94 protein-coding genes and 1 riboswitch (2 of these 95 cut by a window edge) are annotated in these 115,343 nt (G+C 51.5%); of the genes, 28 read left to right on the plus strand and 66 right to left on the minus strand.

The window, feature by feature from the left end; genetic code table 11:
• The 3 genes from fapR to ACR9FF_RS17370 all read right to left on the minus strand — a co-directional run.
• On the minus strand, window positions 1–256 hold the start of the coding sequence (fapR, locus tag ACR9FF_RS17360; protein WP_015845070.1) for a transcription factor FapR. The gene continues 317 nt to the left of window position 1, outside the view; only the first 256 of its 573 coding nucleotides appear in the window; it begins with the start codon at window positions 254–256; its stop codon lies off the left edge, out of view.
• Window positions 257–434: 178 nt separating this feature from the next.
• Window positions 435–608: a 50S ribosomal protein L32 gene (gene rpmF, locus ACR9FF_RS17365; RefSeq protein WP_015845071.1), complete on the minus strand. Its 174-nt coding sequence runs from the start codon at window positions 606–608 to the stop codon at window positions 435–437.
• Between the two features lie 37 nt (window positions 609–645).
• Window positions 646–1,170, minus strand: coding sequence for a YceD family protein (locus ACR9FF_RS17370; protein ID WP_201000574.1), 525 nt, complete (start codon window positions 1,168–1,170; stop codon window positions 646–648).
• 161 nt (window positions 1,171–1,331) lie between these two features.
• On the opposite strand from ACR9FF_RS17370, the gene ACR9FF_RS17375 reads away from it, so the two are divergent.
• Window positions 1,332–2,579 (plus strand): nucleotidyltransferase, encoded by a 1,248-nt coding sequence (locus tag ACR9FF_RS17375; protein ID WP_435163261.1) that lies wholly within the window; start codon window positions 1,332–1,334, stop codon window positions 2,577–2,579.
• Here ACR9FF_RS17375 and ACR9FF_RS17380 read toward each other — a convergent pair.
• Window positions 2,569–3,366: a S16 family serine protease gene (locus tag ACR9FF_RS17380; RefSeq protein ID WP_435163263.1), complete on the minus strand. Its 798-nt coding sequence runs from the start codon at window positions 3,364–3,366 to the stop codon at window positions 2,569–2,571. The genes ACR9FF_RS17375 and ACR9FF_RS17380 overlap by 11 nt on opposite strands.
• A 130-nt stretch (window positions 3,367–3,496) precedes the next feature.
• Between ACR9FF_RS17380 and ACR9FF_RS17385 the strand changes: the two genes are divergently transcribed.
• Window positions 3,497–4,729 (plus strand): nucleoside recognition domain-containing protein, encoded by a 1,233-nt coding sequence (locus tag ACR9FF_RS17385; RefSeq protein ID WP_435163265.1) that lies wholly within the window; start codon window positions 3,497–3,499, stop codon window positions 4,727–4,729.
• Here ACR9FF_RS17385 and coaD read toward each other — a convergent pair whose 3' ends face one another.
• Window positions 4,730–5,242, minus strand: a complete 513-nt coding sequence (coaD, locus tag ACR9FF_RS17390) for a pantetheine-phosphate adenylyltransferase (RefSeq protein ID WP_127495202.1) — start codon at window positions 5,240–5,242, stop codon at window positions 4,730–4,732. It lies immediately after the preceding gene.
• Window positions 5,229–5,819 carry a 16S rRNA (guanine(966)-N(2))-methyltransferase RsmD gene (gene rsmD, locus ACR9FF_RS17395; RefSeq protein ID WP_201000578.1) on the minus strand — a complete coding sequence of 197 codons (591 nt, stop codon included), beginning with the start codon at window positions 5,817–5,819 and terminating at the stop codon, window positions 5,229–5,231. Before rsmD ends, coaD begins: the two co-directional genes overlap by 14 nt.
• A gap of 357 nt (window positions 5,820–6,176) precedes the next feature.
• Here rsmD and ACR9FF_RS17400 point away from each other — a divergent pair, with 357 nt between their 5' ends.
• Together ACR9FF_RS17400 and ACR9FF_RS17405 are read left to right on the plus strand one after the other, a co-directional pair.
• Window positions 6,177–6,707 (plus strand): hypothetical protein, encoded by a 531-nt coding sequence (locus tag ACR9FF_RS17400; RefSeq protein WP_435163268.1) that lies wholly within the window; start codon window positions 6,177–6,179, stop codon window positions 6,705–6,707.
• Between the two features lie 112 nt (window positions 6,708–6,819).
• Window positions 6,820–7,158: a L,D-transpeptidase gene (locus tag ACR9FF_RS17405; protein ID WP_127495206.1), complete on the plus strand. Its 339-nt coding sequence runs from the start codon at window positions 6,820–6,822 to the stop codon at window positions 7,156–7,158.
• 23 nt (window positions 7,159–7,181) lie between these two features.
• Here the strand turns inward: ACR9FF_RS17405 and ACR9FF_RS17410 are convergent, their stop codons facing one another.
• The 6 genes from ACR9FF_RS17410 to ACR9FF_RS17435 all read right to left on the minus strand — a co-directional run bounded on the left by ACR9FF_RS17410 (window position 7,182) and on the right by ACR9FF_RS17435 (window position 11,814).
• The gene (locus ACR9FF_RS17410) at window positions 7,182–7,967 is read right to left on the minus strand and encodes a glucosaminidase domain-containing protein (RefSeq protein WP_435163270.1); all 786 of its coding nucleotides are present in this window, start codon (window positions 7,965–7,967) and stop codon (window positions 7,182–7,184) included.
• Between the two features lie 142 nt (window positions 7,968–8,109).
• A complete protein-coding gene (locus ACR9FF_RS17415; RefSeq protein ID WP_435163272.1) occupies window positions 8,110–8,910 on the minus strand; it encodes a TatD family hydrolase in 801 nt (266 codons plus the stop codon).
• A gap of 20 nt (window positions 8,911–8,930) precedes the next feature.
• A complete protein-coding gene (locus tag ACR9FF_RS17420) occupies window positions 8,931–9,680 on the minus strand; it encodes an ABC transporter ATP-binding protein (protein ID WP_435163274.1) in 750 nt (249 codons plus the stop codon).
• Window positions 9,677–10,453: an ABC transporter permease gene (locus ACR9FF_RS17425; protein WP_435163276.1), complete on the minus strand. Its 777-nt coding sequence runs from the start codon at window positions 10,451–10,453 to the stop codon at window positions 9,677–9,679. Before ACR9FF_RS17425 ends, ACR9FF_RS17420 begins: the two co-directional genes overlap by 4 nt.
• Window positions 10,443–10,745, minus strand: a complete 303-nt coding sequence (locus ACR9FF_RS17430) for a thiamine-binding protein (RefSeq protein ID WP_435172145.1) — start codon at window positions 10,743–10,745, stop codon at window positions 10,443–10,445. Before ACR9FF_RS17430 ends, ACR9FF_RS17425 begins: the two co-directional genes overlap by 11 nt.
• A 34-nt stretch (window positions 10,746–10,779) precedes the next feature.
• Window positions 10,780–11,814, minus strand: a complete 1,035-nt coding sequence (locus ACR9FF_RS17435; RefSeq protein ID WP_127495211.1) for an ABC transporter substrate-binding protein — start codon at window positions 11,812–11,814, stop codon at window positions 10,780–10,782.
• Window positions 11,815–11,961: 147 nt separating this feature from the next.
• Window positions 11,962–12,075, minus strand: a riboswitch (TPP riboswitch).
• 199 nt (window positions 12,076–12,274) lie between these two features.
• Between ACR9FF_RS17435 and ACR9FF_RS17440 the strand changes: the two genes are divergently transcribed.
• A complete protein-coding gene (locus tag ACR9FF_RS17440; protein ID WP_435163279.1) occupies window positions 12,275–13,588 on the plus strand; it encodes a glycosyltransferase family 4 protein in 1,314 nt (437 codons plus the stop codon).
• Between the two features lie 57 nt (window positions 13,589–13,645).
• Here ACR9FF_RS17440 and ACR9FF_RS17445 read toward each other — a convergent pair whose 3' ends face one another.
• Both ACR9FF_RS17445 and ACR9FF_RS17450 read right to left on the minus strand, forming a co-directional pair.
• On the minus strand, window positions 13,646–14,599 hold the full coding sequence (locus ACR9FF_RS17445) for a GDP-mannose 4,6-dehydratase (protein ID WP_127495212.1): 954 nt from the start codon (window positions 14,597–14,599) through the stop codon (window positions 13,646–13,648).
• The gene (locus ACR9FF_RS17450) at window positions 14,596–15,648 is read right to left on the minus strand and encodes a mannose-1-phosphate guanylyltransferase (RefSeq protein WP_435163282.1); all 1,053 of its coding nucleotides are present in this window, start codon (window positions 15,646–15,648) and stop codon (window positions 14,596–14,598) included. The genes ACR9FF_RS17445 and ACR9FF_RS17450 overlap by 4 nt, the downstream gene beginning before the upstream one ends.
• A 299-nt stretch (window positions 15,649–15,947) precedes the next feature.
• Here ACR9FF_RS17450 and ACR9FF_RS17455 point away from each other — a divergent pair, with 299 nt between their 5' ends.
• Complete coding sequence (locus tag ACR9FF_RS17455) at window positions 15,948–16,526, plus strand: hypothetical protein (RefSeq protein WP_435163284.1); 579 nt, start codon at window positions 15,948–15,950, stop codon at window positions 16,524–16,526.
• A 55-nt stretch (window positions 16,527–16,581) separates the two neighbouring features.
• On the opposite strand, the gene ACR9FF_RS17460 is transcribed toward ACR9FF_RS17455, so the two are convergent.
• From ACR9FF_RS17460 to ACR9FF_RS17470, 3 genes are read right to left on the minus strand one after another with little or no spacing between them, the layout of a single operon-like run.
• On the minus strand, window positions 16,582–17,601 hold the full coding sequence (locus tag ACR9FF_RS17460; RefSeq protein WP_435163286.1) for a GT-D fold domain-containing protein: 1,020 nt from the start codon (window positions 17,599–17,601) through the stop codon (window positions 16,582–16,584).
• A complete protein-coding gene (locus ACR9FF_RS17465) occupies window positions 17,570–18,346 on the minus strand; it encodes a glycosyltransferase family 2 protein (protein WP_435163288.1) in 777 nt (258 codons plus the stop codon). Before ACR9FF_RS17465 ends, ACR9FF_RS17460 begins: the two co-directional genes overlap by 32 nt.
• Entirely contained in the window at window positions 18,315–19,457 is a 1,143-nt protein-coding gene (locus ACR9FF_RS17470) for a glycosyltransferase family 2 protein (protein ID WP_435172147.1), read from the minus strand. Before ACR9FF_RS17470 ends, ACR9FF_RS17465 begins: the two co-directional genes overlap by 32 nt.
• A 233-nt stretch (window positions 19,458–19,690) precedes the next feature.
• On the opposite strand from ACR9FF_RS17470, the gene ACR9FF_RS17475 reads away from it, so the two are divergent.
• The 3 genes from ACR9FF_RS17475 to ACR9FF_RS17485 are packed head-to-tail and all read left to right on the plus strand — an operon-like array spanning window position 19,691 to window position 22,677.
• Entirely contained in the window at window positions 19,691–20,374 is a 684-nt protein-coding gene (locus ACR9FF_RS17475) for a class I SAM-dependent methyltransferase (protein ID WP_435163290.1), read from the plus strand.
• Window positions 20,375–20,379: 5 nt separating this feature from the next.
• On the plus strand, window positions 20,380–21,474 hold the full coding sequence (locus tag ACR9FF_RS17480) for a glycosyltransferase family 61 protein (protein WP_435163292.1): 1,095 nt from the start codon (window positions 20,380–20,382) through the stop codon (window positions 21,472–21,474).
• Between the two features lie 30 nt (window positions 21,475–21,504).
• Window positions 21,505–22,677, plus strand: coding sequence for a glycosyltransferase family 4 protein (locus ACR9FF_RS17485; RefSeq protein WP_435163294.1), 1,173 nt, complete (start codon window positions 21,505–21,507; stop codon window positions 22,675–22,677).
• 3 nt (window positions 22,678–22,680) lie between these two features.
• Here the strand turns inward: ACR9FF_RS17485 and ACR9FF_RS17490 are convergent, their stop codons facing one another.
• Complete coding sequence (locus tag ACR9FF_RS17490) at window positions 22,681–24,585, minus strand: DUF4214 domain-containing protein (RefSeq protein ID WP_435163296.1); 1,905 nt, start codon at window positions 24,583–24,585, stop codon at window positions 22,681–22,683.
• A 188-nt stretch (window positions 24,586–24,773) separates the two neighbouring features.
• Between ACR9FF_RS17490 and ACR9FF_RS17495 the strand changes: the two genes are divergently transcribed.
• Together ACR9FF_RS17495 and ACR9FF_RS17500 are read left to right on the plus strand one after the other, a co-directional pair.
• Window positions 24,774–25,421 carry an acetyltransferase gene (locus ACR9FF_RS17495; RefSeq protein WP_435163298.1) on the plus strand — a complete coding sequence of 216 codons (648 nt, stop codon included), beginning with the start codon at window positions 24,774–24,776 and terminating at the stop codon, window positions 25,419–25,421.
• Window positions 25,422–25,453: 32 nt separating this feature from the next.
• Window positions 25,454–26,572, plus strand: a complete 1,119-nt coding sequence (locus ACR9FF_RS17500; protein WP_435163300.1) for a DegT/DnrJ/EryC1/StrS family aminotransferase — start codon at window positions 25,454–25,456, stop codon at window positions 26,570–26,572.
• Between the two features lie 133 nt (window positions 26,573–26,705).
• Here ACR9FF_RS17500 and gmd read toward each other — a convergent pair whose 3' ends face one another.
• Window positions 26,706–27,821 carry a GDP-mannose 4,6-dehydratase gene (gmd, locus tag ACR9FF_RS17505; protein ID WP_435172149.1) on the minus strand — a complete coding sequence of 372 codons (1,116 nt, stop codon included), beginning with the start codon at window positions 27,819–27,821 and terminating at the stop codon, window positions 26,706–26,708.
• A gap of 369 nt (window positions 27,822–28,190) precedes the next feature.
• Here gmd and ACR9FF_RS17510 point away from each other — a divergent pair, with 369 nt between their 5' ends.
• The gene (locus ACR9FF_RS17510; protein ID WP_435163302.1) at window positions 28,191–29,759 is read left to right on the plus strand and encodes a glutamate synthase-related protein; all 1,569 of its coding nucleotides are present in this window, start codon (window positions 28,191–28,193) and stop codon (window positions 29,757–29,759) included.
• A 167-nt stretch (window positions 29,760–29,926) separates the two neighbouring features.
• On the opposite strand, the gene ACR9FF_RS17515 is transcribed toward ACR9FF_RS17510, so the two are convergent.
• Window positions 29,927–30,508, minus strand: a complete 582-nt coding sequence (locus tag ACR9FF_RS17515) for a GNAT family N-acetyltransferase (protein WP_435163304.1) — start codon at window positions 30,506–30,508, stop codon at window positions 29,927–29,929.
• Between the two features lie 198 nt (window positions 30,509–30,706).
• On the opposite strand from ACR9FF_RS17515, the gene kduI reads away from it, so the two are divergent.
• Genes kduI through kduD form a run of 3 tightly spaced genes read left to right on the plus strand, consistent with a single transcriptional unit; the run spans window position 30,707 to window position 33,062 of the window.
• Window positions 30,707–31,540 (plus strand): 5-dehydro-4-deoxy-D-glucuronate isomerase, encoded by an 834-nt coding sequence (kduI, locus tag ACR9FF_RS17520; protein ID WP_435163306.1) that lies wholly within the window; start codon window positions 30,707–30,709, stop codon window positions 31,538–31,540.
• A 1-nt stretch (window position 31,541) separates the two neighbouring features.
• A complete protein-coding gene (locus ACR9FF_RS17525; protein WP_435163308.1) occupies window positions 31,542–32,309 on the plus strand; it encodes a DeoR/GlpR family DNA-binding transcription regulator in 768 nt (255 codons plus the stop codon).
• A 3-nt stretch (window positions 32,310–32,312) separates the two neighbouring features.
• The gene (kduD, locus tag ACR9FF_RS17530) at window positions 32,313–33,062 is read left to right on the plus strand and encodes a 2-dehydro-3-deoxy-D-gluconate 5-dehydrogenase KduD (protein WP_127495228.1); all 750 of its coding nucleotides are present in this window, start codon (window positions 32,313–32,315) and stop codon (window positions 33,060–33,062) included.
• Window positions 33,063–33,076: 14 nt separating this feature from the next.
• Here the strand turns inward: kduD and ACR9FF_RS17535 are convergent, their stop codons facing one another.
• From ACR9FF_RS17535 to ACR9FF_RS17590, 12 genes are all read right to left on the minus strand, one after another.
• Entirely contained in the window at window positions 33,077–34,531 is a 1,455-nt protein-coding gene (locus tag ACR9FF_RS17535) for a M56 family metallopeptidase (protein WP_435163311.1), read from the minus strand.
• Entirely contained in the window at window positions 34,528–34,887 is a 360-nt protein-coding gene (locus ACR9FF_RS17540) for a BlaI/MecI/CopY family transcriptional regulator (protein ID WP_435172151.1), read from the minus strand. Before ACR9FF_RS17540 ends, ACR9FF_RS17535 begins: the two co-directional genes overlap by 4 nt.
• Window positions 34,888–35,029: 142 nt before the next feature.
• A complete protein-coding gene (locus ACR9FF_RS17545) occupies window positions 35,030–35,866 on the minus strand; it encodes a carbohydrate ABC transporter permease (protein ID WP_127495230.1) in 837 nt (278 codons plus the stop codon).
• Window positions 35,867–35,870: 4 nt separating this feature from the next.
• Window positions 35,871–36,764, minus strand: a complete 894-nt coding sequence (locus ACR9FF_RS17550) for a carbohydrate ABC transporter permease (protein WP_127495231.1) — start codon at window positions 36,762–36,764, stop codon at window positions 35,871–35,873.
• A 138-nt stretch (window positions 36,765–36,902) separates the two neighbouring features.
• Window positions 36,903–38,231 carry an ABC transporter substrate-binding protein gene (locus ACR9FF_RS17555; protein ID WP_127495232.1) on the minus strand — a complete coding sequence of 443 codons (1,329 nt, stop codon included), beginning with the start codon at window positions 38,229–38,231 and terminating at the stop codon, window positions 36,903–36,905.
• 117 nt (window positions 38,232–38,348) lie between these two features.
• A complete protein-coding gene (locus ACR9FF_RS17560; RefSeq protein ID WP_435163314.1) occupies window positions 38,349–39,908 on the minus strand; it encodes a response regulator transcription factor in 1,560 nt (519 codons plus the stop codon).
• Window positions 39,905–41,665 (minus strand): cache domain-containing sensor histidine kinase, encoded by a 1,761-nt coding sequence (locus tag ACR9FF_RS17565; RefSeq protein WP_435163316.1) that lies wholly within the window; start codon window positions 41,663–41,665, stop codon window positions 39,905–39,907. The genes ACR9FF_RS17560 and ACR9FF_RS17565 overlap by 4 nt, the downstream gene beginning before the upstream one ends.
• Window positions 41,666–41,797: 132 nt before the next feature.
• Complete coding sequence (locus tag ACR9FF_RS17570) at window positions 41,798–43,270, minus strand: rhamnulokinase (RefSeq protein WP_435163318.1); 1,473 nt, start codon at window positions 43,268–43,270, stop codon at window positions 41,798–41,800.
• Window positions 43,271–43,282: 12 nt separating this feature from the next.
• Entirely contained in the window at window positions 43,283–44,542 is a 1,260-nt protein-coding gene (rhaA, locus tag ACR9FF_RS17575) for an L-rhamnose isomerase (RefSeq protein ID WP_435163320.1), read from the minus strand.
• 20 nt (window positions 44,543–44,562) lie between these two features.
• Window positions 44,563–46,632, minus strand: a complete 2,070-nt coding sequence (locus ACR9FF_RS17580) for a bifunctional aldolase/short-chain dehydrogenase (RefSeq protein WP_435163322.1) — start codon at window positions 46,630–46,632, stop codon at window positions 44,563–44,565.
• A gap of 151 nt (window positions 46,633–46,783) precedes the next feature.
• Entirely contained in the window at window positions 46,784–47,836 is a 1,053-nt protein-coding gene (locus ACR9FF_RS17585) for a Gfo/Idh/MocA family protein (protein ID WP_435163324.1), read from the minus strand.
• Between the two features lie 13 nt (window positions 47,837–47,849).
• Entirely contained in the window at window positions 47,850–48,737 is an 888-nt protein-coding gene (locus tag ACR9FF_RS17590; RefSeq protein ID WP_435163326.1) for a sugar phosphate isomerase/epimerase family protein, read from the minus strand.
• A gap of 123 nt (window positions 48,738–48,860) precedes the next feature.
• Between ACR9FF_RS17590 and ACR9FF_RS17595 the strand changes: the two genes are divergently transcribed.
• The gene (locus ACR9FF_RS17595; protein WP_435163328.1) at window positions 48,861–49,790 is read left to right on the plus strand and encodes a helix-turn-helix domain-containing protein; all 930 of its coding nucleotides are present in this window, start codon (window positions 48,861–48,863) and stop codon (window positions 49,788–49,790) included.
• A gap of 51 nt (window positions 49,791–49,841) precedes the next feature.
• On the opposite strand, the gene ACR9FF_RS17600 is transcribed toward ACR9FF_RS17595, so the two are convergent.
• The 3 genes from ACR9FF_RS17600 to ACR9FF_RS17610 form a co-directional block, all read right to left on the minus strand.
• Window positions 49,842–50,615: an IclR family transcriptional regulator gene (locus tag ACR9FF_RS17600; RefSeq protein ID WP_127495241.1), complete on the minus strand. Its 774-nt coding sequence runs from the start codon at window positions 50,613–50,615 to the stop codon at window positions 49,842–49,844.
• A 136-nt stretch (window positions 50,616–50,751) separates the two neighbouring features.
• Window positions 50,752–51,105 carry a hypothetical protein gene (locus tag ACR9FF_RS17605; protein ID WP_435163331.1) on the minus strand — a complete coding sequence of 118 codons (354 nt, stop codon included), beginning with the start codon at window positions 51,103–51,105 and terminating at the stop codon, window positions 50,752–50,754.
• A gap of 29 nt (window positions 51,106–51,134) precedes the next feature.
• A complete protein-coding gene (locus ACR9FF_RS17610) occupies window positions 51,135–53,078 on the minus strand; it encodes a primary-amine oxidase (RefSeq protein ID WP_435163333.1) in 1,944 nt (647 codons plus the stop codon).
• A 224-nt stretch (window positions 53,079–53,302) separates the two neighbouring features.
• Between ACR9FF_RS17610 and ACR9FF_RS17615 the strand changes: the two genes are divergently transcribed.
• Together ACR9FF_RS17615 and ACR9FF_RS17620 are read left to right on the plus strand one after the other, a co-directional pair.
• Window positions 53,303–54,718: an ammonium transporter gene (locus tag ACR9FF_RS17615; RefSeq protein ID WP_435163335.1), complete on the plus strand. Its 1,416-nt coding sequence runs from the start codon at window positions 53,303–53,305 to the stop codon at window positions 54,716–54,718.
• 2 nt (window positions 54,719–54,720) lie between these two features.
• Window positions 54,721–55,065 (plus strand): P-II family nitrogen regulator, encoded by a 345-nt coding sequence (locus ACR9FF_RS17620; protein WP_435163337.1) that lies wholly within the window; start codon window positions 54,721–54,723, stop codon window positions 55,063–55,065.
• A gap of 42 nt (window positions 55,066–55,107) precedes the next feature.
• Here the strand turns inward: ACR9FF_RS17620 and ACR9FF_RS17625 are convergent, their stop codons facing one another.
• From ACR9FF_RS17625 to ACR9FF_RS17635, 3 genes are all read right to left on the minus strand, one after another.
• On the minus strand, window positions 55,108–55,809 hold the full coding sequence (locus tag ACR9FF_RS17625) for a type 1 glutamine amidotransferase (protein WP_435163339.1): 702 nt from the start codon (window positions 55,807–55,809) through the stop codon (window positions 55,108–55,110).
• A gap of 127 nt (window positions 55,810–55,936) precedes the next feature.
• Complete coding sequence (locus ACR9FF_RS17630; RefSeq protein WP_435163341.1) at window positions 55,937–56,584, minus strand: SGNH/GDSL hydrolase family protein; 648 nt, start codon at window positions 56,582–56,584, stop codon at window positions 55,937–55,939.
• 61 nt (window positions 56,585–56,645) lie between these two features.
• Window positions 56,646–57,383, minus strand: coding sequence for a DUF4184 family protein (locus ACR9FF_RS17635; RefSeq protein WP_201000708.1), 738 nt, complete (start codon window positions 57,381–57,383; stop codon window positions 56,646–56,648).
• A 169-nt stretch (window positions 57,384–57,552) separates the two neighbouring features.
• Here ACR9FF_RS17635 and argC point away from each other — a divergent pair, with 169 nt between their 5' ends.
• The gene (gene argC / locus ACR9FF_RS17640; protein ID WP_435163343.1) at window positions 57,553–58,506 is read left to right on the plus strand and encodes an N-acetyl-gamma-glutamyl-phosphate reductase; all 954 of its coding nucleotides are present in this window, start codon (window positions 57,553–57,555) and stop codon (window positions 58,504–58,506) included.
• 46 nt (window positions 58,507–58,552) lie between these two features.
• On the opposite strand, the gene ACR9FF_RS17645 is transcribed toward argC, so the two are convergent.
• The 11 genes from ACR9FF_RS17645 to ACR9FF_RS17695 all read right to left on the minus strand — a co-directional run bounded on the left by ACR9FF_RS17645 (window position 58,553) and on the right by ACR9FF_RS17695 (window position 76,564).
• On the minus strand, window positions 58,553–63,478 hold the full coding sequence (locus ACR9FF_RS17645) for an S-layer homology domain-containing protein (protein WP_435163345.1): 4,926 nt from the start codon (window positions 63,476–63,478) through the stop codon (window positions 58,553–58,555).
• A 340-nt stretch (window positions 63,479–63,818) separates the two neighbouring features.
• Complete coding sequence (locus tag ACR9FF_RS17650) at window positions 63,819–66,233, minus strand: sialidase family protein (RefSeq protein ID WP_127495250.1); 2,415 nt, start codon at window positions 66,231–66,233, stop codon at window positions 63,819–63,821.
• A 203-nt stretch (window positions 66,234–66,436) separates the two neighbouring features.
• Window positions 66,437–68,482, minus strand: coding sequence for a cadherin-like beta sandwich domain-containing protein (locus ACR9FF_RS17655; RefSeq protein WP_435163347.1), 2,046 nt, complete (start codon window positions 68,480–68,482; stop codon window positions 66,437–66,439).
• A 295-nt stretch (window positions 68,483–68,777) separates the two neighbouring features.
• A complete protein-coding gene (locus ACR9FF_RS17660; RefSeq protein WP_317978636.1) occupies window positions 68,778–69,278 on the minus strand; it encodes a hypothetical protein in 501 nt (166 codons plus the stop codon).
• A 148-nt stretch (window positions 69,279–69,426) separates the two neighbouring features.
• Entirely contained in the window at window positions 69,427–69,882 is a 456-nt protein-coding gene (locus ACR9FF_RS17665; RefSeq protein ID WP_435163350.1) for a GyrI-like domain-containing protein, read from the minus strand.
• Window positions 69,883–69,887: 5 nt separating this feature from the next.
• On the minus strand, window positions 69,888–70,694 hold the full coding sequence (locus ACR9FF_RS17670) for a class I SAM-dependent methyltransferase (RefSeq protein ID WP_164775464.1): 807 nt from the start codon (window positions 70,692–70,694) through the stop codon (window positions 69,888–69,890).
• 148 nt (window positions 70,695–70,842) lie between these two features.
• The gene (locus ACR9FF_RS17675; RefSeq protein ID WP_435163352.1) at window positions 70,843–71,892 is read right to left on the minus strand and encodes an ABC transporter substrate-binding protein; all 1,050 of its coding nucleotides are present in this window, start codon (window positions 71,890–71,892) and stop codon (window positions 70,843–70,845) included.
• A gap of 29 nt (window positions 71,893–71,921) precedes the next feature.
• On the minus strand, window positions 71,922–72,884 hold the full coding sequence (gene yjfF / locus ACR9FF_RS17680; protein WP_435163354.1) for a galactofuranose ABC transporter, permease protein YjfF: 963 nt from the start codon (window positions 72,882–72,884) through the stop codon (window positions 71,922–71,924).
• Window positions 72,877–73,917, minus strand: coding sequence for an ABC transporter permease (locus ACR9FF_RS17685; protein ID WP_435163356.1), 1,041 nt, complete (start codon window positions 73,915–73,917; stop codon window positions 72,877–72,879). Before ACR9FF_RS17685 ends, yjfF begins: the two co-directional genes overlap by 8 nt.
• Before the next feature lie 4 nt (window positions 73,918–73,921).
• Window positions 73,922–75,427, minus strand: a complete 1,506-nt coding sequence (locus ACR9FF_RS17690; RefSeq protein WP_435163358.1) for a sugar ABC transporter ATP-binding protein — start codon at window positions 75,425–75,427, stop codon at window positions 73,922–73,924.
• A gap of 75 nt (window positions 75,428–75,502) precedes the next feature.
• Window positions 75,503–76,564: an ABC transporter substrate-binding protein gene (locus ACR9FF_RS17695; protein WP_174806564.1), complete on the minus strand. Its 1,062-nt coding sequence runs from the start codon at window positions 76,562–76,564 to the stop codon at window positions 75,503–75,505.
• Window positions 76,565–76,811: 247 nt separating this feature from the next.
• Here ACR9FF_RS17695 and ACR9FF_RS17700 point away from each other — a divergent pair, with 247 nt between their 5' ends.
• From ACR9FF_RS17700 to ACR9FF_RS17710, 3 genes are read left to right on the plus strand one after another with little or no spacing between them, the layout of a single operon-like run.
• Window positions 76,812–78,605, plus strand: a complete 1,794-nt coding sequence (locus tag ACR9FF_RS17700) for a sensor histidine kinase (RefSeq protein ID WP_435163361.1) — start codon at window positions 76,812–76,814, stop codon at window positions 78,603–78,605.
• 14 nt (window positions 78,606–78,619) lie between these two features.
• On the plus strand, window positions 78,620–80,167 hold the full coding sequence (locus tag ACR9FF_RS17705) for a response regulator (RefSeq protein WP_435163363.1): 1,548 nt from the start codon (window positions 78,620–78,622) through the stop codon (window positions 80,165–80,167).
• On the plus strand, window positions 80,164–81,117 hold the full coding sequence (locus ACR9FF_RS17710; RefSeq protein ID WP_435163365.1) for a sugar ABC transporter substrate-binding protein: 954 nt from the start codon (window positions 80,164–80,166) through the stop codon (window positions 81,115–81,117). The genes ACR9FF_RS17705 and ACR9FF_RS17710 overlap by 4 nt, the downstream gene beginning before the upstream one ends.
• Window positions 81,118–81,161: 44 nt before the next feature.
• Here ACR9FF_RS17710 and ACR9FF_RS17715 read toward each other — a convergent pair whose 3' ends face one another.
• The 5 genes from ACR9FF_RS17715 to ACR9FF_RS17735 all read right to left on the minus strand — a co-directional run bounded on the left by ACR9FF_RS17715 (window position 81,162) and on the right by ACR9FF_RS17735 (window position 93,705).
• Window positions 81,162–82,442: a glycoside hydrolase family 27 protein gene (locus ACR9FF_RS17715; protein WP_435163367.1), complete on the minus strand. Its 1,281-nt coding sequence runs from the start codon at window positions 82,440–82,442 to the stop codon at window positions 81,162–81,164.
• A gap of 135 nt (window positions 82,443–82,577) precedes the next feature.
• Entirely contained in the window at window positions 82,578–83,468 is an 891-nt protein-coding gene (locus ACR9FF_RS17720; RefSeq protein ID WP_435163369.1) for an AraC family transcriptional regulator, read from the minus strand.
• A gap of 14 nt (window positions 83,469–83,482) precedes the next feature.
• Complete coding sequence (locus tag ACR9FF_RS17725; RefSeq protein WP_435163371.1) at window positions 83,483–86,074, minus strand: LuxR C-terminal-related transcriptional regulator; 2,592 nt, start codon at window positions 86,072–86,074, stop codon at window positions 83,483–83,485.
• A gap of 144 nt (window positions 86,075–86,218) precedes the next feature.
• The gene (locus tag ACR9FF_RS17730; protein WP_435163373.1) at window positions 86,219–92,776 is read right to left on the minus strand and encodes an OmpL47-type beta-barrel domain-containing protein; all 6,558 of its coding nucleotides are present in this window, start codon (window positions 92,774–92,776) and stop codon (window positions 86,219–86,221) included.
• Window positions 92,777–92,874: 98 nt separating this feature from the next.
• The gene (locus ACR9FF_RS17735) at window positions 92,875–93,705 is read right to left on the minus strand and encodes a helix-turn-helix domain-containing protein (RefSeq protein WP_435163375.1); all 831 of its coding nucleotides are present in this window, start codon (window positions 93,703–93,705) and stop codon (window positions 92,875–92,877) included.
• 164 nt (window positions 93,706–93,869) lie between these two features.
• Between ACR9FF_RS17735 and ACR9FF_RS17740 the strand changes: the two genes are divergently transcribed.
• Together ACR9FF_RS17740 and ACR9FF_RS17745 are read left to right on the plus strand one after the other, a co-directional pair.
• Window positions 93,870–94,967, plus strand: coding sequence for an FG-GAP repeat domain-containing protein (locus ACR9FF_RS17740; protein ID WP_435163377.1), 1,098 nt, complete (start codon window positions 93,870–93,872; stop codon window positions 94,965–94,967).
• The gene (locus ACR9FF_RS17745) at window positions 94,964–96,043 is read left to right on the plus strand and encodes a Gfo/Idh/MocA family protein (RefSeq protein ID WP_435163379.1); all 1,080 of its coding nucleotides are present in this window, start codon (window positions 94,964–94,966) and stop codon (window positions 96,041–96,043) included. The genes ACR9FF_RS17740 and ACR9FF_RS17745 overlap by 4 nt, the downstream gene beginning before the upstream one ends.
• Window positions 96,044–96,080: 37 nt before the next feature.
• On the opposite strand, the gene ACR9FF_RS17750 is transcribed toward ACR9FF_RS17745, so the two are convergent.
• The 5 genes from ACR9FF_RS17750 to ACR9FF_RS17770 all read right to left on the minus strand — a co-directional run bounded on the left by ACR9FF_RS17750 (window position 96,081) and on the right by ACR9FF_RS17770 (window position 102,586).
• Window positions 96,081–97,253, minus strand: a complete 1,173-nt coding sequence (locus ACR9FF_RS17750) for a serine hydrolase domain-containing protein (RefSeq protein ID WP_435163381.1) — start codon at window positions 97,251–97,253, stop codon at window positions 96,081–96,083.
• 88 nt (window positions 97,254–97,341) lie between these two features.
• Entirely contained in the window at window positions 97,342–99,714 is a 2,373-nt protein-coding gene (locus ACR9FF_RS17755) for a glycoside hydrolase family 95 protein (RefSeq protein ID WP_435163383.1), read from the minus strand.
• A 48-nt stretch (window positions 99,715–99,762) separates the two neighbouring features.
• The gene (locus ACR9FF_RS17760; protein ID WP_435163385.1) at window positions 99,763–100,596 is read right to left on the minus strand and encodes an amidohydrolase family protein; all 834 of its coding nucleotides are present in this window, start codon (window positions 100,594–100,596) and stop codon (window positions 99,763–99,765) included.
• Window positions 100,597–100,618: 22 nt separating this feature from the next.
• Window positions 100,619–101,635, minus strand: coding sequence for a zinc-binding alcohol dehydrogenase family protein (locus ACR9FF_RS17765; RefSeq protein ID WP_435172153.1), 1,017 nt, complete (start codon window positions 101,633–101,635; stop codon window positions 100,619–100,621).
• Between the two features lie 15 nt (window positions 101,636–101,650).
• Complete coding sequence (locus tag ACR9FF_RS17770) at window positions 101,651–102,586, minus strand: aldo/keto reductase (RefSeq protein WP_435163387.1); 936 nt, start codon at window positions 102,584–102,586, stop codon at window positions 101,651–101,653.
• Window positions 102,587–102,725: 139 nt separating this feature from the next.
• Here ACR9FF_RS17770 and ACR9FF_RS17775 point away from each other — a divergent pair, with 139 nt between their 5' ends.
• Both ACR9FF_RS17775 and ACR9FF_RS17780 read left to right on the plus strand, forming a co-directional pair.
• Window positions 102,726–103,589, plus strand: coding sequence for a helix-turn-helix domain-containing protein (locus tag ACR9FF_RS17775; RefSeq protein WP_435163389.1), 864 nt, complete (start codon window positions 102,726–102,728; stop codon window positions 103,587–103,589).
• Window positions 103,590–103,705: 116 nt separating this feature from the next.
• Entirely contained in the window at window positions 103,706–104,488 is a 783-nt protein-coding gene (locus ACR9FF_RS17780) for a phytanoyl-CoA dioxygenase family protein (protein WP_435163391.1), read from the plus strand.
• On the opposite strand, the gene ACR9FF_RS17785 is transcribed toward ACR9FF_RS17780, so the two are convergent.
• From ACR9FF_RS17785 to ACR9FF_RS17795, 3 genes are all read right to left on the minus strand, one after another.
• Window positions 104,468–105,385 (minus strand): helix-turn-helix domain-containing protein, encoded by a 918-nt coding sequence (locus tag ACR9FF_RS17785; RefSeq protein ID WP_435163393.1) that lies wholly within the window; start codon window positions 105,383–105,385, stop codon window positions 104,468–104,470. The genes ACR9FF_RS17780 and ACR9FF_RS17785 overlap by 21 nt on opposite strands.
• 67 nt (window positions 105,386–105,452) lie before the next feature.
• Complete coding sequence (locus ACR9FF_RS17790) at window positions 105,453–106,370, minus strand: nucleoside hydrolase (RefSeq protein WP_435163395.1); 918 nt, start codon at window positions 106,368–106,370, stop codon at window positions 105,453–105,455.
• An 87-nt stretch (window positions 106,371–106,457) separates the two neighbouring features.
• Window positions 106,458–107,282: an AraC family transcriptional regulator gene (locus ACR9FF_RS17795; protein ID WP_435163397.1), complete on the minus strand. Its 825-nt coding sequence runs from the start codon at window positions 107,280–107,282 to the stop codon at window positions 106,458–106,460.
• Window positions 107,283–107,399: 117 nt separating this feature from the next.
• Here ACR9FF_RS17795 and ACR9FF_RS17800 point away from each other — a divergent pair, with 117 nt between their 5' ends.
• A complete protein-coding gene (locus ACR9FF_RS17800) occupies window positions 107,400–110,513 on the plus strand; it encodes a glycoside hydrolase family 2 TIM barrel-domain containing protein (protein WP_435163399.1) in 3,114 nt (1,037 codons plus the stop codon).
• 43 nt (window positions 110,514–110,556) lie between these two features.
• On the opposite strand, the gene ACR9FF_RS17805 is transcribed toward ACR9FF_RS17800, so the two are convergent.
• Window positions 110,557–111,240, minus strand: a complete 684-nt coding sequence (locus tag ACR9FF_RS17805; protein ID WP_164775468.1) for an HAD family hydrolase — start codon at window positions 111,238–111,240, stop codon at window positions 110,557–110,559.
• Window positions 111,237–112,043, minus strand: a complete 807-nt coding sequence (locus ACR9FF_RS17810; RefSeq protein WP_435163402.1) for a hypothetical protein — start codon at window positions 112,041–112,043, stop codon at window positions 111,237–111,239. Before ACR9FF_RS17810 ends, ACR9FF_RS17805 begins: the two co-directional genes overlap by 4 nt.
• A 134-nt stretch (window positions 112,044–112,177) precedes the next feature.
• On the opposite strand from ACR9FF_RS17810, the gene ACR9FF_RS17815 reads away from it, so the two are divergent.
• Window positions 112,178–113,050: a dihydrodipicolinate synthase family protein gene (locus ACR9FF_RS17815; RefSeq protein WP_435163404.1), complete on the plus strand. Its 873-nt coding sequence runs from the start codon at window positions 112,178–112,180 to the stop codon at window positions 113,048–113,050.
• Window positions 113,051–113,102: 52 nt separating this feature from the next.
• Here ACR9FF_RS17815 and ACR9FF_RS17820 read toward each other — a convergent pair whose 3' ends face one another.
• Together ACR9FF_RS17820 and ACR9FF_RS17825 are read right to left on the minus strand one after the other, a co-directional pair.
• The gene (locus ACR9FF_RS17820; protein WP_435163406.1) at window positions 113,103–114,263 is read right to left on the minus strand and encodes a MalY/PatB family protein; all 1,161 of its coding nucleotides are present in this window, start codon (window positions 114,261–114,263) and stop codon (window positions 113,103–113,105) included.
• Window positions 114,253–115,343, minus strand: partial view of a benzoate/H(+) symporter BenE family transporter gene (locus ACR9FF_RS17825; protein ID WP_435163408.1) — the 3' portion only. Its footprint extends 82 nt past the window's final position; the window shows 1,091 of its 1,173 coding nt (coding positions 83–1,173); the start codon falls outside the window, past its right edge; it ends in the stop codon at window positions 114,253–114,255. The genes ACR9FF_RS17820 and ACR9FF_RS17825 overlap by 11 nt, the downstream gene beginning before the upstream one ends.

Genomic DNA, 115,343 nt, shown 5'->3' on the forward strand with positions numbered 1-115,343 from the left:
AGATCCCGCTTTTGTCCAGCTGCAAATCTACAATGTCACCAATCACTTCGTGCAGCGGCAAGGACTGAACGGAATCGTAAGAACGCTCAGCCATCAGCTTCATCCGCTCGCGCAGCTCGGGAATACCCAGTTCCATCCGGTCAAGCCTTATGGTCTGAATGCTGACCTTCAAATGCCTGGTCAGCTCCCGGTCCGTCATAAACGGATTTTCGTCAATTAATTGTGCGAGCAGCTGATGCCGCTGTCGCTTAGGCATTCGTTCGATCTTCGGCACCACCTTAACAGTATTGTGACCCTTGTCTGATTTTACTCGAATAATGGCTGATATTATAACCTGGTACTAAATAAGTATATAAAAAAAAGAGTATGTAAGCAACGGACACAAAAAAATAGCACCTCATCGTAATGAAGTGCTATTGTGGGAAACCCCGAGATTATTGGGAAATAATCTCTTTCGTTTTGTAATATCCGCACACTTTGCATACGTGGTGGCCAAGTTTCAGCTCTCCACATTGCTCGCATTTTACCATACCTGGTACCGCCAGTTTGAAATGCGTACGACGTTTGTCGCGGCGAGTTTTGGATGTTCTTCTTTGAGGTACTGCCATGTTTCCCACCTCCTTCACAGAATCAATGAATCACGCTTTATTGTTCGTCTTTGAATAAATCCTTGAGCACTGCCATGCGAGGGTCAATTTTCTCGGTTGAGCAGCCGCATTTTTGTTCATTTAAGTTCTGTCCGCAATTTTGGCACAGTCCTTTGCAATCGTTACTGCATAACGGAGCGAACGGCATGAACAGCTGAAGCACTTCTTCCACATAAGGCTTCAAATCCAGCCTGTCCCCTGCTACGGCAATAACGTCGTTGTCCTCGTCCTCTTCCTTTTCTTCCTCGTCCTGCTCGGACGCCGGCTTGAATTGGTCGGACACAGGGATTACCGTATGAAGCTTCACCGGGTCAAGACAACGAGAGCAAGCGAGTTCCCAATCAATGGACAATTCGCCTTCGACCGTAATCGAGCCTTCATTGCCCGTTACCTGAAGCGACACATGGAGCGGACCGTGACTGATGACATCCGATCTGTCTTTGAATAACGCGGACACATCGAGATTCTCATCAATCTTTGCCTTAATGCCTTTGGACATCGTTTCTTGTACATGAAACTGCATGTGATCACCCCAAACAAACAAAAATTATTATATCTATCATCGAGCGGTTTTGTCAACATTTTCACACTGTTTTTCATCTTTTGCCGCGTTATTTCGTGAATATAACGATATCCCTGTGCTATGATGGGACATATATCCATCTGAAATAAGGAGATGTCAGATTGCGAACGGTAGGACTAATTGTTGAGTATAACCCATTTCACAACGGTCATCAATATCATTTGCGCGAATCGGTCAAAATAGCAAAAGCCGACGCTGTCGTTGCCGTCATGAGCGGACATTTTTTGCAGCGCGGAGAACCGGCCGTCATGGATAAATGGGCCAGGACGGAAGCGGCGCTGCGAGGCGGCTGCGATCTGGTGCTGGAGCTGCCCGTCGCCTACGCTACGCAAGCAGCGGAGTGGTTCGCATACGGAGCGGTCTCCACACTGGAAGCGACAGGGGTCGTCGACGCCTTCTGCTTCGGTACGGAAAGCGGGGAGCTTGAGGTGCTGCATGAGGCAGCCAAGCTTGTCGCCCACGAGCCGCCAGCCTTTCAAAGTCTGCTTCGGGAAGCTATGGAGAACGGGAGCAGTTATCCTAGCGCATACAGCTCGGCGATTGCTTCTTACCTTGCTTCGATCGGGCGATCGGATGCGGCGGATTTCCCTTTTGCCCAGCCCAATCATACGCTAGGTCTTCATTATTTAATCGCGCTGGAACGGATCGGCGGGCGGATGCTGCCCTACACGATACGCCGGGAGAAATCCGAATACGGGCAAACGACGGTTACCGACAGCGCCATCGCCAGCGCTACCGCGATCCGCAAGCTGCTGCTGGAAGGCGGCGAGCTTGAAGCAAGCAAGCCGCTCGTGCCTGCCGGTACTTTTGCCGTGATGCAGAAGGAATGGTCTTCCGGCAGAAGCCCTGTAAGCTGGGCCAACTTCGTCCAGCAGCTGCTGCATGCCGTTGTCACCCACACGCCGGAACAGCTTGCCGGCTACCGCGAAATGACGGAAGGTCTCGAACATAGGCTCCTTCAAGCGCTGCCGAAGCTCAACCATACCGGATTTGAGCCGCTTATTGATGCGCTTAAGACGAAGCGTTACACCCGGACCAAGCTGCAGCGCTCCCTGCTTTCTATTCTGCTCCGCCATAAAAAAGAAGATTTCACTGCGGAGAAGCTAGCTGCCGGCGTCCAATATATCCGCGTGCTTGGATTCACGAGCAAGGGACAGCAGCTTCTGCGCCGCATGAAGAAGGAAGCGAAGCTCCCCGTCCTGCTAAGCGCCGCCAGAGCTCCAATCGAATCCGGATACCTGGAGCTCGATACGCAAGCTTCGGCCGTCTATATGCTGGCCCAGCCCGGACATGAGTCGGCGGCGGCGATGTACCGCGATTTTACGGACAGGCCGATCATTATCGGGTAAGACCCGCTTCATCCTGTATTGCCGCTATAGCAGAGCCCAGCGAGGTGACGGGGATAACCTTCATCTCGCTGCGAAGCTCCTTCGCTTTCGCCGCAGCCTCCTCATAGTTATCCTTCGGAGCAAGGAACAGCTCTGCCCCCGCTCGATCCGCCGTAACCACTTTCAAGGCAATTCCGCCGATTGATCCAACGTTCCCGTCTTTGTCGATCGTTCCTGTTCCCGCAATTCTGAACCCCCGGGTAAAATCCTCATCCAATAGGAGATTAAGTGACTGCAGCGCAAACATCAGACCGGCAGACGGTCCGCCAACGTCACTGGCTGAAATCGTGATTTTCCGGCTTTCATCGTCAGGCTGCAGCCCTTCAGGCGATACTTTGTAAGGAATATCCGCATAGCGGTAGGCAGCTTCAACGGCGCTATTCTGCGAATTAAGCATGTCTTTGGACATCCGCGCCAAATAATCCTTCTCCGACAGCCCATTCGTGACCGAGTTCTTGCTTAGAATTTGAAAGTCTTTGTTCCATATAGCTTGAATCGCCTGCCAATACTTCGCATCGGTTAATTTAACGGTTGTAACCAAAAAAACGCCGCTTTTGTCCGTTCCAGCATTAGTCTGCTGGATTCCTGTACCGTTACTGCTTTGAACGAACGGCGCCGTCTCGAACGTTAGCCCAGGCTCATAGACAACCAGCGGTGTCGGAGCATAAACTACGATCCACAGCATTACGGCGATCATAAAGATCCCTGCCGCCTGCCTCGCGTTACCGCTCAGCCTAAACTTGCCCATAGAACTAACTCCCTCCCTTCCTCAAGGGTCTGGTCTATCCCGCCCTAGACGCGCGTACAATGGAACAGACCCCGGTTCGTCCAAGCCTCTTGCGTAATCGATGATCCTAATTCCAATGGAGTTGATAGATATGGCACGAACGATTCTGTACGCGGCAATCTCGATTCTGATGGTTGCTGCCATCATACGTCAGCCGGATGAAGCGTTCCAAGCATCCCTTCAGGGACTGACCATTTGGTGGAACATCGTATTTCCCGGTCTGCTGCCCTTCCTCGTCTTGTTTGAGCTGATAGCCGCATTTGGCCTTATACACGGAATCGGCGCTCTTCTTTGTCCTCTGATGCGAGGCTTGTTCAAGCTGCCCGGCGAAGCTGCGCTGCCCTTGCTCTTTGGGTGGTTGTCCGGACATCAGGCAGGCGCCGAAGCGACGGCTGCTCTTCGCCGCGATCAGCTGGTAACGAGACGCGAAGGGCAAAGACTGCTGGCTTTATCCCATATGCCCAACCCGCTATTTATGATTGTCGTTATTGGGGCGGGCTTCCTGCATCGGCCGGAGCTTGGCTTATTTATCGCTCTTATGGTCTGGCTCTCCGCCCTCTGTACGGCCGGATGGATTTCGCTGTTCAGCCGGCGGAGGTCTGCGTCGCATCACCTTAATGCCCCTCAAGCGGCCGTTGCACCGAGAGGCTTGATGGAACATGTAGCGGACGCTATTACGACAAGCCGCGACCGTGACGGCCGCAGCTTTGGCAAGGTACTTGGCGATGCGGTCTCTTCCGGCGTTCAAAAACTGCTAGTTGTTGGCGGCTTTATGATTTTTGCGGCCGTAGCAGCCCGGCTGGCGTTACCGCTCATTCAATTCGCGCTGCCAAGCGGTATTGCCGAATTGGTGCTGCCCGCTTTACTCGAGAGTCATATCGGTGCTTACGGGGCAGCCGTATGGCAAGGCTCCGGCATTACTACCGCAATAAGCGCCGCCGCGGTTGCGGCTATTCTGGCCTGGAGCGGCTTAAGCGCGCTGCTCCAATCCGGCTATGCCATCACCGGCACGGATTTGAAGCTGCTGCCGCTCATTGGCGTCAGACTGCTGCATGCGCTGCATGCCGCTGGGCTAGCCTTGCTGCTATGGAAGCCGGCGCAGGCTGTCCTTACGATATTGCCAAGCCGGCTGACCGGCGCTACGGCAGCCATGCTGCAGGACGGCGCTCACTGGCAGCGCCCTTCCAACGCATACGAGGCCGTCACCGCAGTAGGCCTCCCGTCGCTCTGGCCGTATGCGCTGACGGCCGTCGCCGTTCTTGCTATTATGCTGCTGTTGATGCGCGCAGCCGCGCCGCGCGTACCTGGCCTCAAGAAACGCTAGTTAGCCGTTTGACTGCCTCGCTTTATATTTCTCTACGAGACGAGTCTCGATCGGAGCCGGAACTAGCTCATGAACCGGTCCCCCAAACATCGCGATTTCCTTCACAATGCTGGAGCTGAGATACGAATATTTCGGATTCGTCATCATGAAGATCGTCTCGATCTCTTCATCCAGCAACTGATTCGTCGAGGCAAGCGTAAGTTCGTACTCGAAGTCCGTCACCGATCGGATGCCGCGGACGATAACGCTGGCTTTGCGCGATTTCATGAACCGTACGAGCAAATCCCGGAAGCTGTCAATCGACACATTCGGAATGTCGCGCGTTATTTCGCGAAGCATCTCTTTCCGCTCGTCAAGCGTAAACATCGGACTTTTGCTTGTATTATTAAGCACCGCCACGATGACGTGGTCGAATTGCTTGGCCGAACGGCGGATAATATCGAGATGTCCCAATGTCGGAGGATCGAAGCTCCCCGGATAGACCGCTACTCGTCCGTTCTCATTCATCTGCATGGCTTGTTCCTCCATCTGCGCTGCCGGGCGAATAACGGTAGATCGTAACTGCCGTATCGCCATATTTTTGTTTTCTCAGCAAAATAAAATGCTCCATCTCGTCCGGATACTCATGCCCGGCATCATGCTCCACCACAATAGTCGCGCCATCCTCCAGCAGCGACCGCTGCGCCAGATCGGCCATCAGCTCGTCCATATGGGTCAAGCGGTAAGGCGGGTCGAGGAAGACGATAGAGAACGCGATTCCCCGCTTCTCCAGCAGCTTCAGCGCACGCTCCGCGTCGTTGCGGTATATTTCCGCATGCCGTCCCATTCCTGCCGCTTCGGTATTTAATTTAATGATATCAATGCTTATTTTTTCCCGGTCGATAAAGATCGTCCGCTCGATGCCTCTGCTCCAAGCTTCAATACCGAGCCCGCCGGTGCCTGCGAATAAATCGAGTGCCAGTCCACCGTCGAAAAACGGTCCAATCATGCTGAATATCGCTTCCTTCACCTTGTCGGTCGTCGGACGGGTATTCATGCCTGGAACCGCCTTCAGCGTGCGGCCTTTTGCCGCTCCCGCAATGACTCTCACTGCTTATTGCTCCCTTCCTCTACTGTCGATGCCTATAGTACCACACTTTCCCTTGGATTATAAAGGCACCCGGAGAGGAGGAACGAGGGCCTCAATATTTTTTTTGGCGTAATATGTATAATCGCCCACAAACCGGACAAGATAAAATCATCGGCGTCGGAAGATGCCGTAGACAACCGCGGAGAAGACTTACGTTTCCCCATAAGCTCTTCGTCCGGTTTCTCCTCTCCCATGAAAGGACGCTCAGAAATGAGCGTCCGATTTTTTTGTAAACAGGCCATTTCCCCACTGCTAATTCCGGTCATTTTGGTATATAGTTACAGTACCACTTTTAATAGACGGGAGGTTTACGGCCCTATGAACCAGATCGGCAGCTATATTATTCCCTTACTCGTTATTCTGTTTGTTGTGTACCGGCGCTTGAAGCGTTCGTTAGGTTTTCAGCCTTTCAAGCCGAGCAGGCTGAAAATGCGCATCGGTATCTTCAGTATCATTGGCATTCTGCTGCTGGCCTCCGGCTTCCCGCATCCTGCGATCTATATTTCCGATGCCATCGGTATCGCCTGCGGCGCGGTAATTGCTTATTATGCCATCAAGCACAGCCGTTTCGAACAGCGCGAGGATACGTTGTTTTACCGGACGCATGTCGGCATCGAGACTTTGGTTGTCCTGCTGTTTATCGGAAGAATCGCCTTCCGGATCATCGAGATGTTCGGCACCGGAGGCGCCACTGCCATGAATCCGGCGCTAAACAACGAAACGGCGCAGATGCAGCAGTATACGAATGATCCGCTGACCGCGGCAACTTTCTTCCTGCTTGTAGCTTATTATATCGGCTATTATACGTTTATCCTTCGCAAGAGCGACGAGAAAGCGGCTGTATCCTAAAAGCGTTCCCCTTCGGGACGCTTTTTTTTCATTGTCCTCTAAAACCGTAACCTTGCGGCTTGTCAGGAATATCATGGCATAAGCAAAAAAATGATGGCGAGGAGACTGCAGCATGGCCGTTTACCGCATAATCGTCGATTTGTCGGACCGGATGCTTCATCTGCTTGACGGAAATGTTGTCGTGAACTCTTATCCCGTTGGCATAGGCAAGATGGTTACCCAGACACCTTCGGGAGAATACAAAATTATTAATAAACAGGAAAATCCCGGCGGACCCTTTGGCGTGTTGTGGATGGGATTGTCCAAACCGCATTACGGCATTCACGGCACGAACGACCCTTCCTCGATCGGAAGAATGGTATCGCATGGCTGCATCCGGATGTACAACGAGGATGTGCTGGCTTTGTCCAATCTTGTGCCGGTTGGAACCCGGGTTACGATTCGCCCCTGAATGCAGGGAAAAGCGGCAGTCTCTTAAGGGAGATCTGCCGCTTTCAAAGTGACGGTCTGGGTTGCCTGCTCCCAAACGGCTTTGCGGTTTAATGATGCCGCCAAGTCTCTTACCGTTACATAACCTGTGGAAATATCGAGCCGGGAATCAAGCGGATGGCCGTTAACCGTCACCTTGCCCGCGGTCCAGCCAATAGCGGCACCAAGCGTTTCCCCAAGTGCCCGGGCAGCAACCCAGGTTGTTCCTCCTTCCAAGTATCCGACCGTGGCAACAAAACCGTCTACCAGAATGGGAACCGTCTGCGAGGAACGGAACATCGTTGTCGATGATGCGGAAGCAAAGGCCGTATCATACTGCTTCAAGGAATATTGGTTTATGAGGGTAGCCAGCTTACTAGGATAAGCAGGATCCGTCGCATAACCGCTCACGTACAGCATCGTGGCCTGTTGTTCGGGCGTTACGGCTGCACGGACGCGGACGTAGCGGGGAGTGGCAAACAGCAGATCCTGATCCTTCATGAAATGATACACGCTGTTATAAGCGCGGAACGACGAATTCATGCTGATCAATGTTCCGTCAACCACTTCCCAGGTTCCTTTCACCACCGCTTCGCCATGCCAATAAGCATTGGGAGCGCCCGATCCGACCTTAATGCCTCCTAGATTGTACCAAGGATGAATGACCCCGCCGGTCTCGAGCATACACTGCGCCAGCCGCAAGGATGGAAAAATCGATGAGCCTTCGCGTCTGACCTGCAGAACAGTCGGGACAAGCGCTGCAATAAATTGCGATCTTGTGAGATTCGCCATTTATCCTCCTCCTTTCCAGTCAAAAACTTATACAAGCTCCTCTCAGTGTATGGGGCTTTGATCCGATTCGTAACGGTGACTGCCGCCGAGGTAACAAAAAAACTCCGTTATGCCCATATTCGGACTAACGGAGTTGCTGTGCTTACAAACTATAAAATTCACGCGTATTTAAAAGCAGCCGTTCCCGCACTTCCTGCTCCGGAAGCTGCTTGATCGCGGCGATATGCGCGCAAACGTCATGAACCATTTGAGGCACGGTCCTACGGCCCTCGTAAGGCCCTTCAAAAGGCCACGGTCCGTCCGTCTCCACCATGATTCGCTCCAAGGGATACTGCTGTACCAGCGTCCTGATCTCCTGCTCGTAGGCCACGTCCGGCGTCACCGAAATCATATAGCCGAGCGAGATCATTCGCTTAATCGTCGCTTCGTCTCCCTTAAACCAGTGGAAATGGACCTTCTTTACCTGATGCCGCTCCATGATATCGCAAGCTTTGAATCCATCCTCATATACCGCATGCAAAATAATCGGACGGCCCAGTTCCGCGGCAAGCGCGGCAAATCGATCAAGCAAATCGAGATAAGGAGCCTCGTCAAAAGGTCTCCCTTCCTCGGCTGCAGAGGTCCGGGAATAATAAGGCAAGCCAACCTCGCCAATGGCGAACGCTGCGCCGGCTGCATGCTTCGCCTTAATCCATGCAAACAGCTCATCTTGTTCCCATGCCGCAGGAACCGGCTGTTCGGGATGATAACCGTATGCGGGAAACACCCGTCCCGGGAACGACTCGGCGAGCGCGGCGTTTGTCTTGCAGGAATCCAAATGCATCGACACCGCTACAACCACTTCGATTCCCTCTTCAAAAGCCTGCTCGAGCAAAGCTTGCCGATCCGCTTCCTCATAGGAATCAAGATGAATATGCGCGTCAATTGCGTTTTTCCGCTCCATGATGATCAGCCCCCTTACGCCTATTGAAGCAGCTCGTGAATCTGCTGCTTCAGATCGTTAAACAACGGTTCCCGCCATAATTGCGGGGAACGGGGTCTTGCGAAGGGTACGATGATCTCTTCCAGAATCACTGCCGGCGCTGACGACAAGACAAGGATCCTGTCAGACAGCAGCAATGCTTCCTCGATGCTATGCGTAACAAGGAGAACCGACCGTTTGTTCTGCTCCCAGATGGACATTAGCCACTGCTGCATCTGCTGTCTCGTCAACGCGTCAAGCGCGCCAAACGGCTCGTCAAGCAGCATTAAAGTCTGGGGAGACAGCAGCGCACGCAGGAAGGATACGCGCTGCTGCATCCCGCCGGATAACACATGGGGATAGGAATCGGCGTACTCCGCGAGACCGATGCGATCCAGCCATTCACGCGCCTGACGCCCCGCTTCCTTACGCTCCATGCCTGCGATCCCAAGCGCAAGCTCAATATTAGCCGACACCGAACGCCAAGGCATCAGGGAGGCCTGCTGAGGCATATACGATATATGCCCCCGGCTGCCGGTTACTTGCTTGCCGTCAATCCAGATTTCACCGCCAGTTGGTTGCTCCAATCCGCCAATGAGCTGGAACAACGTTGTTTTTCCGCTTCCGGAGGGTCCGACAATGGAGACGAATTCGTTCTCGGCAACGGTGAGCGATAAGCCGCTCAGGACGTTTTTCCGGCCAGCATCAAAGCTTTTGCGGATCTCTTTTAGTTCTAGCGCTGGAGCTGTCATGCTCTTCCCCCTCCTTTCGCCGGACGCCACCGGATGACAAACCTTTCGACGAGAGCGACGAGTCCAAATAAAGCAAGGCTCAGCGCCACGATTAGAAAGACCGAAGCAAATACCCTTGCCGGCTCATAACCTTTGGATGAGAGAATCATATAATGGCCTAATCCCTTGTCAGCTCCAAGCCATTCCGCAACAACGGCGCTTAGAACGGCATACGATGCGGCGATTTTGAGACCCGAGAATAAGTGCGTAACGGCATTGGGCAATTCGAGCCGCGTAAACAGCTGCCAGTCCCCCGCTCCAATCATCCGCATGTAATTGCGAAGGGTCGGATCCGTGTCCTTAAAGCCATTCAGCATGGCCACGGATACCGGGAAGAAACATACGATCCAGACGAGAATAAGCTTGGGCAGAACGCCGTAACCGAGCCAAATCGTAAGAATCGGGCCAATCGCGATGACCGGCACGTTTTGCGTGACGACAAGCAGCGGATAGACCGCCCTCCGGACAAAAGGAATAAGGTGCAGAATTGCGGCAAGAATGATCCCGGCTGCCGCGCCCCCGCCGAATCCGACAAGCGCCAGCTCCACCGTTGCCCAGGCATTGTCCATTAGGCGCGGCCAGACGTCAACCATTTCTTTTACGATAGTAGTCGGCGAAGGCAGCTGCCACTCGGGCACAACGCCGCTATCAACCGAGAGCTGCCAAGCGGCAAGGATAAGGATGACGAGCAGCAGAGAAGGCCAGACCGCATGATACCAGCCTTTATTGCCCATCCGGATATTTCTCCAACAACCGGCCCATGGAAGCCCCGTTAGCCGGATTGAAATAGACCTTTACCTGCGAGATAACGGACGGACAGCCCATCTCGGTCATGGCTTCATTCATGGATTGCACGATTTCGAACAATTGCGGGAGTTCGCCCTCCATCGTTGTCTCCAGAGGCGCTACCTGGTAAGGGACACCCGATGCCTTAATAATCTCGATTGCGCGGTCTACAAACGGAATAACGCTTTCCCCGTTTGGCGTTGTTGGCAGAATTTGAATACTTACAAGCGCATTGGCCATCATCGTCAGCTCCTCTTAATCCTATTGTTTTATCCTAAGCTTTCGGGAGGAAATCGTTCGTGAACGCTTTATCCGCCTCCAGCTCCTTCTCCAGCAGCTTGTGATCGAACATCCACTGGGAATAGTTCACCCATACTTCCTTCTTCTGCACGCCCCACTGCGAAGCGTCATCCGTATATTTCGGGCTAAGCCACTTCTGGCTTGCGCGAACGAGGTCCGCATTCAGATCCGGCTCTGCCTTAATCAGCACTTCCGCCGCATCCTCCGGATGGTCAATCGCGAATTGGTATCCCTTAGCGGCGCCTGCAACAAACGCTTTAACAATCTCCGGTTTCTCGGCGATCATTTTCTCGCTAGTTTCAAGAAGCGGCGTGTAGTAATCCAGCTTGTCGCTGTAATCGGTCAAGTAAACCATATTCAGCTTCTCGCCGCGCAGCTCGGCTTCCACGCCCGTCCAGGCATAGTAGATCCAGGCAAAATCAATGTCGCGCTTCACCGCCGTGAAGAAATCCGTATCGCCGATGCTAAGCATCTTCACTTTGGTTACGTCCGCGTTCTCTTCCTGCATCAGAGAGCCGATTACCGCTTCTTCTACCGGCGCTCCCCAACCTCCGTAGGTTTTGCCTTCAAACTTTTTCGGAGAGTCGATTCCTTTGGATGCCGGCGAAGCGAAGCCCGAAGTATTATGCTGAATCACGGCAGCAACGGATACAAGCGGTACACCTGCGATTCGCGCCATGGTGAGCGACTCTTGGTAGCCGACGCCAAACTCGGCTCCGCCGGAAGCTACCATTTTATCCGCGCCGTCCTGGCCAGGCTGAATAATTTCGACGTCAAGGCCTTGCTCCTTGAAATAACCTTTATCCCGTGCCACGTACAATCCGGTATGATTCGTGTTAGGCGTCCAATCCAGTACGACCTTTACTTTGGTCAACGGCTTGTCCGCTCCGTTACCGGCTGACTCGTTCCCCGTATTCTTGTTGTTGTTCGAGCCGCATGCGGCCAGCAGCACAACTACCGCCAGCATGGCTGCAACAATCGCGAACCTTCTCTTTGCACCTGATCTCATCTTTCTGTCTCTCCCTCTCTCTACTTGACTATGACGTTTGCTATTATGGCCGGACTACCTTCTGAAAATAAAAAAAGCCCTCCGATTTCCGGAGAGCCATACATTTCGTCAGCTTTATTACAGGTCCGCCCGCTCCATAATATAACGGGCAACCTAAATAACAAATTCCTACGCTGGCATTATCCAGATCAGGTATAAGGGTCGGAATTTTCTTCGGAATTCCCTCTCAGCTAGCCTCAACCAGCTCCCCGGTGCTATTCACTTACGTCAATAAACCTCATTATACCCTTTCTGCCCGAAAAAGCCAGCTTCCTTTTAAATAAGTCATCTATTCAAGGTTCAAGGTTAGACATAAGCCGATTTTTACGCTTGGTGGGTTGTTGTCCTTATAGCCGCGTGACCGGGATGAATAGTATGTAGTCGAGTGCATATCCGCTAATATCGAGAGGATTGAACCGGGGTGAAAAGACGACACAAGAGAGGCAAGAAGCCGAAACGGTCAAACGCATCGAGGTCTAGAAGACGCAAATCAGGAGGCCGTAGCCGATCATACGGCAGACGAACCGCTAAGCGTCAAGCAAAGCGAAAACAACGCCGGCTCTCCAATAAGCGCAGCGCCGGGCGGCCCGCCGCGGAGAAGGCAACGCTTCAATCCGACGGCTCAACCCGGGAACCAGGCGTAAATATTATCGGTTTTGTTCATGCCGAGATGGGGATCGGGGAATCCTCGCGGCTAGCGGCAAAAGCGATTGATTCGGCGGCCATTCCGTTTGGCCTCCTTAATTTCCCGCTTGCCGTAGCCTCGAGAATGTCGGATTACAGCTGGTCGCATAAGCTGCTGGATAAAGCCCGGTACAACACCAATATTTTTCATATGAATGCCGACTTTATGCGTCCTGCCCGCGAGCATTTCGGAAACGAATTGTTCAACAGCCGTTACAACATCGGGTATTGGCATTGGGAGCTGCCGGAGTTTCCGGAAGAGCATGTGGAAGGCTTCAGCCATGTCAACGAGGTGTGGGTGTGCAGCAAATTTGTTGCCGAGTCCGTCTCCAAACGGGCATCCGTTCCCGTTGTTACGATTCCTCACTGCATCCAAGTACAAGTCGCGCCGAATATTAACCGCTCTTCCTTCGGGCTGCCGGAGAACCGGTTTCTGTTCCTAATGATGTACGACGTTCAGAGCTCAACCTTGCGCAAAAATCCCCGGGCGGTAATTGAAGCCTTCAAGCTAGCGTTTGACAAAAACGATCAGCGCGTTGGACTTGTCCTTAAGGTAAATAATGCGGACTTCAGGCCAAATGAGCTTGTCGAGCTGAAGAAGCTGATTGCCGAACGGAGTAATATGCATTTAATTGACAGAGTGCTGTCAAGGCACGAAGTAAACGCCCTGCTGCAGTGCACGGACAGCTATGTTTCCCTTCACCGTGCCGAGGGATTTGGTCTTGGTCTCGCGGAAGCGATGTATTTAGGCAAACCGGTCATAGCAACGAACTGGTCCGGCAACACGGAGTTTATGAATGCTTCAAATTCCTGTCCGGTTTCCTACCAGCTCGTTAACATCGGGCAGGACTGGGGGCCGTACAAGAGCCATCAGATCTGGGCAGAGCCTAATATCCGTCATGCCGCGGAATACATGCAGCGCCTCCTAACCGATGCTCGCTGGCGGGAATCCATTGCGGCAAGCGGCATGAGGACGATTCATAACGATTTCTCTCCTGCCGTGATTGGCCAACGGATCAAGAACCGGTTAATAGAGCTGCGTCAGATTTAAAACAATGAAAGGCCTGCCCGATAGCGAGATTGCTCTCCCCTACCGGGTCAGGCCTTATTAAGCCAGCTCATTGCGCCAATAATTCAATAAATCCTTCATGGTCTGCTCGAACGGAATTTCCGGCTTCCATCCGGTCTGCTCGTAAAACTTGCTATAATCCCCTACAAGCACCTTAACATCGGATGGCCGAAGTCTTGTTTTGTCTTCCTCTATCGTAATATCGACGGTACTATAGCTAAGGAGGATTCGAATCACCTCGCGGATCTCATGGCACTGACCGGATGCGATATTATAGATTTCTCCGGCCTCGCAATTGTCCATCGCCATCCGGTAAGCTCTAACCACATCGCGCACATCCGTGAAATCCCGTTTGGCGTCCACATTCCCCACATACAGAACCGGCGGCTTTAAGCCCTTCTCGATCTCCGCGATTTGCTTCGCGAAATTTGAACTCACGAACTGTTCGCCTCTGCGGGGACCATGATGATTAAAGGTCCGCGTTCTGATAATGTGCTGTCCATAGGTTTTGAAATATTGGTAGCCCAAGTAGTCCTGGGCGATTTTACTCACAGCGTACGGACTTATTGGGCGGAGCGGATTGGTCTCCTTGACCGGCACTTCGTCTTCTTCCACATGCCCGTATTCCTCGCTGGAGCAGGCAATCAGCACTTTGGAGGCTAACCCAAGCTTTCTTACCGCTTCCAGAAGATGAACCTGCCCTACAATATTGTTCGTCATGGTCTCGGCAGGCGATTCCCATGACAGCGGTACAAAGCTTTGCGCCGCCAAATGAAAGATCAGGTCCGGCCGAATGTCCGCCATCATACGCTCAACCGCCTGAGCATCCATCAGCTCGCACTCATACAGGCACATATCCGGCAGCAGATGGCGAATATGGCGCAGCGAACTGTGACTCCTCATGGTTCCTGTCACTTCAATCCCCTCGCCGAGCAGATGCTCGGCAAGATGACTGCCTACAAAACCGGTTATTCCTGTAATCAGTGCTTTCATCCCTGCCGGCCTTCTTGATCCGCAGTAAGCGCGGCGATCGCATGCTTCACATTTTGTTCGTCCGATTTCCGGCAGATAAGGAGGCCTTCTTCAGTCGATACAATAATCAAATCCTCAATACCAATCGCAACAACCTGCTGCTGTTCCGAATAAATAATCGTGTTGCGCGTCGCAAACGGGAAGATTTGCCCCAGCAGCAAGTTTCCGTCGCCATCCGTATTAAATATTCTCTCAAGCGAGGTCCAGGTTCCAACATCGTCCCAAATAAATTCGATAGGGATCGTATAGAGACGTTCCAGCTTTTCTACCAGGGCATAATCGATAGAAAGCTTCTGCAAACGGGCATACGACTGCCTGAACTCTTCATCCTTTTGGTCAAAAATAGACCACATCCCCGGCTGATACTTCATCATGTAACCGGCGATCGTAGACGGCTTCCATATAAATATACCGCTATTCCAATACATATTCGGAAGCTCTATCAGCTTCTCGGCTTTTTCCTTGGTTGGCTTCTCGATAAAAGCTTTGACCTCTTTGATGCGTTCCCCAAACTTATCCGCATGCTCTTCGGTTTCTATCGTCTCAATATAACCGTAACCCGTTTCGGCTCTTGTGGGGACTATGCCAAGCGTGACGACAACGCCATCCGTCTTGGCCGCCTGTTCCGCCGCGCGAAGAGCATCCATCAATTCGTCCGTATCCGGAATGTATTGATCGGAAGGTGCCGTTACGAGCACGTCGTCCAGCTCCTGCTTCAGGAAATAACTGGCCGTCAATGCGATGCAAGGTGCGGTATCTCTCTGATCGGGTTCTATAATGATACGATTGTTTCCCAGCTCGGGAAGCTGTTCCTTCACGATCGGCAAATAGTTTTCGCTTACGGCGACATACACGTTTTCTTCGGGCAGACAGGAACGGAATCGCGCGTAGGTTTGCTGCAGCATCGTTGCCTCTTCCGAAGCCAACGTCAGAAACTGCTTCGGCTTGGCAACCGTGCTTCTTGGCCAAAACCGCGTTCCTTTACCTCCTGCCATTATCACAGCAATCATTGCTTTTCACCTCTAAACGGCAAATCTTCTACTATTAAAACCTCTCTTCTAGTCAAGCCGGAGCTCCTTCCTTAACCGGTGCCGGATTGATAACTTGCATACCTACAACTTATGCTTTAATAGAGAAATCCTAATGGACGAATAGCCAAAAGGGACGGAAATCAGGCAGATGACTCCGCCCAACTATCGCTTCTGGCCTAATCTATTAAAAATAGACAATCGTTCACGGCAAATACCGTCTTCTCTATGAATCTCGCAACATATGATACGGTATATCAACTGAAAGGAGAGGATTAGATATGGGAGAAACAGGTTTGACAGGTTTGACAGGTCTGACCGGTCTGACTGGAGCCACTGGCCCTACCGGCCCTACGGGTCCTACAGGTCCTACTGGCCCTACTGGCCCTACGGGTCTTACTGGCCCTGCTGGTCCAGGTGCTGCGGTATACGGTGCTAACGGAGGGGTCTTCCCGCTTGGCGCAATCGGAATCATCGGAACAGTTATTCCGCCGGTTGAAATTCTTGCCGTTCCCGTTACGGTTACTTCGGCTGCAGCCAATAAAGTAAAAATTGACGGAGTTGTTGACGTATTGCTTTCCGGTACAATCCTTGGCGTATTGCTGAACCCAACGATTACCGTGGATCTGCTCCGTGACGGCGTTGTAGTAGCTTCGGTTACAAGCACAACTTTCGCAACGGTAGCACTTGCTGCAGTACTTGATCTTGAAGTAGTGATTCCAATCACTTTCTACGACACGCTCACTGTCGGCGCGCACGAATATACGCTCGAAGTAGCAGTGAACTCGATCTCTGTAGCAATCACAGGTGCTACTGCTTCGGTTCAATACTCCTCGCTTACAGCTTCGGTCGGCGTCTAACCAAACCCAAACAGCCTTTTCGCTTCACGAAAAGGCTGTTCCTCTACATATGCGCTTAGAGAGGTGCTTCTCCCTTTATGAGCGCATTGGCTAGATGGCCGAAATCGATAGCTACCTTGCCGGTAACGCGGGCAAGCTCTTCGGTAATCAATACGGCAGCGATTCCGGCGGAGACCAGAGCAATGTCAAACTCGTACTGTCTAGCCAATGCCGCTACTCTGGCAGCATCCCGGGCTCCGTTAACCGGCGATACGACGCCCGCAACGGATAAGCCGCGATTTGCGAGAACGGCAGACAGCGGTTCCGCCATATTGCCGATAAGAAGAATTCGCCTATTTTGCAGAATCGGCAGGAGGCATCCTGCCGTGCATAAACTGTAGTTAATAAGGGAATCGGTCCATTGCTTCTCCCGAAGCGATAAACCATAGGCTTGAAAAACCGGCGATACAAGCAGCTGATAATTCGGCATTCTGGTTCTCGGTATGCCAACAATATCGGCCCCGGTAACCGCTTCGACCAAGCGGTTGCGAATCTCCAGATCCGGCACCTTCACTCCCGCATATTCCAAAAATTTGCCTTCCCGCCTTACTTGATCAACCGGCATAACGATTTCTTGAGCCATGGTAAGAAGCTCTCCGTCTCCAAGCCTTACGATCGATAACGGCCTCTTCTCCTCCATGGCTTGAAGAATCGCATCTCTGACCTGTTCAGGCAGCATAAGAGGAATGGCTTGCTCCATATGCAGGCCTACGCCTGCTGCTATGATTTGCTTCAGAGAAAGGTCCGGAAAAACGATATTCGGTGGCAATAGCTGATCAATGATCTCTTCCCCGCCTGCATATTTTCCCTCTTGATATCCTTTTGCGTAGCCCTCCATAAAACCTGCATGCTGCCCAGTCTCCGCCTTGTTTCCTTCCGCTTCCGCCTCGTGAATCGCTTCCATGGGCCTTGCTTCGCCTAGCTCTGCCGGGTTCATGATGATTTTGGGCGAAGCTTGGATTAAACGCCGTTTCCTGCCGATTTGCTTCTTCCGTTTCCGCGGTTTACTTTTTTTGCGAGGCGTCCGAATGCGCATGACGTTCCCCCTTGCCGTTCTCATCGTGTAATTCAAGCGGATCGATTCCCCATTTATCCATAAACAGCAGTCGGTTTCGCTCAACCAGCTCCTCAAGAGCTTCTCCGTCATAACGGCCGAAGGAAGCACTGCCATGATGATACACAAAAGCATCCTTTGCGATGGCTACCCGGTACCCAGCGCGATAAGCACGATAACAGTAGTCGTCATCCTCGTAATGACCGGGCGAGAACCGTTCATCGAGTTGACCTATTGTCTGCATCAGGCTGCGGGAGAACAACATGCAAAAACCGATGATCCGGTTCACGAACTCGCATTGCCCGTTCTCATCGATTTTCAGACGCTCGGCGAACTCGTCATATCGGCCGGTCATTGCGATTTGCTGCCTGCCGCTCGCAAAGTTTGTCATCGGTCCAACCAGCCCGATGGAAGGATCCGAATCCAGCACGCTGTGCATCCTGCCCAGCCATTCGGACGTGACCAGAACATCATTATTTAGCAGAAGCAGCCGGTCACCCCTGGCCAACCTCATTCCCCAGTTGCAAGCAGCCGGAAACCCCGTATTCACCGGCAATGAAATAGCAATGATCCGCTGCTGCTTCAAATAATCCAGCGTACCGTCGGTTGAACCATTATCAATAACGATAAGCTCATACGGTTCTTTGGTATGCTTACGAATCGTTCCGATGGTCTCCCGTAAATGGGAGAGCGCGTTATAGGTCGGAATGATGATGCTTGTTAACATCTTTCGCTCGCTCCCTTTTGCGCAAATGATCGGTATATTTCAGACGCGGGCTTTCCTCCCGCATCGCCCATCCCAGCGCTTCCAAATGATCGCCCATAATCAGCTTAGAGATCGGATTGCTCACGCCGACATTTTCCTTCCTGTGCCGGTTTTTCTTAAACACATTGATGCTGCCGCCAATTCCGATTCGCAGTCCTTTTTGCAAAGCAATGGCTTGCGCTTTAGGGGGAACCGCCAGATTGGCGAAACCGATTACCTCAATTGCTTTTCGGCTTAAGGCATGCGGAACGGCCGTCATGGAATTCACATTCAGATCATCCCGGCGATTGGAGCGGTTCAGAAAATATTTCATAATCGAAACTTCATCCCAGTCGGAGAACACGCCTACATAACGGGAAAGATCGTTCAAAGCGACGTCCATGTCACGATCAGTCGCCCTTGCAAAGCTTAACAGCTGTTCAGCGGCAACCGGGATATCCGCGTCAAGAAAAATTACGATGTCGGAGGTTGTAATTTTCGCTCCGATTGCTCTACCCACATCGTGACCCAAGGCTTCGTTATAGTGGAGGATGATCGCTCTGCTGCTCGTTCTTGCCATCATAAAGCTCGAGTCCGTCGAGCCGTTCACAACGACAACGATCTCATGGAGGGGCATTCGCTCCAGCTCCTGAATGGTTGACTGAATGGACAACTCCTCATTCATGGCCATAACAACGGCTGCCACTTTCTTATGGGTCGGAAGCAGTACCCAATTGCGGGTCTCGTCAAATGAATGAGTAGAAAAATACCCTTCAACGAATGCTTTCATTACCGGAATATACTTGCCGGCGGCAGTTGCTTTTCGAATTAATCCGCTTTCCTTGAGCCACAACTCCTGCACATGTTGTTGAAGGTCTACCCCCTCCTCCATTAATGCCGTTTGAGCAGCACTTCTGCCGAGTCTCCAAGCCAATATGGTTAATTGCTTGCTGGTCCCCCTATCCGCAAGCCCCCGATTGGTCTTCTGGGGCCTGGATTTCCTTGCACCGGCCGGATTCGGGCGCCGTCCCTGCCGGGATGTCAACGGTTTGGTAGAGTACGCTGTTTTTCTTTTCCTGGCGAGGCTTCTCATATTCACACCTCGTTATTCTCATTATGTCTTTCTATGTGCATGCCAATAGAATCCTCCTAGCGTCTGCCTCTGACATTGTATGTGCGGACAATAGAATCGTAACGGCTTATGTACGGCACCGCGCTTCATAAATGTGTATATCGCCTGCACGTTTGTCCCTGACCTCTTATAGCAAACGAACATAAAATATTTCAATTCTTGTGCTTCTATAACGATAGATGGGGAGTTGACTTATGGATTGGAAGTTTTATAGGCCAGAATACGCAGCCGACCATGCACCGGAAATACCGGCGGGAATGATGACGGAAGGAGCTTGGTCCGGACACCGCCGCTTCGCATACGATCTTGTTCGTTTCGCCAAACCGAAAGTAATCGTTGAGCTTGGCACCTTATACGGAACTTCATTTTTCAGCTTCTGTCAGGCCATTAAGGATGCCGCTCTCGATACCGCCTGCTATGCCGTGGACACTTGGCAGGGCGATCCTCACACAGGGATGTACGGGCAAATCAACGATGGCATTTATCAAGCGGTTCAATCGGTCAAAAACAGGGAGTTTCCGAATGTCGGCACTCTTGTGCGAACTACCTTTGACGAAGCGCTGGCTAAGTTTCCTGATAAAACGATCGACATCCTTCATATCGACGGCTATCATGCTTATCATTCGGTGCTCCATGATTATGCGAGCTGGCTGCCGAAGCTGGCGCCAAACGGTATCGTCCTCTTTCATGACACGGCAGTCAAAATCATGAATTTCGGCGTTCATATTTTGTGGGATCAGCTTAGCGCCATTCATCCCCACATGCAGTTCCAACATTCCAACGGCCTTGGCGTGCTCTTTCCGAAAGGCGTACCGGACAAATTTCAGGAGGTTCTTGCCCAGCAGCAGAAGCTCATCCTCCGTTATGCCAGAGGGTAGAGACCATGAAATACACCATTCCGAAAGAAACCTACAAGAAAGCGAAGGATTGGGCGAAAACCCTTTCCGCAAGCGAAGCCAAAGAACGATATAAAGTGATATATCCAGCCGAAACGGTCCGGTTGCCTTCCCCAAGAAGCATTGATCCGCACCGCTGGATTTCAACCTGCCACTATGAAGAAGCTTTTGTTGTCAGCATTCCCGATGGAAGGCTTATGACGAGCCACATGTACGTGATTACGCCGGATAACAAGCGGATTGGCGATCTGGAGCTGTACGACACCGGCTATGAAACAATGGTTCTTGAAGAGCCTGACTATTATGCCGGAACCGTCGCCTCCTTGTTCTGGGGCTGGAATTTCCCTAAACCAAAGAGCCGCGGCACGCACACGGTATTCGGACACTGGTTCTTTGACATTTTGCCCCGCATGCATCTGCTGGAGAAGAGCGGGATAACGATTGATAAATACGTATTGCCCAAACTGACCTACCCTTTTCAATACGAGTCATTAAAGCTGCTTGGCATTCCCTTTAACAAAATTATTCAGGTCGATCAAACGGACTTCCATCTGAAGGCTAAGACGTTGGTTGTGCCCGCCGTACCGCTCATGATCGGAAAATGCCCGCCGTGGGCTTCGCATTATATCGCGGATCAAATGAAGAACAAGCGTAAAATCCGCAAACGCAAAGGCTACGAGCGGATTTATATCACGCGTGAGGACGCGGAGGCCCGCCATGTGGTCAACGAAGACGAGGTACTTCGCTACCTGCAGACAAAGGGGTTTAAGAAGATTGTGCTCACGCCGATGACGACCGAGGAAAAAATCGAAGTTTTTGCTTCGGCCAAAGTCATTGTGGCGCCTTTCGGCAGCGGCAGCATTAACGTTGCCTTTTGCGACCCCGGGGCATCGCTGATTGAACTGGCCCCCGTATCCTTTGTCGACAATTATTTCTGGAAGCTATGCTGCCATGCAGGACTTGATTATTACGAGTTGTTATGCAAGGTTGAACCCCAGGCGCATGTAGGTGCGGACAACATCATTGTCGATATCGGAAAGCTGGACATTTACTTGCGGCTTAACGGTATTGTGAATGCTTGAACGATTTCTTAAATTACAGGAGGATAAAGCATGAATATCCTGATATGGTCTAATCAGTTTTCGATCGGCGGAGGGATGCGCCTCTTGTTCAATCTGACGGCGGCTATTGCCCGACAGCCGGGAGTAGAGCGGGTCAGACTAGTCGTCGCGCCAAATTCGCAGCTGCGAAATTACGTCGAGCTTCAAAAAACGGGGAATATTGAGATCTGCTATAACAGCAATCCGATCAACCATCCCCAGAGCAGCCATCTGCTTACGAACATGAACGTGGTTTACTTCTTCTGGCCGCATACCGAGCAGTTTCAAGCCATTGACCGTCCTACGGTCTGCACCTTCCACGACACCACCATCTTTGATTTCGTCCCGCCGTTTATGAAAGGCGATGAATTATCGTTTCACTGGAGACTATCCAAAAAGTGGATCGATCATACGTCTTCGGTTGTCGTATCCTCCCAGCATGTCAAGAATAGGCTGATCGCTCATTTCGGCAGCCGTTCGGAGCAGGCGTTCGTCATTCCGCACGCCATCACGCCGATTGCCAACGTGTACAACCGCAAGGTATCGCCCGAGCTAAGCTCCCGAATTCCATCCGACTATATTATCTATCCGTCGAATACTTCTCCGCACAAAAACCACAATAACCTGCTTATGGGCTTCGCCAAGTCCCGGTACAAAAGAAAATACCCGTTAGTCTTAACCGGGTATCTGACCGATAAACTGCGTATTCCGTTCCCGGATAGCACGTCCGAGGTAAACTGGATTCCAGCGCTTGTATCCACCATGAAAAGGACCGGTCTTCTTCTCGACCGGCAAGTTTACCCGCTTGGCTTTGTTGGAGACCATGACATTCCGGCCTTGATCAAAAACGCCAAAGCGCTAATCATGCCCAGTCTGTCGGAAGGCGGCGGGAGCTATCCGGTGGAAGAAGCCCTTCGGCTCGGCACGCCGGTGCTCTGCTCGGATATTCCGGTTATGCGGGAGCATCTGTCCCGGCATAGCGCCAAGATTGCCTGGTTTGACCCGCATAACCCGGATTCGATTGCCAAAGCGCTGGATGATTTGTTTGACGACTACGACACCTACAAATTATCGGCTTTGCACGGCGTCCATGACGCGACGCAAACCTGGGACGATATTGCCAAGCAATATATCGAAGTATTCAAAATTACCTTCTGGCGCTACTATGGCAAGATTCTTTATTAATGATCAAATCCGGCCAATGATCGCGGCATAATCGTGGGCAACATCCGCCCAGCTCCTGCGCAGAAGGCCGCTTGCGGCTTCCTTCTGCGCGGGTACAGCCGATTTGCCCTGCAGATACAGCCTGCCGATGGACTCCGCCATTTCAACGGGGTTGTAGGGATCAAACGTCGCAAAGCTGCTCATATCCGGAATAACCTCCTGGACAATCGACAGCCGTCCGAAGGCAACCGGGGTATCCATCAGCAACGACTCGACGATCGGGAATGGACAGCTGCCTTCGAACAAGGTTGGCACAACGACCCCTTCCGCATATTTGTAAAGCGACGGCAAGTCGGCTGACGGGATACGGCCCATAAAGATGACCGATGACCGAATAACGGGATCGGCAATCGCGTTCAGCGCTTCCGTAATTTCCTGCTGTCTCGGACGGTTATTGAGATCATCCGTAAATACGAGCTTTAATCCGGACGCCCTTCCCAGATCGGTAAGCCGGAAACGGTGGAACGCGTCAATAAGCCGCTCGTGGTTTTTGTGCAGGCGGATAACGGACGGGAAGGTCAGGTAAGGACCAAACAGATTGTATTTGACGCGGAATTCTATCTCGGTCTTGATGCCAAAGGATGAGTATTCCTCATGAGGCGCAGCGAATCGGACCACTTCCGTCTGATGAACCGGAAGATTCAAATACGTCAGCCCTTCATGATTGCGGATATATTCGGAATCAAATACGACAATCGCGGCATTTCTCGTAATCGTTTCGGCCAAGGAATGAATGTATTGATAATGATCCATATCCTTCGCATACAAATCCGGAAAATGCATATAGACCAGGTCATGCAGACAAACGATATACGGCCGGTGCAGGTATTGGGCCAGCCCCATGCCGACGTAAGGGACGATCCAGACATCCGCCGGCACAACCCGGTTGATCGTCGCCATGCTGTCGGAGTGGTAAAAGTGCAAACGGCTCGGATACATGGCCTTCAGCGGCGCGAAGATCGTTTCCGTCTCTTTCACATTGGCTCCCGTCGTTGCGATATGAAGATTAAAGCCGTTAGGCAGACCCAACAATCCTTCGGACAGGCGGACGAAGAAACGTCCGATCCCTTCGCCGTCCATTGCGATTTGGGCGCCGAAGCATAGGAACAGACCGATATTCTGGTTTGCCGCGGCTCTGGCGTTTATCGCGGCTTTCACTTTAGGGGCTGGCGGATTAAAGGCACGCAGCAGATTCTGCGCTTCCTCCGACATGAGCAGCCGTACCAGCAAGCCTTGCCTGGACACTCCTTGATGGATGGCCAATACATCGTTTGCGACATGTGCGTCTTCCGGCTCGCGGCCTAATAGCTCAGCATAGATTCCATGGATAAAGTCCAAGGTATGAGCTGGGTATAACGCTTGTAAATTAAAGGCCGAGGTATTGTGGTCTCCGGACGGCTTTCTCGTAAATACCTGCTCGGCTTCGCCGCTTTGCATGATAGACGCCGCCACTGAGGCTCTTGTCATCGCGCCGGCTTCCAGCCTGCCTTTAAATTCGTAGAATCCGGCCGCATCCGGCTCTCGCTGCAGAAATTGGCGGTAGATCTCCCAAACAAAGTCCTCATTATCCAGCTTGAATACAAAATGAAGGTAATCGATGATCCGGCTTCCCTCCACCAGACTTGCCCGCACTCTCGCATTATTGGACCTTAATCGGGCTGCATCCTCCGCCGATATGGAAGCTCCGTCGGGAACGGCTGCATGCGGTACGGCTTTCTTCTTTCTTCTGCCCGTTTTTTTGCCGCGCAGACGTTTCCTGCCTTTTCTTCTCGAAAGTCTCTTCGGCTTTCCGTTTTTCCGCCGTTTGCTTCGTGCTGTTCGGCTGCGCAAGCTGCGTCTGACCGACCTGCGTTTCTTCTTTCGCTTCATTGGTCTGGCCTCCCATCACTATTCGTCTGTAGATAGAGTATTGTCACGGCCCGAAAAAGAAACGGCTCACGCCCTAGCCCTCTGGGGATTTCGACCATATTTGCCGAAATAGACGCCTGTCTAGCCGGAATTGAAGCATTTTATGGCCGCTTGAATATGATGGGATATGCGTAAAGGAGTCGATCGTTTTGTTTCATCATGCCTTGCCTAATAAAACCGTAATTATTGGCGCCGGCGGTCACGCCAAAGTGATCGCGGATATTTTGCGGCACGATCCGCATGTCGAGCTGATCGGCTGCATCGGCCCGGATCCATCGGCAACCGTTCTTGGCCTAACCGTGCTTGGCGGTGACGAGCTGCTGCCGGGATTGCATAAGCAAGGAATCCGCCATGCCTTTGTGGCCATCGGCAACAACGCAAGGCGGCACGCCCTTGCGAAGCATGCGGAAAGTCTCGGATTCGAGCTGGTAAATGCCATCAGTCCGCGCGCTTATTTGGCTTCCGGCGTTACTCTCGGCGCGGGAGTAGCGGTAATGCCGGGATGCGTCATTCAGCCGGACACCCGAATCGGCTCATATAGCATCATTAATACCGGAGCTACCGTTGACCACGACGGGAACATCGGCATGGCCTGCCATATTGCGCCGGGCTGCCATTTGTCCGGCAACGTCACGGTTGGCGACGAATCTTTCCTCGGTACCGGTACTTCGGTCATCGACGGCATGCAAATCGGCGAGGGCTGCATGATTGGAGCCGGAGCGGCCGTCATCCGGCCAATTCCTTCGCATTCGCTGGCTGTTGGCGTACCTGCCGTTGTCAAACGGACTTTAGCTTAAGAATGAAGGTAACTCGGAGGGAGGCATAATTAATGGACAACAAATTTTATCCGGTTGCCGTACCCGTATTTAACGGAAACGAAAAGAAATATGTCATGGATTGCATCGACTCAACCTGGATCTCTTCTGCCGGAAAATATATTAACGATTTCGAGACTAATTTCGCCGCGTATTGCGGCACCAAATATGCGATTTCCTGCAGCAACGGCACTACCGCCCTACACCTGGCGCTGCTGGCTTTTGGCGTTGGACCGGGCGATGAGGTCATCGTTCCGACCGTCACCTTTATCGCTACCGCAAACGCGGTTGTATACTGCGGAGCAACGCCCGTCTTCGTCGATTGCGAGCCCGAGACATGGAACCTGGATCCCGAGAAGATCGAAAGCCTGATCACCCCTCGCACCAAAGGCATTATTCCGGTTCATCTCTACGGCCACCCGGCCGATATGGACGCCGTCAGCAGCATTGCCAAAAAGCATGGTTTATTTGTACTCGAGGATGCCGCGGAAGCGCTAGGCGCGGAGTATAAAGGGAAACGAACGGGGTCGCTTGGCGATATCGCAACCTTTAGCCTCTTCGGCAACAAAATCATTACGACCGGCGAGGGCGGCATGATTACGACCGACGATGAACAGCTGGCGAAAAAGATGCGTACGCTCCGCGGCCAAGGCATCGATCCGGTGCGCAAATACTGGTTCCCGATAGTCGGTTACAATTACCGCTTGACCAATCTGCAGGCAGCCGTCGGCTGTGCCCAGCTCGAGAATGTGGATTGGCATATCGGCGAGAGGAAGAGAGTTGCCGGTCTTTACTACGAGAATCTCAAAAATGAGCCTTCCCTTACGCTGCCTGTCGAAATGACCTGGGCGAAAAACGTATATTGGATGTTCAGCGTAGTTCTTAACGATGCAGATGAGGCCCGAAGAAATGAAATTATGGCGCAGCTCAAGGATGACGGCATCGAGACGCGGCCTTTCTTTTACCCGATGCATGTACTTCCGCCTTATCAAGGCTTGCAGCCGCATGAACAATTCCCTGTTGCAAACCGCATTACCGCGCAAGGCTTTAACGTCCCTACTTACGGCGGACTAACCGAGCAGGATATTCAGCATATTTGCGACCGGATCAAAGCGCGTGTTCGCGGCGTGTAACGCGTATATAGAATGAAGAAAGCCCATCTATTTATCCCCGGGGATTGTAGATGGGCTTTGTTATGGTAGGAATGAGGCCGAAAGGAACAACGAAAAAGCTGCCTCTATGCGAGACAGCCTTTTCCGTAATTGCTTATTCCATATCCAAGCTTACGCCGTAACCGAGCTTGCGCAGATCGACAACCCTTCGCGCTTCCTCCAGATCGCCAGCGACCATCTCGCCGACCAGATCCTTCAGACTGCTTACCGGCTGCCAGTTCAGCTTGGTCCGCGCTTTAGTCGAATCCCCGATCAGAAGCTCTACCTCGGACGGCCGGTAGAACCGGGGATCTACATTGACTACGGTCGTGCCTTGCGGAATCTGGTATTCCGGATTGCTGCAGGATACCACGTAGCCGTATTCCTCCGCCCCTTCTCCGTCGAAGGCAACCTCGATGCCCGCTTCCGCAAAAGCAAGGCGGACAAACTCTCTGACCTCCGTCGTTTCGCCCGTGGCAATGACGTAATCCTCAGCCGTATCCTGCTGAAGAATCCGGTACATTGCATCGACATAGTCGCGCGCATGGCCCCAGTCGCGTTTAGCCGACAGGTTGCCGAGAGCCAGCACGTCCTGCAGCCCGTAAGCGATCCTCGCAACCGCACGGGTTATTTTCCGGGTTACGAAGGTTTCTCCGCGAACGGGGCTTTCATGGTTGAACAAAATCCCGTTGCAGGCATACATATTGTACGCTTCCCGGTAGTTTACCGTAATCCAATAGCCGTACAGCTTTGCTACCGCGTAAGGACTTCTTGGGTAAAACGGCGTCGTTTCGCTTTGGGGCACCGCCTGCACCAATCCGTAAAGCTCGGAGGTGGAAGCCTGATAGATCCTGGTCTTCTCCGTCATCCCCAGAATCCGGACCGCTTCAAGCAGCCGCAAAGTTCCGATGCCGTCCGCATTAGCCGTATACTCTGGCGAATCAAAGCTTACATGAACGTGGCTCATTGCGGCCAAATTATAAATCTCGTCCGGCTGAATCTGCTGGACCAAGCGAACCAAGTTCGTTGAATCCGTTAAATCTCCGTAATGAAGCACCAGCTTCTTCCCGATTTTATTCGCTTCGTCCGCGAGGCGGTCGATCCGCCCGGTATTGGCAAGCGAGCTCCTGCGCCTAAGTCCATGCACGACGTATCCTTTGGCAAGCAGAAGCTCAGCCAGATACATCCCGTCCTGCCCGGTAATCCCTGTAATGAAGGCGACCTTATTCATGGTTCCCTCCGTCATCGTCATATTGAGCAGGTCGGTCTCCTGCTATCTTCCATATGGTATGACAGGACAAACTGCCTCGGCATCGGACAAAGAACTATTTTCAGCCAAAATGAAATACTGCGCTTAAGATCAATACTATTGCGAGAACCACATACAAAATGAGGGATATTAGCAAAGCTGTCCGCCTGTTCATAGCATCGTCCCCTTTAGCATCGTATACGCTTCATTATATGCGGGCGTGACATTCGCTGAGATTGTACGGCGGTTAATTTTCGTACGGGTTGTATGTCCCTGGAAAGCATCCCCTTTTCGGCTGTGATATAATGAACGTTATGACGTTATTTCTCGAGCCAGGAGGGTTTACAATTTATGCTGCTTTCCATTCTGCTTATTTTGGTGGCCATTATCGCGCTGCCTCCAATTATCTTCTTCAGCTACATGTACGCCTTATCGAAGAAACCCAAACATTCGATTATCCGTTCGCATCCGTTCCTTGGCTGGCTCCGCTACCTGCTTGAAAAGCTTGGTCCCGAATTCCGGCAATACTGGTTCGATAACGATACGGAGGGCAAACCGTTCTCGAGAGCCGACTTTGTTGGCGTCGTGTACGCCGCCAAATACCGGACGGACCTGATCTCCTTCGGCGGCCGCCGGGACTATGAGAAGCCCGGCTTTTATTTGTCCAACGCCATGTTTCCGAAGCTTACAAGCGAACTTAAGATCGATAACGATACGATGCTGCCGGGCAAAAAGTATGTCATAACGGACGAAGGCGTCTTCACGCGCCAGGAAAAATTTATCTCCGAACAAGTCAAGCCTTGGCTCCTTCATGACGACGATGCGCTAATCGTAGGCGAAAACAGAGATCAGCCATGGAAGCTCAAGGGTTTGTTCGGTGCCTCCGCTACCTCCTTTGGCGCGGTTGGCGAGAACTACATTCAGTCGACGGGAAGCGGCGCCAATATGGCGGGAGGCTCTTGGATTAACACGGGAGAAGGCGGCGTAGCCGATGTCCATCTATCGACCGGCGTTGATGTGGTGTCCCAGATTGGACCCGGCTTATACGGCTTCCGGGACGAGACGGGCAAATTCTCGATTGAAGCCTTCAAGCGCAAAGCCAGCCATTCCAACATTAAAGCCTTTGAGCTGAAATTCCATCAAGGCGCCAAGATTCGCGGTGGACATCTGGAAGGCTCCAAGGTAAACGAGAAGGTTGCCGCAGCTCGCCTTGTTCCCGTCGGCAAAACCGTCAATTCCCCTAACCGCTTCGAGTTTCTGACAAGACCCGAGGAGGCGCTGGAATTCATCCAAACGCTGCAGCGGGAAGGCGGCAAGCCGATTGGCGTAAAAATCGTCGTTGGCGATCCGCAGCGTCTCGAGCCGTTTTTCCAAGCTATGATCGATATGAATATTTATCCGGATTTTATTACGGTTGACGGCTCCGAAGGCGGCTCGGGCGCTACCTTCAAAGCAATGGCAGACGGCATGGGGCTTCCGTTGTTCGCCGGCCTGCTGATTCTGGACGACACGGCCCGCAAATTCGGCATTCGGGACCGGTTCAAAATTTTCGCCTCCGGCAAGCTTATTACTCCGGATAAAGTTGCCATTGCTCTAGCGCTCGGCGCGGATGCCGTCAATTCGGCCCGCGGCTTTATGATGGCGAACGGCTGTATCATGGCACTGCAGTGCCATACCGGCAAATGCCCGGCAGGCGTCACAACAACGGACGATAAGTACCAGGAAGCGCTCGCTCCGGAAGAGAAGCAGTGGCGCGTCATGAACTATATCCTCCAGATGCGGGAAGGCCTCTTCTCCCTGGCTGCCGCTTGCGGTCTGAACAGTCCGCGCGAGTTCCGCCGGGAGCATGTCGTGTTTATGACCGACAACGGCCACACGGACCGCGTCGTTGATTTGTATCCGTATCCGGAAACGGTATAACAGGGATAAACGGATCGCATCCTTATAAAAATAGCGTTGCAGAGAGCTATCCCTGCAACGCTATTTTCCGTTTTTGATCCCTTGCAGCTTTTTTTAGCAAAACTCCCCCCGCAAAAGATAGCAGAGCGCTCTACGTTGGAAATAGTACAGTATCATGAGGCGTTTCTTTATATACGAAGTCGCTCATCTTCTACAGGACTCGATTTACTTCTGGTGTAATACCGATAGCTCTCATCCTCGATTTTAATCTTCTTCTTAAATATAAATCCGCTCTTCTCAATCACCCTCATAGAGGCAATATTGCGAATATGGGCCAGCGCGACTAAACTATCGATTTTCGTATGCTGAAACAAGTACTCCACCATCCCTTTCACGGCTTGCGTCGTATAGCCTTTATTCCGGTGCTGATTCGAAATCGCGTACATGATCTCCCGCTCCGGGACGGGCAGCTCTTCTTTCATGCCCGTACAACACCAGCCAATAAATTCGCCGCTCGATTTTTCTATCATCCCCAGCCTTAATCTCAGGTCGCCAACCTCTCCGCCCCCCGACACGGCCTTAAGGAACCTTGCGTTCTCTTCCCGTTCATAATGAACAAACCATTCTTCCCTCTGCTCCCTGGACACGTTCCAACCCGGCAGAAACTCATAAATTTCAGGCTGCCAGGTCAAGGCATGCAAGCTTTCCAGATCATCTATCGCGTACTCCCGTAAATAAACGGCCGGACAATCAATTCGGATTTGACTCATACCTATCTCCCCCATTTCGCTGCTTCCCTCACTATAGCAAGCTTCCAGCTCCGCCACAGTATCCTCTTTCATTAAAAATAAACTTTCCCGTTCAAATTTAGGGTTGCATTTCCACATGGCCCACCTTAAAATGAACTTATACGAACTTAAATAAACTTATTTAAACAAATTTATTCAACCATTGGAGGTCATTTCAACATGGAAATCCGTTACGCATCGCATCCGCAAGAGGTAAAAGCATTCGATACAACGCGACTTCGTCAAGAGTTCCTGCTCGAGACTCTTTTCGTTCAAGACGAGCTGACCCTTACTTACTCGCACGTTGACCGCTTTATTATTGGCGGCGCGGTACCGGTTAACCAATCCGTTAAGCTCGAAGCCGACACTAAAACCATGGGTGCGGCAACCTTCCTCGAACGCCGCGAGATCGGCATCATTAACGTAGGCGGCCGTGGTACGGTTACCGTTGACGGCACCGCTTACGATATGGAAAACAAAGACTGCCTCTACATCGGCCTTGGCGCTGCAGAGGTTGTGTTCACAAGCTCAGATTCGGCTAATCCGGCCAAGTTCTACCTGAATTCGACGCCTGCCCACAAGAACTACCCTACGGTGAAAGCATCGATCAGCGAAGCTTCCCCTAACCATCTCGGAGCTCTTAACACGAACAACGAGCGTACGATCTACCGTTACATCCACACTGGCGGTATCCAAAGCTGCCAGCTGGTTATGGGCCTCACGATGCTGAAGCCGGGCAGCAACTGGAACACAATGCCTTGCCATACGCACAACCGCCGCTCCGAAGTATACCTGTACTTCGATATGCAAGCAGACGGAAATGTTTTCCACTTCATGGGCGAGCCGCAAGAAACGCGCCATCTGGTCGTGCGCAACGAGCAAGCGATCCTGTCGCCTAGCTGGTCGATCCACAGCGGCGTAGGCACAAGCGCTTATACGTTCATCTGGGGTATGGCTGGCGAGAACCAAATCTTCGAAGATATGGACGCGGTTGCACCTCAAGATTTGAAATAACATGAATGCGATTCGCAGACATGAATTAATTATGGAAGCCCTGCTGGCGAGCCGCGAAGTTACCGTTCAGGATTTAAGCGAACGGCTGAACGTGACGGGAAAGACGATTCGCGAGGATCTGGCCAGGCTTGAGGAAAAAGGACTGCTCCTTCGCATACACGGGGGAGCAGTCCTTGCCCAAAGCGACCAGCTTGGCATTTTGTCGCAGCAAGAGCCGCTAGTACGGCATGCCTCCGAGAAGACGGAGATTGCGGAGCTGGCGCTTACTTTTATTGATCCCGGCGACATTATCGCGCTGGACGGCGGCAGCACAACGCTAGAAATCGCCAAGAGGCTGCGGAATCAACCTATAACCGTCGTGACCAACGATGTACACATCATTGCCGAGCTGTCCCGCAAGGATGAAATTCAGCTGGTCGTGCCCGGCGGTTACCGCGTCCGCAATATGCTTGCAGGCGCGGAAGCCGAGGCTTACATCCGGAAGCTCAATATTAAAAAAGCTTTTTTGTCCGCAACGGGCGTTCATGCGGAATTTGGCTTCACGATTTATACAGGCGACCTGACGGCTTTCAAGAGGGCCCTTCTCGATACGGCGCAAACCTCGTATGTGGTCGTTGATCACCATAAATTTGGCCAAGGCGCATTGTTTACCTTTGCGGACTTTCATGAGATAAACACGATTCTGACCGACTCGGGGATCTCATCGGACACGGCTCGGCAATACCGGCAGGCCGGTGCGAATCTTGCGATTTACGAAAGGATGAATTAATCGATGTTATTTGACCTGACAGGCAAAACAGCAGTTGTAACCGGTACATCCGGCGGTCTTGGCCAAGCGATGGCGCTTGGTCTTGCGGAAGCGGGCGCATCCGTCGTTGCCATCTCTTCTTCTAACAGCAACGCGACTGTTGCCGCAATCCGCGAGCTTGGCGGACAAGCGGAAGAAATCTCCGCCGACCTTAGCAACGCCGATATTCTGGAAGATGTCTTTAATGAAGCCCGCGGCTTTTTCGGCAAGGTTGATATTCTCGTGAACAACGCTGGCATTATCCGCCGTACGCCAGCCGCCGACCACGCGGCAAAAGACTGGTATGATGTCATCGACCTGAACCTGAACTCGGTCTTCTTCCTCAGCCAGCTCGCCGGACGCCACATGCTGGAGCGCGGCAGCGGCAAAATTATTAACGTCGCTTCCATGCTCAGCTATCAGGGCGGAATCAATGTTCCCGGTTACACGGCAAGCAAACACGCCGTTGCCGGCGTAACAAAAGCGCTGGCGAATGAATGGGCTGGCCGCGGCGTGCAAGTAAACGCTATCGCCCCAGGCTATATGACAACGAACAACACGGCCCCGATCCTGAAGGATGAAGCCCGCACGAACTCGATTACCGAGCGAATCCCTGCTGGCCGCTGGGGTACGCCGGATGATCTGAAAGGTCCGGTTGTATTCCTCGCTTCCTCGGCATCGGACTACTTGAGCGGTCATGTTCTCAACGTAGACGGCGGATGGATGGCAAGATAAAAAGAAAAAGACGCTTAAACGGTTAACCGTTGAGCGTCTTCTTTCTTTTGATCCCAATTATATTTATTCAGCTGATCGATCAGATTCTTCATGTTGTCAAGGTCAACCGCATATGGACGGACATCTCCGCCGAGCAGAAACTCGGCTTCTCCCCTCGTCATAGACACGCTATATGCATGGCTTACCGTAAATGTGATCGAATCCACATTATCGATCAGACTAAGCAGCATAATGGCATTCCGGTAAAAAACGTTTTTATTCGCTGCCAATTCTTTCTCCGCCTGCATATCATCCGTTCCATCGTAATTGACGGTAACCCCGTATGGCTGCGACTTCGTTTGAAGCGAAATTCCCTTCCCTTCCAAGCCAACCGGCTTAGGCATTGCTCCAATCAATCCGCCTACCTTCATGTGATTCCCGACATACAAGGTTTTATTTTCCATAAGCTTTTCAAGATCGTAACCGGCATACGTTTCTTTTTCCAAGGCTGCCGGCAGCATCGACTGCTGCAACGGCTTCGGATTAGCGGTAAATCCGGTAACAAGCACCACTGCAGCCAGCATCGACAACGCTATAACCCAAGAGGATGGCTTACGGTAAGCAAGAACGTTCGTAATTCTCGCCTTCACATCGCTTTCTCCGAAAGCAAGCGGCCCGCCCATTTGCCATTTGCTGCTGTTCATCGATATGGATAGCAGCGTGGAGGCATAGCTTCTCTTTACCTCGCTCCCCATCCGCTTCATCACCCGTTCATCACAGGACATCTCCATGTCTTTGCTCATCAGCCTGTAAGAAATCCATAGGACAGGATTATACCAATGGATAATCATCAGCAAATAGGCAGCAGGCTTAATCAAATAATCCCGCCTCTTGATATGAGCCTGTTCGTGAGCAATGATATAAGGCAGCTCTTCTTCGGACAGACCGGTCGGGATATAAATTCTCGGCTTCAGAAAACCAAACACAAACGGCGTGCGAATCTGATCCGTTTCAAAGATGCGATCCTGTACCAGCGTTGCCGTTCTCAGCTTAGACCATAGCCTCGCATACTGGATCATACCGTATAGCAGCAGTACGCCAACACCGGTTACCCAAATCAAGCTGCCTAGCCACACCAAGATTTGCATCGGATTTACGCTCGCTAAAGGCGTGGCAGACGGAAGAGGAACAAGCTGGCGAAGACTGTCTACGCCGATGTCCAATACCAGATTCTTCTGCATCCCGATATCATGAGGAACATATTCCAACCTTCCTGCTTGCGAATGGTTAAGAGGATTCACCGCTTGCAACAAGCTGAAGCCTGCCGTAAAACTAACGGGAACAAGCAGTCTTAACGCTACAGCCGACCATAGAAAGTAGGAAAATCGTTTAGGCAGCCGTTTGAACAATAATCTCGCAAGCATGACAGCGATAGCCACATACCCCGCCGTAATGCTCATATTAACAACCGTAATAAACAGATTCGTCATTGCGTCGACTCCTCAATGATCCGCTTCAGCTCCTCCGCTTCCTTCCTCGACAGCTTCTTTCCGCCAAGAAACGCCGTCAGAAATTGCGGCAACGAGCCGTCGAATGCTTTCTCGACAACCGTCTGACTTTCGTACTTCTGTGCTTCGGTTTTCTTGATAAGGGACGTCACAACGGCCTGTTCATTCCGCAAAATACCCCGCTCGCATAGCTTTCTCAGGACGGTGTAGGTCGTCGATTTGCTCCAGCCCAGCTTTGATTTGCTAAGCTTCACAAGCTCCGTTGAATTAATCGGTTCATTGTCCCAAATCAGACAGGCAAATTTGTATTCCGCATCAAATAACTTATAGGATTCCAGTTCGATCGCCTCCACTATAAACGAAGTTTATTGCAGTAAACCTCCTTTGTCAAGAGAATGCACCTCTTGTGTTTGACTATCCGCCTGCGAAAAACGAAATAAACCCGCAAAGCCTTAGCTTTGCGGGTTAACTACTTGGTTTCTATTTCAGACCGCTTGTGCTGATCCCTTCAACGATATGCTTCTGGAAGAAGAAGAAAATCGCGAATACCGGAATCAAGCTTACAATCGACATGGCGAACATGGCGCCCCAGTTGGAAAGCGTCTCGGCATCGAGATACATCTTAAGGGCCATCGATACGGTGTACATCGAAGGCTTGTTCAGGTAAAGCAGCGGACCAATCAGGTCCTCCCAGCGCCAGTAGAACGAGAAGATTGCGGCGGTTGCCATGGCCGGGATAATGAGCGGCAAAATGATGCGGTAGAACAACCGGAATTTGCCGCAGCCGTCAATGGTAGCCGCTTCGTCGAGTTCACCCGGAAGGGTTCGGATAAACTGCACCATCAGGAAGATAAAGAACGGTGCCCCGAAGTAAGCAGGAATAACAATCGGCTTGATGGAGTTCAGCCAATGAAGCTTGGAGAACAGGATATATTGCGGAACCAGCGTTACGTCATGCGGAAGCATCAGCGTAACCATCATAATCGCAAACCAGAATTTTTTGCCCCGGAAATTAAGCCGGCCGAAGCCAAACGCTACAAGCGCGGAGGACAATACCGCGCCGATTGTGGCAAGCACGACAAGCACAAGCGTGTTCGTAATGTAAGTGCCAAACGAGTGGCCGCCTATGCCTGCCCAGCCGTCCGAATAGTTCGTCCAAATCCATTTGTCCGGAATCAGGCTGTTTGCGGTTGTAAAGATCGTTTCGCTTTTCTTGAAGGAGCTCATGAGGAGCCAGATCACGGGATAGATCATCAAGATAGCGCCGCCGGCTGCAGCAATATGATAAATCGGCCATCTCCATTTTTTTGCGATCATGTGCTTACCCCTCCTTCGACTCGTAGTGAACCCAGTATTTAGATGACAGGAACAACACGGCTGTTAGTACCGACACGATAATCAGCATGATCCAAGCCATTGCCGATGCGGTACCCATATCGAAGAATTGGAAGCCTTGGCGGAACAAATACAGCGAATAGAGCAAGGTGCCGTCCAGCGGACCGCCCGTACCTTTGGAAATAATGTAAGCGGGAACAAACGTCATGAAAGCTCCGATTGTTTGCATTATGGCGTTAAACAATATGATCGGTGTCAGCATGGGCACCGTTATTTTAAAGAATCGGTTAAATCCGTTTGCGCCGTCTACGCTTGCGGCTTCGTATAAGCTGACCGGTATGTTCTTCAAGCCTGCCAGGAAGATCAGCATCGAAGATCCGAACTGCCATGCCGACAAGGTTATGAGCATCCACAGCGCTGCCATCGGATCGGCAAACCATCTGACCGCATCCAGGCCGACAAATTGAAGCAATCCGTTAATAATCCCTTTATCGCCGTACAGGTTGCGCCACATGATGGATACGGCTACGCTGCCGCCGATAATGGATGGAAGGTAAAACAAGGTCCGATACACGCCGACCGCTCTCGAAGCGGTATTAAGCAGCATGGCAACCATAAGGGCGAAAAACAAACGAAGAGGAACTCCGATAAATACGTACAGGAACGTGACCTTTAACGATTTCCAGAATTTCTTGTCACTCGTGAAGAGATCATGGTAATTGTCAAAACCAACCCAAGAAGGGGTTGTAAACAGATCATAATCGGTAAACGACAAATAGAGGGATGCCAAAATCGGAACAAAGGTAAATACAAGAAAGCCGACAACAAAGGGGCTGATAAACGCGTAACCCGTCAAATCTCTCTTAAAGATCGCTTTCATTCGGACCAACTCCTGCACAAGATTCGCTACCGGTGAAACGGCTGGCGCCCAGGAGGAGCAGCACACGTTTCGCGGTGAATATAAGCCTTTTATAAAGGATGGCTGGCCGTTTGCGGCCAGCCATCCTGCCTGTCATTCTTATTTGTTCTTGGCTAATATCGCATTGGCTTCCTCGCGGAATTGCTTAGCGGCATCTTCCGGCGTAATTTGCTGGAAGTCCATTTGCTCCGCAAGCGAGCTGAACAAGGTAATAATCTCTGCTGCGCCAATCGGATCCGGCGGATCCATTTGCGAGCTGTTATCTTGCGCCCATGCCACATAATCGAATACTTGCTGTTGAGCTGGTTCAAGCGTTGGTTTGATTGCTTCGATAACTTTGCTGTTTACAGGTACGCCGCGGTCGCCTTTGATAAGCTTGTTAGCTTCGATATCATTGACGAAGAAGTTAATAAAGTCGGCAGCCGCTTCTTTTTGCTTGGAATTCTGAGCAATCGAGAAGTACATGCTTGGCTTCAGATAGAGACCTTTCACACGGTCGGGATTTGGCATATTTGCCATTTCCAGCGGACGGTTCGCCACTTGTTGAATGCCTACGAACTGGTTCGTCCATTGCCAGATCCCTACTTGCTGGCCTTTTACCATCAGGTCATCTTCCAGACCTTTAATCTGCGCTTTTACGTCCGGCGGAGGCGTGTCTCCGTCCTTCACGAGCTGAGCCAGCGGTTTGAAGAAGTCAACGAACAGCTGGTCGTCCTCATAACCAAGCGCATTGCCTTCCGCATTATAGAGATGCTGGCCTTTCGTACGCAGGTAGTAGCCGAAGAATACTTCCGGACGGAAGCCGTTATCGAAGTAGAGACCCGCTTCCTTCGCTTTCGAGGCGAGTGCGAAGTAATCATCCCAAGTCCAGTCATCCGCCGGCTTGTCTACGCCCAGCTTCTTCAGAAGGGCTGGATCGTATTGGAAGTTTACGGTGTTCACGCCAAGGTTAAAGCCATAAAGCTTGTCGCCCAGCTTACCGCCGGAGAGCGCGTTCTCCGAAATATCGGTGGTGTCAATCTGCTTGTTCAGGTAAGGCGTAAGATCGGCGAGCTGTCCTTTCGAACCATATTGCGACAGGTAGGAAATATCCATTTGCACAATGTCCGGCAGCTCGCTGGCAGCGGCCTCGGGAGCAAGCTTTTTCCAATAGTCGTCAAAGTTGGCGTATTCGGACTCGATCTTCACGTTTGGATGAGCGGTCTCATACATTTTGATAACTTCAAGCGTGTAATCGTGACGAGGCTGCGAGCCCCACCAGGCGATACGGAGAGTAATGTTTTTCCCTGCGTCCGTTTTGCCTGCATTAGCGGAAGTGCTTGCATTCGCGTTGGAGGCTTGATTTGCGTTGTTATTGTTGCCCCCGCCGCATGCCGTAAGAGTCGTAGCCAAGATGAGTGCGATTGCTGCTGATAGCTTCTTTCCCATGTTTCTAGCGCCCCTTCCTTAAACCATGTAAGTGTTTACATTTCCTATAGTACAGTTAAAAAGGAGAGCCCGGAATCGAATAACCAGTGATTTTTCATCAAAAAACAGACATCTTGTTTAGGATGTTTTCTTGAAATCCGATGGTGATTTCCCGGTATATTTCTTAAAGACCTGGCTGAAATAATGGGGATTATCGCCAAAGCCCAGCTGCTCCGCCAGTTCAAACACTTTAACGTCGCTGCTTGCCTCGATCAGCTCCAGCGCTTTGTCCATTCGCGTTTTCATGACATAGTTCGAGAATTTATCCCCCGTCTCTTTCTTGAACAGCTTGCCTAAATAATCCGCATTCATGTACAAAATCTCGCTTGCCGCCCATTGCAGGGAAAGGGCCGGATTGCTCATATGCTCGCTGACGATGCTCATCATCTTCTGAATGATGCCGGAATGCCGGCAGGATTGAATCTCGTAGTTCTCCTGGCAGATTTGTTTGGCCGCATTCTCTACAAAGCTTTGCAGCGCCTGCAAGGTATTGAGAGACTCAAGTTTGGCCAGCAGCTGCAAATATTCGTTCATCCGCTTTGGTTCCGCCTGACGGATTAACGCTACATACAAGGGAATCACGTACGATTTGGCCGTGGAGTTATCCAGCCTAAGCCCCGCCAGAATCCGGAATGCCTCCTCCAGCTCCTTGTTCACCTCTTCCCAGTTGCCCGATTTGGCCGCCATGCAGAGCTGGGTATCGTCATACAAAAAGACCTGTTCCTCTTGCTCATCCTGCTGCTGGATATCCCGGACCGTGATAAGGCTTCCCCCGCCCAGATAGAAGCGATGGTTCAGGCAGCTTCGCGTATCCATGTACATCTTGCGGGCTTCCGCCAGTTCGCCGGCGTCGCTGATCGCTATCGTTGTATCCAGCTTGAAATACCCGGTGAAGGTCCGCTTGACTTCCGCCAAAATGGTGAGAAGCTCGCTTTCGGGATACTGATCCCGGATCAGGATAAGCAGCTGGCTGCCTATCGTGGTGCTGAGAAGAATGGTAGGCTTGCCGATAATATCTTCGGCGATATTTTTAAGCGCAAAGAGATGATCGAATTCAAACGAACCCTCAAGCTGGCATAGCAGCAGCCTGGCTTCCAGATTCTCGAGCTGAATGCCGAACAGTCTGCCGTATTCGTCCCATTCGCGGCGCCCGTAACGCTTATTCGTTACGTATTCTTTCAGAAACTGCTCCTTCGCGCTTGGGAGTACCTTCTTCAGCTCCTCTTGCATCCGCTGAAGGAAAGCATCGGTACGCCGTTCCTGATCAAGCTGTTCTACGACCGACACAATCGCTTCGGCGATCGTATTCTCGTTGCAAGGCTTCAGCAAATAATGCTTAACCCCGTACTGCATGGCTTGACGGGCATATTCGAAATCGCCAAAGCCGCTCAGCATGATGCACGCTGTATGCGGATAAGCCTCCTTTACCCGTTTCACCAGACTGAGACCGTCCATGCCCGGCATGCGGATATCGCTAATAATGATATCGGGCTGCTGAGCCTCGATAAATTGAAGGGCTTCCAAGCCGTTGCGCGCCGTACCGGCAAGCTGCGTTCCGTATTTATCCCAGTCCATCAGAGACGCAATGCCTTCCAGAATAATCCGTTCATCGTCAATCAACAGCACTTTATACTTCATGTTCTCTCCCCCATTTCGATTGGCAGATACAAGGTAATCCGTGTGTCTTGCTGCGGAACGCTCTCTACCCGAATGCCGTAAGCTTCTCCGAACAGCATCTTGATGCGGTCCTCTATGTTGCGCAGGCCGATTCCCGTTCCTCTTGGCTGGATTTCCCCGCTTCTAAGCTGATCGATGACATCCGGTGCAAGCCCCGGTCCGTTATCCGCTACGGTTATTGCAATGCCGCCTTCATATTCTTCTGCCGTAATCGTGATTACGCAAGCTTCGATCATTTGCTCCAGCCCGTAATGGATCGCGTTCTCCACAAGCGGCTGCAGGCTGAGCTTTGGCACATACACATTTAAGAGACGGTCAGGGATCCGGTTCTCGAATACAAGGCGCTCTTCGAATCGGATATGCTGGATCGCGATATAATGGCTGACCAGCCTCATTTCATCCTCAAGCGTCACGGTTGGCTGCTTGTGGCTGATCGTGCTGCGGAGCAGGTAACCCAGGGATTCAACCATAATAGAGATCTGCTTATGTCCGGCGATTTTGGCCGACCAGTTAATGGATTCCAGCGTGTTGTACAAAAAATGCGGATTAATCTGCGCCTGCAGCGCTTTGAATTCCGTATCCTTGATGGTCAGCTGCTTGACATAATTTTCGTTGATCAGCTCGTCGATCCGTCCCACCATCATCCGGAAATTGCGCTGCAGCTGGCCGGCTTCATCCTTCGCTAGATTGCGCTCCTCCGGTTCTTCCGCAAATTCGAAATGCCCGAGCTGAATCCGCTTCATTCTCTGATTCAGCCGTTCTATTGGCCCCGTTATGGAACGCGAGAAGCTGAGCGCAGCTCCCAGAATGAGAACCGAGAGTAGAATGTAGACGATAATAACGGTATTTTTCGCCGATTCCGTCGTATGGAAGATCTGATCGTAAGGCATCACGTTAACGTACACCCAATCCAGATAGCCGGAGGAATAATAGGTGATGAAATAGTTTTTGCCCGACAACGATACAATCTTGAAGCCTTGCTGTCCGGTTAGCTGCAAGGAAGTCAGATCCATTCCGTCAGGCTGGTCATGCGGATAGACCAGGTGGCCGCCCTTTTGCAGGATGGCAAAATACGCTTTGGAATTATCCGCCGAGGTTACAAGATCGCTATAGAGCCGGTCGATGTCGATCCTGACCGCCATATTGCCCAGATGATCCAGCTCCAGCCCGTCCACCCTGCGGATTTCCCTGCCCGCAATAAGCGCGTTATCCCCGTAATCCGGGAAGACAAACTGGACGCCGCCATTTGTTTTGTTGGTCTCATTTACGACTTGCGCGTTGCGTTCGGTTGACAAATTAATCATCTTGTAACCGTTTCCATATTGCTTCCTAAAAACATCCATCACATGAAACGACAGTATATATTTCTCGTTGCTGGTGAAGGTCAATAGCCGCTGGCGTATATTTACCGCGGTCAGATAATTGCTGTACTCGGAGCCGCCTGCCTTAATCTCGCTCAAATAATCCTGAATGTAGCTGTCCGTCGCAATCTTGAAGGAAATCTTCTCCATATTGCGGAGCTCCTTCTCGACGCCTAGCGAAGCGCTGTTGAGAGCACTGGCGGATTGCTTGTAGATTTCCTTGTCGTAAGCGTGAAAGGCATACTTCATGACCGCAAAGGTAGCAATGCCGATAACCGCCATCATAAAAGCAAGCATGACAATTATTTTATATTTGATCCGCAAATTATAATAGAAAGCTAGTAACCCCTGCCTCAAGTTGTTGTCCCTCCAGTCATCATGCGTAAGTATTGATTATGAAGAAAAGGCAGCAAATACAGCGAGATCATCCCCGCAGTACCGCTGCCCGTAAATACATCCTCTTACGCAAGGTCACTGGCGGATAGACTTTTACCGGAGCGCTGTAATCTCCAGGAATCGTCCGTATCCATCATACCATGCCTCCCCTTGTTGAGGGCCGTAAATCGTAACCGGGAAAGAATCCCTGATAACACGCCGTGCTTCCCAAATATCCGCGAACTCGCCTCTTGCAATCCATTGAACCGCCAGGTTCCCGATCGCGCTGCCTTCCGCGGGTCCCGCCCATACCGGCTTGCCGATCGCATTCGCCGTCCACTGGCAAAGCAGCGTATTATGAATGCCGCCGCCGACCATATGAAGACCGTTAAACTGCTTGCCGGACAACCGTTCCGTCATTTCAAGCACATAACGATATTTGAAGGCGAGGCTTTCCAGAATGCAGCGGACGAGCGTGCCAGCATCCTCCGGAACCGGCTGATTCGTCTTCCGGCAATATTCCTTGACTCTCGCCGGCATGTCGCCCGGAGCCATAAATACGGGATCATCCGGGTCGATAAAAGCCGTAAACGCAGGTGCTTCTCCCGCAAGCTTCACAAGCTCGGAGAAGCTGTAATCCTGTCCGGAACGCTCCCACTCTCTCCGGCTTTCCTGCAGAATCCAAAGACCCATAATGTTCTTCAGCAGACGGTAAGTACCGCCAAAGCCGCCCTCATTCGTAAAATTAAGCTGTGCCGCCTCCGCCGTCATAATCGGCTCCAGGATCTCCGTTCCGAGCAGCGACCAGGTTCCGCAGCTTAAGTAAGCGAAGGAACGTTCAAGCGCCGGTACGGCGACCACCGCCGATGCCGTGTCATGCTCAGCTACGGCATGAACGGCAATCGGTCCAAGTCCAAGCTCCTCCTGAACGGATGGCTGCAGATTCCCGGCGGGCGAGCCAGGCTGAAGCACTTGCCCGAACAAAGACTGCGAGAGACCAAGATGCTGCAGCAGCTCCCCATCCCACTCTTGCTTAAGCGGGTTGTACAGCTGAGTGGTCGTTGCGTTAGAAAACTCGTTGTGCATTTCGCCGGTCAGGAAATACCGAAGCAAATCAGGGATCATCAGGAAACGCTTCGCCGCAGCAAGCTGCGGGGATTGATTCAGCTTGGCCGCATAGAGCTGGTAAATCGTATTAAACGGCAGAAACTGAATGCCCGTCCGGTTGAATATTTCCGCAGGAGTTAATTCCTCCTGAAGTCTCTCCATCATTCCGGTGCTTGAGCGGTCCCGATAATGAAGCGGATTGCCAAGCAGACTTCCGTCAGCTGCGATAAGTCCGTAATCTACCGCCCAGGAATCAATGCCGATGCTAAGCGGCTGTATCCCCTTATGCTTTGCCTTAAGCAAGCCTTGCTTGATCTCGTGATACAACCGCAGAATATCCCAGTGCAGACGGTCGCCCGTCTGCACCGGATCGTTAGGAAAGCGGTGTAGCTCTTCGGTTACGATCTTGCCATCCTTCAGACTGCCCAGGATCGCTCTTCCGCTGCTTGCTCCGAGGTCAAACGCCAATATGTCCGACAACCGGTCGCCCTCCTAACCGCGCTTCAGCAATACGTTTTGTTCGTATTCTTTCACTTCGCTGATCCACTGCTCTCGGACCGGAACACCCTTCGTAGCGCAATAGTAATCCCATATCGCGCCAAACGGATACGACTTGAATTCTTCGGTGAGCGCAAGACGGGTCGTATAATCGCCTTCCAGCTCGATTTTCTTCAGTGTTTCCACCGGCTCGAGCATTGCGCGGAGCAATGCCTTGATTGTGTTGCGCGTTCCGACAACCCAAGCGGCTACACGGTTAATGCTGGCATCGAAGAAATCAAGGCCGATATGGGTTGTGCCCAGCAGATCATGGCGAACCAGCTCGCTGCCGATCTCAAGCAGCTCATCGTCCATGATGACGACATGGTCGCTATCCCATCTCATCGGGCGGCTGACATGAAGCAGAATGCCGCTTGTGAATAGAGCAAGGGAAGACAATTTATTCGAGATGACTTCCGTCGGATGGAAATGGCCCGCATCCAGACAGATCAGCTTGTTATTCTGCAAGCCGTAGCCCATATAAAATTCGTGGGAGCCAACCACGTACGCTTCCGAGCCAAGCCCAAACAGCTTGCTCTCCACCGCGTCCAGGTTGTAATTCGGATCAAGCGGCTCGGCAAACACTTCATCGAGCGAAGCCTTCAGACGCTTGCGCGGTGTCATGCGGTCAACCGGATTATCCTTGAAGCCGTCGGGAACCCAGACGTTGGTCACGCAGGTCTGACCCAGCTGCTCGCCAAAGTAAGCGCCGATGCGGCGGGAAGCCTTGCAGTGGTCAATCCAGAATTGGCGGATCTCCGGATCCGGATGGCTAAGCGTAAAGCCGTCGCTCGATTTCTCATGCGAGAAGCAGGTTGGGTTGAAGTCGAGTCCAAGCCCCTGCTCCTTCGCCCAGGTTACCCAGTTTTCGTAATGACGCGGCTCAAGCTGATCCAGTTCAACCTTTTCGCTCGTATCGGTATAGATCGCATGAAGGTTTACTTTATGCTTGCCCGGAATGAGGGAGAAGGCTTTCTCCAGATCGGAGCGTAGCTCCTCCGGCGTTCTTGCCGCGCCCGGATATTGGCCCGTAACCGAAATGCCGCCGGTCAATTCCTGGTCCGCGTTCAGGAAGCCTTTTACGTCATCGCCTTGCCAGCAATGCATGGAGACTTTGACCGTCTCCAGCTTGCGCAGTACTTCGTCCGTATCGATTCCATGCTGGGCATACAATGCTTTCGCCGCTTCGTAAGCTTGCTTTACATGTTGATCCATCTGTAGAGGCGCCCTCCTTCTTAGCGTGTGAATGCAGCCGGTACACCGCCGTCAATCGTCAGCATGCAGCCGGTTGTTTTGTCCGATTTCGAAGATGCGAAGAAGGCGATGCCTTCCGCAATATCTCTTGGATAAATATTGACGAGCAGCGTAGTCCGTTTGCGGTAGTGCTCTTCCAATTGATCCGGCTCGATGCCGTAAGCCGCGGCACGCTCGTTGCGCCATGCGCCGTTCCAGATCGCGGAGCCCTGCAGAATCGCGTCCGGCAGAATCGTATTGACGCGAATGCCGAATTCGCCGCCTTCCGCCGCGATGCAGCGTGCCAGATGAGCCTCCAGCGCTTTTGCCGAGCTGTAAGCCGTAACGCTCTTGCCTGCGAAGATCGAGTTCTTGGAGCCGATAAATACCATGTTGCCGCCAATGCCCTGCTGTTTCATCAGCTTGAACGCTTCACGGGCAACAAGGAAATAGCCGGTGCCAAGCACGTTAATATTCAGATTCCATTCTTTGAGGGAGGTTTCGTCAAACGGGCTGGATGTTGCGAGGCCTGCGTTGTTGACGATAATATCCACGCCGCCGTAGACGAGAGCTACTTCCGCATAAGCAGCCTGCACCGCTTGCTCGTCCGTAACGTCCATTTTTACGGCGTAAGCGCGGTTCTCGCCGTATTTATCGTTGATTTCTTGCGCAACCTTCTGCGCGCCCTCCAGATTCAAGTCGGCCAGCACGACATGCGCGCCTTCCGATACGAGGCGGCGTGCCGTCTCGCTGCCGATACCGCCGGCACCGCCGGTAATGAAGGCAACCTTGCGGGAGAATTCGGCTTCAGCCGGAGCCAGCGACAGCTTGTAAAGCTCAAGCGGCCAGTACTCTACATTATACGATTCGTTCGCGCTCAGCGATACGAAGCTGCCAAGCGCCGTAGCGCCGCGCATAACGGAAATCGCGCGATGGTACAATGCGCCGCTTACTTGCGACAGCGCCCAGCTCTTGCCCGTGTTGATCATGCCAAGACCCGGAATGAGGATGACGCGCGGAGCCGCTTCGAACATTACGTCGCCTTCGTTTTTGTTTTCCTCGAAATAAGCTTTGTATTGCTCTTTATAAGCGGCAACGCCTTCAATCAATTTCGACTTCAGGCCGTCGATATCCTCCGCGTTAGGCGTCCAATCGATAAAGAGCGGAACAACCTTCGTATGAACGAGATGGTCCGGGCAAGCGGCGCCTACCTGCGACAGCTGCGGAGCGTCCGCGCCGCCAACGAAAGCAAGCACATCGTCTTGGTCGTCGAACGACAGGATCATTTTCTTCGCGTCGGATACGGCACCGCGGATCGTAGGCATCACCTGCGATACGATTTGACGGCGAACCTCGGCCGGAAGGGCTTCATGCTTTACGCCGCCGAACAATTTGGCTTCATTGACGCGAGCTTCGATGAAAGCTTCTGCTTCATTAATAATCTTGATCGTCTGCGCATAACATTCTTCGGACGTTTCGCCCCAAGTTACAAGGCCATGCTTCTCCATCAGAACAAGCTCGGCGTTAGGATTAGCCAATACGCCTTCCGCGATCATCTTCGAGAGAGTAAAGCCGGGACGCACGTATGGCACCCATACGAAGCGGTTGCCGAAAATCTCTTCCGCCAGATGGCGGCCGTTATCCGCGCAGCACAGGCTGATAATCGCATCCGGATGCGTATGGTCTACGTGCTTGAATGGCAGGAAGGCATGCAGCAAAGTCTCGATCGAAGCGCGCGGATGCTTCGCGTCGATCATGCAGTTGCCCAGGTAAGCAACCATTTCTTCGTCCGTCATGGCATCGCGTTCGAACAAAGGACGGATATCTTCCATGCGAAGACCGGTGAAGTTCGCCGCTTTCATCGAACCAAGGTCCGAACCGCTGCCCTTCACGTACATCACTTCAACATCGCGGCCGCGGAAATCTTTAACCGTCGTTTTCGTGGAAGTATTGCCGCCAAAGATATTGCATACGCGGCGGTCTGCACCGATCAGGTTAGAGCGATAAACCAATTGATCAAGTCCGTTTGTGAATTCAGATGCTTTAGATGATTGCCATAAGCTTTGTACCATTTTGTTTACCTCCGAATACGTTGTTTTATCTTTATGTTTCGATAGTAACATGTTTGTTTATATTTGAAAACAAAAATATTCCGGGCATAAACAAATACAATCAAAAACAAAAGGAGCGGGAAAGCTCCCGCTCCCCGCTCCTGCCAATCGTCTACCTCCGAATAAAATCCGCAATCGTTACTTTTTGCCCGGTCCGCGCGCTTTCCAGCGCCGCATTAACCATAGCCATGCTGTATTGGTTATCCCGGCTGTCGGTTTCCGCCCTGCGGTTCTCCTCAAGCGAGAGGAACATCTCGTCGAGGCAGCCCGGATGCCCGGTTCTATCCGAATGAGCATTGTATACCACGGAATCCGCCTCTACACGGACAAACGATTTAATGAACTTCCCTTCCTGAGGTTCCGGCGCAATCACTTCCGCAAAGGGGGCATCATGCCCGTTCCAGATCGCCGTCCCCTTCTCGCCCGTGATTCTCCAGTCTGCTTCCCACGACGTGTTTGCCCCTTCCGCACACCAGGAACCGCGGTAATTGAACACCGACCCGTCAGACATTTCGAAGATGCAGACTGCCGCAGCCGCCCCTTCGTACCAAGAGCCCGGCGGGTTAAATTCGTGGCAATAAACGGACACCGGATCTGCCCCCAGTATTAGGCGCGCCTGATCGAATGTGTGGATCGCCATATCGAGCAGAAGCGGACTTGCCATCGTTTCCCGGAATCCGCCGAAATGCGGCCCCAGGAAGAAATCCGCGTTCACAAAACCCGGCTTGCCAATCGTACCCGAGTCCAGCAAATGACGCAGCGCGCGAATACGGGGATCAAACCGCCGGTTTTGCATGACGGCATGCGATTTCCCCGTTTCCTCCGCGATCCGGATCAGATCCTTGCATTCCTCCGCGGTTTCCGCAAGCGGCTTCTCCCCAAAGATATTGCAGCCAAGCTGCATCGCCGTGCTTGCAATCCGGTGATGGCTCGCGGGGATCGTTACGTCAAAGACAAGATTAGCGCCGGTCTGCTGGATAGCCTCGGCAAGATCGGTGAAGGTAGGGCAGCTTAGCCCCTTCTTCTCCCTCATTTTCTCGGCGAACTCCTGCTTGATATCGACTAAAGCGACAATCTCAGTATCCTTGCGCTCGATGGCCGTATCGATCCAGATGTTCGACATGCCCCCGCAGCCCGCTACTACAACTTTATATGTTGCGCTCATTCCCATGCACCCCTTATTTCGGATTCGGCACAAACTGTCCGCCGCGGCATTGCTTCAAATAGTTCAAGGCATGGACTTGTCCCGTCATCTCCAGCTCGTCGCGGTAGACCGGATCATGCCAGCCTTCGATATCGATTGTCCCTTGATAGCCGGCTTGTCTGAGAATGGTGATAACATCGGTCCAGTTCGTATCGCCAAAACCAGGCGTCCGGTGCCACACGAATGGCTTTGGCCCATGAATGCCGTATTCCTTCACGATATCCCAAGCGATGGTTGCGTCCTTGCCATGGACGTGGAACACTTTGTCCACCCATTTGCGGAGCTGCGGAATCGGATCGATCAGCGAGACCATCTGATGGCATGGCTCCCACTGCAGACCGATATTGTCGGACGGAATCGCGTTAAACATCATTTCCCAAGCCGTCGGGTTATGCGCAATGTTCCAATCGCCCGTTTCCCAGGTGCCGCCCATATCGCAATTCTCGAACGCAATTCGTACTCCCTTATCCGCTGCACGCTTGCCCAGCTCTCCGAATACCTCCGCATACCGCGGGATAGAGCTGTCAATCGATTCGCCGGTCAAACGTCCGGTAAACCCGGATACGATGTCCGTCCCGAACAAATGCGCATGATCGATCAGTCTTTCCCAGCTTGCAAGGGTATCCGCGTTATTGCCCGCGCCGGTCAACGGATTGCCAAAGATGCCAACCGTCGATATAATGAAACCGTATTCATCGGACAGCTCGCGAACCCGCTTCGCCGTCTCAACCAGATTCGTGTCGCCCGTTGTCTGCCAGAACGTCAAGCTGTAAGATTCGAAGCCGTGAGGAGCAATCTGGGGAATCACGCGCACCGCGTCGCCTCCGCCAACCAATGTTCCGATCCGAAGTATATTCGTCATATCATTACCACTCCTATTTTGGTGGATTAATTTTGAATGCAACCTCAGTATAGCGCGGGAAAACGGACGATTCTCGACCATTCTTGTGTTTTACTAGTCCAATATTGTGGAGTTGAATCTATCATGAGCTATCCGAAGGAACTGCGCGAGAATACTCGAATAGACGAGAAAATGCACCCGGTTCAAATTTTTTCGAACCGCGCTCTTCAGAAGAAGCCGGGCGAGCTGATTCTCTATTTGCATTGGCATGAGCATTTCGAAATTATCGTCATGCAGCAAGGCAGCGCCGTCTTTCATATCGACAGCGAATCTTACGAGGCTCTTCCGGGGGATGTTTTATTCGTGCCGGCCGGAGCGCTTCATGTCGGCTACAGTCTTTGCGATGGAGAAATCTCTTACCTCGCTATCGTCTATAACAGCTCTCTCTTCCAGAATTGGATGCAGGATTCTCTTCATACGAAATATGTCCTGCCCTATTTGGAGGGCCGCGTGCAGCTGCCGGTCAAGCCAACCCGGCTCGATCCGTCCTGCGCGGATTATTATTACTTGCTGGAGCAGGCCAACACGGAGTTTATAGAGAAGCAGCCCGCCTATCAATTGATGGTAAAATCGCAGCTTCATATGCTGCTTACTCTGCTGTCCCGCAAATTTCTGCCTCAGCAGCTTCCGGAGCAAGCGACCAATCAATACGTGCATAACCGCGAACAGTTCAAGGCATTAATCGAATATATTGAAGCCAATTTTGCGGACAAGCAGACGGTAGCCGATGCGGCAAGGCGGATGAACCTGAACGTCCATCATTTCTGCAAAATGTTCAAAAAGCTGACCGGCCGGACTTTTATCGATTACGTCAACGTATGCCGGGTGAATGAAGCGGAGCGGCTGCTGCTCGCCGGCGATCTCTCCATTACCGAGATTGCGGGCCGTGTCGGCTGCGACAACTCCAATTACTTTACGAAGATGTACAGAAAGTACAAAGGCGTTCCCCCTTCCCAGATTAGAAAACAGCTTGCCGACGCAAACAAAATCCCCTTAAGCGAGCCAATCGCCTAAGGGGATTTTTATTGAATAATCGCCGATTCCTAATTACTCATTGATTCTTAATTACTCGTTGATTCGGTACAAATGCCGGTACCCTAACTCCTGAGAGATCAGATCCGCGTATTTTTTCACGTAATAGCTGTACTTCTCGATGTTCTCCGCTGTAAAACGCAAGGTTGGGCCTGCGCAATTCAGCGAACCGATCACCGTATTTTCGTAAGAGAAGATGGGCGCGCCGATGCCCGTTGTCCCTTCCGTCGCTTCGCCGGAGGTGATCGCATACCCGCGCTTGCGGATCTGCTCCAGATCATTGGCAATATATTCTCTTGTTAAAAGCCGCAGAGACGGCAAGCCTTCCCAATCAATCTGATTCAAAATGGATTCCCTCGCTGAGGAAGTCATGTACGCCAGAATAACCCGATTGGAAGCCCCGATGACAAGCGGCAGCCTCAGCCCGATCGGCTCGGAAATTTTGAGCAGCTGCGGAGAATCGATATTGTCGATATACACGCCTTCGGTGTTCTCGCGGGTAGCCAGGTAGACCGTTTCCTTCGTCTTCTTCGACAGCTCTTCCATAAATGGTCTGGCAATGGAGCGGAACCGCAAGCTGTCCCACATCAGAAATCCGTATTTCATAATCGACAAGCCCAGCTTGTATTTCTTCGTTTTGCTGTTCTGGGAGACAAAGCCATGCTCCGACAAGGAAGCGAGAATGCGATGTACGCTCTGCACCGGCATATCGAGTTCGCGGCTGATCTCCGTCACGCTGACTTCCTTCTCGCTCCCCTGCGGCACTAGATAATCCAGTATATGTATCGCCTTCGAGATCACGGACATGAGCTTCGCCTCCATGTCATATTTTCGAACATCCCTATTCCATCTTATTGTAGAATGGACGTTTATCATTTGGCAATTCATTCTTTCACGGGGAAAAAGCTGATGCATCCTGACACGCATCAGCTCTCCCGAAGCTTCAAATGGATAATAAGGTATAAATCCCTACACACAAAACGGCTAGAGAGATCGTTGTGCATGCAATCGAATGCCCCGTATGACTGTCCTTCTTCATAACGGCGGCGATCAGCTGCCGGACGGCAAAATACATGCTTGCCAGATTAATAAGGAACAAAACCATCATTACGGTACTCGTCAAAAAGGAACTATTGTTACCCGTTTCCTGATGGTGATGATGCATTTCGCTGACCGTCCCCATAATAAGAGGCATTGTCAGCCAATGAACAAGGTGCAGAACAAGCACGCCGGACACGGATACCATCGACAGCACCGAATATTTCGACTCTACGCTCAGATGCCGCAATTTCATCATTAGACATGCCTCTCCTTTCTATGCCTAACTTAGCTCTGGCAGCCGTCCGCCTTCACCGTGCTGCCGCAATATTTCTTCTTCGCCTGCGGAGGCAGATTAATGGCCGGGCTTTGATTAAAGAAGCTGACCGGCTTCAGCATAAAGCCGATATACGCGGCAGGCATGACCGGCCAATCCTCCGGACGGGGCACATGGGTATGCCCCATCGTGTACCATACGACAACGTCGGTATTTTTAATATTCCGGTCCTTCTCCGCCCAAGCGGACAACCCGTCTCCGCCCAGATGCTGGTTCGGATATTTGCCGGAAGCATACATCTCATCCTCGTCGTAAGGGGTAACCCACAGATGGTGCTTAATAAATCCGGCGCGCTTGATCAGACTGGAACTATCCGATGCAAACGGGAAGCAATTCTCCCCCGTCACGATTTTGAAGCCGACGGATTGGCCAAGCTCATTTTTCACGTTATCGTTAACAAACTTCCAATACCTCGCCGTCTCCAGCTTAATATCGCGCTTCGCCTGAAGCTCCGTCTCCAGCAGTGTCGATTTGGCGTAAAAAGCGTTCTCTCTCGGATTGTTCTCGCCCGGCTCCTCCGGTACGACATTGACCTCATAGACCGAGTTCTCGTTGCCGTCAATCTGCATATCGAGACGAACGTTGAAGAAATGCTGATGATTGGGCGCATAGAGATCCGGTCCCACCAAATTGCCGTATTTCGGCGTTTCTCCCGGATGAAGTCCGGCCGTGGACAGGATCCCCGTCAGCTTCACCTCGAATTGAATATTGCCGTCCTGATAGAGATACCAGAAAAATCCGTATTCATAGTTGGCTACCGTCGAAATAGAGGAGATGACTAACCGGCGGGAACGCCTAACTTCGACATCGTTTGTCCGCCAATCCGTATGCTTCCACAGAATGCCGAAGTCTTCCTCATGCATGCAGATGGCGTTTTTGATGACGAATAAATCCCCTTTGCTGTCCGTCATGACGCCGTCGAAATATTTAATATAGCCCACGCAGTCGCAGCCAAGCTCCAAGCTGTTCGCCAATTGGCCAATGCCGTATTCCCCGCTGTCGAACGCGTTCTTCCGGTTCTGAATGGGACCCGGATCGCCATAAGGAACAACCATCTCCGACAAGGAGCCGCGGTACAGCACCGGACGGTCGCGTCCTTGATCATGATAGGACAAGGTATGCAGCGTTAGACCTTCGCGGGCGTTAAAGCCGATTCGGAACTTCCAATTCTGCCACTCTACCTCATGCCCGTTAATCGTAAAGCTTGGACCTTCCGGCTGCGTAATTTCGACCGGCTTGATCCCGCCGCGCAGCGGCCCTACCCGGTCGGGCGTATAGTTGAACTCCTTGTCGGGAATTTTCGTATATTCATATTCTTCAACCCGAAGCACTTCCATCGTATTCAAATCTATAATTGGAACAATCGGCAATGGACGGGCGTAACCGTTATCCTTCTCATCGCTGCGGAGGAAGCACAAGGGTCTGGCTAACCGTCGGGTCGCATCCTCTTCGGTTCCCCAATTGCCCGGCGACCACAAATCGACCATTACGAGCTCCGGCGCATGGATGTCGAGCCGCTCCAGCGCTTCAATAAACAGCGGACTCTTGCGGACGGCAATCTCGCATTCCGCCTGCTCATCCAGCATGATGGTTGGCTGTACGCCCGGAACATGCACCCAAGAGACAACCTTTTGTCCGGTAAGTGAAACCACCGCTTCATAGGTCGCATTCTCTTTCTTGTTCAGAATAATAATAAAGGCTTCTCTCTCAAACGGTGTGGAGCCGTCATATTCCATGACAATCTCCTTCTTGGGCTCTTTCAACGCAACATGCACAAACCGGTCAGATTCGGTTAATTGACGCTGCTCTTTCAGAATGCGTACGGCGGCGCTTGTTTCTTCCCGGCTAAGCGGCTCCAGCGGGTGATTCGCTAACGATAAAGTAAGTGGTGTCATTTCAATCGCCTCTCTTCGTTTGATTAATGTTAACTTATGTGACAATAATATCCCGACTTTTATTGCTGTCAAACCTCTGTTTCCCGAATATCGAGAAAATCAGAATTTGATTTGTCCGAATTTTTCGATTTTCTCACATATCGGGATACTCCCGTTCTCTCTATTCGGATAGCGGGTCATAATTACGTCATGAAATATAACATATAAATATAGGAGGGACTTACATGCTGAAATCCTGGAAAAAGTACTTATCAATCGCTTCATGGGTGACTCTGCTCTTCACCGCGTTGCCTTTAACCGCCTTCGCGGAAGGAGAAACCGCTGTCGTAGATACCGGGGATACGACGTGGATTATCGTCGCAACCGTACTCGTCATGTTTATGTTCATGCCCGGACTCGCTTTATTCTACGGAGGTCTCGTTGGCCAGCGGAATATCTTGTCTACCGTCATGCATAGCTTGAGCGCCTTTGTGATCGTTACGCTTGTCTGGGTGCTATGGGGCTATAGCTTCGCGTTTGGCCCCGGAGTTTCCGGCGTATTTGGAGGGTTTGAATTTATCGGCTTCCAGCATGTCGGCGTGGATGCCAAGGATGGCCTGACGATTCCTCATCTGATCTTTGCCATGTATCAGGGAATGTTCGCGGCCATAACTACCGCCTTAATCTCCGGCGGCGTGGCCGAGCGGATCAAGTTTAACGTATGGGTCATATTTGCCGTTCTGTGGGTTACCTTCGTCTATGCCCCGATGGCGTTCTGGGCATGGGGAGGCGGCTGGCTCTCGAAGCTTGGCGGGCTCGACTTTGCCGGCGGAACCGTCGTTCATATCTTATCGGGCGTAAGCGCGCTGGTCGCCGCTCTGGTCGTAGGCAAAAGACGTTCCTTCCCCAACCGGACTCTACCGCCCCACAATCTTATTTTCTTTATGATTGGAGCGATGTGTCTCTGGTTCGGATGGTTCGGCTTTAATGCAGGCAGCGCCCTAGCTTCCGGCGGGTTAGCAAGCCTTGCCGTTGTGACGACGCAGGTTGCTGCAGCGGCAGGCGGCGTGCTATGGATGGTTATGGAATGGAGATTGCGAGGAAAAGCAACAATGGTTGGCGGCGTAACCGGCGTCATTGCCGGACTAGTAGCTATTACGCCGGCAGCGGGTTTCGTGTCGGTGCTCTCGGCAATTCCAATCGGCGCTCTTGCAAGCGTCATTTGCTACTGGGGTCTTCATGTCGTCAAAGCCAAGCTGCAATACGATGATTCCCTTGATGTATTCGGCATTCACGGGATTGGCGGGATCTGGGGAGCTATTGCGACAGGCATATTCGCCAGCACCAAGGTTAACCCTGCCGGAGCAGACGGACTTATTCACGGCAATGCCAAGCAGGTCCTTATCCAATGCGTAGACGTGCTTGTCGCGATTGGTCTTGCCGCCGTTGGCACCTTCGTCATCTTGAAGGCAATCTCTTTATTCACAACCCTTCGGGTGTCGGAAGAGCAGGAATTAACCGGGCTTGACCTCAGTCTGCACGGGGAGAATGCCTATAATACCTTTGAAGCGATGAACAGCGGCATTCCCGCAAGGCCGCAAACGGAGTATCAGCCTGCCGGCACCGTGCTTACCGCGAGTCCCGAGATGAAAGGAGTGTAACCATGAAGCTGCTGACCGTTATTATTCGTCCCGAGAAATTAAGCAGCGTGACAGCCGCCCTTCACACCATCGGAATCAGCGGCATGACCATCAGCGATGTCCGCGGCCAAGGCATTCAGAAAGGAACACGGACCTTATACCGCGGAGTGGAGTATCAGACGGATTTCATATTAAAAAACAAAATCGAAACCGTCGTTAGCGACGACCTCTATGAAGAAGCGGTGGAGGCCGTTATCGAAGCGGCAAGAACAGGCGCTATTGGCGACGGCAAAATTTTCGTTACGGACATTGCCGACGTGATCCGGATTCGAACCGGCGAGCATGGCCGGGCTGCGCTGGGCCAATAAACGGAAGAACCCTCCCGTTTACGAAGTCGGGAGGGTTCTCTATTAAGAAGCTTTGATAGGCGATAGAGCCGCCTGATCCAGCACTTGATGCAAAATATGGAAGGAAGCGGCAACGCGGTGCATATTGCGGCGAATCTCTTCAGCGGATTGGATATAGGGCGAATCAACCAGCTCGCTTGCCCAACGCGTTACCATTTGCTCCATACAGGCAGGCGTAGTCTCGAGATGGAACTGCAGGGCTAACACATCTTCTCCATACGAGAAGGCTTGATGTCCGCAAGCGTCCGAGGTTGCGAGCAGGGTTGCGCCTTCAGGCAGGTCGAACGTATCGCCATGCCATTGGAACGAGTGGAATTCAGCCGGCATTTCCTTCAGCCAAGGATGCTCTTCACCGCTGCGCTCAATGCGGTGCCAGCCAATCTCCTTAAGCGTATGCCGGTATACTTTTGCGCCAAGAATCTCCGCAAGCATCTGTGCGCCCAGACAGATTCCCAATATTTTAATTCCGCGGTCCATCGCCGATTTGACAAACCTTTTCTCATCCGCAAGCCAAGGGAACTTATCTTCTTGATAGACGCTCATTGGCCCGCCAAGAATAAGCAGCAGCTCCGTTGTGTCCAGCCATTTCTTATCCAATTCCACCGCCGGGTTAACAACCGTAAGCTGATGTCCGCCCCACTGCGCCCAATCCGAGAAAGTGCTTGTATCGTCAAAGTCGAAATGCCGAAACGCCAGTATGTTCATCCCGATTCCCTCCCGTGTGAAACGTATCTGTTGTCTATAGTCTTATTGTAGAGCTGAATTCGGGAAGACTCGACTCGATTTTCTCACATAGTGGGAAACGACAGGAATTCATTCGGTTAAAATAGGATTAAGTAATGGCAAGCGGGCTGTTCTGCACGGCCTTCAGCCACTCGGATGCTATCAAATAATGGCCGGCCGCCGTTGGATGTACGCCGTCAAACAGCCAATAATCAGGCTCAGCTTTTTCCGCCGCTTGATCAAAAGCCTGCTGGAAAGGCACAAATACCGCCTGATACTCTTCCGCTAATTGCTTCACAACCTCGCTCTGCCGCTCTACCCTCTCGCGCCAGCCGCTCCATTCCTTGGCAGTTACGCCTGTCCGCAGAACAAACGGTTCGCAAAGAACAAGCCCGGTCTCCGGCAATACTTCCTTCGTCTCCTCCAGCAGAACGCGGTAAGCCCGCTCAAAACGGTCCGTCGCGCCGCTAGGCAGCTTGTCCATAATGCGCCATGTATCGTTAACCCCGATTAAGATACTAAGGAGATCCGGCTTAAGCGCAATCGCATCTTCATTCCAGCGCGCGTACAGGTCGGATACCCGGTTCCCGCTAATCCCCCGGTTAATGAATTGATGCCCGGCCTCTGCTTGCTCGCTGCCCAGCCGGCCGGCAATATGATACGCATACCCTTGCCCAAGCAGCTGGCCCGCATACCCATCCCGAGAACGTCCGCAATCCGTGATAGAATCCCCTTGAAACAAAATCACTTTTCCCATTCTAAACTTCCCCTTTGCGTATGAAATAAAGCAAACGCTTCCTCTCCCATTTTATAGAAGACTACGTTCTTCTGTAAATCATGGAAGCGGCAACGAGGCCAACGCAGACTCCCGAAACAGGCGCAACAGCCAAAATACTGATAGCCGGCAGACCGCTGGCATTTAATTTCAACCCCGTGAGCAGCACCGCCCATAGGAACACAACCATCCAATACATCCATTTCTGATAGGAAGGCACGGTAACAATATCCTCATTCCTCGGATTGCTTTTATACAGCTTGATAAGGACCGTTAGCGTTATGACCAACAGTCCCAGCAGAGAAAAGCTGTACTGCAGCATTTTAAATAAAGGCAGATTCAAAAAGACAATCCGATTCAAAACAGCCACATGATGAACAAAGTAACCTCTCTCGTGCGTAAACCCGTCTACCAGAATATGCGTATAGAACCCGATGATCACGGAAAGCAAATAGACGAACCAAGCCTTGAAGCCTCTCCTATCCCAGCTTCCGATCAGATGATAGGCACGTTTATCCAGATCAAATAACGAAGGAAGATGCAGGGCAAGCGAGGTTTTGACCACATAATGAAACAAAAGGCCAAGCACAAGGCTAAGCGGGATAACCTGCAGGAATAAGCCCGCAGCCGTATGCCCGATAGACTGATAAGGCTCCAGCCGCACGAAATACTCCATATCCGGCCCCATGCTGCCCAGCACCAGCCCCGTAACGCTCAAAAGCTTTCGGTTTATCTTTTTTAGCGGATAAGCAAATATCGGATGAGCTAGCGTATAAGGCATCCCTTCGAGCTCCAATCTATACTTTATTTCTAAAGGTTATAGACGAACGGAACAGAAAAAGGTTACAGGATTTTCAAAAATTTGAAAAAGACTGGTCATCTATAATAGATAGGTGTATATTTATTCATTATATTGCATTAATATTCTTAGATGGAGGTTGCTAAGAAAAATGAAGCATACCGTATTTGTGGATGGTCAAGAAGGGACAACCGGCCTCAAGCTGCTTGATTATTTGTCCCGTTTTTCATCGATCGAGGTTCTGAAGATTGATCCCGCGAAAAGAAAGGATCCCAAGGAAAGGGGAAAATTACTTAATGAAGCGGATCTCGGTTTCCTCTGTCTTCCCGATTCGGCTGCCAAAGAGTCCGTCTCGCTTGTCAAAAATGACAAGACAAAATTAATCAACGCAAGTTCATTATTCAGAACGGACAGTAGCTGGGTATACGGGCTGCCGGAATTAAAACACCAGCGGGAACGGATACAAGCGTCATCGAGAATCTCCGTGCCAGGCTGCCATGCCACCGGCTTTATCCTCTCCGTTAGACCTTTAATAGAATCCGGTCTCTTACAGAAGGACTATCCTGCTTCCTGTTTTTCGATCTCGGGTTATACGGGGGCCGGAAAAAGCGGCATTGAAGAATACGAGAATGCAGACCCGGCTTCCATCGATAAACTCCATGTTCCGAGGCCTTATTCCTTGCTGCATAAACATAAGCATTTACCCGAAATGGTCATGTTCTCAGGACTTGAATATCCCCCGGTGTTTACGCCTATTAAAGCCAATTATCCACAAGGGCTGGCAATGACCGTTCCGTTAACGGGAAGAAGCATGGCTAAACAGGCATCCGCAAAAACGGTGCACGAAATATTGGCCGCGTATTACGAGGCAGAGCGATTTGTCCAGGTTATGCCTTACGATTCGGAAGCTTATCTGGAGGACGGCCATTTCCTTATTGATGAATGCAAGAACACGAACCGGTTGGAAATCTTTGTTTTCGGACAGGAAGATCATATTACGATTGTTTCAAGATACGATAATTTAGGCAAAGGAGCTTCGGGTGCTGCGATTCAAAATATGAATTTGATGCTGGGATTTGACGAAGCGTACGGTCTGATCCTCTAATAAAACAAGAGCCGGCTACCCACGGGATAGCCGGCTTTGCTGTTTATTAACCTTGAACGGTTGAAATCAGTCTGTACAGAATCGTCGCTGCTTCCGCGCGTGTTGCTGTTTTATCCGGGTAATAGTAGCCTTCCGGCGTCCCTTTGATAAGACCGGATTTCAGCGTTTGCGCTACCGCGTCAGACGCCCAGGCCGCGATATCGCCGCTATCCTTCAAGGCCGCAAGCTGATCTGCGCCGGCAGCTTGCGACTTGCCGACAAAGGCAAGGACATTAGCCGCGGTTACGGCAAGCTGCTGTCTTGTAATTTTGTCATTCGGACGGAACGTTCCATCCGTAAAGCCTTGAATGATACCAGCTTCCGTTGCTGCCGCTACCGCGTTAGCATACCAGGCATTTGCGGTTACATCCTTAAAGCTGTTTGCCGGGTTGCCTGCTGTCAAGCCAAGAGCTCGCGTCAGCATCGCCACCCACTCCGCACGGGTCAACTGCTGCTCAGGAGCAAATCGATCGGCGGTTTCACCGTTCAGAATCAAGCTTGAAGCCAGAGCGCTAATCTCTTTTTCGGCCCAATGCCCTTTCGTATCGGCAAACGATTTGTTTATGGCCAATACCGCATAGACGCTGTTATGATTCGTGCGAATAATCGCGGTCACGTTACCGTTTGCATCGGTAACAAATGTCGTTGGCACCGGAGTTACAGAGCCGTCCGAACCGATTACAACAGCAGCGGTTGGCTTCGAGGCAGGTTTGCCAAGCGGAATCGTGCGAGTTACGTACTGCTTCCCAAAATTCTGAACCTCTTGCCAATTCGAATGGCTGCCTGCCCATACGTTAAATTGAACGGGAGCTCCGACTAATGCACCGTTTTGCTGCTGCAAAGCCAGTTCGCCTGCATGCTTAACCGCATCGGACACCGCGCTGATTGCTACGCGAAGCTGTTGTCCGTTTGTGAAGGAGCTGTTTAGCAAAGCCTGCAAAGGAAGCTCATACGTTCCCAGGCCGGTTTTGACCGCGAGCGTCAAAGACTTGTTGTTCTTCAAAAGCTCGGTAAGCATAGAGACAGGGAATTCTGCCTGCAGATTGCCTTGCCCTTTCAGATCCGTCAAATCGATGGTAATGGAATCCGCTTTGCCGCCTTGAGCTGCGCTTGTCAGAATAGCTGCATCCACTTTCACGACGGACGCCGACTCTCCGTTAGGAGCTGTTTCCGTTGCTGCCGTAAATCCGCTGATCGTAGATCCGGTTCCCGAAGTCGTGACGACAGGACCGGTCGTTGCGCCTCCGCCAGTGGAAGGCGTTGTTGTCGAGCTGCCGCTTGTAACCGTTACGTTTGCTGTTGCCGTAAAGCCGCCGTCTTCCGTTGTCACGGTTATTTCGGCCGTACCTGTTCCTTTTGCCGTTACCACGCCATCCGTTACCGTTGCAACCGAAGTATTACTGCTGCTCCAGTACAGGTTATGGTTCTCCGCGTTGCGTGGTTGAATCGTTGCCGTGAACTGGCCCGTCTTGGTATTGGCCAGATCGAGAGCAAGCTGAGCTTTATCAAGCGTTACGCCAGTTACGCCAACGGTAGCATCCGGGTAACGATACACTTCGAAATCGTCGATTGCCGCCCAATTGCCCGCTTTTGCATCGGAGAAAACGCCGATTTGCAGCTTGCCGTTGGTCACCTCAATACGGTCGATCGCAAACGGAGTGTAGACGCTGCCGCTTGCGCCCCTCATGTCTTTCGTCAGCTGCGGCGCATTCTCGCCGTAGCCCGATACCTCGAGCTGGAACTTGTTTTGTCCGCCTCCCGTTCTTACCCACACTTGAACCTTATACACGCCGTTCGGAACGGTAAGCGTCTGATAGTTCGATTGCTGGTAAGCCGAACCGGACCAATGGGTCATTTTATATTTGCCGCGCGGGTTATCATTGTCGATGGACGAAGCATTCGACTGCGTACCCGGATGCCATTCCTGCCATGGAGCAAGGGTTGCTTTGCCATTGCTGTCGGTTGTTTCGAAATCGAGATTGTTATCTGGGAAAGGTACCAGAACGCTTGCCACCGTAGGCGTCTCGGTGACCGCATTGCTAGCTGCCGATTCGTTGCCTGCTTGGTCTACCGCTTTCACCGTAAAGGTATAACGCGTGCCCGCTTTCAGGTTGGTCACCGTATAGACGGAAGACGGAGCAGGATCAACCGATGCCCGTTTAAAGCCGTTGACATAAATGTTGTACTTCAGGAAATCGGTCTCGACGTTTGGTTCCCAAGCCAATTTAACCTGTTCGATTCCCGGGTCCGCCGTCAGGCCAACCGGTGCCGAAGGTGCCACGGAATCCGAGCCCTCCGCTGTTGTTGCGTTTACGGAAGAGCTTGCCGCAGATTCGCCGTTAGCGTTAAACGCCGTAACGCGGTAGGAATAAGCCGTACTGCCTCGAAGCCCTTGATCCGCATAACCGGTCGCATCTCCGGCCGCGAGTCCAATCAGCCGGTAATCCGGATATACTCCGTTTGCCGTAGTTTCCGAATCCGTGGTAGAACGGTAGATTTTATAGCCGTCCACATCTGCGACCGCTGTCCAGGACAGCTTGATATTATGTCCGCCTGATAGCTCGGCGCCGACTCCTTGCGGTGTCCCCGGAGCGCTCGTTCCTTGTGCTGCCGATGGAGCTTTTGCAATAACCGGAATCAATTCCACATCGTCGAATGCAGCCCATTCGCCGCCTTTATTGCGGGAATGGATACCCAACTCCACTTGTCCGTTCGTCACTTTAATTTCCGGAATAACGATTTGCGTCCACGATCCCACATAAGCCGTAGTTGCCGCCGCAACGCTCAGATCGGCGCCGCCGTATTTCTTCGCTTCCAGGCTTACGTTCGTATCGCCGCCCTTTTGATACCAGACGGAAGCTTTATACGTACCGTTAGGAACTTTCACCGTGCGGAATGTGGTCTGTTCATAAGGCGTGCTGCCGCCTAAATAATGCGTAAGCTTATAGGAACCCGTTCTTGGATTATCCCTGTCCGCCTTTTGAGCGGATGCTTGGCCTTCGGGCGTCCAGCCATTCCATCCGGCAAGTCCGCCTTCTTCAAAGCTGCCGCCGATGCTCAAATAGTTATAGCTGCTTTGCACGAAATCATAAGAGAACTGGAACCAGTTCAGATTGGCTTTGCCGCGGAAAACGACATACAACTTATGCTTGCCGGATACGGATTCCGCTTGGGCGGCTTTTGTAATCCATGCCCCGTTTGTATCCGTGAGATCCACGCCGCCGACATACTCGCCGTCCTGACGGTCGAGGCGGAACTCGATGCCGCTGTCGCCTTGCGATTGCGCTCTGACCTTCACGCTTGCCGTGCCATTCAGGAATTCAACGTTATCGAATGCGATGTAGCTGCCATCCATCGTTGTACCGACCGCTTTGCCGCCGCCGGCGTCGGTAGTTACTGCCGTTGTCACGCCGTTCATTTCACTGTAATCCTCGGCCTGCAGGGCAGCATACGGGCTGATTGCAGCCGCGCTGTCCTGTGTTCCGTTCCATACAAAGCTGGCTACGGCACCGGCGGGAAGCGTATAAGCGAAGCTTTTGGATCCCCAGCGTACTTTGAAGTCCTTCGGCTGCTTCGACGAGTTCAGGGCCACCAGTACTTTGGAGCCGTCCTTATTGACAAACGCAACATCCTCGATGCTGCCCGCGCCAAATGTATTGGACTTGATCCTCTGTGCTCCCGGCAGAACAAATTTGCTTGCCTGGCCAAAAGCATAGAACTCTTCGTTGTACTTAACTTCATCCGTGCCGCTGTTAACCGTAACTATACCGCGGCAGTCCGAACAGCCCCCTACATACGGACCGTGATTCTCATCAAGCGCAATGTTCCATTTGAGCGATGTGCGGGCCCAGTTGCGGGTAGCGCCGATGATGAGATTCTGAGCATCCCACTGCACGTTGCCTGCAAAATCAGGCGCGAATTCACCGCCCGAGCTTTCCGTGAAATAAATGTCTTTGTCCGGATGCTGGTCATGAACAAGCGACTGTGCGCTGACATTGCCCGAATAGCCGTGGAAGGCGGAACCGGCAATATACTTCTTCGCATCCGGGTCGTTCAGAACCTCGATCGGGTAGTCCGGCTCACTCCAGTTATGATCCCAGACCACAATTTTGGTATCGATTTTAGCCGCTTCAAACGCTGGCCCCAGGTAATCCTTCACGAACTTCGCTTGATCCGCCGGCTCCATTCTCATCCCCGGGTAATCGGCCGGTTCGAAATGCGGTTCGTTCTGAAGCGTAATGGCGTCAATAGGAATTCCTTCCGCTTCATAGGCTTCAATAAATTTGACGAAGTATTGCGCGTAAACCCCGTAATATTCCTCTTTCAGCTTCCCTTTAACCGATGAGTCCGTTGTTTTCATCCAACCCGGCGCGCTCCAAGGCGTGCCCATAATTTTCAGATCCGGGTTAATTTGCAGCGCTTGCTTAAGGAACGGAATATTGTATGCGCTGTCATGAGCAACCGAGAAATGCTCCAGATTCGGATCCGTCTCTCCCGGAGGCATATCGTCATACGTATAAATGCTGGTTGCAAAATCGCTTGCGCCCATCGGCAGACGCATATAACTGAACCCAACGCCGTCGCCTTCACGGCTGAACAGCTTATTCATCAAAGCGTCTTTCGCCTGATTATCCATTTGAGAAATGACATACGCTGAAGAATCGGTTAGAGCGCCACCGAAGCCGTCAATCGTCTGGTATTTCGTATTCTCGTCTACGTCAATCGTCAGCTCTGCCGGCGCACCGTTCGATTCGAATGCGACATCCGGCTGCTTGGCGATCAGATTACTCTTGTCACCGGTTGTCATCCATACGTTTACCGGATCACCGGCAGCTGCCGATACTGCCGGCAACGCAATGCCGGTAAAGCTCGAGACAACAAGACCGGCGACCAGTGTCTGCGCGGCCATTCGTTTCCACATACTTGCTCCCATGCTTCAAGCCCCTCTCAAGAAAGTTTTTCTGCCATGCTGAGTACTGCTTTTCCTATTAGCCGATAAATAAATAAGCCTTGTTGCACCCCCTGTTCCTTGTATGGATCCCCGGAATGTATGTCATGCTGCTTACCTGAATTGGATAATATCATCAATTGAAATCGATTTCAATAAGTTGATTAAAAGAAATTAACCGCTTTCATACAAAAAGTGCCGTTTTATGGCGTTAAATATATAAAAACCGATTGTGCGATATGTGATATCTTTTGAAATCGATTTCAAATAACGTTAATAAAACACCCGGTACATCCCGTACCGGGTGTTGATCGTCTACCCTCGTTTATCTTTCTTTTGGTCCGCTATTCCCCGGCTTCGGTTTGTTGGCTGCGATATCTCCCCGCACGATGCCAAAACCGTTAGTACCGATATACACGCGCCCGTATACGCGCGGATCGCCGGTAATGGCTTGCGTCGCATTCGCATATTGATGGAGATCATCATTGATCCGAATCCAGCTGCGGCCCGCATCATCCGACCGGTAGAATCCAAACTTGCCGTTGATACGCCCATTCATATATATCGCCATATACGATTGACCCGGTGCAGCCTTGCCAAAGCCGATCATCGCCGATTCCTGCACATTTTTCAACTTCGTAAAGGTGGCACCCGAATCGGTAGAATGGAAAATGCCGTATTCGCTTTGCGTGTTCGTATTATCCTTCGCCGCAACCAGCCAAATATCGCCTTCAACGCCAGGAACCGCTTTAAACTTGCTATTCAGCTTTGATGGCAGGTTAACCGCTTTGACGGATTTAACGAAGTTTGCCCCGCTATCCTTGCTTACATAGAAAGCCCCGTCCGCATAAGCATAAAATTTGGAGGAGTTTACTCGGTCGGAGGATACCGTAGCTCCCTCCGGAATGCCGGCCGAAGCTGTCCATGTCTGGCCATGATCATTCGAGTAGCTTACCGGTCTGCTTTGGTCTGCCGAAGCGCTTTTCGGAGCCCATACAATCGTATTTCCGTTGGCGCTAAGAGCAACCGTTCCGCCTTGCGTTTTATCCCCGTCTGTATCTGTCCACGCGTTGGAAGCAGGTGTCCAGGTCACACCGTTATCCGTGGAGAGGCCTAACCGGGCATCTTTATTCTCCGCATTGCCTACGCGAACGATTAAGTTCGGATTCAACTCGGCATAATCCAGGTCCGTGCTTGTGCCAAAGTAAGGATTCGTAATCATGGTTGGCGCTTTGTCCAATTCTTCATGCCGGAAGCCGCCAATGTCGCCCATTGCGCTGATCAGATGCGCTCCGTCCGGAGGGCTGATCAGACCGAGAACAGCCGTTTCTTCAATTCCTTCGGCATGAACGGATACCTTCACCTTATCGCCGTTATTGCGGTCCAATGCCGTCAAATGATCCGCAGCAAATAGAGTAGCGCCTGTTCCGTACAGAAGCCGGTCCGGATTAAACGGGTCAATCTCGAGATCGCCAATCATCCAGCCAAGCTTCGGATTTTGCTCGACATCGGTCGGACTCGACGTTCTACCCCAATCCAGCCATGGGGATTGCGAGTAATCCAGATCATACTTATTCACCCTCGAATAGCCTTCCCCCATCGTCCAGAAGGACGTCCAGGTCGCTCCGCCATCCGTGCTTCGGAAAATATGCTCATCCGGCCACCACATATTCATTGTTGCGACCATCACCGTATTCGGATTGGAAGGATCTACCGCAAGCCCTCCAAACGGATAGGAAGGGACTCCGCTGGCATCGGTTGGCGCAATGACAGCCGGACTGATATCCGTCCACGCCCCGCTTTTCGTATCGAGTTTCCAGACCGAACCGGCTTTCGTTCCGTTCCAGGCCGGACCGTCGTAAGGGCCAATCGCGCTGTTATACGTAATATACAGCTTCCCGTCAGCCGTGAGTACGCCATGATGAGGAACAAAGCCTTCATGCGGCTGTCCGGCAACCGGTTGCCAGGTAGCGCCGCCGTCCGTACTTTTGTAAATGCTTTGCTCCGTGTCTGCAACTCCCACGTAAATCGTCTTCGTTGTTTGCGCCGATTTCTTATGCTTTGCATCAGCCTTTTTCCCGGTTGTTGCATCAAAGGCAATCCATACCGGCCCTACCTCTCCGCCATAATAATCCTTTACGTTCTGCTCCGCCGTAAAAGAAGTGACTTTGTTCCAAGTCGCGCCGTAATCGGTGCTTCGCCACAACCCGTTGCCGTTGCGCGCTCCAAAATACACTACGCTGTTATTGTTCGGATCAATCGCAAGACGTTCGCCCATCGAACGGCCCGGCATATTGCCTCCGAATTTGAACGGCAGAACGGTTTTCTTCCAAGTCTCCCCTTTATCGTTGGAGCGCAGCATAACCCCGTTCTGATCTGTAAAGTCATTCGAATAAGTGCCAGCGGCAATATACACCCGGTTCGGATCTACCGGATCGGTTGCAAGGCTTTCCACGCCGGCCATATTCCAATTGTCATAGCCGACCCAATCAAGCAGCTGCTTCCAGGTATTCGTCTTCTTGTCCCAGCGGTAGGCTCCCCCAATGTCCGTTCTGACATAAACAAGATCTTTCTCGGAAGGATTGTAGATGATTCCGGGGACAAATCCTCCGCCAACCGTCTTTACTCTCCCCCAGTCATAGCCTTGCGACTTGCTGCCGGATGAGGCCATAACCCCATTGCCGAACAAACTGGCCGTTAGCGCGATAACAGCGATGATACCTGCAACCTTTCTCTTCATTACACCTTCTCCTCTGTTAAAGTTTAGTTTAGCACATTGATTGAAAACGCTTTCTTATGTGCCGCTGTTATCGTACAACGAAAGCAATTTCCATGGATACCCTTGGTTTTATATGTAAATTCAGTTCAAAATTAGTGGTTGCATATGGCTGATTGCATCAAAAAAGCTTCTCCGAAACGAAGCATTCGAAGAAGCTTTCCAATTTAATGCGATTTGTTGTAATCGAGCAAATGAAGCACCATTGTTACAGCCTCTGCTCGCGTTGCCGAAGCCAAAGGCATAAATCGATTAGTGCTTCGTCCGTTAACGATTCCGGCATCGTAAGCAGCCGCTACAAGCGGCTTCGCCCATGAAGGAATGAGACTATCATCCGCAAAACCGGTAGAAGCCGTTACGGCCTGCTTTCCAACCGTACGCATGAGAATTGTCGCCATTTCCATTCGGCTAATTTCCGCATTCGGATGGAAGCTTCCGTCCTCATACCCTTTAATCATACCCTTCTGATAAGCAAGATTTACGGCATCTTTCGCAAATGGCGCAATCTCCGATTGATCCGAGAAGGTATGGCTGCCGGCTTGCGTATCCGGCTTCAGGCCTAATGCGTTAGTTACGATAACGGAAAACTCCTGACGGGTCACGGTTTGATCCGGGCGGAAGCTTCCGTCCGCAAAACCGCTTATCCAGCCCTGCCCGGCTCCGTCAACAATCAGCTTCTCTGCCCAATGCCCTGCAATATCGTTAAAGCTGACGGGCTTCGTGGGAGAATCCGGCGTTACAGTCGGAGGAGGCGAAGTTGGCGCATATCCTCGGTTGAGAATGACCAAATAGATTTGTTCTGCCCCGTTTTGGGCGGTCACCCTAATTTGTATCGTATTGCTGCCCTGATTTAAGCTAAGCGGAACGCTGTTTACCCCGCTTGCGAGACTAGTATACGCACCTTGATTCAAGCTCATTTCCGTTGTAGCATGACTTTCGGCGACAACCGGCTTTAAGGTAATGGAATCAACGGTATAATCAACGCTTGTGTTATAGGCGAAAGTATTTTCGTCAAATGCTGGGTTTAATGTCCCCGCAGATAACGTCAAGCTGCTGAGTTTGGCATTGCTGCTTTGCCGCTCGACGCGAATGGTATAGGTTTTCGCATTGCCGTCATCCGCTGTAACTTTGATATGCAATGTATTTAATCCATCCTGCAGCGGGATCTCAGGGCTGTCCGTGTTATCGGCTAGGCTGGTATAGGAGCCGCTGCCGGATTGCCACTCTACCTTGGCTGAGGAATCCGCGAGCTTAGGCTTGAAGGTCAAGCCGGACACCGTGCTTGGCATCACAACCTCGTAGTCCGTCGTTGCGCTGTCAAAAGACGGAGCCAGACTTCCGGCCGATAAGCTCAAGGCGGATAAATCCGCATTCGAGCTTCTGCGATGGAGGCTGATGCTATAGGTTTTTACGGTGCTGCCATCCTGTGCGGTAACTTGGACTTTAATGAGGTTGTCACCTGCAGAGAGAGGCAAATTCGTGCTTGCTGTTCCGCTAGTAACCGATTCATCGGTTCCGCCGTTAATGCTCACTTTAATCGTAGCGTGCGCTTCCGCAGAGGTTGGCGTTACGGTTGTAGAAGATACGCTGTTGGCAACCTCGGCGGAATAGGAGATTGTCCCGCTTGAGAATAACGGAAGAATAGAAGCCGCAGATAAATTCAGTTGGGATAGATCCGCATTTGTGCTTGCCGCTGCACGGATGACGTTAATCGTGTAGGCTGTTACCGTACTACCATCTTGCGACGTCACCATGACGGGAATGCTGTTGCTGCCGACAGCCAGATTAATGGCATCGCTTGCATGATCGCTTATCGCAGCTAGCCCGTTTATTGTCGCTGAAGCATCTCCGTCCGTAAGTGTTGGCGTAAAAGCAATAGATGAAGTCGTATACGGAACATTCACAGTGTAGCTTGTATTAGCGGAATCAAAGCCCGGCGATAAACTCCCTTCCGATACGGTTAATTTCCTCACGGTAGAATCATTTGGCTGTGGCCTATGTACATGGATACTGATTATGCGGGTGGCCGTTTGATCGGCGGAGGTGATTCTCGCCTCAATAAGGTTCAACCCCGGGTTCATGAATAAATTACCGCTCGAAGTCCAATTTCCAATCAGATTCCAAGTTCCGCTGTTTACCCGGTATTCCAGTTTCGTCTGGTCATCGCTTACCCTTATGCCAATATAGGAGTTGGGATTCGAGCTTCTATCCATGTATAGATCATAGTCGGACACATCATTTGAGAACTCAGGATATAACTCTCCTCCCGCCGACAACGCTAGGACATTGACATCACTTCCTGCCGCAGAAGCCTGTCTAATTGAGGTTGGCAGCAGGAGACAGATAATCAATAAAATAGTCATTATTTTTCTAAACGGCATGTTGGATCATTCCTTTATGTATAAGATATTCGACATAATTCTACCAAATTATAAGACAAAGATAGATATATGGATAGAGATAAATAAAGAAAAGACGCCCCAGATTGGAGCGTCTTCTATTTTATAATTATGTCCCTGCGGTTCCCGCGTTGCTCGCGGCCTTCTGCATGGCATGCATGCCGATAATGACGGCAATAAGCTCGTAGGAATCCAGAAATTCGCATTGATTGTCAAGCACGAAAGCACCGGATGAAAACCAACCGTTAACTTGTTTGAATTGGGCGACAATGTTATCGGATTCATCTATTACATCGTATTCTCTCGAGAAGGCCGGCGAAATAATCTCGTAATCGCCGCGGCCGATCGTTTCATAGGAATATTTTTTCGTAAAAAACGACAGCCTGCTTCTAAGCACTCCCGCTTCCTCACCATCCGCTCCGTTGACCTCCCACTTGCCCGAGAAGAAGGGGAACCTCCCGTTATAGAGCAGTTCACCATTCGCACCGTAGATATCGATAGTAGAGCTAAAAGCGCTTCTCATATCGAGCTGACCGACTTGCTGCTCCTGCTCGTTTAAAATCTCCGTCACACCGGCATTCCAAAAATTCTCACGAAAATACAATTGCAATTCAGTCGCCCCTTTCGCATGCCGTGACTATTCCTTTTTATGTTATGTATAACGCCGGTACAAGTCAAAATGTTTCATTATTCCCGCATATCCGACGCTTTATGGGTGAATATCAGCAAAAAGAAGGCTGCCGTCCCCGGCTGTCTTCTTACAAAATGGGAACATACACATCCGCATTGTGAACATGCTGTTCTTCACCGAAACGGAATACTTCAAGCGCTAGAGATCTCGTATTGTTTTTAACGTTCATCGCTTCAAGGGCCGCCTTGATTAACGCATACGGATCCTTTTCGCTTGACCTTACCTTCGCATAGCTCTGGCCTGGAACGGAAAAGCCGAGCATGCCTTCCGGAACCTCGTCGATTCGGGATACTTCCATACAGTATATATAAGTGAACAGAAAATCATTGGCAAAATGAGGGCAAACATAGCTGTCCGCATTGATCACGTTCGGAATCTCTTTTATTCTGGACAGAAAAAGATCATTGACCTCCTGGATGCTTTTCGGATTTACTCGCCTGAATGCATTCGTAACCGCCACTCCAACAAAATGCTTCTCTTCCAATGTAACAATCTCGACCTGCTCCAATTGCTTATTGGTCACGCGGATCACTTCTCCTCATTTAAATTTGGATAAAGCGGCGCCAAAGCGGTATCGATCTTGTCGGCAACTAGCGTATAAAATTCGGGAACATTCGGGCTCTTGGAACTCGGAATTTCTTCAAAGGCCCGAATAAATAAGCCTGAAGCTCCGGCCGCCGACAAAATATCGCCAACCGTCCAGCTGCAGGCGAGCACTTTGCCAAGACCTTCTCTCTCTTCCTCCGGCAGTAGCTTGGCGAAGGCAACCTCGCCTTCCTTAATCCCTTTTTCGAAGTAATTGCCGCTTGGCTCAGTAAGATTTCTCGAGGTTACCCAGGCCCTTGCAAAAGGATGAAAATCCGTCAGCAGAAATCTTCCGTTCGCTCTCAGCCTCCGGCGGACAACATCAAAGATCGCATGAAGATCGGAGAAGTAATGCAGGACGCCAAACTCCATCAGAACGATATCGAATTGTCCCAGCTCTTCCTCATCCGGAATAGACAGGGCATCCGAACAGATATAATTCAGCTTAACTTTGGCCGCAGCCGCAACATCCAGCGCATACCTCTGATTTTCCGCCGATAAATCCACGACTGTAACCTCTGCTCCCTGCATGGCAAGCGCGATCGCTTTTCTGCCATGCGAACCCAGCAGATTAAGCACCCGCTTCCCCGACGGATCTCCTATGTACTTCAGCCAATAACGCAGATTATGGCTGCCCGTCTGCCTTAACGTCTCGGCTAATTCAGCGGGAGTACCGTATTGCCGAACCCAAGCTTCATAAGCCTTCGTCTCCCACGCCATTTTGTTTGCCTTCACTAACCGTTCCTGCAAACCAACCTCTCCTCTCATGATAGACGGCTTCGAGAAACTTCCAAAGCTAAACTTCCAAAGATAACCAGATCTATTATATACGAGAAGGTACTTGGCAAAAAGAAAAAAATCCGCCTTGAGCGGATTTCTGTCTAATAATCCCTATATGCTAGAATTTACGTTTGCTTATTTCCTGCGCCGCTCTCTCCTGCGTAAAGACATCCTCGGGCGGCACCATCCGCTTAGGAAGCGTCCTTCCGGCCATAATCTCCTTGGCCGTCTGCATCAGCTGAGGCCCAAGCAGCGGATTGCACTCCACCACCGCGTTCAGCTTGCCTGCCGCAAGCTGCTGCAGCGCCTTTCGGGAGCCGTCGACCGAAATGACGATAATATCGACTCCGGGTCTAAGGCCTGCTTCCTCAATCGATTCAATGGCGCCAAGAGCCATATCGTCATTATGAGCGAATAATACTTGCGGACGCTCGTCTTCCGGCACCTCCAGGAAGGTGCGCATCACCTCCCTGCCCTTCTCTTCCGTAAAGTCGGCGGGAGCGCTTTGCGTAATGACCATATCTTTTCTTGCCTTTATAATGCTGCGGAATCCTTCTCCCCGCTGAATGGAAGGCGTAGAGCCTTTGGTTCCCTGCAGCTCCGCGATCCGGATCGGGTCAGGCTGGCTGCGCATCAGGTCAAGAAGATATTTTCCCGCCCTTACCCCTTCTTCATAAAGGTTAGAGCCAATCGTTGTGACAAATAGGGACGAATCCTTTACGTCAACCGAGCGATCCAAGATGACAACCGGAATCCCGGCCTGCTTGATCTCCAGAAGGATGTCCTCCCAGCCGGATTCCACGACTGGCGCAATGGCGATAACATCGACCTTCATTGCAATAAAAGAGCGGATGGCTTCGAATTGCTTGGACTGGGACTGCTCGGCATTTCTCATAATTAACCGGATACCCGACTCGGCAGCCGCATCCTGGACTGAGGCCGTATTGGCGAGGCGCCATGCGCTTTCGCTTCCCAATTGGGAGAAGCCGAGAGTTATCGTTTTCCCGGGATTTACGTTCGAGGCTGAGCTCTTCAGCCATTCGCTTATGGCTGGCGGTGCTTCACTGTCTAAGGCCGGCGAGGGGGCGGGTGCTTCCACCCGGGAAGTGCAGCTTTGAAGCAGTAAGATTAGGACCAAACCAAATAACAAATAGATTAGCTTCTTCATGCCTGCCCCACCCCCTTGAAAGGAATAACTTATGTCTTTAACGTGACCCTCCGGTCACTGAGCAGTCTCTGGAAGAGGATAAACACAAACAATAACAAACCGATCACAATCTTTGTCCACCAGGAGCTAAGCGTTCCTTCGAAGCTTATTATAGTTTGGATAACCCCTTGTATCAATACGCCGATCAAGGTTCCCGCGACGTAACCGACACCGCCGGTAAGCAGCGTTCCACCTATAACAACGGCCGCAATCGTATCGAGCTCCAGTCCCATGGCATGCAATCCGTATCCGGATAGCATATAGAAGGTGAACACGACTCCCGCGAGCGCCGAGCAGAAGCCGCTGAACGTATAGACCAATATTTTCGTTCTGGCCACTGGCAGCCCCATTAGGAGCGCGGACTGCTCGCTTCCCCCAATCGCATACACATTGCGGCCAAATCTCGTATAATGCGCAAGATAGATAGCAGCTAGAACAATAACCAGCGCAATGATCACGTTAATGGATATATTGCCTCCGGGAAGCGGTACCTTGGTTTGGGCTGCCTTGGTAAAAAAGCCGTTTGTCACCGTAATCGTATCAATGCTGATGATGTAACAGATCCCTCTGGCGAGGAACATTCCCGCAAGAGTAACGATAAACGGCTGGATTTTGAAATAATGAATAATGGCCCCTAGCAATGTCCCGAATAAAGCTCCAAAGATAAGAACCATCGGAATAACAACGACCGGTGACCAGCCGTGCCGCTCTACCAATGTGGCGCAAATCATCGTAGTGAGGGCAATTACGGAGCCGACCGACAAATCGATGCCGCCGGAAATGATGACGAAGGTCATCCCTACGGCCGTTATGATAAGAAACGAATTATCGATGAGCAGATTATATAGAACCTGTGCGGAGAAAAATCCGGTGTAGCGAAATGATCCCGCGGCGAACATGACCGCTAGCAAGCCAAAGGTCACAAGGATCGGAACATATTTGCGGTTAAACATGGCGGGTAACCTCCTGTTCTGCAGGGTAATTCCTTTTCTTCCAGCGGGTAATCAACGTCTTGCGGAACGCTTCGGATTGAATGAGGCATACGGCAAGCACGACAAAAGCTTTGACGACAAGCGTAATCTCCGGCGGAACGCCAATCATATAGATCGTGGTGGTCAAGGTCTGGATGATCAATGCGCCAATAACCGTTCCCATCAAATAAAACCGTCCGCCATTCAGAGAGGTCCCGCCGATCACGACTGCTAAAATGGCATCCAGCTCATACCATAGTCCAGCGTTGTTCCCATCCGCGCTGGAGACGTTCGAGCTTAGAATCAGCCCTGCTATTCCCGCGCATAAGCCGCAGAACACATAGACAGTCAGAATCACGGTTCTGGAGCGAAGACCCGCAAGCCGGCTAGCCTCCGGATTGCTGCCGACGGATTCAATAAACAAACCGATGGCTGTTCTTCGTGTCAGCAGCGAGGCAATGAGCAGAACGGCCGCAACGATAAAGATAGAAAACGGCAAGGAAGCAAGCGAACCCGCGCCGATATATTCATAGTTCGAATTGGATACGGTTATAATTTGCCCGCTGGTAATTAACTGCGCAATACCACGCCCGGCAACCATTAAGATAAGAGTCGCAATAATAGGCTGAATACGCGTGACCGTAACAAGCGCGCCATTCCACATGCCAAGTACGATAGACAGCGCGATGGATGCCAATACCGCCCCAATTACGAGCAAGACGGAGCTTTGATCCGTGCCTTTGCTTATAGCCAGACAAGCCATAGCGCCGGAAATCGCCACAATGGAACCAACGGAGAGGTCGATTCCGCCCGTTGCAATGACAATGGTCATTCCGATGGAAACCAGGATAAGAGGAGCTCCAAAATTAAGAATATCAATCAAGCTGCCGTATAAGTTGCCGCCCCGGACCGCTATAGAGAAGAAATCCGGTGAATAGATGAGATTAAACAATAGCAATGCCCCAAGCACAACCAACGGCCAGAACAAATGATGACGGTGCATTTTGCCTCCCATAGCCTTATCCCCCTGCCATCGCTTGCATAATTTGCTGCTGGTTCAGTTCGCCGCCGCCAAGCTCCTTGACTTTGGAGCGGTCCCGCAATACAGCCACGCGGTCGCTGACGCGGATGACCTCTTCCAGCTCCGAAGAAATAAAGAGAACCGACATTCCCTGCTTCGCAAGCGAAAGAACCAGCTTCTGGATCTCCGCCTTGGCCCCGATATCGATTCCTCTCGTTGGTTCATCCAGGATCAACAGCTCGGGTTCCGTCAGCAGCCAACGGGCAAGCAGTGCCTTCTGCTGATTGCCGCCGCTCAGGTTCTTAATCAAGTGTTCGGGGTTAGGAGGATTAATGTTCAGCATCTTGATATACTGGTCTGCGATTTCATCCTGTTTCTTGCGGGAGATCGGCCGGAGCCAGCCTCTTGCTGCCTGCAGTGCGAGTATAATATTTTCACGGACAGTCAGATCGTCTATAATACCCTCGGTCTTCCGGTTCTCCGAGCAGTAAGCAATACCCAGCTCGATAGCGCTTCTAGGCGATTTCACCGGACTGCCGGATTCCCCGGCAAGCAGCTTCCCTTGATCCGGCCGGTCTACGCCAAAGAGCAGTCTTGCCATCTCCGTCCGGCCGGAGCCCAGCAGGCCTGCTAATCCAACTACCTCTCCCTTCCGGATCTCAAGATCAAACGGGTTAATCGCCCCTTTTCGGCCAAGCTCGGATGCGGTAATCATGATGTTCCCCGCGGCGGCACCTGCCTCTTCAGACAGCTTCGGCAGCTCTTCCAGCAGCTTAAGATCCTTGCCGATCATCTTCAGAACAAGCTCGATGCGCGGCAGTCCCGCTGCCAGGTACTCCCCTTCCAGCTCTCCGTTGCGTAGAACGGTAATCCGGTCAGACATTTCATAGACCTGATCGAGAAAATGGGTAACGAACAAAATAGCCAATCCGTCGTTTTTCAACTTTCGCATAATGCTGAACAGCTGATGTACCTCATTTTGATCCAGACTGGAGGTGGGTTCGTCGAGAATAAGCACTTTCGCCGAAATGCTGAGCGCCCTGGCAATCGCAATAAGCTGTTGGACAGCGACGGAATAAGCATGAAGCGGCAGCGTAACGTCGATGCTCAGATTCAGCCGTTCCTTCAGGAGCCGTGCGGCTTCCTTGTTCATCTTGTTCCATAGGATTCTGCCAAATTTCCGTGGCTCTCTGCCTATATAAATATTTTCGGCAACCGTCAGGTTCGGACATAGATTCACTTCCTGATAGACAGTGCTGATCCCGGCTTTCTGCGCCTCTAACGGTCCGCCAATCGAGACAGCCTGATTTTCGATGGTAACCGTACCTTCATCGATAGAGTAGACACCCGTTAACACCTTAATGAGGGTCGATTTGCCTGCTCCGTTCTCTCCCATCAGCGCGTGAACCTCGCCGGGGAACAGCCGGAAATCCACATTGGACAAGGCCTTTACGCCGGGGAAGCGCTTGGTAATTCCGGTCATTTGAAGAATAGGTGCCTGCATGCTGCTCTCTCCTTTCCAAGAGAAAAAGCCGCCCAGCGGCAATCTGGTGCTCCAGGCGGCTTTTCCTTCTTTTTATTAGTACTGGCGGCTCGGCAAAGCTTCCTTCGCCTGCTCGGATGTAAAGGTTGTTTCGTTCGTTACGATACGCGTTTCAATTTCTTTGCCGTCTACGACCGCTTGAGCAGCTTCCATCAACTGAGGTCCAAGCAGTGGATTGCATTCCACGATAAAGTTGATCTTGCCGTCTGCCGCGGCTTGCATCCCGTCTTTGACCGCGTCTACCGAAATAATGATAATGTCTTTGCCCGGCACAAGACCTGCGGCTTCAATCGCTTGAATAGCCCCTAAAGCCATGTCGTCGTTATGCGCGTAGAGAACATCAATGTCTTTATGCGCCTTCAGGAAAGCCTGCATAACTTCCTTCCCTTTGGCACGAGTGAAGTCGCCGGTCTGGGAAGCGATAATTTTGAGCTTGGGATTCGAAGCGATCGTGTCCTGGAAGCCTGCCTTGCGGTCATTCGCCGGAGCGGAGCCTGTTGTTCCCTGCAGCTCGACGATATTGACATCTTCCTGCGTATCTTTGTATTGGTCGACCAGCCATTGACCGGCTTTCTTGCCTTCTTCAATAAAGTCCGAGCCGATAAAGGTCTTATACAGCGACGTATCTGCCGAATCTACCGCACGGTCTGTCAGAATGACCGGGATACCGGCATCCTTTGCTTCCTTCAGCACCGTATCCCAACCCGATTCCACTACCGGGGAGAAGGCGATAACATCAACCTTTTGCTGAATGAAGGAACGGATCGCTTTAATCTGATTTTCCTGCTTCTGCTGGGCGTCCGAGAACTTCAGATCGAACCCGGCTTCTTTGGCCGATTCCTGGATCGACTTCGTATTAGCCGTACGCCATCCGCTCTCCGCCCCTACCTGCGAGAAGCCAAGCGTAATTTTCTTATCGCCGTCTCCCGAGCCGCTGGCCGTTTCTTGGGCCGCAGCCGTCTCGGCCGGCTTATTTGTTGCGTTTGCCGTATTGTTCGAGTTGTTCCCGTTGCTGCCCCCGTTGCCTCCGCAAGCGGTTACAATAGACACCATGACAGCAAGCGTTACCGCAAGTCCCCATCTTTTCTTTAACTTCATCAGGTTATTCCTCCCTTTTCGTTCACCATGCCTGGCGTGATTCAAGTATAGAACCGTTGCATGCAACGGAAATATGGAGTCCGTTTGGAGAATCGTTGAATCCTTTTGGCAACTTCCCGGAAATCGAGAGCGTTAAGTGTAATTTTTTTCGCAAAAGGTGCACTATACCGCGAATCTCTTAAAAGCTTAAAGTTTCATGCTATAATGAAAAAAATCAAATTTCATCCTCAATTGGAGAGAGCAGCCAATGAAGCTCATCAAATGGATTACGTCGAGCCTTAGGGCCAAATTGCTGAGCATGTTTATTATTCTTACCGCGGTTCCATTACTGGTGGTTGGTCTCATCTCCTATCAGAAATCGTACAACACGGTCTCCGACCACAGTAAAGCCTCAACCCAGCTTGTCGCGGATCAATTAGCCCGCAATATGGATATTTTGTTCGGGGATACCGAGAGGATTCTCGAGATGGGGAAAGATCCGCAGGTGCTGCAATTTCTCTATTCGCAATCGGAGACGTATCAGGAAGCCAAATCGATCCTGCAGACGTTCAAGTTCTACCGCGAAACCTATAAGTACGACAAAGTGCTGAACATATCGATGGTTAATTTTTACGGGAAAGGCATCAGCGAACGGAAAGGCGTCTTCCAGCTTGACCGAAATCCTCTTCGCAATCCGTATTTTCAATATTTGACGCAATATCCCGATGCGGTCCTGCGAATTCCGGAATCATCCTCGTCTGATTCAAATCGCCTTGACGGGTTCACCTACCCCGGGCAGAATGCCTTGTCCATTATTGCGGCAATCAAGCAACGGATTACCCATGAGGTGATTGGTTTTATCGTCATCGACCTCAATGAAGCGATGATTGACGATTTTCTCAAAAATACCGTCATCGGCAAAACCGGCTTCTTCTATATTAACGACCGGTACGGAACAACCGTGTTCCAGCCTCAGTCCCCTGCGGCCTCACCCGTAATTCTGGAACAGATCGATCAGGAACCGATGACCGCGGCAAGCGACAGCTTTGTTCTCTCCACCAAAGCAAAGCCTCAATTCATCGTGTACAGCACCTCTCAAATAACCGGTTGGAAAATTGTCGGCGTCGTGCCGTTTCAAGAAATAATCGCCGAAGCGAACGGCATCCGTCAGCTCATTATTGTCAGTGTTGCGCTTAGCGCGGTCTTTGCTTTAACGCTGTATTTCTTCCTGACGAACCGCCTGACCCACCCGATACAAATTCTGATGAACAAAATGCGCAAAGCGTCCGGCGGGTACCTCGATGCGAAGGTCACGCCCAGCGGGACCGATGAAATTGCCGATTTGGGTAACAGCTTTAACCGGATGATTGAAGAGATCAAAAGCCTGATGGAGAAAAACCGGCGGGAGCAGGAACAGAAGCAGATGGCGGAGCTGCGGACCCTTCAAGCCCAGATTAACCCCCATTTTCTGTACAATACCTTGGACTCGATTATATGGATGGCGGAAGCGGAGAAAAAGGAAAGCGTTATCAAGCTTGTCAAGGCTTTAGCCCGGTTTTTCCGGTTAAGCTTGAACAAAGGCCGGGACTGGATCTCCGTCAAGACGGAGCTGGAGCATGCCCATACTTACCTGGTCATCCAGCAGATGAGATATCATGACATTTTGCAGTACGAGATTAAGGTGGATCCCGAGCTGCAGGTCTACCCTATTCCGAAGATGAGTCTTCAGCCTTTGATCGAGAACGCCATTTATCACGGCATCAAAAACAAACGCGGCCAAGGATTGATCATAATCAGCGGACATGTGGGGGATCGGGATCTGGTTCTTACGGTCGAGGACAACGGGATTGGGATAACCCCGGAGCGGCTTGCCGAGCTGCGGGAGGAACTCGAGCTGCCTGTCGATTCTCTTGCCGTTAAGCAGGATGATCAGGAAGGCGGCTTTGGCCTGCAAAACGTGCATCAACGAATCCGGTTGTATTTCGGCCAGCGGTATGGGGTTGAGATTGAAAGCGTATACCGGGAAGGCAGCAAGATTTCAATTCGCATTCCAAAAAAATAAGGATGGTCATAACGATGAAAAAAGTGATGATCGTTGACGATGAAATATTGATCCGCGAAAATATCCGGAGCTGCGTCGACTGGACGAAGGAAGGCTTTGTCTACTGCGGCGACGCACCGGACGGAGAAATAGCTTTACCGCTTATCGAGGAGCAGCAGCCCGACATTCTGATTACCGACATCAAGATGCCGTTTATGGACGGTCTTGAATTAACGGCCATTGTCCGGAAACAACTGCCTCATATCAAAGTTATTATTATGAGCGGCCACGATGAATTCCGTTATGCCCAAAATGCGATTCGCCTTGGTGTCGAAGACTACTGTCTGAAACCGGTTAGCGCCGCCGAGCTGATTGAGCTTCTCCGGAAGGTCAGCGTCAAGATAGATGAAGAGCAGAAACGGCTCAAAGGCCAAGCCATTACGAAGGAAAGGCTGCTCGCTGACCTCTGCGGCGGTTTAATAAGCACTTCGGAAGCGATTGAATCCGCTAAGGAGTTGAATCTCTCCCTATCCTCCCGCTTCTATGCCGCCGCTGTTCTGGATGTCAGGCCGGCTGATTCTGCCGACCAGCAGCTCTTGACCAGCGTCAGGAACGAACTAGATCGGCGGCTTGAACAACCGATCGAATGCTTATCGTATTACCGGAGCAAGACTGAGCTCGTCTATATCTTCAAGAGCAATTCCGCGGAAAGCCTGACGGGCTTTATCCAGACATTCAACACCGATATTCGGTTACAGCTCGAGCAGCTGTTCGACTGCGAAATTTACGCCGGAATGGGCAGTCTTCAAGAGCGTATACACGGCATTCATATTTCTTGCCTGGAGGCGGAAGAAGACAAATATATTAGCCGGCTTACCCGGCTTAACCAGGCGTCGCTTCACGATATTCATGAGCCAATGAATATCGTCATTAACCGCAGTCAGTTCCTTGAGTTTGCGAAGATTGGCGTACCCGCAGAGCGGGATTCTTTTGTTAGGGATTTTGCGGCACCGTTAAAAGCTCTTCCTTTTAAAAGCAGCTACAGCTTCTATCTGTTCAACGACCTCACCCTGGAGGCGCTGCGCAGCGCGAAGCAAACCTTCCGTACCGGTGCGGATCCGGGCTGCAGCGCCCCCCGGCTTCAGCAGGAAATTAAAAAAATAGCTTCTTGGGAAGACTGCTGCTCTTATTTGAATGGCTTGCTGCAAGAGCTCTGGCAGTGGCGGTCGGAATCCTCGGACAAATACGGCGACGTTATCAAGCAAGCGAAGGATTACATTCAATCCCACTACAATAATGAACAATTATCGCTCAAGATGATGGCTGCCCATGTGAGGATCAGCCCTAGCCATCTAAGCAAAGTTTTCAGCCAGGAAACCGGTCAGACCCTTACCGAATATTTGACGCAGATCCGAATCGGCAAAGCGATGGAGCTTCTTAAGACGACCCGCAGCAAGTCTTTCGAGATTGCTTTTGAGGTGGGCTATAATGATCCTCATTATTTCTCCAACTTGTTCAAGAAAATGACGGGCATGACACCCAAGGAATACCGCAATCAAGGAGAAAAGGATGAGACGGCATGAGACGGCTGACGCGCTTGTTTATGATTTTCACCTTGCTGCTTGCCGGTTGTTCCAACAATGGGACAGGAGAGCAGTCATTATCTTCTGCTCAAGGCTCACCATCGCCAAACGGCAGCTATGCCAAGGATAAAACCTTCGGCATTATTTATCCGATGACTTATCCTACTTATGAGCTTATTACGCTTGACGCTAACGAAACCGCAGCGAACAACAACGTGGCTTTAATCGTTAATGCGCCGGATGAAGCGAACACCGAGCAGCAAATCCGCATTATGGAATCGATGATCAAGCAAGGAATTGACGGAATAGCCATATCCCCCGTCGATTCCGCGGCGCTTGCTCCCGTCATAAATAAAGCAGAGGCAACCGGAATTCCCGTCGTTACCTTCGAATCGGATGCGCCGGGCAGCAATCGCACCGCTTTTATCGGGGCAGACAACTTTATGACCGGTCGTCAAAGCGCTATGACGGTCAGCCGCCTTCTTGGCCATAAAGGCATGATCATTGTGGAGAACGGCATGGAGGAAATGCTGGGAATGCAGCAGCGGCTGGAGGGCTTTCTCGATTATCTGGCTCAGGAATCGTCCATAGACGTGCTGGAGGTTCATCATAATAAAGGCAGCGAGGAGCAAGCGATGAGCGATATCGAGACGATGATTGACGCTCATCCCCACTTTGATGCCATGGTAGGTCTCGACTATATCTCCGCTTCCGCATCTACTTTAATCTGGAAGGCAAAAGGGTTGAACCGGCTGGCCATATCAATGGGCATTACCTCCACAAACAAAGATGCCTTGATTAATGGCCAGCTTGCTGCCGTCATCTCTCAGAACGAGACGATTTGGGGTCGAACGATTGTGGAAACCCTACTCCGGGCAAGCAAAGGAGAGAAGGTAGATTCCATGCTGAATACGGGGATCACCGAGCTTAGCGCAGACCAATTGAAGTAACGCTCAAACAAAGATGGCGAACTCCATTGGAGTTCGCCATTTTTTTAAACGGTATCGAGTCTGTACAAAGCGGCGCCATGCGGCACAACAACCGAAGATAACGAGGAGCTTAGGTTGCCCACTATCTCTCCTGTCCACAAGTTCTTGATGCTTGCTTCTCCGTCCATACCCAAATCGCCGAAGGATACGGATACTTCCGTCTCTTCTTCGCCGGTATTAAACAAAGCCACATAACGTTCCCCGTTGCTTCCTTCCGCGGACCATACCACTCTATCGCCAATCCGCGATACTTGTCTTGCGCCAAAGCTGGTACGGTGCATATGCAGCACGTCCCAGTTCGTCAACAGAGACAACGTCCATGTGTCATTATCGCGCATTTCGCCGCCCATCATAAGCGGAGAACGGAAAATCGTCCACAAGGTCATCATCGTCAGCTGCTCGTCGCGCGTGAAGTTGGTCATACGGTCCGGGTGCGAGCAGCGAACGCCGATGCGGCCAAGTGGAAGCATATCGCAATCCGGCCAATTGCCCGGCTTCGGACGCCCTTCCCAGGTTTTGCAGCGGTCGAACATGTCGAGCAGCAGCGGCCAGCGGTCCCAGAAGTCATCCGTCATCCGCCACAGGTTTGCGTTCTGTTCCAGGAAATCCGCATGTTTCACGGGCGCGGGACCAGGCGACAAGCTAAGCACGATTGGTCGGCCAACATGGTCAATGGCTTTGCGGATCAGTTCAATCTCGCCGAGATGCGCTCCGCCATGCAGCCAGGAGTCGGCGATATCATCCACTTTGATATAATCAACGCCCCACTCGGCGTACATTTCAAACAGCGAGTTGTAATACTCCTGCGCGCCTTCCTTCTTTGCGTCCACGCCGTACATATCCGTATTCCAGCCGCAGAAGGAGCAAGTATGCGCAATATCGCGGGCAGTTACCGATGTTCCTTTGATAGGCGTGTTATCATGAACAGCCTGACGCGGAATGCCGCGCATAATATGAATGCCGAACTTTAATCCAAGGCTATGCACATAATCGGCAAGCGGCTTGAAGCCTTGACCGCCTTCAGCGGACGGGAAGCGGTTTACTGCCGGGATAAGCCTCGAATAATCATCCATTTCAAGCCGGACGAAAGGACGGTAAAGATCCGATACGGCCCCCGGTTCGTACCACTGAATATCGACAACGACATATTCCCAGCCAAAAGCTTTCAGATGCTCCGCCATATAATCGGCGTTACCGCGTACTTCGTCTTCCCTTACGGTTGCGCCGTAACAATCCCAGCTGTTCCACCCGAGCGGCGGTATTGGGGCAAATTCACGATGCTGCATAATGAACCTCCTGTATTTCAAGAATGAATAGGAATGAATTGCTCTATATCCCTATATTAATTCCTATTAGATCAGGTCATCTACAGTAATCTAGCGTCAATCATAGTAAAATATTGCGCCCCTCGACTATTGCTATTAGTCGAAATATACCCGGTTATAGACAAGCTGGCCTTCCCCTTGACGGAAATGACCCGGCGTTTCCCCCGTAATTTTGCGGAACCATTTAATAAAATAACTGCCGCCGGAATAGCCCACCTGCTCCGCGATCCGCTCCACGCTCCAGTCGGACTCCTTCAGCAGCCTGATCGCCTCTTTAATCCTCGTCTGATTCAAATAATCGTTAGGGGACATGCCTACCGTTCTGGTGAACAGGCGCAGCAGATGATATTTCGACAAGCTTAGCTGGTCGGCCAGTTGCTCCAGACTGATCATATTTTCGTAGTGCGCATCGATATAAGCGACTGCTTCTTTCACCTTAAGCGGCCACTCCCTTGTATCCTCCTTCGGAGCAAGCGCAAACCGGCATAGCTCGGAGATAAACTGGTACACATAGGAGGATGCCGTATACGGCTCCTTGATCCGGCCGGCATGAGCTTCTTCGTACATGCTCTGCAGCAGCCTTATCGGACGGCTTCCCGTAGGCAGGAGAGGAGTTTCTCCAAGCTGCTTCTTTACCTCTTCCCAATTCGGGAGAATGAGAGAAGGACGAATTAATACAAATATAAAGGACCAATGCGATCCTTCCGGCGGAAAATAATAGCGGTGATCTCCGGGGATCTCCGTCAGAAAGGCTTGTCCTGCCTGGATACGAAAGGTCTCCGTCCCTTTCTCGTAAATGCCTTCTCCGTCAAACGTATATTGAAACAACAACAAGGGTCCGTCGTTCCGGGTCAATCCGTCCCAGCGGTAATGCTGGTCGCGAATGACATCTTGTCCAATCGCAAACAGATTGCATAAAGCCAGATGCTCCGGCATTGTAAAACGGAACCCAAATGTTCCCGTGCTTGTTAATTGACCTGCGTTCATCTATATTCCCCGCTTTATTCGGCTAGCCCGTCTAGCTCGCGGGCTGCCGCAAGTGCCTGCGTCCGGGAAGATACGCCAAGCTTGGCGTAGATCCTGGACAGGTATACTTTTACCGTGCCTTCCTTTAAAGCCAGCTTGGCCGCGATTTGTTTGTTAGGCGCACCTTGTCCGAGCAATTGCAGGATAAAGGTTTCCTGCTCCGTTAAAGGTTCGACCAGTACCGGTTGCGGTTGAGAAGGATTGTCCTGCTGCGGGAAGCATTCCAACAGCCGCTGCACGTAAGCAAGCGATACACTCGGCGATTCATCTTGTACGGCCTCTCGCTGCCGATGCTCCGCATACATCTGAAGCAGCTTTTTCATTTGAATCCCCTCGTCAACAAAGCTGCGAATATAACCGTTCGACTCACCGATAACAAGCGCTTCATGAAGAAGCTGCATTGCCGCGCCGCGATTGCCGCGCTGATATTCCGCGAGCGACTGCACAACGCTGATCTCCGTCCGAACAAGGAAGCAAGGGTCCTGTTCAATCGAGGACTTTATAAATTCCAATTGCCTCAAAGCCTCGGCTGTTTTCCCTTGCGCGGTCAGTATCCTGGCGTAGACGGTATACTCGGTCCAACGGTTGGATGCCGGTTGAATGCGGTCTGACAGGCGCAGCCTGGATATCTCCGCTTTGGCTTCCGCGAGATTGTCTTCCTTGACGTAGAGATGGGCACGGCTTGCGCGAAGCGGATACAGCCAGTGATACTCCCCTCTTTGGTCCGCCATTTGGACGGCTTCGTCAATCGCTTCATGCGCCTTCAGATACTGTCCGTTAGCGGCGTAAAGGCGTGACAGCGTAATCCGATTAGGAATAAACAAGCCGGCCGTCTGCCTAGCCCTGTCGGATTGCTCGATTTTGCGAATGAGCTGCAGACTGTCGCTTTGCCTGTTCCATTCATAATAGCCTTCGCTTAGGGCTTGAACCACATACAAATTAATGAGCGATTGCCCCCACCCGTGCTGCTCCAGTACGGATACGAACCGCTGACCGATCCGTTCGGTATCGGCCGACAAAATGCCCTTCAAGCCGAAAGCCGTCCGCCTGACGAGCGGCTCAATCATATTGTAATTAAAGTTGTAGAAGATGGGATCCTCCGGCAGCACCCCTTGAAGCCGGTACCCGACAAACGAATCCCATTGCTCGTAACGTCCGGTATAGAAGAGCAGGTTCGATTGAAGGAACAGCATGCCTCCCTGCAGCGGTTCAAGCTCAGCCGCGGTATCGGGCTGTTCGTACATGGTTTCCAGCTTCTCGACGGTCTCCGCGGAAAAATGCATCTGCCCCAATAGCAGATGCGCGAATGCCTGATACATTAATAAACTGGCCGGGATCGGGATATGTTCGGAGACCGCCTGTATGCGTTCAAGCAGCGAGGCTAGCTCGCCTTGTTTCAGCGCATCCGGAATATATTGTTCCAACCTCTCCGCAGCTTCCTTGTAGCTTTCTCCGGCTATCGCATGGTCGATGGCCTTATCGAGCATCCCTCGGGCAGCAAAGGCCTGACTAGCCGCATGATGATATTTCAACCATTGCTCACGGCTTCGGGAGCGGAGACGGTTCTTCAAAAATTCGGCAAAAAGCGAATGGTACCGGAACCAGCCGTTATGATTATCAAGCGGAATAACAAACAAATTGAGAATACGAAGCTGCTCCAGCATTTCGCGGCTGTCCGAACGGTTAAACGCCTGATTGCATACCTCCGCGTCCATGCGCTCGAATACGCTGGTCTGAAGCAAAAAGTCCGTAACGCCCGGAGGCAGCTTGTCGAGCACCTCCTGGAACAAATAAGAGGAAACCTTTTCATTGCTTCCGTCAAAACCAGCGATAATCCGGTCCATATCCTGCTGAGCCTGAAGCGAGATGGAAGCAAGCTGAAGCCCCGCAACCCATCCTTCCGTTTTTTCAAACAGCTTGCGGGTATGCCTTTGCTCCAAATAAATCCCTGCCGATCTGCAGAACTCTTGCGTCTCCTCTTGGGTAAAATGAAGCTGCTGCATGCCGATATCCGTCCGTTCTCCTCTCGCAAGCCATTTGGCCGCGTCAAAGGAGATTTCTCCCCGGCTTGCGATAATAATCCGGTGATGGGAAGGCAAGTATTCTATGTAATAAGACAAGCTGTTATGGATCTCCGCCTGCTCGATATGATGATAATCATCCAGCACGAGGGCTATTGGATCTTGAGTTGCGGCAAGTTCGTTCAGAAGCGTATCAATGATCGCATTTACCGTTGACCCCGACACAAGTGCTCCAACAGCGGAAAGCGAATCCACTAAAGAAGATGGGCCTGTTTCGATATAAGCATTTAATACATACCGCCAAAATCTCGCTATATCATTATCTCTTTCATCCAGAGACACCCATGAGGTCTGAATGCGGGCGGATTGTGCCCACTGCGCTATTAAAGTGGACTTTCCGGAGCCCGCCGGAGCGCATACCGTCACCATTCGTCCCTGCATCCCTTGCTCCAGCGAATCAAGCAGCCGCTCCCTCATAATAAGATTTTTCTTAACAACAGGAAGCCGTATTTTTGTTTTTAATAGGATAGGTTCAGAAAATAACATACGCTCTCCTTCTAAGTCAGAAATATTATCTTTATTATACTGAAATTTCGACATTTTTTGCTCAAAAATAGTTTGAGAGGCTGGACGGATTAAACAGAAAAAACCATTGCCTGTTTCGGCAATGGTTTTTCGCTCCACTCGCTTTTAATTTTGATAGTATTCGATCATCCGCAGCAGCAGCACTGCTGCCTCCGCTCGTGTAGCTTGACCTGACGGCACGAACTTGCCGTCTCCTCTTCCTTGCAATATACCTGCTTGCTGCAATGCGGCTACATAGCCGGCAGACCACGTCGGAATATCCGAGGCGTCGGAGAACAAAGCCTTCACCTTCTCAGGTGCCAGCGGCTTAATCCCCGCCGCTTTGGCCAGCATAGTCACAAGCTCTGCCCGGGTAACCTGGTCGTTTGGCCGGAACGAGCCATCCGCATAACCATTCACGATTCCGAACTCTTTTGCTCTGGCTATAGCTTCGGCTGCCCAAGCCGGAATTCCGTTTTTATCCGAAAAGACTAATTCCGGTGCTGCAGACCCGGATTGATCAATCACCGCATTCATAAGCATGGTGACGAATTCCGCCCGCGTGACTTGTCCTTCTGGCCGGAACGTACCATCGTTAAAGCCATGAACGATTCCGCAGCCGTATGCATCCTTTACCGTCGTTTCCGCCCAATGTCCGGACATATCGCCGAATCGGGAGGTGCCGTCAGATGCCGGCTTACATGCGACAAGCTCAAGCTTGCCGGGCTCTTCCGGCTCCACCTGAGGCGGATTGACCGGATTGTATCTTGTAATTTTTACGGTATATGCCTGTACTGTTGTCCCATCCTGAGCGGTAACGCGAACCGTAATGGTTTGAGTGCCAACTGCCAAATCAATGAATTCGCCCATCGGCTCTCCTTTTTCATCCAAAATGTCGGCTTTAGCATTCGCATCGCTTGGGACAGCCGTCACTTTCGTTTTCGATACCGAATACGTAACTCCCGCCGTATAATTCAACGTTGAGTCCTTGAACGGCTCGTTCAATTGGATATCGCTAAGCTTAAGCGTGCTTAAATTCGCATTGCTGGATACAATCTCAAAGCGATATTCGGGAGTTAAGCCGCTTTCATTGCCGGCAGCATCCTTTGCTTTAGCTTGAACGATATGCGCTCCAATTGCGAGAGCCTGGCTTGGTACAAAGCTCCACCTGCCGTCATCGCCGGCTTTCGCATTACCAACGGTCTCGCCATCCAGCTGAATCGTAATCTCAGCGTGCTTTTCCGCTGTTCCGGCAATTTCGGGTTTTGTCTGGTTTGTCTTTGAACCTTCATCCGGCTTATTGAAAAGCGGAACCGATGGGGCAGTCGTATCAATGACAAAATTCAGCTGTACGGCCTCTTCCTTCGCATTGCCTGCGGCATCGGCCACTTTGACCTTTACCTGATGGCTGCCGTCACTTAAACCATCCGAAGAAACAAAGGACCATTCACCTTCTTCATTAACTCGGAAAGGCTCCATTGCAGCTCCGTCCAGCGTTAAAAGAATCCATGCTCCTGCCTCCGCATCCCCCCGAATGAGAGGTTTGTCCGTATTGAGCAGCGCACCTTCGATTGGAGCCGCTACGTCAGCCCATTCGGGAGCGATTGTATCTATCGTAAATGCTACTTCATCCGATTGAGGCCCCTTATTGCCTGCTTCATCCGAAGCCATGGCAGAAATCGAATGCTCGCCGTCGGGCAATTCCTCCGCAAGAGTAATCGACCATGCGCCAGATTCGTTGGCTTTTCCTTCAGCAGCTTTATGGCTATCTATATAAATAGTAATGGCCGCGTCCGCTTCCGCCGTACCCGAAATGGTCGTTTTGTTCACCTTCGTAACGGCTCCATCCTTCGGCTCAACAATAACCGGTGCTTCCGGTGCCTTGGTGTCTACCGTCCAAGAAACGGAAATTGAGTCCTCGCTGACATTGCCTGAGGAGTCCTCGGCAACGGCTTTCGCGATATGAACCCCATCCTTGAGCGACTCGGTTATCGGGTAATTCCAATTGCCGTTTTCGTTGGTTTTAATCGTTGTCACAGCCGTATCGTCCATATAAATCGTAACCTTCGAGCCCGCCTCTGCTTGTCCTTTAAGCACTGGCTTGCTGCTGCCCGAAATAGCACCGTTTGCCGGGGCTTCAATAATCGGGGCTGCAGGCGCGGTAGAATCAATAATAAACACCAGTTCAACGGAATCTGCGGAGGCATTGCCCACGGAATCCCGGATTGTAATCCGCATATGATGAGTACCATCCGCTAACGAGGACACCGGCTGGGCCTTCCATTTCCCTTCACCGTCGGTAATGACGGCCGGCAGCGCTTGATCATCGATTTTAATTGAAACTTCGGAGTTTGCTTCGGCAGTGCCTGAAATTACCGGTTTGTTATCGCTCGTAACCTCATTGTTCTCCGGCGTCAATACGACAGGCAATACCGGCGGAGTCCGGTCAATGCGAACTGTCGCTGCCGCGACTGGGCTGCTATTACCCGCTTTGTCGATCGACCTCGCACTGATCGTGCTCTCTCCTTCCGCCGTAACCGACAGCTCTCCTTCATAGCTCGTCCAATCCTTCGCTCCGGCACCCGTAATGCGGTATTCGGTACGGTCAAGGCCGGATTCACCGCGATCGGAGCCTGCCGTAATGGTTACCTTCACGGCGTTTGCCGATGTCCATTCCTCCGTATCGGGAACAACCGCCGGAGCATCGGGTAACGATCGATCGATTTGTACCTTTCCTTCCCGAACCTCTCCGACATTCCCTGCTTGGTCAATAGTCCTTGCGCTGATCGTCGTAATGCCCTCGGCATCAATGCCAACCGTTTCGGAATAGACCGTCCAATCCTTTGTCGCTGCTCCGGATAAACGGTACTCCGTTCGGTTTACTCCCGATCCTCCTTGGTCTTCGCCGGGCAAGATCGAGACCATCACCTTATCCGCCGAAACCCAACCGGATTTATCAATGACTATGCCCGGCGCGGTTGGGGCTGTTTTATCCAAAAATACGCTTGTGTCAGCAATGTCGCTTATATTTCCTGCCTGATCCACCGTTCTCGCGTGAATCGTTGTCCGGCCTTCGGCCGTCACGGTAAATTTTCCGTTATAAGGTTTCCAATCCGCATCAACTGCTCCAGTCAAGCTATACTCGGTAATGCTTGTGCCGGATAAAGAATCTGTCCCCGGCGTGATCGTAACGTCAACGCCCGAGTTCGTCCACTTGTCGGCGGAAACCTCTATTTGAGGATGCTCCGGAGCGGTTCGGTCAATCTGAACGGTCGCTTTGGAAGCTGTTCCTTTGTTGCCTGCTTTATCTATCGTTCTTGCAAACACCTCGGTTTGACCTTCCACGGTTACGATAATGGGGCCCGTGTAAGGCTTCCAATCCGAATTGGCAGCACCGGACAGGCTATACTCCACTTCTTTCACACCGGATCCTCCGTTATCGGTTCCCGCTGTTGCGGTTACCGTTACACGATCTCCGGCATTCCAACCGGATACGTCGGGTGACAGCAGCGTTTCACCAGGCGGCGTAAAATCAAGCCCTAGCGATTCCTCGGATTCTTCGCTAATGTTCCCTGCCTTGTCTACCGTCCTTGCCGTAACCGTCGTTTGGCCTTCGACCGTAAGGTGAATCGGTGCCGAATAAGAAGTCCAGCCCAACGTGGTTGCACCGGACAGCTTATACTCAACGCGGTCGACCGAAGAGGCGCTATCCGCACCGGCAGTTAGCGTTACGGTAACGTTAGCTCCCGACCAGCTTCCGCCTGCGGGGCTTATTGCCGGAGCTGCGGGCGGAGTCCGGTCCAGCTTCACGGTTCCTGTCGATACGGGACTAATATTGCCTGCTAAGTCTATCGTTCTTGCACTTATCGTTGTCTGGCCTTCGGCAGCGATGGATATCTGGCCTGTATACGTCGTCCAGGCAAGCGTAGCGGCACCGGTTAAACTATACTCCGTGCGCCCGATTCCTGAGCCGCTATCCGCTCCTGCCGTTACGGTAACTTTAACGGAAGCGGCATTCGTCCAGCCTGTCACATCCGGCGCAACGTTTGGCGCCGCGGGTTTTGTTTTGTCGACCTTGACCGTAACCGGAACCGCTATACTCGTATTGCCGGCATTATCGGTTGTTCTTGCTTCAACCGTTGTCTGGCCTTCCGCGCTTATCGATAGAACACCGGTATACGTTGTCCAGTCTTTGGTTGTTGCACCGGACAGCTTGTATTCCGTTTTGTTCACGCCTGATCCTCCCGCATCGGTTCCGGAGGCAACCGTTACCGATACATTGGACGAGCTCCAATCCGATGCCGAAGCCGTAATGAGCGGAGCGGTTGGTTTTGTCTTGTCTATGGATACGACCGTCGTTCGTTCGGTGCTTATATTACCCGCCTGATCAACGGTTCTGGCGTGAATGGTTGTCTGGCCTTCCGCGCTGATTAACACGGTACCCGGGTAGGTAGCCCAATCCACAATTGTTGCTCCGCTAAGGCTGAATTCGGTTCGTGCAGCTCCCGAACCGCCGTTATCCGTTCCGGCTGTAACGGTAAACGTTACGCTCAAAGCGGACCATGTGCCGTTAGAAGGCGTTATAATCGGAGAAGCAGGTTTGGTTCGGTCAATTTTTACAACCGTTGTCGAGATCGAACTGATGTTATTAGCGTTATCCACCGTTCTGGCGCTTAGCGTGGTCTGTCCTTCCGCACTGATCGTTACCTTTCCGGAATAGGCCGTCCACCCGAGCGTCGTTGCACCGCTAAGACTATACTCGGTCCTGTTGACGCCGGAGCCTGTATCCGCCCCTCCGGCGACAGCAACCTGAACGGACGCGGCATTTGTCCAGTTAGCCGTATCCGGCGTTACGACGGGTGCCGTTGGCTGGGTTTTATCCACCTTTACGGTTACCGTGTTGCTCGTTCCGATATTACCGGCATTATCAATGGTTCTTGCTTCAACGGTGGTCTGACCGCTCGTCCCGATTAAGATCGGACTAGTATAGGTCGTCCAATTCAGGTTAGAGGCGCCTGTCAGCCTGTATTCGGTCCGGTTAACGCCGGAACCTCCCGTATCCGTACCGTCCAGGATAGCTACCGTAACATCCGTACTGCTCCATGCTCCCGATGCCGGGGTTATTGAAGGGGCTGCTGGCGGCGCCATATCAATCCTAATAACGGCAGTCCCTTCGCCGCTTATATTGCCGACTTGATCAATAGCCCTCACGTGGACCGTCGTCTGCCCTTGCGCGAGAATCGAGAACCCCGCGCTATAGGTTTTCCAAGCTTGGGTAACGGCTCCGGAGAGGCTGTATTCGATCCGGTCTACACCCGAACCTCCCGGATCCGAGGATGACGAGAACCAGGCGGATACCGAAGTTGAGCTCCAGCCCGCTTGCGACAGGCTGATCGTTGGCGTTGTCGGCGGCGTCCGGTCAATCTTGACAACCGCGGTTGTTACAGCGCTTATATTCCCGCCATTATCTATCGTTCGCGCGGATATCGTTGTTTGTCCCGAATTTGAAATTCTTACCGGATCGGAACCGTTATACGGGGTCCAGCTTACGGAAGTCGCGCCGGACAAACTGTACTCCGTCCGGGTAACTCCCGTTTCCGCATCCGTTCCCGGCACGATAGACACGTCCACATCGGAAGCGCTCCATGCGCTGCCGACTCCCGTTATGGTTGGGGCGGACGGCGGGTTAAAATCGAAGGTCAGCTTATACAGTTTTGTATTCAAATCATAGGTTGAATCATTGTATCCCCCAACGACGTATACGTCCGATCCAACCGCCACTAGACTGGCATTTTCCAATTGATCCGGATTCGGGACATCCGATTTCCAAGTATTTGTGGAAGGGTCGTACAGCGCAAAAGTTCTATTGCCCATAACTAATACTTTCCCGTTATCGAGAGTCACTTGCGAATGCCTGAAAAAAATATCCCCGGCGTCATAAGGCATCTGAGCAGCTCTGGTCCAAGTGTTTGCTGCGGGATCATAGATATAGGAGTCAAAGGAATAGACATAACCGCTAAGACCGCCGGTAAGCAACACGCGTCCATCCTTCAACGTGCTCTGAGCTGCTCCGTAAATACCGATAGGCAGCGGGGCAGCCTCATCCCAACGATCCGCAGCGGGATTATAGATGTACGCGTTGTTGTACAAGGTGGAGCCCAAGCTTGGGGAATAAATCTCGTTTGCTCCGCCTACGGCCAACACGCGGCCGTCAAGCAGCGTGCTCTGGGAATGTCCCAGCACCGTATGCGGGAAATTCGCCGCATTGGTCCAAGCGTTTGCGGAAGGATTATAAATGCGGACAGCATTGTTGTAGACGTAGCCCACATTATTCATGAACGCATTCCCTCCAATGGCAAGCACGCTGCCGCTTGGCAGCATGGATTGCGCGTGATAAGCCACCGGCAAAGAAGGCGCATTGGAAGACCAGGTTTGAGTAACCGTATCGAAGACGTACGAATTCTTCGAAAAAGAATTGTTTCTTGCGTTTTGTCCCCCGGTTAAGAGGATTTTATTTCCCCCAACCGCGCTAGCCATAGCTCCGGAAAGCGTCTCCGGCGGGATAAAGGACGATGGCAGCTCTTCAACCGACACAGCGGCAAATGCTGTTTTTTCACCTCCAGTCGGCAAAAATACGAAAGCTATTGCGATAAGCAACAGCATGCAGCTTAATTTACGAAACACGATCTTCGTCCTCCTCTAACTGAATGAGCAGGACAAGCTTAGCAAATATCATTTTCAGAGCCAATTAACTTTAGTTAACTGCATCAAATAATTTTTTATTAATCCCTTGCCGACTCTCGGAATTGCCCCGGCGTAAGACCGGTTACCTTCTTGAAAAGGTTATGGAACGTCGGCTCGCTCTGATAACCTACCAATTCTCCTATTTCCTTCACCGGCCGCCCGGTCATGATCAAGTAGCGCTTTGCAGCTTCCATCCGGCACCGGATCAGGAATTGGATGACGGACATCCCCACTTCCCGGTGAAACAAATGAGACAAATAGTACTTGCTGACGAAGGTGACTTTAGCAAGCTGTTCCAGCGTGATAGGCTGCTGATAGTTTTCCTCGATGTAGCTTCGGGCCTTTAGGACAGCCGCTTCCGCAGGCTTGACGAGCCTTCGTTCCGTTGATTCACCCGGTATTTGGCGCGCCAGCCGCACAAGCATTAGTCCAAACAAATGGTTGGCTGCCGCCCTGGATTCCGCTAACCCGGAATGCAGCTCGGCCAGGCATTCCCGCACCAGCCTTGCGAACTCCTCCATTTCCCCCCCTAGTTGTATGACAGGCGTCTGATCCGATTCGAGGAAGTAATCTTGAGGGCATCCCTTCGCCTGCAGACCTTTAAAAGCAAAATAAGTAGCTCTGAAGGGATACTGCGTTGACCATTCTTCATGCCATATCCCACGCTGGTACAGCAGTACGGTTCCCGGCCCAACCTCGTACGACCTGCCGTCGATAACAAATGTCCCTCTGCCTTCTTCAACCCATAGCAGCTCGCTGAATGACTCATGCCGGTGAAGAGGATGCTGAAAGGGACTTGCTTCATGGCAATCGAATTCGCTGCCTCCGATCAGTGAAGCCGGACTTAGAACTCGCGAAGACACTCCCATCCTTTTCCCTCCTATTCGCAAGAATGAATAGCCCGTTTCGCAAGATCGCTCATTGAGAAGAGGCTAAATTTCCGTTATTTTCTAGTTAATCGCGATTAATTGAAATATAATCGTTTCTCCACTCTATTTGCAATAAGCAATAGCTATTATTAGGAGGTATCCTCATGCTGGGGTTTAAGAAACGAAAGCTCTCGGATGATAAATTCGAGGCATGCGCCGTATTTGACGTAAACAACGACGGTGTGCCCGACATTATTAGCGGGGCTTACTGGTATGAAGGACCGGGATTTAACCGCAGACACCGGATCTGCGAGGTAGCGGAAATCGGCGAATATCACGATGATTTCTCCGACTTCCCCATGGATGTAGACGGTGACGGCTCGACTGATATCATCACGGGCTCCTGGTTTACCGAAACGTTAAGATGGCGCCGCAATCCCGGTACTACAGGAGAAGATTGGAAAACAACCGACATTGACCGATGCGGCAATATAGAGACGATCCGATTTTACGATATCGACGGCTGCGGCGTGCCCGAAATTTTCCCCAATACCCCAAACGAACCTCAAGCTTTCTATAAGTTGTTGCGCGACGCCGATGGCAAAGGGACCGGCCAATTCCGAAAAATAATAATCGGAGATGCTCCAAGCGGGCATGGCATGGGTTTTGTCGATATTAACAGGGACGGCCGCGTTGATCTAGTCCTAAGCGGAGGCTGGCTGGAGCAGCCGGAAGATCCGTATCGGACGCCTTGGGTATTCCATGCCGAATGGTCGCTTGGCTCAGCCAGCGTGCCGGTCATCGGCCATGATGTGAACGGCGACGGTCTCGTCGACCTGATTGTAGGTCAAGCGCATGATTACGGACTCCACTGGTATGAGCAGCGCCGGACGGAAGACGGCTCCCGCAGCTGGATCCGCCATACGATTGACGGCACCGCTTCCCAGTTCCATGATCTTTGGCTGGTTGATCTTGATCTCGACGGCAAGCTTGAGCTTGTTACAGGCAAACGTTACCGTGCCCATAACGACGGCGATCCGGGAGCGCATGATCCGATTGGCATTTATTACTACACCATTAATAACGGACGATTCGACAAGCATGTTATCGATTATGGACCTGCAGGTGAAGCTTCCGGCACGGGCATTTATTTCTGGCTTCAAGACCTGACGGGCAACGGTTATCCGGACATTGTCGCGCCAGGCAAGGACGGGCTTTATTTATTCGAAAATATCGGACCGGCAAAGGAGCGATTACGATGAGCACAAAGCTGCGTATCGGTTTTGTAGGCGTAGGCGGAATGGGGCAAATGGCGCATTTGTCTAATTACGCCGTGCTGAAGGAGGAATGCGAGGTGGTTGCCTTGGCGGAGCCGCGGCAGCAGATGGCCCGGCTCGTAGCCGACCGTTATGGCGTATCGGAGGTTTACGGCAGCCATCTTGAGCTGCTGGAACATGCATCGGTTGACGCCATTGTTGCGCCTCAGCCCTTCCGTAACCATGCGAATGTTATTCCGGATATTTTGCGGGCTGGCATTCCGGTTTTGACGGAAAAGCCTCTGTCTCTAACGGTGCGGGAAGGCTGCAAAATGGTACGGATAGGCGAAGAAAGCGGCACGCTTCATATGATTGGTTACCACAAACGTTCGGATCCGGCGGTAGAATACGCCAAGCGCGTTATTGAAGAATGGAAAGCATCCGGCAGCTATGGCGAACTGCAATATATCCGGATTACGATGCCGCCGGGAGATTGGGTTGGCGGAGCAGACCAGCCGATTGGCAGCGATGAGCCTTATCCCACGCTCCTGCTGGAACAAGGTCCCGATGGATATACGGACAAAATGACGCAAATGCTGGACAGCTTCGTCAATTATTACATCCATCAGGTGAATATGTTCCGCCATCTGCTTGGAGAGAATTACAAGCTTACCTTCGGCGACCGCCGCGGTATTATGCTAAGCGGCGAGAGCGACAGCGGCGTTACGATTACCTTGGAGATGGCTCCTTACCACACCTCCCACGAGTGGGAAGAACAAATTCTGGTAGGTTTTCGACAAGGCTATGTCCGCATTGATCTGCCTGCCCCGCTGGCACGCCAACGCGCGGGAAGAGTAACGATCAAGAAAGACAACGCTTCCGCCGACGAAGCTCTTACTTACGAGCCCATTCTGCCGAACGTCTCCGCGATGCGCAATCAGGCACGTTATTTCCTTGCCGCCGTCCGCGGCGATCGGCCGGCGCCTTGCACGGCTATGGAAGCGCTGCAGGATTTGATATTTGCCCAATCGTATGTGGACTATATGAACCGGACCTATCCGGAGAACCTGCCGGGATACTAAAAAAACGCTGCTGCGCCAATTGCGCAGCAGCGTTTCCTTATAAGGTGCTCATCACGATATTGCGGAGCTTCCGTGTCAGCGGCGTCGTGCCCGCATCCTTCTTCTGGATCATAAGCAGAATCGTCACACCCTCTTGAGGGAAGTTGCCGAAGTATGCGCCTAACCAGCCATCCCAGCCGTATTCTCCCGGGCTTGCCAGAATTCCCGCAGTCTTTGTGTCCGTCACGACGCGCATCAAGTTTCCGTAGCTGTGACCGGTCAACGTATGCCAGGCGTCAAAGGCAGGCTGCTGGCGGGCATTTAACGTTCCCGACGTTAAATATTGAACCGTTCTTGGACGCAAAATGCGTACGCCATCCAGGCTTCCTTGGTTCAGAAGCATGGTCGTAAATTTCGCCGCGTCGTCAATCGTGGAGACAAGTCCCGCGCCTCCGGATTCGAAAGCCGGTTCACGGTCCATTTGATGAATAATGCCCAGATGATTGCCCGTAAAGAGACTCATTCCGTTTTGCTCGCTTGCGTACGTTTTGACGAGACGCCCTCTCTTCTCTTCCGGCAGCCAGAAGCCCGTATCCTTCATGCCAAGCGGGCCAAAAATCTCCTTCCGCAAAAACTCGCCAAAGCGCATGCCGCTTACCACTTCGACGATTGCGCCGAGCACATCGGCCGATGTGCCATAAGTCCAGGAGGTTCCCGGCTGGAAAGCAAGCGGGCCTTTGCCCAGCTTGTTCATGGCTTCCACGGTGCCCATCGGAGATTCTCCTAACAGGCGTTCGTCAATCTCTCTGAACAAAGCCTCCGTAGCTTGTCCTGCCGCATGAGTTCCGCCGTATACCAGGCCGCAAGTCATATCAAGCAGGTCATGAATATTCATTTCCCGTTCCACGGGCACAAGCTCGCCGTTAACCTCGGCCTGTTGATTTTCGAAGCCCGGCAGGTATTGGCTGACCGGATCAAACAAGTCAATTTCTCCGCGCTCCATCAGAATCATAACGGCCGTTGCCGTAACGGGCTTGGTCATCGAATATAAGCGGAAGATTGTATTACGCTCTACCGGGCGTCCCGCTTCGCGGTCGGCTAGTCCGTCTTCATGATAAAAAATTTCTTCGCCGTCTTTAATCACCATAAAGCTGGCGCCGGCTACCTCGTTGTTATCGATGCTTTTTCTAAGCGCTGATTTAATCTGGCTGACTGCTGTCTGATCTAACATGATCGTTAATCTCCTTCGCTTTCAATTACTTTCAATGACCAAAAGTATATTCGTTATTGAAGGAGAAAACTCCTTTATATTAACCTCACTATGCCTTGATTAATTGGTACCTTCCGCCTGCAACCGTCTCGAATGACAATAAGCCTTGCTCATCCAATGCTGCTGCAATCGCAATACCATCCGATTCCACGCGAAGCGCTGCAGCCGACCGGATCCGGCACATTCCGCCCGAGTTGGAAACGATCTCCGCGGTTGTAACAGCCCCTTGCTCCCATTGGAGCGATACGTCGAAATGGCCTCTCGCCCGCAATCCCCTCACATAACCTTGCGGCCAGGCATCCGGTAAGGATGGCAGCAGCTCCAGGTAGCCTTGATGGGATTGCACAAGCAGCTCGGCGATTCCGGAAGTCGCAGCGAAGTTGCCGTCAATCTGGAATGGCGGATGGGCATCAAACAGATTGCCGTATACGCCGCCATGATGATAATTCGTGTTGCCTTCCTCTACTAGAGTCAATAGATTCGACAGCAGCCCTAATGCCCGGTTGCCGTTGCCAAAGCGAGCCCATAATCCAACCTTCCAGCCTAGACTCCAGCCCGTACCGCCGTCTCCGCGGATTTCGAGAGAACGCTGGGCAGCTGCCATAAGCTCCGGAGTCTCTCCCCATGTCAGTTGGCGACCGGGATAGACGCCGAACAAATGAGAGACATGACGGTGGAATTGATCCTCGTCTTCGAAATCCTTCGACCATTCCTGAAGTCTTCCATTCTCGCCGATTTGCAGCGGATGAAGCCGGCTGCGCGTGTCCGCGAGCCGCTCTCTGAATGGTTCATCAACGCCAAGAATCGTTGAAGCCTCAATCAGATTCGTGAACAAGTCCCAGATAAGCGACAAATCCATGGTAGACGCGGCGCTAACCGCAGCCAGGCCTTCTGCCGTACGGAATTTATGCTCCGGGGAGGTCGATGGCGACGTAATCAACCGGCCGTCCTTGTCTTCATGCAGCCAGTCCAGGCAGAATAAGGCCGCCTCTTTCATGACCGGGTAAGCCTTATCCCGTAGGAACGCCTCGTCTAATCCAAATGCGTAATGCTCCCATAAATGCTGGCAGAGCCATACGCCGCCCATCGGCCAGAACGCCCAGCCGGGATCCCCGTGACCGTAATCGCCAGCCGGCGCAGAATGGCACCAGATATCGCTGTTATGATGCGCGGTCCAGCCCGCGGCGCCGTAATTCGTTGAAGCGGTCTTCCGGCCGTTCTTGGACAAATTCCCGATGAAATCCAGCAGCGGCGTATGGCAATCGGCCAAATTACAGGTTTCCGCAGGCCAGTAGTTCATCTCCGCATTTATGTTAAGCGTATAATTGCCGCTCCAGGGCGCTCTTGTCTCTTCGTTCCAGATGCCTTGCAGATTCGCGGGCTGCGTTCCTTTGCGGGAGCTTCCGATCATCAGATAACGGCCGTAATGATAAAGCAGCTCCACAAGCCCCGGATCGCTTGCCCCGTAATCCCGAATTCGCGCGTCTGTCGGATAATCAGGCGGCGCAATCGACTCGCCAAGACTCAGCTCCACGCGATTAAACAGCTTCCTATGATCTTCAATATGTCTTTGCAAGAGCGATTCATAGGAAAGCTTCTTCGCTTGCTCCAAGTAAGCGTAAGCTTCCGCCGACTCGTCCTTGCCTTCGCTTCCCGGTGAACGGTCGTACCCATTAAAGCTGGTTGCCGCGCTGAAAATAAGAGTGACGGAAGTCGCGCCCGTAACGCGCAGCCCGTCATGGCTGTAAGAAGCTTGTCCTTCTTCCAGCCGGGCTGCCAATCGGCCTTCGAACCGCATCGCGTTGGCGCTGCCGGGCTCTCCATACTTAACAGGCATATCCGTGTCATAGTAACTCGGATCCACGTGTTCCGGCGCGTCTCCCCGAAGTATCAGGCTATCCTTGTCAAAAGCCGTCTCGTACCGCAGAGCGCTCTCAAGCCGGGCAAGGAAATTAAGCTTGCCCGGCTGACTCGCTTCGAGACGAAGCACAACAACCTGATCGGGATAAGATACGAATAAACGTCTCGTATAAGTCACGTTGCCGATTTGATACTCAACCGTTGAGGTTGCATCATCAAGATGGAGCGCTCTCCGGTAATTTTTCATCGTGTTCCCGTGCAGAAATTTTATATAGAGATCAGCCATAGGCAGGTAGGATTGCGTATATGGCCCCATCATCTGCTTGCATAACCGGTCGGCTGCCGCATATTGCCCCTCTTCGATCCATTTTCTGACTTCGGGAAGCACTTTGACAGCGTTGTCATTATCTCCTTGGCGGGGGCCGCCGGACCAGAGGGTATCTTCGTTTAACTGGATGCGTTCCATTTCCGATCCGCCAAACATCATCGCTCCAAGACGTCCGTTCCCGGTTGGCAGCGCGTCGGTCCATCTGACCGATGGACGGTTGTATTGCAGCTTCATAGCAGCCTTGCTCCTTTTTGTAGGGGATATAAGTTGTAATCTATGAATTTATTCCTTTATTCCATAAAATCTTACGCAGTTCCTGCCTAAAACAAGGGATTGTTCCTCTTCCGTAAAAGCTTCCAGGTAATGCCTTACGATATTTATCGTCTGTTCGTAGGCACCGCTTAACGTACAAACCGGCCAATCCGAGCCAATCATCAGCCTCTCGATTCCGAAACATTGAAACACGGTATCCAGATAGATGGCGAAATCCTTCTCCTGCCAATTGCCCCACTTCGCCTCCGTGACCATGCCGGACAGCTTGCAGCAGACATTCGGATAAGCCGCGAGTCTTGCCAGATCCTGAGCCCACGGCTCAAATCCTTTATTGGCAATATCCGGCTTCGCGATATGATCAAGGACAAAAGGCTGATTAGGGAACATTTCCACAAGCTCGGCAGCATAAGAAAGATGTTTGGGAAACAACAGCAAATCGTAGGTTAAACCGTACTTTTCCAGAGAAGCTATGCCATTTCTGAAATCCTCCCTCAGTAGAAAGCGGTCATCCGGCTCGTCATGCACCACATGGCGAACCCCTTTAAGCAAAGGGTGATTGCCATATTGCTCCAGCTGCCGCTCAATCTCCGGCGAGCATAAATCTACCCAGCCTACAACGCCTTTTATCTCGGAATAACGATCCGCCAAGTCTAAGAGCCATTCCGTTTCCTGAAGCGACTGCCGGGCCTGAACGGCAATGGAACCGTCAAATCCGTTTTGCAAAAGCAAGGGCTTCAAATGCTCCGGCAGAAAGTCAGCCTGAATCGACTTGTGCTGCGCGGACATCCAGCCGTAATCCCGCTCGTTGTACCTCCAAAAATGCTGATGGGAATCTATTCTCATGCGCTGCCTCCTTTTCTTTAACTTAAGGCCATTCTATCATCGCTTTAATCACTTTGTTAGCGGGATCCAGCCAGGATTCGAAATGATCCGCCATTTCGTCAAACGGCACAAGATGAGTCACGTAGCTGTCAACGTCAATGCCTCCGGCACGGATAACCTCCAGTACATGGAGGCAATCTTCCTTCGTTGCGTTGCGGCTTCCCATAATGGTCAGCTCCCGTTTATGGAATTCGGAATCATCGAAGGAAATATGGCCTTTTACTAATCCCACGTACACAAGCGTCCCGCCATGCGCCGCGTAACGAACCGCTGCCGACATGGAATTGGTGTTTCCCGTGGCATCAAATACGATGGTCGGGTAATCGCCGCCCGTCAAAGCCTCCAACCGGGAGAACGGATCATCCAGCGCATTAACGGCATGATCAACCTTTGCCCACTGCTTGCAAAAGTCCAGCCGTTCGTTATTCACATCCATTGCGATAACATTCGCGCCCGCATGCTTGGCGAGAGCCATGATGCCAAGGCCGATGGGCCCCGCTCCGATCACAAGCACCGTATCGCCGGCCGCAAGTCCCGACCTCCGTACGGCATGCGCTCCGATGCTGAACGGTTCAACGACGGCCGCTTGCTCCAGGCTCAAGCCGTCCGCTTTGAGCAGATGCGTAACCGGTACGGAAATTTTCTCGCGCATTCCTCCATCCGCATGGACGCCCAGCACTTGAATCGATGTACAGCAGTTTGTCTTTCCATGCCGGCATGCCACGCATTTCCCGCAATTCAAATAAGGGATAACGGCAACCTGATCGCCGGTTTTGAAGCCTTCCTCGTTATCGCCGATTTGTTCGATAATACCCGACAGCTCATGGCCGAGTATACGCGGATAAGTGAAGAACGGCTGATTTCCTTTATAAGCATGAAGATCCGTTCCGCAGATGCCGACCCGTTTCACCGATACGATCGCTTCACCAGCCGTAAACACCGGCTCCTCGAGATCCGCATACCTGAATTGCTCAACTTGCTCGCATACAATCCCCTTCATCATGCAACGTCTCCTCTATCTCTTATTGTAAAACGGTATCCCGCTCGCCCAAGTCTCGTTCATAATAGGCGCTAGAATTTCCCTAACTTCCCCAAGCAGCTCAAGATTGACCGGCTCATCGACCCACATCGCGTTCTTTGCAATGTTTGAAGGATTAGCCGTGCTGACAAGCGTTGTTGGAATCCGCTCGTTCATGGTAGAAAATTGAACCGCAAGCTTGGCAATATCCTCGCCTTGCGCGGCGCAATACTCCGCTGCCCGCTTGCATAACTCTTTAACCTCCCGGCTGGCGGGATGCCAATCCGGCGTACCCCGCGTTCCCAGCAAGCCCATCGATAGGGGCGATGCATTTACGAGTCCGATTCTCTTTTCCTCTATTAAAGGGAGAATCGTTTCAAGCGTTGTGTCATTCAAGGAGTTATGGCAATACGAGATGATGGCGTCGATGTCGGCGTTAGGCAGGAACTCTTCAAATAAGCTGAGCGGCAGCCCGCAAATGCCGGTATTTCGGATTTTCCCTTCGGCTTTCAACCGCTGAATGGCGGGGATCGCCTCTTCGTAAATAATAGCCGGCTCTACGAATTCAATGTCATGAAGGAACAGAATGTCCAAATAATCGGTATGCAGGCGCTGCAGGCTCTCCTCCACGCTTGCGACAATGGTCTTTCCTCTGAAATCAAATGCATCCGCCCCGTATCTGCCTGCTTTCGTAGACAGATAGTAACGGTCGCGCGGAATGCTCTTCAATGCTTGACCAAGCACCGTTTCCGCTTTCTTGAGTCCGTAATAAGGCGATACGTCGATCAGATTAATGCCGGCATCTATTGCCACATGAACCGTGCGGATGCTTTCGTTGTCATCCGTTTCGCGGAACACGGAGCCTAGCGAAGAAGCGCCAAAGCTAAGTGCCGATACTTGCAGTCCGGTCTTGCCAAGCTTTCTATATTTCAAAGAGTCTCACTCCTGTTATAAAAGAATATAATTTCATTCTACATCAGCATAATCACACATGAAAACGCTCTAATCCTGTTATTTTATGCTCAAATTTGCTATCATCGAAGTAGTTACTGGCAGAAAGGAAGACGAAGTCATGCAAACCATACACAAACGCTTCGAGGAAACGGATAAATTCCCTTTCAGCCTTGTCTATCGGGATACGAAATCGCCCCAGCGGGAGCTGCCCGACCATCTGCATGACTGGTACGAGATTGTTTTTGTGTATTCCGGCGCAGGGACCTTCTTCATCAATCACAGCTTTTACGAAATGAATCCCGGCGATGTGTTTCTTATTCCCGGCAATACGGTTCATCGCGCGTTCCCGGAGGAGCTCTCGCCCGTGACCTCCAGCGCGATCTTCTTTGCGCCCCGTTTCATTCAGCCCATGGAATTCGGTGAATCCCATTCGCTGCTTCGCTGCTTCGAGCAAGCACGGAAAAGCAAAAGCTATAAGCTCGAGACATCCCTTGATGAGCGCCAGGCTTTTTCCGGCCTGATTGACATCATGAATGAAGAATGGCTTAACCGGCTTCCGAGTTATCGGGCGGCTATTGCCGTCAGGCTTTATGATTTCCTTATCGCGTTGAACCGGATGGCGTTGACGGAGACCGAGCATACGAGAAGCTCCAGCACCGAGCCGTCCTGGATCAGAGTGATCCTCGATTATATTGATGCTCATATCGGATCGCAAGAGATGAGTCTCGCCGACCTATCCTCGAAAGCATCCGTAACGTATGCCCATTTCTCCAGAGTGTTCAAACAGCATACCGGCATGAACGTAAGCGAATATATGCTGATCAAAAAAATCATGTTAGCCAAAGAAAAGCTGATGCTGACGGGCGATACCATCGCCTCCGTGTGCCAGGCATGCGGCTTTGAAAGCGAATCCTATTTCTATAAAAAGTTTAAGCTGGTCACCGGGATGACCCCCGTGGAGTACAGGCGCAGCTGCCGGTAAAGTTGATTTTCGCTTATGGCGATTTCCCCTTGTTTTTCGGTTGATTCACCAAGAATAGCAGGCGTCCAGCCTATATGCTAAGGATGAAATCACAGAATCAGAAAGGGTGAACGTTTATGTTGGACAGCACGGAAGTATTAACCGAAGAGCAAGTACGCTATTACAGGGAGAATGGATTTGTTCAAATCGATGACATGTTGTCTGCGGAGGAGGTCGAGGAGCTGCGGGGCTACCTGGAAGAGACGATGGCGGTGCAAAACGGGCGCTCCACGCAAACGGCAGCTTCGGGGGATCTCTATTACAAAGTGTTGAATCAACGGGTTAATACGTGGCGGGATCACGGAGGAATGGCCCGGTTTGTGTTGTCCCGCCGGTTGGCCGACGCTGCCAGGCAGTTATCCGGAGCAAGCGGCGTGCGGCTCTTTCACGATCATGCCTTGCTGAAGATGCCTCAGGATTCGAAGCCAACGCCTTGGCACCAGGACTTGCCTTACTGGCCGATGAACGAGCCGGGCGCTTTGTCCATCTGGATTGCCTTGGATGATGTGGACGAGCATAACGGATGCTTGATGATGGTGCCTAAATCGCAACAAATCAAAAACTTGAAATCGATCGACCTTGTTAATCCGGAAGATATCTTCTCCAACGATGGCGCCAAGGATGTGGACCGCAATACGGCAGCCGTCGTGCGGATGAAAGCCGGCAGCTGCTCCTTCCATGACGGACTCACCTTTCACTATGCCCATGCCAACGAGACCGATAACCCCCGCCGCGCTCTTGCTATCGTCTATATGCCGGACGGCACGACTTACAGCGGCGCGAACCATGTATGTACCGACGGGCTTGGCTTCCGGAAGGGTGACGTGTTGAGAGGCGGACTATTCCCTAGGCTCGCCTGATTCGGAGCGTCCTTTCATCCGCTTTCTGTAGTGGCTTGGCGTTTCTCCCGTGAGCTTCTTGAAAACATGATTGAAATGACTCAAGTCCTCGTACCCTATATCCAGCGCAATGCGGGCAATCTTGTCGCTTGAAGCGGCCAATAATTGCTTGGCAAGCTGAATTCGCTGGTCGTTACGAAATTCAACGAAGGACATTCCGGTCATTTGGCGGAACAGCAAGGTAAACTTGCTTTGGCTCATGCCCGCCATCTGGCTGATTTGTTCCAGCGACAAGGGATGGGATTGATGACGTTTAATAAATTCGCATAGGCGGGCGATCATTTCCCCGTCGTTCTGAATGGAAGGCAAGGAATGATTTCGGTTATTGACATACATGCGGCTGAGGATGATAAACAACTCGATGAGCTTTGATTTGATTAGAAAACGATACCCGCTTTCCTTATTTCCATACTCCTTCATCAGCTGCTCCAATATTCCTCGGATGTCCAGCATTTGCCGGGGAGACAAGGTAAGCTTCGCTTGGAAGGATACATCCGACCGCAGAAACGGCTCCATATAATAAAAGTCGATAAACGAAGTGACTCCCGATAATACGGCCAGCTCCCGTTCGAGAAGAGCCGGAACGAACAGGACATTCACAACCTCCATCCCTTCGCTCTGATCGACCGTATACGCATGATCCATGCCGGGTTCGATGATGAACACATCTCCGGCCGCAATAGGGAATGTTTGTCCTTCGTATTCGTGATGTCCCGAGCCTTGTCTAATAAAGACGAGTTCGACGAATTCATGGCGGTGCAGCGGAATCATCGTACCCTGCTTGAGCTCATAAGGTTCAATATGAAATAGAAAATGTTCGCTCTCCAGATGCTGATCGCTTTTCAGCACATCGCTCATACGGTTTCCCCGTCCGTTCATAAGGCGCTTTGCGGCTTGCAAAGCGCCTTTGCTGGGATATCAGATTTCAACGGAATTGTTTGATCTTCAGGAACAAATCCTTAAACACCGCATCCCGGTCAATATATCGCACGTAACGGATGAGATGCCTTGAAGGGTCTGAGCTCCAACGGAAGTCTTCCGCTATGCGCGGACTAGGAAGCAGCTGCGATGGTGCCCATTTCGGATTATTCAGCCAGGCTATCGTAGAGATATCCCAGATAACTCGGGAGTAGGCATAATGATCATCCGCGCAATCCCGGTAAGTCTCGTACAAATATTGCCCCAGCTCCCCCTCCGGCTGCACGTAATCCCGAATTTCGGATAACGTAGTCCTCAGATTCGAAGCAACTCCCATGCAAGGAATTAGAACAAGCGGCACGCCGCTGTCCATAATGACTCTGGAGGCATGCAAGTCCTGGGACAAATTAAACTCCCTTGTATCTCCCCATTCCAATGTATGGCCGCCAAGCCACACCACTACAATCTTTTCGATAATCCCAGGTTCCGTCAAAATGGCGCTTGCCACGTTCGTTATCGCTCCAATAGCCACCACATACAGCGGATTGTCGGCTTCACGCTGCATCGCCCTCTTAATCAGATCACGGACCGCATCACTTTCAACGGGCAGCTCGGCACCGGGCAAGTATTGCTCCGAGCCGCGAAAGGCCGGAACGTCCTCGCGCTTGAGCAGCTTTCGTATTTTCAGAATCTCGTTAAAGCTTTTTGTCATGCCGTCGCCCGGGCTGCTGGATAATTCGTTGAAGAACGGGGCGGCGTATAAAGCCTCGACTTCCATTCTCTCATTCGACAGCAAAGAGTAGGCTACGGCGAATTGATCGTCAATTTCGTTATACGTATCCGTATCGAGAACGATATGGATTTTCCCGGTTGGCGGGGCTAAGCGTTGGACCACAAATGATTCGGACAGCTTCGGATACGACATTTCCTATTCCTCCATTATCAACAACCCATATTGTGTAAGCCCTTGCAAGATCAACTTTAAGCCGTTTCAACTCCAGCGTCAATGCGATTACGGAACCAATCCGTGCAGCCTCTTGAACGCTTCGGGATTCATCCCGTTCAGCTTGCGGAATACGACGCCGAAATAGCTCGAGCTCTCGAAACCAACCCTGCCCGCAATCTCGTACATTCTCATCGCCGGGTGCTGGAACATAAGCTGCTTGCTCCGTTTAATGCGCTGCTGGTTAATGTATTCCATCGGTCTGATATTCATCGTCTGCTGAAACATTCTGCATAAGTATTGGGGGGTAACGGTCGCCACCTCCGCCAGCTCGGTAAGCGTCATCGGTCTTTGCAGATTGTTCTCTATATAATGAAGGACGGGCTTCACCCGGTCGAACTCTTGATCCGAATAGGACGGAGACAGCAATTGATATTTAAGATCGATTAACAGGCCGTATAACAGCTTCGATCGTTCGAGGTCAGCCTCCTGATCATTGTCCATGGCCAAAGTCAACATCTGTTCCAACGGCTTGATGAGCTCATTGGTCTTCAGTCTTCCTGTTCCCGATTCGCTGATTCCGGCGAACAACAGCATCTGGTCCGCTTCGCGGCCGTTAAACGATACCCACGATACCTTCCATTTCTGATTCAGCGGCTTATAGGAATGAGGTATGCCCGGATAGAGAAAAAAAACATCGCCGGCTTCCACTTTATAAGCCTTGCCGTTCACAACGACCTCTCCTAAGCCCTCCAATACTTGATGCATCAAGTAATCGTGAAAGCCTTCGGTGCGTTCGGTTTCCATTTGATGCTCCCAGTAGCCAACCGTCGTTGCAAAGAGCGGAAGGCCGGATGTTTCATCCTGCGAGCAGAAGAAATAATTACCCTCCATCAGGAAGACCTCGTTTCATATTTTAAGAGATGAATGTAAAATCCTTATATTTTATAAGTATACATTCCTCACTATACTATGAATATACTATCATTGAATTTTTAGGAGATGAGAATTTTGCGAGCCAAACTTAATTATCAGCCGCCTGCAAACGGCTATCCGGAATGGAACAATAACCCGGAAATCTTCCAAATCAACCGTATTCCTGCACACGCTTCCATGATGTCGCACAGCTCTGTGGAAGAAGCTCTGCTTGGCGATAAAACGGCTTCGGAACGTTATTTGTCGTTAAACGGAGTTTGGAAATTCGCCTTTGCCGAAACGCCCGATAAGCGCATTCAGAACTTCTTTCAATCGGATTACGATGCCAGCTCTTGGACCGACATGCCCGTTCCCTCCCATTGGCAGTTCCACGGCTTCGATTATCCGCAATATACGAATATCCGTTATCCATGGATCGAATCGGAGCCGGAATTGCAGCCGCCATTTGCCCCGACCAAATACAATCCGGTTGGTTCTTATATCCGAAGCTTTCAGGTTCCGGAATCCTGGAACGGTCAACCGGTATACTTGAGCTTCCAAGGCGTTGAATCCGCCTTCTACGTCTGGGTGAACGGCGAGCTGGTCGGCTATAGCGAAGACACCTTTACCCCGTCCGAATTTGATATTACTCCTTACTTAACGAGCGGCGAGAACAAGCTGGCCGTAGAAGTGTACCGTTGGTGCGATGCGAGCTGGCTGGAGGATCAGGACTTCTGGCGCCTCAGCGGTATTTTCCGCGACGTGTACTTGTATTCGAAGCCAAAGGTGAATATCTCGGACTTCTTTGCGCGTACCCACCTGGATGAGGAGTACCGGAATGCCGAATTGGAAGTTACCGTAACTCTCGAAAATTACTTTAACGAAGCAGCGGACGGCATCCGCGTTGAAGCCCAATTGTACGATGCTGAGCAACAGGCTGTATGGACGGAACCTGTAGCAGCTACCCATTCGTTCGCAAGCGACGGCGAGCATCGGCTGTCGCTGTCCGGCCATGTGGAGAACCCGCTCAAATGGAGCGCCGAGGCTCCTCATTTATATACGTTAGTGTTAACGGTCAAGAATGATGCCGGCCTAATCGAAACGCATAGCAGCAAGGTTGGCTTCCGGACGTTCGAGCTCAAGGACGGATTGATGCGGATTAACGGCAAACGGATTATTTTCAAAGGCGCAAACCGCCATGAATTTTCCTGCGATACCGGCCGGGCTTTATCCAAAGAGGATATGATCCGGGATATTAAGCTTATGAAAACCCATAACATTAATGCGGTCCGGACCTCCCATTACCCGAATCAATCGGTCTGGTACGAGCTATGCGACGAATACGGTTTATACGTCATTGATGAAACGAATCTGGAAACGCACGGTTCCTGGACCTTCGGTCAGCAGGATTTGCCTGCCCATACGGTTCCGGGAAGCCATCCGGAGTGGAGAGCCAACGTGCTGGATCGCTGCAATTCGATGTTCCAGCGGGACAAAAATCATCCTTCGGTTGTCATCTGGTCGCTTGGCAATGAATCCTTTGGCGGCGATAACTTTATCGCTATGCATGATTATTTGAAGGAAGCCGACCCTACAAGGCTTGTACATTACGAAGGCGTGTTCCATTACCGCCCTTCCGAAGCTGCGTCGGATATGGAATCCACGATGTATGTTCGTCCTAACGAAGTTGAGCAATATGCCCTTCATAATCCGAAAAAACCTTATATCCTGTGCGAATACTCCCATGCGATGGGCAACTCTTGCGGCGGGCTTCATAAATACGCGGAGCTGTTCGACAAATACGAGATTTTGCAGGGCGGATTTATATGGGACTGGGTAGATCAGGCGATCCGGACCAAAACGGCTGACGGCGTCGAATATCTGGCCTATGGCGGCGATTTCGGCGAATCACCGCATGACGGCAACTTCAGCGGCAATGGCCTCCTGTTTGCTGACCGTTCCGTTACTCCAAAGCTGCATGAAGTGAAAAAATGCTACCAGAACATTTCGATTTCGGATATCAATCTTGCGGCTCAGAAGATTCGCGTAACGAATAAAAACTTGTTCACGGACCTTAATGTTTACGACTTGAAATGGGAAATTCAACATGAAGGAAAAACCGTTCAGAAGGATGTACTGAAGGTGTCGCTGGCACCGGGCGAGACTACGGAAGTAACGGTACCGTACAGCCCTTCGTTCTGCGAGCAAGAAGCGGTTCTGACCATTTCCTTCGTTATTCCTGAGGAATCGAAATGGGCGGAAGCCGGCCATGAAATCGCTTGGGAGCAGTTTATCCTATCGCCACGCGTGGCGGAGGTTTACAGCAACGTTACCGATGCCGTTCATGCTCCTCTGCGGTTAAACGAAGAACCCGAGTCGCTGCAAATCAGCAATAACGTATTATCGGTTACCTTTAGCCGTCTGACTGGCGATATCGTCTCCTATCGCTCCGGAAACAAAGAGAATTTGCTTGAACCGATTCGTCCTAACTTCTGGCGTGCGGCAACCGACAATGACTTCGGAAACAAAATGCCGGAGCGCTGCTTGGTATGGAAGGATGCCGGAAGCACCAAGCAGCTCATTCAGTTTGCATGGACCGCAGCTCAAGACCGCTGCCATGTCACAACGGTGCATCAACTGGCTACAAATCCCGCGTCTTTGCTTACAATCAGCTATACGGTTCATGCAAACGGCTCGATCGATATTCGCGAGCAGTTGATGCCAGGCGGCGACAAGCTGCCTGAAATACCCGAATTCGGCATGCTGCTTGTTCTTGACGGCAGTCTGGATACGATCTCCTGGTATGGCTTAGGGCCGCAGGATAGTTACTGGGATCGCAAAACCGGCGCGAAATTAGGCCAATACAGCGGTTCGGTTAAAGACCAGTTTGTTCCTTACCTGCGTCCTCAGGAATGCGGCAATAAGACCGATGTCCGTTACGCAGAGCTTACAAACGGCGCCGATGGAAACGGTATTCGCTTTGACAGCGCCGCGGTTATGGAAATCAATGCCCTTCCTTGGACGCCGGATGAGCTTGAAGCAAGCGACCATCCGTACAAACTGCCTGTCTCGTCCAAAACCGTCGTACGCGTAAACGACAAGCAAATGGGCGTTGGCGGCGATGACAGCTGGGGGGCTCCTATTCATCCGGATTATAAGCTATTCGCTAACCGGACTTATAGCTTATCCTTCACCATTTCTTTCATCTAACCAAAAAAAACAGACCATCCTGGCTTCAGGATGGTCTTGTTTGCTATCGGGAGATGAGCTCGATTAGTTGGGACGGGGTTCTGAGCTTTGGAAAGTCCGTCCATTTCCCCGCTCTTTCTTCGGGAAGAAACCATGTCGCATGGTAAGCCTGCAGGCCGGAGCTTGACGCGCCGGATAATTCATTAGAGCCTCCATCGCCAATAAATAAGGCGGCAGACGGCGGCACTCCGATCCGTTCGCAAGCAAGCTGGTAAATGCGGGGCTCAGGCTTGGCGGTATTTACCGCATAAGAGAAAATCGCATCGTCAAAATACGCAGCTAGTCCGCTGGCTTCCCAGGAAGATACCTCCTCCGGCGCGCAATTGCTTATGAGACATAACTTGATTCCCGACGCGCGGAGCTGCCCAAGCATGTCCAGAATAGCCGGCTCTATCCGGTTGAACGGGACGGACTTGGAAGCAATACGTTCATTATGAATGAGATCGATGATTTCTTCGGTTGCTTCATGTCCAAGCGTACTCAGAATATCTCTTAATACGGAAGGGAAATCCGGGAAAGTCCCGTTCATCCTCTGCTCTTGCCTCTTTTTCCACTCCTGCTCGAATAGCTGGGTATCCACCCCGAGCTGTCCGACAAAATGATTCGAACGCGGCGCTTTCCGTACGCCGTTCTCAAACTCGGTAATTAAAGTCTCGAACAAATCAAAAAACACGGCTTGGATTTTCAACAAGATCCCTCCAGGCTGGCATGGTAAACGGGAGACAAATAGCTTAAACCAATTTTATTTAGATGCAACAGGCGCTCTTCCAACTCCAGTAAGACAGGAAGCGTATCCGTTGACTTACTGGCAGATATAAGATCACGAACAAACAACAGCAGTTCTTGAATAGACAATCTCGAAGCTTGATTAATCGTCTGTCCATCTACCGTAACGGACAAACATTCCTTGTCGTAATGACTGCTTTGGATGCAATCCGGGCAATGAACCGGGCCTGAAAAATAATCAATAGCTTTTAAATTGCCTTTGCTTGTTGTACCGGAGTCTCTCAGAAACTTTACATCGTTCACGCAACCTCTGTAGAAGCCCTGTTTGAGTTTAGATTTGTGCGTATAAGTTAGGAGCTCATCCTTATAACCGTACAATAAAATCTCAATAAAGGTAGGATCTTGCTCTGCCAACGGACGATCATAGCTGATGCCAAGCACTTCGGACAATTGTTTTATCATTTCGACGGGTCCGCATTTTGTGCCTGCCCATAATAGGACGGCACCGCGCTTAAGAGACAGCTCCGAAGCAATCATGCGGCGGGGATCAATGTCAATCATTGCCGGACTACCGCTGCATGAAGAGCATTCCCTATTTGTTTTGCGTTCAGAGAAATTGTCCGCTTCCCATCTCTTCCCTTCATCCCTTTGATTCCCGCTCCAAGCATATAATTGCTTTAGTCTTTCCTGCACGCTTGTGATTATGGCAATTAGAGAACTGCGAGGATTAAACTTATCCGTAGCTATGGTTTGCTGCTTGCTCACCGACGCCATCCTCCCTAATATTGGAAATAACATCTAATACCAACTATAACGAATTCCAGCCTTCCTATCAATCATTCAATATGCTAGTATAGCGAAAAAGAATCCGTTCTTTCTTCATTAAGGAGGCAGCAAATATGTCTACATTCCGTTTTTCGCCTTATAGCGTTGCGATCATTACGCCTTTCCGTCAGGATGACACGATTGACGAACAAGGAATCCATCACATGGTTCAATATTACGCGGAACAACAGGTTCCTGCCCTGCTAGTGGGAGGCTCAACCGGGGAACAGCACTCCTTGTCCTTGGAGGAGAGAATCCTTCTTTATCAACGGACCAGGCAAGCCGCTCCTGCAGAGATTCCTTTATATGCGGGAGTAGCGGCGATCCGAACTCGTGACGCGGTCCGATTAGCGACGGAGGCTGAAAAAGCCGGACATGCGGCGATTATGCTTGGTTTTCCGCCTTATGTCCGCCCAAGCCAACGTGAAGCTGCTTTATATGTTGAAGCGGTATGCTCAGCTGCATCGCTGCCCGTCATGCTCTACAATAATCCGGTACGAACGGGATTTAATCTGGAGCCTCAAACCTTAATAGCCCTAGCTAGGAGATTCCCTCAAATTAAAGCGGTAAAAGAAGCCGGCAACCCGGATGTCGTCAAAGGGGTTACCGAAGAGCTTGGGGAAGATTTTCAAGTGTTGTCCGGAATCGACGCTACCATTGCAGAATATTTTGTAAAAGGTTATAACGGCCTAACGAGCGTTGCAGGCAGCCTGTTCCCGAAAGAAATGAAAGAAATCGTTACTCTGTTAAGCTCGGGACAACAGGCGGAAGCTTCGTTAAAACTTGCGATTGTTCAGCCTAAGCTGGAGCTGCTCGGCAGTATCGGCTGGGTCAGAGTTATCCGTCACCACCTTGCAGCTCAAGGGATCATAGCGGGCGGTTTCCGCGAACCTCTCACTCCTCTAACCCCGGAGGAAGAAACAGCGGTACGCACCGTCTTGCAGTAAAGAAAAGGCGCCTTGCAATTCAATTGCAAAGGCGCCTTCCACGTTCTATTCATTATTTGATTGTCTTCATCACGTTTTCAAGTCTATTCAAGCCTTCTGTCAAAATCGCGCGCGAACAGCCGATATTAATGCGGATAAACCCGTCTCCGGCTTTCCCGTAAGTAGAACCCTCGTTAATCCGAAGACCGGCTTCTTCAAACAATCTGCGGCTGAGCTCCTCTGACCCAATCCCGAGATTTCGGCAATCCACCCACATTAAGTACGTGGAATGCGGCGTGATTACCTTTAGCCTTGGCAGTTTTTCTTGAATATATGAAAGGAAATAGTCACGGTTGGCTTTCAGATAAACCAGCAGCTGATCCAGCCACTCTTCTCCCTTATTGTACGCAGCGATTAGCGCTTCCACCCCAAATGTGTTTGGTTCATGAACGCCTCTCATTAGCAGATCCTTCTTGAATTTATCCTTGTATTCCTTATTGGCGGTAATGATGTTCGCCATCTTTAATCCGGCAATATTAAAGGTTTTGCTCGGAGAGGTACAGGTGATCGAGTTGATCGCGTCTATCGAAGCAAACGGAACATAAGGCTGTCCTTCAAACACCAGATCCCTGTGAATTTCATCGGCTACAACAAGAACCCCATGCTTTTGGCAAATGGCGCTTAACCGCTCAAGCTCGTCCTTCCGCCACACTCTTCCTACCGGGTTATGGGGATTGCACAAAATAAACAGCTTAACGGCATCATCCGAGGCCTTCCTCTCGAAATCCTCAAAGTCGATCTCATAGGAATCGCCCGTATTGATCAGTTCATTCTCAACGATCTCGCGGCGATTATTGTTGATGGTTGTATAGAAACTGTTATACACCGGTGCTTGAATAAGCACCTTGTCTCCCAGGCTCGTAAAAGCTTGAATAATAGCGGCCAAAGCCGGAATAACGCCGGGACTGAAGGCTATCCATTCTTTTTCAATCTGGAAATCATGTCTCTTCTGCCACCAGTTGATTTCCGCTTCATAATAGGCGTCCGGCAAATGGGCATAACCGAATACCCCATGCTGGAGCTTGCTCTCCAATGCCCGAAGGATGGGATCCGCTGCCTTGAAATCCATATCTGCAACCCACATGGGTACAATATCTTTTTTGTCCTTCGCTGAGTCCCACTTAAAGCTGTTCGTGTTTTTCCTGTTAATGACTTCATCAAAATCATACTTCATCTTGCATGCCACCTTTTCTGTTCGCAAACTTCTGCCTAACATATAATAGCACAACTCCCGCCAGCAATGCCCATAACGGAGCCGATATGCCGAACAAATGAAGATGCGAAGCGGCCAGGACAAAGGTAACGGTGGACGGAACGATGTATGGACGCAGCTGCACGGCCGATTTGACTGACTTCATAAAAAGGCCAAGCAAAGGAATACCGGTCATCAAAGCGATAAACGGGGCAGGCAAAATTTGAATCCAACCGATCAATTTCGATGCGAACAACCCGAATAGAATGACCAAGCCGTTAGAGGTTACTGCCGCGCCTATACGTTTCGAGGGATTGCCGGCTTCGGGACTGCTGCAGAGAGCCGTCATCATCCCTCCCACGTTTGCCGCATGCCCGCCGAACAGTCCGGCAGCTACGGAAGCCAAGCCGGAAGCGCTTATGACACGGTTGACCGGCGGATCATACTCATGGCTTATTAGGGCGGTAAGACTTACAGCCAGATCATTGCTCATCACGATAAACGACAAGGGGATTGCAATGGAAAATATAGCGGCAGTCGAAAATTCGGGAATGATCGGCGTGGGAAGCTCAAACGGTAAACCTTGCACAGCCGCCCATGGAAGTCGCTGTTGAAGAAGCAAACCAACAAATCCCATGATCATTGCCCATAAAGCCGGCGACAGAAACCGAGTATAACGAGGAATCAGCCAATACCCGGCTGCGGCCAGGATGCCGCATAGCGGAAGCTGTACGGAAGACGGAATCATTCCCCAGACATAGGATAATAACAGCCCAGCCAATAAGGCATCGATTATAGGCTGGGGAATCAAAGGCAGAGCCCGTCCAAAAATCCCCGTACTGCCAGCCGCAATCATGATGACTCCCGACAGGATAAATCCCCCGGCTAATTCCGGCAGCGTATAGTGGGCGGCAATTGAACCAATGTAGGCAATCCCCGTAATGGAATGCGCTCCCGCAAAAGGCATTTTATATTTAAGAGTGAGTATCGTATTTAACACACCGCCAGCGACATAAACGGCAAAAAACCAAGATAAAAGCTCGTGATCGGACATTCCAGCCC

The sequence above is a fragment of the Paenibacillus glycanilyticus genome (assembly GCF_051200795.1).
Lineage (GTDB): Bacteria > Bacillota > Bacilli > Paenibacillales > Paenibacillaceae > Pristimantibacillus > Pristimantibacillus glycanilyticus.

Coding starts and splice junctions, on each gene's coding strand:
- rpmF (WP_015845071.1), bottom strand. CDS start 608: ATGGCAGTACCTCAAAGAAGAACATCCAAAACTCGCCGCGACAAACGT.
- ACR9FF_RS17370 (WP_201000574.1), bottom strand. CDS start 1,170: ATGCAGTTTCATGTACAAGAAACGATGTCCAAAGGCATTAAGGCAAAG.
- ACR9FF_RS17380 (WP_435163263.1), bottom strand. CDS start 3,366: ATGGGCAAGTTTAGGCTGAGCGGTAACGCGAGGCAGGCGGCAGGGATC.
- ACR9FF_RS17385 (WP_435163265.1), top strand. CDS start 3,497: ATGGCACGAACGATTCTGTACGCGGCAATCTCGATTCTGATGGTTGCT.
- coaD (WP_127495202.1), bottom strand. CDS start 5,242: ATGCAGATGAATGAGAACGGACGAGTAGCGGTCTATCCGGGGAGCTTC.
- ACR9FF_RS17400 (WP_435163268.1), top strand. CDS start 6,177: ATGAACCAGATCGGCAGCTATATTATTCCCTTACTCGTTATTCTGTTT.
- ACR9FF_RS17405 (WP_127495206.1), top strand. CDS start 6,820: ATGGCCGTTTACCGCATAATCGTCGATTTGTCGGACCGGATGCTTCAT.
- ACR9FF_RS17410 (WP_435163270.1), bottom strand. CDS start 7,967: ATGGCGAATCTCACAAGATCGCAATTTATTGCAGCGCTTGTCCCGACT.
- ACR9FF_RS17415 (WP_435163272.1), bottom strand. CDS start 8,910: ATGGAGCGGAAAAACGCAATTGACGCGCATATTCATCTTGATTCCTAT.
- ACR9FF_RS17420 (WP_435163274.1), bottom strand. CDS start 9,680: ATGACAGCTCCAGCGCTAGAACTAAAAGAGATCCGCAAAAGCTTTGAT.
- ACR9FF_RS17425 (WP_435163276.1), bottom strand. CDS start 10,453: ATGGGCAATAAAGGCTGGTATCATGCGGTCTGGCCTTCTCTGCTGCTC.
- ACR9FF_RS17430 (WP_435172145.1), bottom strand. CDS start 10,745: ATGGCCAATGCGCTTGTAAGTATTCAAATTCTGCCAACAACGCCAAAC.
- ACR9FF_RS17435 (WP_127495211.1), bottom strand. CDS start 11,814: ATGAGATCAGGTGCAAAGAGAAGGTTCGCGATTGTTGCAGCCATGCTG.
- ACR9FF_RS17445 (WP_127495212.1), bottom strand. CDS start 14,599: ATGAAAGCACTGATTACAGGAATAACCGGTTTTGTAGGCAGTCATCTT.
- ACR9FF_RS17450 (WP_435163282.1), bottom strand. CDS start 15,648: ATGATTGCTGTGATAATGGCAGGAGGTAAAGGAACGCGGTTTTGGCCA.
- ACR9FF_RS17455 (WP_435163284.1), top strand. CDS start 15,948: ATGGGAGAAACAGGTTTGACAGGTTTGACAGGTCTGACCGGTCTGACT.
- ACR9FF_RS17460 (WP_435163286.1), bottom strand. CDS start 17,601: ATGCGCATTCGGACGCCTCGCAAAAAAAGTAAACCGCGGAAACGGAAG.
- ACR9FF_RS17465 (WP_435163288.1), bottom strand. CDS start 18,346: ATGTTAACAAGCATCATCATTCCGACCTATAACGCGCTCTCCCATTTA.
- ACR9FF_RS17470 (WP_435172147.1), bottom strand. CDS start 19,457: ATGAGAAGCCTCGCCAGGAAAAGAAAAACAGCGTACTCTACCAAACCG.
- ACR9FF_RS17475 (WP_435163290.1), top strand. CDS start 19,691: ATGGATTGGAAGTTTTATAGGCCAGAATACGCAGCCGACCATGCACCG.
- ACR9FF_RS17480 (WP_435163292.1), top strand. CDS start 20,380: ATGAAATACACCATTCCGAAAGAAACCTACAAGAAAGCGAAGGATTGG.
- ACR9FF_RS17485 (WP_435163294.1), top strand. CDS start 21,505: ATGAATATCCTGATATGGTCTAATCAGTTTTCGATCGGCGGAGGGATG.
- ACR9FF_RS17490 (WP_435163296.1), bottom strand. CDS start 24,585: ATGAAGCGAAAGAAGAAACGCAGGTCGGTCAGACGCAGCTTGCGCAGC.
- ACR9FF_RS17500 (WP_435163300.1), top strand. CDS start 25,454: ATGGACAACAAATTTTATCCGGTTGCCGTACCCGTATTTAACGGAAAC.
- gmd (WP_435172149.1), bottom strand. CDS start 27,821: ATGAATAAGGTCGCCTTCATTACAGGGATTACCGGGCAGGACGGGATG.
- ACR9FF_RS17510 (WP_435163302.1), top strand. CDS start 28,191: ATGCTGCTTTCCATTCTGCTTATTTTGGTGGCCATTATCGCGCTGCCT.
- ACR9FF_RS17515 (WP_435163304.1), bottom strand. CDS start 30,508: ATGAGTCAAATCCGAATTGATTGTCCGGCCGTTTATTTACGGGAGTAC.
- kduI (WP_435163306.1), top strand. CDS start 30,707: ATGGAAATCCGTTACGCATCGCATCCGCAAGAGGTAAAAGCATTCGAT.
- ACR9FF_RS17525 (WP_435163308.1), top strand. CDS start 31,542: ATGAATGCGATTCGCAGACATGAATTAATTATGGAAGCCCTGCTGGCG.
- kduD (WP_127495228.1), top strand. CDS start 32,313: ATGTTATTTGACCTGACAGGCAAAACAGCAGTTGTAACCGGTACATCC.
- ACR9FF_RS17535 (WP_435163311.1), bottom strand. CDS start 34,531: ATGACGAATCTGTTTATTACGGTTGTTAATATGAGCATTACGGCGGGG.
- ACR9FF_RS17545 (WP_127495230.1), bottom strand. CDS start 35,866: ATGATCGCAAAAAAATGGAGATGGCCGATTTATCATATTGCTGCAGCC.
- ACR9FF_RS17550 (WP_127495231.1), bottom strand. CDS start 36,764: ATGAAAGCGATCTTTAAGAGAGATTTGACGGGTTACGCGTTTATCAGC.
- ACR9FF_RS17555 (WP_127495232.1), bottom strand. CDS start 38,231: ATGGGAAAGAAGCTATCAGCAGCAATCGCACTCATCTTGGCTACGACT.
- ACR9FF_RS17560 (WP_435163314.1), bottom strand. CDS start 39,908: ATGAAGTATAAAGTGCTGTTGATTGACGATGAACGGATTATTCTGGAA.
- rhaA (WP_435163320.1), bottom strand. CDS start 44,542: ATGGATCAACATGTAAAGCAAGCTTACGAAGCGGCGAAAGCATTGTAT.
- ACR9FF_RS17580 (WP_435163322.1), bottom strand. CDS start 46,632: ATGGTACAAAGCTTATGGCAATCATCTAAAGCATCTGAATTCACAAAC.
- ACR9FF_RS17585 (WP_435163324.1), bottom strand. CDS start 47,836: ATGAGCGCAACATATAAAGTTGTAGTAGCGGGCTGCGGGGGCATGTCG.
- ACR9FF_RS17590 (WP_435163326.1), bottom strand. CDS start 48,737: ATGACGAATATACTTCGGATCGGAACATTGGTTGGCGGAGGCGACGCG.
- ACR9FF_RS17595 (WP_435163328.1), top strand. CDS start 48,861: ATGAGCTATCCGAAGGAACTGCGCGAGAATACTCGAATAGACGAGAAA.
- ACR9FF_RS17600 (WP_127495241.1), bottom strand. CDS start 50,615: ATGTCCGTGATCTCGAAGGCGATACATATACTGGATTATCTAGTGCCG.
- ACR9FF_RS17605 (WP_435163331.1), bottom strand. CDS start 51,105: ATGATGAAATTGCGGCATCTGAGCGTAGAGTCGAAATATTCGGTGCTG.
- ACR9FF_RS17610 (WP_435163333.1), bottom strand. CDS start 53,078: ATGACACCACTTACTTTATCGTTAGCGAATCACCCGCTGGAGCCGCTT.
- ACR9FF_RS17615 (WP_435163335.1), top strand. CDS start 53,303: ATGCTGAAATCCTGGAAAAAGTACTTATCAATCGCTTCATGGGTGACT.
- ACR9FF_RS17620 (WP_435163337.1), top strand. CDS start 54,721: ATGAAGCTGCTGACCGTTATTATTCGTCCCGAGAAATTAAGCAGCGTG.
- ACR9FF_RS17625 (WP_435163339.1), bottom strand. CDS start 55,809: ATGAACATACTGGCGTTTCGGCATTTCGACTTTGACGATACAAGCACT.
- ACR9FF_RS17630 (WP_435163341.1), bottom strand. CDS start 56,584: ATGGGAAAAGTGATTTTGTTTCAAGGGGATTCTATCACGGATTGCGGA.
- ACR9FF_RS17635 (WP_201000708.1), bottom strand. CDS start 57,383: ATGCCTTATACGCTAGCTCATCCGATATTTGCTTATCCGCTAAAAAAG.
- argC (WP_435163343.1), top strand. CDS start 57,553: ATGAAGCATACCGTATTTGTGGATGGTCAAGAAGGGACAACCGGCCTC.
- ACR9FF_RS17645 (WP_435163345.1), bottom strand. CDS start 63,478: ATGGGAGCAAGTATGTGGAAACGAATGGCCGCGCAGACACTGGTCGCC.
- ACR9FF_RS17650 (WP_127495250.1), bottom strand. CDS start 66,233: ATGAAGAGAAAGGTTGCAGGTATCATCGCTGTTATCGCGCTAACGGCC.
- ACR9FF_RS17655 (WP_435163347.1), bottom strand. CDS start 68,482: ATGGATAGAAGCTCGAATCCCAACTCCTATATTGGCATAAGGGTAAGC.
- ACR9FF_RS17675 (WP_435163352.1), bottom strand. CDS start 71,892: ATGAAGAAGCTAATCTATTTGTTATTTGGTTTGGTCCTAATCTTACTG.
- yjfF (WP_435163354.1), bottom strand. CDS start 72,884: ATGTTTAACCGCAAATATGTTCCGATCCTTGTGACCTTTGGCTTGCTA.
- ACR9FF_RS17685 (WP_435163356.1), bottom strand. CDS start 73,917: ATGGGAGGCAAAATGCACCGTCATCATTTGTTCTGGCCGTTGGTTGTG.
- ACR9FF_RS17690 (WP_435163358.1), bottom strand. CDS start 75,427: ATGCAGGCACCTATTCTTCAAATGACCGGAATTACCAAGCGCTTCCCC.
- ACR9FF_RS17695 (WP_174806564.1), bottom strand. CDS start 76,564: ATGAAGTTAAAGAAAAGATGGGGACTTGCGGTAACGCTTGCTGTCATG.
- ACR9FF_RS17700 (WP_435163361.1), top strand. CDS start 76,812: ATGAAGCTCATCAAATGGATTACGTCGAGCCTTAGGGCCAAATTGCTG.
- ACR9FF_RS17705 (WP_435163363.1), top strand. CDS start 78,620: ATGAAAAAAGTGATGATCGTTGACGATGAAATATTGATCCGCGAAAAT.
- ACR9FF_RS17710 (WP_435163365.1), top strand. CDS start 80,164: ATGAGACGGCTGACGCGCTTGTTTATGATTTTCACCTTGCTGCTTGCC.
- ACR9FF_RS17715 (WP_435163367.1), bottom strand. CDS start 82,442: ATGCAGCATCGTGAATTTGCCCCAATACCGCCGCTCGGGTGGAACAGC.
- ACR9FF_RS17720 (WP_435163369.1), bottom strand. CDS start 83,468: ATGAACGCAGGTCAATTAACAAGCACGGGAACATTTGGGTTCCGTTTT.
- ACR9FF_RS17725 (WP_435163371.1), bottom strand. CDS start 86,074: ATGTTATTTTCTGAACCTATCCTATTAAAAACAAAAATACGGCTTCCT.
- ACR9FF_RS17735 (WP_435163375.1), bottom strand. CDS start 93,705: ATGGGAGTGTCTTCGCGAGTTCTAAGTCCGGCTTCACTGATCGGAGGC.
- ACR9FF_RS17740 (WP_435163377.1), top strand. CDS start 93,870: ATGCTGGGGTTTAAGAAACGAAAGCTCTCGGATGATAAATTCGAGGCA.
- ACR9FF_RS17745 (WP_435163379.1), top strand. CDS start 94,964: ATGAGCACAAAGCTGCGTATCGGTTTTGTAGGCGTAGGCGGAATGGGG.
- ACR9FF_RS17750 (WP_435163381.1), bottom strand. CDS start 97,253: ATGTTAGATCAGACAGCAGTCAGCCAGATTAAATCAGCGCTTAGAAAA.
- ACR9FF_RS17755 (WP_435163383.1), bottom strand. CDS start 99,714: ATGAAGCTGCAATACAACCGTCCATCGGTCAGATGGACCGACGCGCTG.
- ACR9FF_RS17760 (WP_435163385.1), bottom strand. CDS start 100,596: ATGAGAATAGATTCCCATCAGCATTTTTGGAGGTACAACGAGCGGGAT.
- ACR9FF_RS17765 (WP_435172153.1), bottom strand. CDS start 101,635: ATGAAGGGGATTGTATGCGAGCAAGTTGAGCAATTCAGGTATGCGGAT.
- ACR9FF_RS17775 (WP_435163389.1), top strand. CDS start 102,726: ATGCAAACCATACACAAACGCTTCGAGGAAACGGATAAATTCCCTTTC.
- ACR9FF_RS17780 (WP_435163391.1), top strand. CDS start 103,706: ATGTTGGACAGCACGGAAGTATTAACCGAAGAGCAAGTACGCTATTAC.
- ACR9FF_RS17785 (WP_435163393.1), bottom strand. CDS start 105,385: ATGAGCGATGTGCTGAAAAGCGATCAGCATCTGGAGAGCGAACATTTT.
- ACR9FF_RS17790 (WP_435163395.1), bottom strand. CDS start 106,370: ATGTCGTATCCGAAGCTGTCCGAATCATTTGTGGTCCAACGCTTAGCC.
- ACR9FF_RS17795 (WP_435163397.1), bottom strand. CDS start 107,282: ATGGAGGGTAATTATTTCTTCTGCTCGCAGGATGAAACATCCGGCCTT.
- ACR9FF_RS17815 (WP_435163404.1), top strand. CDS start 112,178: ATGTCTACATTCCGTTTTTCGCCTTATAGCGTTGCGATCATTACGCCT.
- ACR9FF_RS17820 (WP_435163406.1), bottom strand. CDS start 114,263: ATGAAGTATGATTTTGATGAAGTCATTAACAGGAAAAACACGAACAGC.